The organism is Sessilibacter sp. MAH3 (genome assembly GCF_054658275.1).
This window is the reverse complement of the sequence record NZ_BAAGIE010000002.1, coordinates 115,343-200,333: the sequence shown is the minus strand read 5'-3', so window position 1 is coordinate 200,333 and position 84,991 is coordinate 115,343. Positions and strand designations below refer to the sequence as shown.

Annotated in this window: 66 protein-coding genes (1 of these 66 only partly in view); 29 read left to right on the top strand and 37 right to left on the bottom strand. The window is 41.8% G+C overall.

The features are described from left to right. Positions 1-325, top strand: a 325-nt coding sequence (locus tag ACYQ2C_RS02385; RefSeq protein WP_460099539.1) for a hypothetical protein, incomplete at its 5' end; no start/stop codon positions are given. A 50-nt stretch (positions 326-375) separates the two neighbouring features. Here ACYQ2C_RS02385 and ACYQ2C_RS02380 read toward each other — a convergent pair. The 7 genes from ACYQ2C_RS02380 to ACYQ2C_RS02350 form a co-directional block, all read right to left on the bottom strand. Further along, positions 376-1,131: an MAE_28990/MAE_18760 family HEPN-like nuclease gene (locus tag ACYQ2C_RS02380; RefSeq protein WP_460099542.1), complete on the bottom strand. Its 756-nt coding sequence runs from the start codon at positions 1,129-1,131 to the stop codon at positions 376-378. Between the two features lie 2 nt (positions 1,132-1,133). After that, positions 1,134-2,234, bottom strand: a complete 1,101-nt coding sequence (locus tag ACYQ2C_RS02375; RefSeq protein ID WP_460099544.1) for a GmrSD restriction endonuclease domain-containing protein — start codon at positions 2,232-2,234, stop codon at positions 1,134-1,136. A 13-nt stretch (positions 2,235-2,247) separates the two neighbouring features. Next, entirely contained in the window at positions 2,248-3,231 is a 984-nt protein-coding gene (locus ACYQ2C_RS02370; RefSeq protein ID WP_460099547.1) for a BsuBI/PstI family type II restriction endonuclease, read from the bottom strand. Between the two features lie 11 nt (positions 3,232-3,242). Beyond that, the gene (locus ACYQ2C_RS02365; RefSeq protein ID WP_460099549.1) at positions 3,243-4,769 is read right to left on the bottom strand and encodes an Eco57I restriction-modification methylase domain-containing protein; all 1,527 of its coding nucleotides are present in this window, start codon (positions 4,767-4,769) and stop codon (positions 3,243-3,245) included. Positions 4,770-4,786: 17 nt separating this feature from the next. Further along, entirely contained in the window at positions 4,787-4,996 is a 210-nt protein-coding gene (locus tag ACYQ2C_RS02360; protein WP_460099551.1) for a ribbon-helix-helix domain-containing protein, read from the bottom strand. A 1,103-nt stretch (positions 4,997-6,099) separates the two neighbouring features. Beyond that, positions 6,100-6,840, bottom strand: coding sequence for a fumarate/nitrate reduction transcriptional regulator Fnr (gene fnr / locus ACYQ2C_RS02355; RefSeq protein ID WP_460048791.1), 741 nt, complete (start codon positions 6,838-6,840; stop codon positions 6,100-6,102). Positions 6,841-7,128: 288 nt separating this feature from the next. Then, positions 7,129-8,496, bottom strand: a complete 1,368-nt coding sequence (locus ACYQ2C_RS02350; RefSeq protein WP_460099554.1) for a radical SAM protein — start codon at positions 8,494-8,496, stop codon at positions 7,129-7,131. Positions 8,497-9,118: 622 nt separating this feature from the next. Between ACYQ2C_RS02350 and ACYQ2C_RS02345 the strand changes: the two genes are divergently transcribed. Further along, the gene (locus ACYQ2C_RS02345; protein WP_460048788.1) at positions 9,119-9,268 is read left to right on the top strand and encodes a hypothetical protein; all 150 of its coding nucleotides are present in this window, start codon (positions 9,119-9,121) and stop codon (positions 9,266-9,268) included. 54 nt (positions 9,269-9,322) lie between these two features. Here ACYQ2C_RS02345 and ACYQ2C_RS02340 read toward each other — a convergent pair whose 3' ends face one another. The 3 genes from ACYQ2C_RS02340 to puuE form a co-directional block, all read right to left on the bottom strand. Then, positions 9,323-10,726, bottom strand: coding sequence for an amidohydrolase family protein (locus ACYQ2C_RS02340; protein ID WP_460099557.1), 1,404 nt, complete (start codon positions 10,724-10,726; stop codon positions 9,323-9,325). A gap of 23 nt (positions 10,727-10,749) precedes the next feature. Next, positions 10,750-11,346, bottom strand: coding sequence for a cupin domain-containing protein (locus ACYQ2C_RS02335; RefSeq protein WP_460099559.1), 597 nt, complete (start codon positions 11,344-11,346; stop codon positions 10,750-10,752). A 95-nt stretch (positions 11,347-11,441) separates the two neighbouring features. Next, complete coding sequence (gene puuE, locus ACYQ2C_RS02330) at positions 11,442-12,347, bottom strand: allantoinase PuuE (protein ID WP_460099561.1); 906 nt, start codon at positions 12,345-12,347, stop codon at positions 11,442-11,444. Positions 12,348-12,606: 259 nt separating this feature from the next. Between puuE and ACYQ2C_RS02325 the strand changes: the two genes are divergently transcribed. The 7 genes from ACYQ2C_RS02325 to ACYQ2C_RS02295 all read left to right on the top strand — a co-directional run bounded on the left by ACYQ2C_RS02325 (position 12,607) and on the right by ACYQ2C_RS02295 (position 21,807). Next, positions 12,607-13,728 carry a purine nucleoside permease gene (locus ACYQ2C_RS02325; protein ID WP_460099563.1) on the top strand — a complete coding sequence of 374 codons (1,122 nt, stop codon included), beginning with the start codon at positions 12,607-12,609 and terminating at the stop codon, positions 13,726-13,728. A gap of 176 nt (positions 13,729-13,904) precedes the next feature. Continuing rightward, the gene (locus ACYQ2C_RS02320) at positions 13,905-14,909 is read left to right on the top strand and encodes an adenosine deaminase (RefSeq protein WP_460099566.1); all 1,005 of its coding nucleotides are present in this window, start codon (positions 13,905-13,907) and stop codon (positions 14,907-14,909) included. A 279-nt stretch (positions 14,910-15,188) separates the two neighbouring features. Continuing rightward, positions 15,189-16,391, top strand: a complete 1,203-nt coding sequence (locus tag ACYQ2C_RS02315) for an amidase (RefSeq protein ID WP_460099569.1) — start codon at positions 15,189-15,191, stop codon at positions 16,389-16,391. 106 nt (positions 16,392-16,497) lie between these two features. Next, positions 16,498-18,090: a gamma-glutamyltransferase family protein gene (locus tag ACYQ2C_RS02310; RefSeq protein ID WP_460099571.1), complete on the top strand. Its 1,593-nt coding sequence runs from the start codon at positions 16,498-16,500 to the stop codon at positions 18,088-18,090. Between the two features lie 345 nt (positions 18,091-18,435). After that, the gene (locus ACYQ2C_RS02305; protein ID WP_460099574.1) at positions 18,436-19,266 is read left to right on the top strand and encodes a sulfite exporter TauE/SafE family protein; all 831 of its coding nucleotides are present in this window, start codon (positions 18,436-18,438) and stop codon (positions 19,264-19,266) included. Positions 19,267-19,289: 23 nt separating this feature from the next. Beyond that, positions 19,290-20,519, top strand: coding sequence for a pyridoxal-phosphate-dependent aminotransferase family protein (locus ACYQ2C_RS02300; RefSeq protein ID WP_460099577.1), 1,230 nt, complete (start codon positions 19,290-19,292; stop codon positions 20,517-20,519). Then, positions 20,491-21,807, top strand: a complete 1,317-nt coding sequence (locus tag ACYQ2C_RS02295) for an allantoate amidohydrolase (RefSeq protein ID WP_460099580.1) — start codon at positions 20,491-20,493, stop codon at positions 21,805-21,807. The genes ACYQ2C_RS02300 and ACYQ2C_RS02295 overlap by 29 nt, the downstream gene beginning before the upstream one ends. Before the next feature lie 29 nt (positions 21,808-21,836). Here the strand turns inward: ACYQ2C_RS02295 and ACYQ2C_RS02290 are convergent, their stop codons facing one another. Next, positions 21,837-23,609 (bottom strand): putative bifunctional diguanylate cyclase/phosphodiesterase, encoded by a 1,773-nt coding sequence (locus ACYQ2C_RS02290; protein ID WP_460048772.1) that lies wholly within the window; start codon positions 23,607-23,609, stop codon positions 21,837-21,839. 22 nt (positions 23,610-23,631) lie between these two features. Beyond that, positions 23,632-24,360, bottom strand: coding sequence for an ATP-binding protein (locus ACYQ2C_RS02285; protein WP_460099584.1), 729 nt, complete (start codon positions 24,358-24,360; stop codon positions 23,632-23,634). A 147-nt stretch (positions 24,361-24,507) separates the two neighbouring features. Between ACYQ2C_RS02285 and ACYQ2C_RS02280 the strand changes: the two genes are divergently transcribed. The 5 genes from ACYQ2C_RS02280 to ACYQ2C_RS02260 all read left to right on the top strand — a co-directional run bounded on the left by ACYQ2C_RS02280 (position 24,508) and on the right by ACYQ2C_RS02260 (position 31,429). Next, complete coding sequence (locus ACYQ2C_RS02280; protein ID WP_460099587.1) at positions 24,508-26,022, top strand: sensor histidine kinase; 1,515 nt, start codon at positions 24,508-24,510, stop codon at positions 26,020-26,022. After that, on the top strand, positions 26,019-26,474 hold the full coding sequence (locus tag ACYQ2C_RS02275; protein ID WP_460099590.1) for a response regulator: 456 nt from the start codon (positions 26,019-26,021) through the stop codon (positions 26,472-26,474). Before ACYQ2C_RS02280 ends, ACYQ2C_RS02275 begins: the two co-directional genes overlap by 4 nt. Positions 26,475-26,479: 5 nt before the next feature. Further along, on the top strand, positions 26,480-29,314 hold the full coding sequence (locus tag ACYQ2C_RS02270) for an ATP-binding protein (protein WP_460115626.1): 2,835 nt from the start codon (positions 26,480-26,482) through the stop codon (positions 29,312-29,314). 261 nt (positions 29,315-29,575) lie between these two features. Then, positions 29,576-30,019, top strand: a complete 444-nt coding sequence (locus tag ACYQ2C_RS02265; RefSeq protein WP_460048765.1) for a response regulator — start codon at positions 29,576-29,578, stop codon at positions 30,017-30,019. Between the two features lie 795 nt (positions 30,020-30,814). Continuing rightward, complete coding sequence (locus tag ACYQ2C_RS02260; protein ID WP_460048763.1) at positions 30,815-31,429, top strand: TetR/AcrR family transcriptional regulator; 615 nt, start codon at positions 30,815-30,817, stop codon at positions 31,427-31,429. Positions 31,430-31,622: 193 nt separating this feature from the next. Here ACYQ2C_RS02260 and ACYQ2C_RS02255 read toward each other — a convergent pair whose 3' ends face one another. From ACYQ2C_RS02255 to ACYQ2C_RS02190, 14 genes are all read right to left on the bottom strand, one after another. Then, a complete protein-coding gene (locus ACYQ2C_RS02255) occupies positions 31,623-32,219 on the bottom strand; it encodes a TetR/AcrR family transcriptional regulator (RefSeq protein WP_460048762.1) in 597 nt (198 codons plus the stop codon). A 1,868-nt stretch (positions 32,220-34,087) separates the two neighbouring features. After that, positions 34,088-35,584 (bottom strand): M48 family metalloprotease, encoded by a 1,497-nt coding sequence (locus ACYQ2C_RS02250; RefSeq protein ID WP_460099594.1) that lies wholly within the window; start codon positions 35,582-35,584, stop codon positions 34,088-34,090. Positions 35,585-35,636: 52 nt separating this feature from the next. Further along, on the bottom strand, positions 35,637-36,308 hold the full coding sequence (locus ACYQ2C_RS02245; RefSeq protein ID WP_460048759.1) for a hypothetical protein: 672 nt from the start codon (positions 36,306-36,308) through the stop codon (positions 35,637-35,639). A gap of 64 nt (positions 36,309-36,372) precedes the next feature. Beyond that, positions 36,373-37,065, bottom strand: coding sequence for a hypothetical protein (locus tag ACYQ2C_RS02240; protein WP_460099598.1), 693 nt, complete (start codon positions 37,063-37,065; stop codon positions 36,373-36,375). Between the two features lie 124 nt (positions 37,066-37,189). Continuing rightward, positions 37,190-38,197 carry a VWA domain-containing protein gene (locus ACYQ2C_RS02235; protein WP_460048756.1) on the bottom strand — a complete coding sequence of 336 codons (1,008 nt, stop codon included), beginning with the start codon at positions 38,195-38,197 and terminating at the stop codon, positions 37,190-37,192. A 10-nt stretch (positions 38,198-38,207) separates the two neighbouring features. Continuing rightward, positions 38,208-39,287: a vWA domain-containing protein gene (locus ACYQ2C_RS02230; protein WP_460048755.1), complete on the bottom strand. Its 1,080-nt coding sequence runs from the start codon at positions 39,285-39,287 to the stop codon at positions 38,208-38,210. Next, complete coding sequence (locus tag ACYQ2C_RS02225; protein WP_460099602.1) at positions 39,287-40,615, bottom strand: hypothetical protein; 1,329 nt, start codon at positions 40,613-40,615, stop codon at positions 39,287-39,289. The genes ACYQ2C_RS02230 and ACYQ2C_RS02225 overlap by 1 nt, the downstream gene beginning before the upstream one ends. A 40-nt stretch (positions 40,616-40,655) precedes the next feature. Beyond that, complete coding sequence (locus ACYQ2C_RS02220) at positions 40,656-41,456, bottom strand: MotA/TolQ/ExbB proton channel family protein (RefSeq protein WP_460048751.1); 801 nt, start codon at positions 41,454-41,456, stop codon at positions 40,656-40,658. A gap of 19 nt (positions 41,457-41,475) precedes the next feature. Continuing rightward, the gene (locus ACYQ2C_RS02215; RefSeq protein ID WP_460099606.1) at positions 41,476-41,763 is read right to left on the bottom strand and encodes a hypothetical protein; all 288 of its coding nucleotides are present in this window, start codon (positions 41,761-41,763) and stop codon (positions 41,476-41,478) included. A 6-nt stretch (positions 41,764-41,769) separates the two neighbouring features. After that, complete coding sequence (locus tag ACYQ2C_RS02210; RefSeq protein ID WP_460099609.1) at positions 41,770-43,830, bottom strand: PEGA domain-containing protein; 2,061 nt, start codon at positions 43,828-43,830, stop codon at positions 41,770-41,772. A gap of 261 nt (positions 43,831-44,091) precedes the next feature. Beyond that, complete coding sequence (locus tag ACYQ2C_RS02205) at positions 44,092-45,663, bottom strand: tetratricopeptide repeat protein (protein ID WP_460099612.1); 1,572 nt, start codon at positions 45,661-45,663, stop codon at positions 44,092-44,094. 27 nt (positions 45,664-45,690) lie between these two features. Next, positions 45,691-46,902, bottom strand: coding sequence for a hypothetical protein (locus tag ACYQ2C_RS02200; protein ID WP_460099615.1), 1,212 nt, complete (start codon positions 46,900-46,902; stop codon positions 45,691-45,693). A gap of 107 nt (positions 46,903-47,009) precedes the next feature. Next, positions 47,010-48,038 carry a hypothetical protein gene (locus tag ACYQ2C_RS02195; protein ID WP_460099618.1) on the bottom strand — a complete coding sequence of 343 codons (1,029 nt, stop codon included), beginning with the start codon at positions 48,036-48,038 and terminating at the stop codon, positions 47,010-47,012. Between the two features lie 565 nt (positions 48,039-48,603). After that, the gene (locus tag ACYQ2C_RS02190; RefSeq protein ID WP_460099621.1) at positions 48,604-49,929 is read right to left on the bottom strand and encodes a hypothetical protein; all 1,326 of its coding nucleotides are present in this window, start codon (positions 49,927-49,929) and stop codon (positions 48,604-48,606) included. A gap of 828 nt (positions 49,930-50,757) precedes the next feature. Between ACYQ2C_RS02190 and purU the strand changes: the two genes are divergently transcribed. The 6 genes from purU (at position 50,758) to ACYQ2C_RS02160 (ending at position 56,692) form a co-directional block, all read left to right on the top strand. Further along, positions 50,758-51,648 carry a formyltetrahydrofolate deformylase gene (gene purU, locus ACYQ2C_RS02185; protein WP_460048739.1) on the top strand — a complete coding sequence of 297 codons (891 nt, stop codon included), beginning with the start codon at positions 50,758-50,760 and terminating at the stop codon, positions 51,646-51,648. A 259-nt stretch (positions 51,649-51,907) separates the two neighbouring features. Further along, a complete protein-coding gene (locus ACYQ2C_RS02180; protein ID WP_460099625.1) occupies positions 51,908-52,654 on the top strand; it encodes a competence/damage-inducible protein A in 747 nt (248 codons plus the stop codon). A gap of 381 nt (positions 52,655-53,035) precedes the next feature. Continuing rightward, positions 53,036-53,647 (top strand): MarC family protein, encoded by a 612-nt coding sequence (locus ACYQ2C_RS02175; protein ID WP_460048736.1) that lies wholly within the window; start codon positions 53,036-53,038, stop codon positions 53,645-53,647. A 272-nt stretch (positions 53,648-53,919) separates the two neighbouring features. Beyond that, positions 53,920-55,110, top strand: a complete 1,191-nt coding sequence (locus tag ACYQ2C_RS02170) for a hypothetical protein (protein ID WP_460115624.1) — start codon at positions 53,920-53,922, stop codon at positions 55,108-55,110. 244 nt (positions 55,111-55,354) lie between these two features. Continuing rightward, entirely contained in the window at positions 55,355-55,693 is a 339-nt protein-coding gene (locus ACYQ2C_RS02165) for a hypothetical protein (protein ID WP_460099631.1), read from the top strand. Between the two features lie 147 nt (positions 55,694-55,840). Beyond that, entirely contained in the window at positions 55,841-56,692 is an 852-nt protein-coding gene (locus ACYQ2C_RS02160; protein WP_460099633.1) for an ATP-grasp domain-containing protein, read from the top strand. A 45-nt stretch (positions 56,693-56,737) separates the two neighbouring features. Here ACYQ2C_RS02160 and ACYQ2C_RS02155 read toward each other — a convergent pair whose 3' ends face one another. The 5 genes from ACYQ2C_RS02155 to ACYQ2C_RS02135 all read right to left on the bottom strand — a co-directional run bounded on the left by ACYQ2C_RS02155 (position 56,738) and on the right by ACYQ2C_RS02135 (position 62,789). Continuing rightward, complete coding sequence (locus tag ACYQ2C_RS02155) at positions 56,738-57,934, bottom strand: alginate export family protein (protein WP_460099636.1); 1,197 nt, start codon at positions 57,932-57,934, stop codon at positions 56,738-56,740. A gap of 358 nt (positions 57,935-58,292) precedes the next feature. Then, positions 58,293-59,162: an ABC transporter ATP-binding protein gene (locus ACYQ2C_RS02150; protein ID WP_460099639.1), complete on the bottom strand. Its 870-nt coding sequence runs from the start codon at positions 59,160-59,162 to the stop codon at positions 58,293-58,295. 36 nt (positions 59,163-59,198) lie between these two features. Further along, positions 59,199-60,218, bottom strand: a complete 1,020-nt coding sequence (locus tag ACYQ2C_RS02145; RefSeq protein WP_460048727.1) for an ABC transporter permease — start codon at positions 60,216-60,218, stop codon at positions 59,199-59,201. Between the two features lie 124 nt (positions 60,219-60,342). Continuing rightward, entirely contained in the window at positions 60,343-61,746 is a 1,404-nt protein-coding gene (locus ACYQ2C_RS02140; protein WP_460048726.1) for a CmpA/NrtA family ABC transporter substrate-binding protein, read from the bottom strand. A gap of 371 nt (positions 61,747-62,117) precedes the next feature. Further along, entirely contained in the window at positions 62,118-62,789 is a 672-nt protein-coding gene (locus ACYQ2C_RS02135; protein ID WP_460099644.1) for a molybdenum cofactor guanylyltransferase, read from the bottom strand. 209 nt (positions 62,790-62,998) lie between these two features. On the opposite strand from ACYQ2C_RS02135, the gene pdxH reads away from it, so the two are divergent. Further along, a complete protein-coding gene (gene pdxH / locus ACYQ2C_RS02130; RefSeq protein ID WP_460048724.1) occupies positions 62,999-63,643 on the top strand; it encodes a pyridoxamine 5'-phosphate oxidase in 645 nt (214 codons plus the stop codon). A gap of 32 nt (positions 63,644-63,675) precedes the next feature. Next, the gene (locus ACYQ2C_RS02125; protein WP_460099647.1) at positions 63,676-64,239 is read left to right on the top strand and encodes a DUF1415 domain-containing protein; all 564 of its coding nucleotides are present in this window, start codon (positions 63,676-63,678) and stop codon (positions 64,237-64,239) included. Here ACYQ2C_RS02125 and ACYQ2C_RS02120 read toward each other — a convergent pair. Then, the gene (locus ACYQ2C_RS02120) at positions 64,223-67,381 is read right to left on the bottom strand and encodes a non-ribosomal peptide synthetase (protein WP_460099650.1); all 3,159 of its coding nucleotides are present in this window, start codon (positions 67,379-67,381) and stop codon (positions 64,223-64,225) included. The two genes, ACYQ2C_RS02125 and ACYQ2C_RS02120, sit on opposite strands and share 17 nt — an antisense overlap. Before the next feature lie 1,007 nt (positions 67,382-68,388). On the opposite strand from ACYQ2C_RS02120, the gene ACYQ2C_RS02115 reads away from it, so the two are divergent. Further along, positions 68,389-71,511 carry a TonB-dependent receptor gene (locus ACYQ2C_RS02115; RefSeq protein WP_460099652.1) on the top strand — a complete coding sequence of 1,041 codons (3,123 nt, stop codon included), beginning with the start codon at positions 68,389-68,391 and terminating at the stop codon, positions 71,509-71,511. 73 nt (positions 71,512-71,584) lie between these two features. Next, a complete protein-coding gene (locus ACYQ2C_RS02110; RefSeq protein ID WP_460099655.1) occupies positions 71,585-73,153 on the top strand; it encodes a hypothetical protein in 1,569 nt (522 codons plus the stop codon). A gap of 376 nt (positions 73,154-73,529) precedes the next feature. Here the strand turns inward: ACYQ2C_RS02110 and ACYQ2C_RS02105 are convergent, their stop codons facing one another. The 5 genes from ACYQ2C_RS02105 to gltA all read right to left on the bottom strand — a co-directional run bounded on the left by ACYQ2C_RS02105 (position 73,530) and on the right by gltA (position 77,734). Continuing rightward, entirely contained in the window at positions 73,530-74,027 is a 498-nt protein-coding gene (locus ACYQ2C_RS02105; protein ID WP_460048716.1) for an MOSC domain-containing protein, read from the bottom strand. 286 nt (positions 74,028-74,313) lie between these two features. Continuing rightward, complete coding sequence (locus tag ACYQ2C_RS02100) at positions 74,314-75,186, bottom strand: DUF4097 family beta strand repeat-containing protein (protein ID WP_460099658.1); 873 nt, start codon at positions 75,184-75,186, stop codon at positions 74,314-74,316. A gap of 11 nt (positions 75,187-75,197) precedes the next feature. Then, the gene (locus ACYQ2C_RS02095) at positions 75,198-75,707 is read right to left on the bottom strand and encodes a hypothetical protein (protein WP_460048713.1); all 510 of its coding nucleotides are present in this window, start codon (positions 75,705-75,707) and stop codon (positions 75,198-75,200) included. 48 nt (positions 75,708-75,755) lie between these two features. Then, positions 75,756-76,253 carry an RNA polymerase sigma factor gene (locus tag ACYQ2C_RS02090; protein ID WP_460099661.1) on the bottom strand — a complete coding sequence of 166 codons (498 nt, stop codon included), beginning with the start codon at positions 76,251-76,253 and terminating at the stop codon, positions 75,756-75,758. Between the two features lie 203 nt (positions 76,254-76,456). Continuing rightward, a complete protein-coding gene (gene gltA / locus ACYQ2C_RS02085; RefSeq protein WP_460048710.1) occupies positions 76,457-77,734 on the bottom strand; it encodes a citrate synthase in 1,278 nt (425 codons plus the stop codon). Positions 77,735-78,751: 1,017 nt separating this feature from the next. On the opposite strand from gltA, the gene sdhC reads away from it, so the two are divergent. The 5 genes from sdhC to ACYQ2C_RS02060 all read left to right on the top strand — a co-directional run. Beyond that, entirely contained in the window at positions 78,752-79,126 is a 375-nt protein-coding gene (gene sdhC, locus ACYQ2C_RS02080) for a succinate dehydrogenase, cytochrome b556 subunit (RefSeq protein WP_460048708.1), read from the top strand. Beyond that, on the top strand, positions 79,120-79,488 hold the full coding sequence (sdhD, locus tag ACYQ2C_RS02075) for a succinate dehydrogenase, hydrophobic membrane anchor protein (RefSeq protein ID WP_460048706.1): 369 nt from the start codon (positions 79,120-79,122) through the stop codon (positions 79,486-79,488). Before sdhC ends, sdhD begins: the two co-directional genes overlap by 7 nt. A 3-nt stretch (positions 79,489-79,491) precedes the next feature. Continuing rightward, a complete protein-coding gene (gene sdhA / locus ACYQ2C_RS02070) occupies positions 79,492-81,264 on the top strand; it encodes a succinate dehydrogenase flavoprotein subunit (protein WP_460099666.1) in 1,773 nt (590 codons plus the stop codon). Positions 81,265-81,281: 17 nt separating this feature from the next. Further along, entirely contained in the window at positions 81,282-81,986 is a 705-nt protein-coding gene (locus ACYQ2C_RS02065) for a succinate dehydrogenase iron-sulfur subunit (RefSeq protein ID WP_460099668.1), read from the top strand. A gap of 608 nt (positions 81,987-82,594) precedes the next feature. Then, positions 82,595-84,991, top strand: the 5' portion of a protein-coding gene (locus tag ACYQ2C_RS02060) for a 2-oxoglutarate dehydrogenase E1 component (RefSeq protein ID WP_460099671.1). 447 nt of this gene lie beyond the right edge of the window; only the first 2,397 of its 2,844 coding nucleotides appear in the window; it begins with the start codon at positions 82,595-82,597; its stop codon lies off the right edge, out of view.

Below are 84,991 nucleotides of genomic sequence, written 5' to 3'. Positions count from 1 at the left end.
AGAGGGTGAGAACCCGAGCGGTTCGAGCAAATACAAAGTATTTGCGACAAGACGCCAAAGGCGGCGCAGCCCAAAGGGTCAAAACAATCCGAAGATTGTTTTGATTAATCCCGACCGACAATCAAATCCAAATTTAAAAAGCTTCACGATGTTGGGGCTTTTTTTATTCTCGAGAATATCCGCCAAGACTAGCGCGGTGAGAGAGGGTGAGAACCCGAGCGGTTCGAGCAAATACAAAGTATTTGCGACAAGACGCCAAAGGCGGCGCAGCCCAAAGGGCCGAAGCAATCTGGAGATTATTAGTACAATTCTTGGAGGAAAATAATATTCCAAGAAATTTACTTGGTAGTGATTTTCGTGTAGTAAAAGCTATTTTCATAAATGAGGGTTAGATAGCTTACGCCTAATGTTTTCAGATTTTTCTTGCAAGTATACTTTGGTTCTTTCTTGGTTGGAGTTGAAATAAAGTTCATTTTCTGCAAAAAACATCAAATCCTCAGAAAGTGTATCCATTAAATAAAATATAAGTTCTTTAACTTCTTTTAATTCATTGATACTTAAATATAAGCCTTCATCACTGTTTTCAATTCTGTTGCCGTGAGCGATTTTGTTACGATTACCCAATAATTTTTCATCGATAAAAGCACATTTTGTGTCAATGCTGTCTGAGTAATCTATCCCTATTATCGTTAATATTGACTTAAAGACTTTAAAGCTTAAATTGTTTTTTGTATTGATTATTGTTTTGTCTTTTTCTAATTTTGAGAAGTTATTTTTTACAGAAAATATTTTAGCTTTTGTTCCGTTGATGTTTTGCATGAAAGCAAGTTCATTAGCAAGTGTTAATGTTTCTCCTGATTTGTAAAGTTCTTGAATTTTCCCTTTTAGTGCGATTGCTTGAAAGTTATCCGTAAGGATATTCGTGCTAATTTTCTTGTTTGAGACGTATTCGAGATAAGTTTTACAGGCATTTTTTACAAAGCCCTCCCAGTGTGAATATAGTAATAACAAGGTGGATTTTATTATTAGTAGCTGATTGTCCTCGTTTTCAAGAAGAAGTAGATTTGAAACTTCTTTTTTTCTCCAACCTAAATCAGATTCGATTCTTTCTATTAAATCGTCATTTTTCATGATTATTTGAAGTACTTTCTCGAAAAGCTTGTTAATTCTTTGAACCGCTTGATTGGTTTTATTCCTCGTGCGAGAGATTCTTGTATGTCTGTGATAGAATAAATTTTTTCAATTTTTTCTCGAACCTCTGAATTTCCAATGTTTTCTACAGAGTCTATATTCTTGGCAAATCCTGAGGTAATCATTTCAAATACACTGACGTTAAACGGACCGGAAAATGAACTGCGTTTTGTATCAAATTTTTTAAAAGCAGATTCGCCAAGTACCGATTTTAATTTGTCAAAAGTTCTGTTAAAAATTGATTCGAAAGAATCGATATCAAAGCTATCCATAAGCCTTATTGTTTCTTGATCTATAAAGTCACTTATCGACGATTTATTTATCGGCTCATATTTTCTGAAATCGGTCTTGCCTTCAAAGCCAATAATCATTCGCAGAATTAGCTCCATGTGGAATTCTTTTTTTAGCTGGTGCTCTTTTATCGAATTAATACATTCTAAATAATTTTTATAGTTTTTAAGTGTATTAATTTTTTCGTAAAATTTCGGTTGAATCATCAGCATTAAACAGTTCCTGACTTCTTGCTCAGACAGTTCGGTTCCACCAGTATTCAATCGCTGAAATAGTTCATACTGTGCTTCATCACTATTTTCAGTCAATATAATATTGACTCTAATTTTTGACTTTTTAAATTCTCTTTGTGTCGATGTTGGAAGTTCTCCCCAAACTTTATTTTCTAGCGAGGGGATGTATTTGCAATATGTTAACTTTAATGGATCATGTTCTTTTAGTTCACCAACTAGTTGAAAAATTGTAGAAAGCCGCTGGACTCCGTCTACCACATGCCAAGTGCCATCTGTTTTTTGAGCCACAAAAATTCCTGGTACAGGTATGCCAATTAAAATTGACTCAACAAGCTTTGTTTTTTGTTCACGTTCCCATCTAAAAAGTCGTTGAAATGCTGGGTCAAGAGTAATTTCTCCGTCTTTATATAAGTTTATTAACTCTCCAATTGACATTGAATAGTCGTCTGTTTTTATTGTTCTTCTTGCTTCTACTATTTCAGTCTGTATATTTTGTTGTGTTTCTAGAAGGGTGGTCATACTTTGTCCAAAGCTATTTGTTTGGGTGTGGGCCTAAAAATCGATCCCCATTAAAGTGGATCATGTGGTCTGGATTTTTTGCTATCCAGACCTCAGTTTCCCAAGCTATGTCAGCTGCATTTTTTCGAAACTCTACACGGTCTGGAAAAGCTGTCACATATACCAAGCCGACTTTGCAATTTCTGAAATTTTGTTCAAGCTCAAGCCATCGTTTGGGTGATACCGGTCCATGGCTTGTAACGGCTTCGATTAAAAATAACCATTCCCTTTTTTCGTCGTACACAACAACATCCGGTAGTTTGTCATGTGACATCGGCGGTACACCTAAGCTTTCCAGATAGTTAGATTCCAAATACATCAGTTTCCCGCCCTCCTTGCGACTACTGGCAGTGTCACCGATATACAGAAGGCGTCCTCCTTCACCAATAAACCGGGAGCAGAAATCATGCACAATGTCTGCATGAAGCTGGTTGTGCTTTCCGGGTGATAGCTTGATTATATCGCCATTGGGTAAGGTAATGGGAATTTGGTGTTTTTGTAGACTGCGCTCGTACTGAGCTTGAAGTTCGGGAACTGCTTGTTTGAAAACTTCAATTTGTTGCTTCCAATCAGCGTTAGGATAAGCCTTCAATATGTCGATGATTGGTTGATTCAAAGAATAGTTATTGTCTTTGCTATTGGTTGGGCGTGTTGGGTCGTCACGGTTGCGGTCAATGATTCGAGCCTGTTCAAATTGGTGAAGAGTTTGTCTTCTTATCGTCTCGCGGCTGTTGGGTTTGTAGTCCTTGCCGTAATGATTGCGTATAAAATCCATAATCACATAAGTTGGTAATAATGGCGCAGTTGTACTTTCCCATGCTTCATCAGGCTTAATGTTCGCCAATGCCAAAAATACCCATGCTGAACGGTCATTGTATTGCGCGGGTGGTAGTCCCAGTTCTTGAAGTATCTCTTTAGCTTGACCAAGCTTGGTTTGTTGTTCTTCTGTGAATTCCAAGGTGCTATTCCTTAAACGGTGTCTTTGATCTTTAAAACTCGATTAACAATTGTGTTGTTCTTGTCTGCGTCAAAAGCTTTGAGCTTCAAAACTTCTTCACCAATGGTTCTAACTTGGTCGCGAGTTGGGAAGCGCATTACACGGATTTCAGTTGCATTCACTTGGGTGTTGCCAGATATGCACCTAAAGTAACGATCAAAGAATGATCCATTGAAAATAGCCGATAAACCATAAGCTTCTTTTTTCGTCAGTTCGCCAGACTTTACACCAATGTAATTGACCTTGTTTCCAAATCCAATAAATTCGAGGTTTTCAAAATACTTCGCCAGATAAACGCCAGATACTAAGCGCCGTTTTTCATCTTTGGAGGAAAAACGTTTCAACAATACATAGTTTTTGTTTTTTAACATGTGCTTTTCATGTTGTTCTTGTAGTTCAAAGCGAACATCTTTCTTGTCCTCGCCAGTCCACAAAGCCGTATAAGGGGTAACATTATGTGGCCTATATAGTGGTGCGGTGTTGCTTCGATTATCAGCTGAAACTATGAAGTTTCGTGTTCGGTGTTCGACTACTGGGCCAGTAGAAATGAAGTAGCCTGAATCTGTGAAAGTAGATTCTAGTTGTTCAGCTTGTTTTAGATGTTTAGCTTCCATAAGTGATTCAGGAATTCTTATCAAGCGTTGGTCGTTTGATCGATCAACGATTAATTCCAGAGGATACTTTTGAATGGTCGTATTGGTTAGGCTTGAATCACAGTCACTTGCACGTACTTCAACCGTTTCATAGTTCGCTGATTTCACGAACTTACAAATAATGTTTTCCTGTAAAACCTTATCCGCATCATTTTTGAAAACACGGTTACGGTGTTTGAATATGTGTATTGATTCGATTGCCGTAGCGCCTAATAAGTAGTCCCTGAAGTTTTTGAAGTAAAGTCCATTGGTGAAGCTGCGCGGGGTAATTGCCACCATTTGACCGCCTTCATTGAGGCTGGCGGTAACAATAGCCATAAAAGAGGCGTATATATTAGGATCACCGCTATACAAATCACTTACGGCTTTTGCATATGGAGAAGTTTTAACATTGTATTTGAAGTATGGCGGATTGATTACTGACACATCAAATGATTCTAGTTTAGCTGGTCGATCAAGCACAAAATCACTGTTTCTAACTTCAAAAGTGAATTGACCTTTTTTCGACTGATAAAGGTTTTCAATCAACTTCATGGTTTGATTCAGGTGCGAGATAACTGAAGAATCGAGTTCATACAAAACCGCGTGAACCAACTTACAGTCCAGTTCCAATAGTTGAGCAGCCGTTGACACGGTTAAAATTCCCGTACCGGCACCAGCATCAAGAACTCTTACTTTTTTATCCTTGGGCTTGTGCAGCATTGAAGCCATATAGTTGGCGACAACTGGTGCGGTGAAAAACTGGCCTAATGATTTTCTATCTTCGAGTGGTTTTGAACGTAGGTATGTGCTTTGAAGTTCAAGCACCTCGTTCATTGGGCCTGAATTTGTAAGTCGTTGAAGCATTGGTTATACCGTTTTAACTATCTGTTTTGTGCTGAGTTTGTATTATGTTTTTGATGTTGTGAAATGGCTCGTTTGATAAACTCGGTTTTGCTGATTCCTTCGGCTGCACAAATATTGATCAGCTTGTCGGCTTCTTCTCGATCAAGCACCACCTGAAGGCGTTTCTTTTCGCCTTTGGTTATCTGTTCCCGGTAGCGTTGTTGTCGTTGTGTTGCGGTTTTATCCACGGTGAAGCCCCTAAGCTAAATCGCGTTACACTGTAACGGATCTGTGGGCTTTGGTCGAAAGGATTTTGAAAGAACCATTGTTGCTCTGTGTTTGATGATTATGTGTTTGATGATTAATAGTTGACCTGATCGAGGGTTGCAGGTGCATACAGCCTTGTTAAATTCATTCAACTGTAGCGAGTTGGCGCCTATCTCTGTTGGATACGGACGGAAATGACGAAATCGCTGTAAGTCCCTCCCTCCCTCACCACCATAGAATTTTAAAAAGCTCCACGATGTTGGGTTTTTTTCTGCCTTAAAAAACTCGTCGAAGTTAACGCGGAGAGATAGGTTAAGAACCCGAGCGGGACTAATGCAAAGCTAAGCAACAAACTGAACGGGCCGCAATTACTGAAATGAGGATGAAGCTGTAAGGCATTTACCAAAGACTTTCGGCCCTGTTCGCAATGACCGTTGATTGATAGTTTGTTTCCCGTCAAATATCTAATTTTTAAGATTGATTTAACTCAATGCCCTAATTGCTGTATACGAATAGATTGTTAAGTACAGGTTTAATTGGTGGTGTTGAGTGTTTTAGTCGGTTGATTAAATCGAATGGGTAGTTTTTTGTGAGTTGTTTGGCGGAATTTTGTTAATTTGATCGCTGTTTGTAATGTAGTTGATTTTAATTAAGTTTGTGAATAGTTACTTACGGCAAAGTTATCTAAGATTACAACTGATTCTACATTCTTGTTTTTCTATATTTATAATTGAAAATTTGTAAGGCTGTTCAGATTTTTATATTAAATAAAAAAAGTTTTTTTGATATGTTTTGCGAACATTTTTGGCCAAGGAATTCGGTATTTTTAGAAGGCTCAATGATTCTTTAAAAGCAATACCAAGTTATTTTAACGTGGAATTGTTCTAAGTAATAAATCGTTACGAATAAGAATTTATTGACGGTGCTTTTTGATGAGAAAATGCTTCGGGATTAGAAAGTGTTGCAGAACTAAGAGGAGCTTTTCTACCGACCGAGATCGGTAGAAGGTAATCTAATGTGGGAATACGTGTAGACAAACCGCTTTAAATACTCATCACAATTCAAAGCGAAGTATAAATTTGTGTTATTCAGCACTCGCCACTTTTTGGTCGTAGGAGCAGTGTGTGCCAGCTAGCTCACTTAATCCTACAAGGTCAATAATGGTGATGTCACGCTGGGCAACTTCAATAAGGCTTTCTTTTTGGAACCTGCGAATAAGTCGGCTTACGGTTTCAATAGTAAGGCCAAGGTAGTTGGCGATATCTGTACGCGACATAGAAAGACGGAAGTGCGTTGCAGAATATCCGCGTTGTGAGTAACGACTAGAAATGTTGATTAACAGCGCTGCTAGGCGATCTTCTGCGGAGCGCTTGCCCATCATCAATAGGAATTCGTTATTGCTTTGAATCTCGGCGGAGAATAGGTTGTACAGTTGCTGCTGAAGCGCAGGAACTTTTTGTGACAAATTGTCGAGTTGTGCTTGCGGCAAAAAGCAAACGCTGCTGGTTTCTAGCGCTTCTGCAAAGCTGTTGTGAGTTTTACCGTGATAGGCATCAAAGCCTAAAATTTCACCAGGGAATGAAAACTCGGTGATTTGGCTATCGCCATTGGTTGCAATTACCACCGATTTGAAGCTGCCTGAGCTAATGGCGAACAACCCTTCGAAATGATCACCGGTATGATAAAGGGTCTCACCCGCATGGAGTACACGCTTTTGTTGCACCACACCTTCTAGTTGGCCAATATCATCGTTGGACAGGGTGTGAGGCAGACAAAACTTACTTACAGCGCAGTTACTGCATCGTACATATGAGGTAACAGTCATAGGTAACTTTCCTACCGGGCTTATCTTGTTGAAATTCTACAGGACTTTTGATCTGAGTGCATAGTTTAAGGTTGCTATATCAGCAATATACGTTATTGAGGGAGATAGGTCGATAGCTTCGAGGCGTGAGAATTTACAAATACGCCTTCTTTGCGCAAAACTTAGCTTCCTTGGTAATAATCAATAAATTTTTTATTCGATCAACAGCTCAAAAATTCAATTTGTTTATTTTTACTGCAATAACAATAGACTATATAGCAGGGAACATCGGTATGAAATGCGGGCTTATTAGCCCGCACGTCTGAAGTAGGAAGCCAATTGATTGGCAAACCATTGACCGCTTGGTGTTAATCTTAGTTTTTGCTGATTACTGATTACCATTTGTTGCCCAAACTCTTGTTCTAAATTAGATAATTCTTTTGCAAAATAATGGTCGAAACTGGTTTTCCAGCGGCTTTCAAACTCTTCTTTATTCACTTCTAAATTACACAGTAAGCGTTGAGTGATTTCTTTTCTTATTTGATCATCGACCGACAGTTCCGTACCGCGATAAACCGAGTGTCCGTAGCTTCTCACTTGGCGGGTATAGTCACGTAAACCCAACTGGTTTTGCCAAACGGCTGATGGCGTACTGGATATCGCCGACAATCCAAAACCAATGACGGTATCGGCAACGTCTGGAACATAGCCATGTTGAGTCCATTGTAGACGACCACTTTTGGTTGCATCGCACAAGGGGTCATCGTTGCTAACGAAGCAATCGGGGCCAATTGCGCAATAACCGCTACTTTGAAGATGGTTGATGGCAAAGGTGCGCATTTCCATAACGGTTTTATCTTCGGGAACTGATTCGATATCAATCAGCGATTGTGAGGTAAATATTTTGGGATTGTGGTGATATTTACGCAGAACAACTCGTGAGGGCGACAGTTTTAACAGTTGTTTTAGGCTGCTCATAAATGAGCCCAAGCTCTGTTGTGGTAATCCAAAGGTAACGTCGAAACTGACGGATTGAATGCCTTGCGAGCGAACATCTGAGGTTGATTGTTTCAGTTTTTCGAAGGTGTATTTTCGATTAATGACTTGCTGAACCTGTGTACTAAAATCTTCAACACCAAAATGAATGCGGTTAAATCCCAAGCTTTTAACAAGACTGACGAGCTCTGTATCTACCGTTCTTGGATCGGTTTCAATGCAATAATCTCGATCTACAGCGTGTGATACGCCAAAGGAGTTTTCAATTTCGTAAGTAACTCGTCGTAAATCATCGGCTAACAGAAAGGTCGGAGTGCCGCCGCCAAAATAAATTTGCTTCGGCGGTAGTCGTTTTTGGCTCATTCCCTTGATGATTTGACCGTACCACTGGATTTCTTGTTTTAAATAGTCGGCATATTGCGCCGCCAAACCGTATTGTCGAGTGACCACAATATTGCAATTACAATAATTGCAAAGCTCTTTGCAAAAAGGAATGTGTAGATGGATGGCGAAAGACTGAGAAGCTCTTAAGTGCTTTTCAAGATCTTCCGCCTGAAATTCCAATTCTTTAAACGTTTCAATGGGCGGATAAGGCACCTGTAACGTTGGGCACGTGCTGAGTCTAGCAAGCAGGTCTGCTTTGGGAGGAGTGAACGCAGGCATAAAACCATTTTCTCTCATGTTATGTTTATCTTTTTCTCACCAAATATCAGTAACTACTATCGATACCGCCGATGTTTGGTTTTGCTTACTTAAAAACAAAACGAAAAAAATCATTTGGCCTGTATCAACCGGCCGCCAACTCTAATCATCAAGGAATTGTATAGATTGATTTGAATCAACTGGCGGTTATAAAAATAGCTCTAACAAGACTTTTTTTTGGTGATGGCGTGAGGGAATATTAATGGTGCTAATCGCTAGTGTTCGGTTATTCGTGGAGAAAAATAATGTGATAAGACGGTATTCATTTTGATATCAATATGATGGAACTTCTGATTAGTTTATAGAAGAGTACCTCAGAGGTTCCTTTAATTAATAAAAGAGCTGATAAAGAAACGATTAATTTTTCTGACTTTGTAGTTGTTAACCAAACCTCTACTCTTATATAAAGGTCATAGTTTTTATTAGGTTTTGTTTGAAATTTTATGCGTGAGCAATGGGTTATTTGATTTTAATTAAATGATTTTTGTAGAAAAATAATTCGTCAAACATTTACTTGATTTAAGGCAATTGCTAAAGGTGAATTTGCTTTACTTTGTAGCTATACAATAAAAATGAAATTACATCGCTAAGGAGCTAAATCATGTATTTCGACACAGTTATTTTATCTGGAATTATCGTTGTAGTGGCTACATGTGCTGTAGTTGTTTATGCAAGCAAATACATGATTCAGCACATTCGTACCGAATTGAAAAAAGAGCCTCAACAAGAAGTGATTAAAAATCATCACTGAGGTGGTACAACGCGTTGGTTGTTTGACTTTGAGGCTCTTGATATTTTCTATTAATTAGTGTTTTCGCAAGTATTGTTGTATTTCTTTCGCCTTGTGTTGAGCCTCTTCTTTAATTTTTCGGCCATCTAACGTTTTTACGTCTTTATTTAACATCAGTACCTTGCCGTCTACGATGGTTGTTACCACTTGATCGGAATCAATTACATAGACGAGATGTGAAATAATATCGTAAATTGGGTGAATTCGAGCCTCGCTTAAATCCAACTGAATTAAGTCTGCTGAATAACCCGTTTTTAGTTGACCAATGCTACTCTCGAACCCAATTGCGGCTGCGCCGTACTTTGTCGCCAATTTTAAAGCATCCAGTGCTGGTAGCTTTTTAGGATCGCCGCTTTCAAGCTTGTGAATAAGCGCCGCGGTTCTTATCTCTTCAAACATGTCTAAGTTGTTATTGCTGGCAGCACCGTCGGTACCCAAACCAACGCGAATTCCTGCGTTCAGCATTTCTGGTACGGGTGATAATCCCGATGCTAGTTTTGCGTTAGAGGTGGGATTATGAATGGCTCCAAGATTAGCGGCTGCCATACTTGGGTACTCTGATTCCAGTGGATGAACCATGTGTGCGGCAATAATCCAATTATCTTGCAGCTGTGATAGCACGTGAGTTACAGGCGTTTTGTGATACTGACTTTGAATAATATCGGTTTCGCCGCTGGTTTCGGCAACATGAATTGAAATCGGCGCCGATAATTTTTTAGCAACTTCGCCAACCTGTTTTAAGTGCTCAGGAATCACCGTGTAGGGTGCGTGAGGGCCAAACCCCGGAGTAATTCGCGGGTGTTTATTTTGCCACTGGCGCACGTATTTTTCACCAGCGCTAAATGAATCATTCCAACCCTTAAAGCCTGGGCTTGGGGTATCAATCATGGGTGCGGTAATGATGGCTCTTAATCCGCAATCTACCATAACATCGGCAATCACTTCTGGATAAAAATACATATCCACAAAGGTGGTTGTACCCGACTGAATCATTTCATAACAGGCGAGTTCTGCCCCGGTTTTAATAAACTCAGGCGTCACAAATTTGTTTTCGATGGGAAAAATGTATTGGGTTAACCAATCCATTAAATCAAGATCATCGGCAATGCCGCGAAATAACGTCATTGCACTGTGGCTGTGGCCGTTAATGAGTCCGGGCATGAGAACTTTTTCGTGGCCGGGAATGATGTTACTGGTTTGATATTTTTTGCGAATGTTATCGGCTTTTCCGACTTCTACAATAACACCATCTTTAATTGCGATTGCGCCTTGCTCAATAATTGAGTCGTCATCTTGCATGGTGACAACATAATCGCCCTCAACAATAAGATCAACATCACTGGCAAAAGTCTCTAAAGAGAAAAGTCCAATACAGGCTGCTGAGAGAGTTGTTCTTACCAATCCAGTTTGAAATGTCATAGATTTTTTCGTGAATTTTCTCATTATTTTTCGCGCGTAAATTGTTGAATAAGTTCTTGGTGTTGAGGAAATTGTTCAAGCAATACTTGTCGTGACCCCAGCTGCATATCGGCAAAATCAAAACCCGGAGATACCGCTTCACTGATCAGTCCAAATTCACCTTGTCGTAAATGTGATGCTTTCCATGTGCCGCCTTTCACCAATAATTGAAGTTGTTGTCCTTTGGTGGGGTCACTGCCCATTACTACGGTTTCCAACGAGCCATCAGGATGAATTAAATAATAGGTAATAGGTTCGCCCAAGTGAAAAAAGTGCAGTATGTCTGACTGGTTCTTGTGCCAGTGACCAATAGGAGATTTGTTCGTTAACAGGTAGTAAATGGACGTTAACAAAAATCGTTCACCGCCGCTGGTGTTTACCATGTCGCGCTGATCGGATTGGTAGGTTCGGCGGTAATAACCGCCTTCTACATGCTGCTCTAAATTAAGCGCTTTGATGAGAGCTTCGGTTGAAATGGCTGATTTTGTCATGGTTGAATTAATTTCTTCCGCTTGTGTGGCTGAACCAAACATCATTAAGCCTGCCAGTAGCCACTGTTTGTGCGCGCTGTTTAAAAACACAAATATAATCCTTTTTAGCCCAACCAACTTCTAAACGCTCTGTTAATCAGAGTTTCTGATACTTTTGTGAATCATTCACTGTTGAGTGTTTAGCGTTATTTTGCTGGAAAATGCGTATGCCAATGATTGGCAATATCAATTCTTCTACACACCCAAACGTCGCTAAAAGACATGACGTAATCTAAAAATCGTTTTAAAGCCATGGCTCGACCAGGACGACCCACAAGGCGGCAATGCAAACCAATACTGAGCATTTTCGGCGCACGTTCACCTTCTTCGTATAAAAAATCGAAGCTGTCTTTCAGGTAATTAAAGAATTGATCACCAGCGTTAAAGCCTTGTGGCGTTGCAAATCGCATATCATTACTGTCGAGCGTGTAGGGTACTGTCAACAAAGGCTGTTCGAAGTCGTAGCACCAGTAGGGCAGGTCGTCGGCGTAGGAATCTGCGTGGTATTTAAAGCCACCAAATTCTGAGACTAAACGGCGCGTGTTAGGGCTGTCGCGGCCGGTATACCAACCCAGTGGTCTTGAGCCCGTGACCTTGGTATGAATCTCAACGGCTTGTTCAAGCATTGCGCGTTCTTTGTTGATGTCCATATCTTGATAGTGAATCCACTTCAAGCCGTGGCTGGCAATTTCCCAATCGGCCTCCAGCATAGCTTCTACCGCTTCAGGATGCTTTGCTAATGCTTGCGCCACGCCGAATACGGTTACCGGTAGATTTCGTTCGGTAAACAGGCGGTGTAGGCGCCAAAATCCAGCGCGCGAGCCGTATTCGTAGATCGATTCCATGCTCATGTGGCGCTGATTTACATAAGCTTCTGCGCCGACGATTTCGGATAGAAATTTCTCCGAGGCCGGGTCGCCATCAAGAATACAGTTTTCACCACCTTCTTCGTAATTGATAACAAATTGCAGTGCGATGCGAGCGTTATTGGGCCACTTTGGGTTCGGTGGGTTTTGGCCGTAGCCGATCAGGTCGCGAGTGTTTTCGGTCATGATGATTGGTTCTTGCTGATCAATGTTGAATGTAAAACGGTTAGCTAAGTTGAATCTGCATAACAGCTTACAACTGAGTGAATGTGATTGTTACTCGTGTAAAGTGTTTCTGTTGTGTTATTGCGTTAAATTGTTTCCATAAGGCAAAATGCTGACCAATTGGTTGGTTTTTTGCTTTTGGGTTTATCTCTCTTTCAGAGCCGTTACAATAAAACGCCAACGATTGCGCAACCAACGTTTACATTTGAGGAAACCATCCGTGAAATTTTTACATCGTTTGCCGTTTGCCACGGCGGTACTTGCTACTTCTATCCTCGCCGCTTGTGGATCAGAAACCAAAACGACACAAGCTTCTGAAACTCCGGCTGCGAAAGCGGAAGTTGCTGCACCCAAAGAAGTTAAGGTGGTAGTCGTCACAATGTTTGAAATTGGCGAAGATCAGGGCGATACCGCCGGTGAATTCCAGTTATGGAAAGAGCGCCAAGGCTTGAATACTAAATACGATTTTCCTCAGTCATTTCACGACATCTACATGAATGAAGAAACCGGTGTTTTGGGTATCGTCACCGGTATGGGCACCATGAAATCTACCTCTGCAATCATGGCATTAGGATTAGACCCACGTTTTGATCTATCGAAGGCTTATTGGTTAGTGGCGGGAATTTCCGGTTTTGATCCGGCGGATGCATCCATCGGTTCGGCGGCTTGGGCTGAGTATCTGGTTGATGGCGATTTTGGTCACGAGATCGATGCGCGAGAAATTCCTGAGGATTGGAAAACCGGCTTCTTCCCATTGTTTTCTAAAGGTCCTTTTGACGAAAATCGTCCACCAAACCAAGGCGAGGTGTTCAAAATTAATGGTGATCTCACCGATTGGGCTTTTGAGATGACCAAAGATCTTGAATTACCCGATGATCCTGCGGTTGCCAAAACTCGTGAGCATTTCAGCGAATATCCCAATGCGCAAAAACCACCGTTTGTACTTAAAGGCGATAACCTTGCTGCTATGACCTTCTGGCACGGTGAAATTCTTAACGATTGGGCCAATGAATGGGTGAAATACTGGAGCGATGGCGAGGGTGAGTTTGTGTCTTCTGCCATGGAAGATACCGGCACAGCTCAATCGCTTTATTATTTAGATCGCGCCGGTAAAGCCGACTACGATCGCTTAATGGTATTGCGTAGCGCCAGTAACTTTACTATTCCAGAACCCGGCAAAACCGCCGCCGAAAGCTTAACCAGCGAAGGCGAAAGCTACGAAGGTTTGGCGTTGTCTTTAGAGACCGCTTACATGGTGGGTAGCACCGTGGTTAATGACATCGTTAAAAATTGGGACAGCTACAAAACCCAATTGCCTTACGAAGTTAAGGCCGAACAGTAATAAAAAGCAATGATCCTGTGAGCGGTGACTGAAATTAATACTGCTGCAATTACCGCCACTGAGATCAAAGCACCTAAAAACAGAAAATAAGAAATTGCATTGGCTATTTCTGTCCTTTAATGAATTCGTCGGTGAATTCATTAAAGGGTCTAATTGTTAAATATTGAGAGTCTTACGTGAGCAATCTAGAACTGATAAAAAAATTACCCAAAGCCGAATTGCATTTGCACATTGAAGGTACGCTAGAGCCAGAAATGGTTTTTGCGCTGGCCAAACGCAACAATATCGAACTGCCTTACGCGAATGCTGAAGAGTTAGCGGCGCTTTATGATTTTAGCGATCTGCAATCGTTTTTAGATCTGTATTACCAAGCAACCGACGTACTGCAAACCCGCCAAGATTTCTACGATTTAACGTGGGCTTATCTTGAACACTGCGCTGAAGATCGAGTGGTTCACTGCGAAATCTTTTTTGATCCGCAAAGCCATACCAGTCGTGGTATTGAATTTGGCGAAGTTATTCAAGGTATCGACGATGCCTTAAAAGCAGGCCAAGAAAAACTGGGCATTAGCAGTCAATTGATTATGTGTTTCTTGCGTCATCTTCCTGAAGCTGACGCGCTGCAAACCTGGGAACAAGCACAACCTTGGTTGCATTTAATTCAGGGTGTTGGTTTGGATTCATCGGAAAAAGACTTCCCACCACAGTTGTTCACCAATGTATTTGCCAAAGCCAAAGAAGCGGGCTTGCGCTTGGTTGCTCATGCCGGTGAAGAAGGTCCAGCAGATTACATTGAGCAAGCATTAGATTTACTAAACATTGATCGTATTGATCATGGTGTTCGCATCACCGAAAGTGAGACCCTAATGCAGCGCGTTACCGACGAGAACATGGCGCTCACCGTCTGCCCATTATCGAATGTGCGTTTGTGTGTTTATGACGACATGGCGAAACACCCGCTACTAACGCTGCTTGATCGCGGCATTCGCGTGATGATCAACTCTGATGATCCCGCGTACTTTGGCGGTTACATGAATCAAAACTTTATTGCCGTTGATGAAGCTTTGTCACCGAGCGCAGAGCAGATTGTTGCACTGGCTAAAAACAGCTTCTTGGCGAGCTTTATCTCTGAAGCCGAGCAACAAAAGTGGTTGGCCGAAATCGACGCGGTTGCTCAATAGCGTGTCATGTTCTTGGCTCTTGAAGTGCAACTCTTTAAGAGCCAAAAGTTCTGTGGCTTTAACTGTTCACATTGTTCGTCGTTTAAAGCGGCTCGTTCTTGGGCCTTGATACCGAGCTAAATCCAACTTTATTGTCTTTAACATCTATTCTCTTAGCGAGAAAGTTTTGAACGGATCGTTTCGATTAAAAAATTGATCAAGTGGTCAGGTTATGGCAAGCTTGGCGTCAATTGATACGATGTAACAGCGTTTTGCTTGAAGAAATTTGCGTAACTCACTATGACTCAAAATCTCCCTGAAATCCTATTTGACTGCCAAGGTATCACCGTACCGGATTGCGTACCGGCTGCCGGAGCCTTATCGGGTTTGCGTTTGGGTGTAAAAGATTTGTTTCATATTGCCGGTCTGCCGACTTCGGCGGGCAACCCAGACTGGTTGGCCACGCATCCAATTCCTAAGGCCACTTCTCCGGTTGTAAAAGCATTAATAGAGGCTGGGGCTCAGCTTCGAGCAAAAACGCTCACCGATGAAATCGCCTACAGTCTAAACGGTGTAAATGTTCACTACGGAACACCTGCTAACGCTCTGGATGCACGTCGTGTTCCTGGTGGTTCAAGCTCAGGTTCGGCAATTACTACGGCTAATTCGGCGGTAGATATTGGCTTGGGTACCGATACCGGCGGCTCGGTGCGAGTTCCGGCTAGCTACAATGGTTTGTATGGAATTCGTCCGTCGCACGGCGTCATCAGCGTTGAGCACTTGGTGGGTTTGTCGCCACGGTTTGATACGGTCGGTTGGCTTACGCGCGACTTTGACACCCTTGCAAGGGTGGCAGATGTATTGTTGCCGAAGCAGTCAACAATTAGCACCTTGAGCAATTGTGTTGTTCTGTTACCGGAGAACCTAACGGCTTGGTTGGAGCTTGTACCTGCATTAACCACCGAGCTAAAAGCAGCCAATGTGTTTGAACGCATAGACGTAAAACCTTTGCCAACTGAGATTACGGCAAAGGCCAGCGCCGCATTCCGAGTACTGCAAGGTTTTGAAATTTGGCGCGAGCACGGCGAATGGATTGAAACCTATCAGCCGGAATTTGCCCCTGACATTACCGAGCGTTTGTTGTGGTGCCAAACCATCACGATTGAACAAAAAGAAGCCGCCGAACAACAAGCTTTAGCGTTTTTAGAATACGCTCAACAAGAATTTTTGCTCGATAACACCTGCGTGATTCTACCAACCGCACCGGGCGCTGCACCTTTGCTCGATACTCCAGCGGAAGTTATGAACGAATACCGCAATCAGTTAATGGGTTTAACGGCCATCGCCGGTTTATCTAAATCTGTGCAGGTAAGCTTGCCGTATCTACAAAGCGATAACTGTGCTTGGGGATTGTCGGTAATGACCAAACAGGGTGGTGACAGAGATTTGTTGGCGTTGATAAAACATCTAGAGGCATCGTCTCTTACATCAGCGTTTAAATAATATCAACATTACAGAAGCACAAAAATACACCAAATAAACACGGCGTATTTTTTAAAAATATTGGCAACGTTTAATAAAAAGATTACCAGAATTATTGGATTAGATTATGGCTAAGGTTGCGTTTACCGCTCCACATGCACAAGCAGCGGAAGTTGGATTATCGGTGTTAAAAGAAGGCGGCAGCGCCGTCGATGCAATGGTTGCAGCCGCAGCTGCCATTGCCGTTGTTTATCCACACATGAACAGTCTCGGTGGCGATGGTTTTTGGATTGTGCAAAAGCCCGGTGATAAACCCGTTGCCATTGATGCCTGTGGCAGCTCCGGTAGCCTGGCAACCATTGGCCGTTATCAAGAATTATTAGCGCAAAAATCGTTAGACAGTATTCCAAACCGTGGTGGTTTGGCGGCAATCACCCAAGCAGGCACCATCGCCGGTTGGCATTTGGTACGCGATATTTTTGGCGGCAAAAAATCTTTACCGCTCTCGCGTTTATTAGGCCCGGCCAAAGACTTGGCTGCAAACGGCATTAAAATTACCGAAAGCCTCCAAGCTGCATCGGAAAAAACCTTTGACGAGTTAAACGGTTTTAAAGCGTTTAACGAGCTTTATTTAGACAATGGTAAAACCCTAACCGCGGGTAAAACCTTGGTGAATAAAAATCTCGCCGACATGATCGATCACTTAACGGTTGCTGATCTTGGTTTGATGGATTTTTACCAAGGTGATATTGCCAATACCATTGCTAAAGAATTAGACAAACAAGACAGCCCAATTACTCGTGAAGACTTAGCGGCATTTAAAGCCGAGGCGCTTACCCCTTTAACCACCAAAACCTCGAAAGGCCATTTATTTAATATGGTCGCACCCACGCAAGGTTTGGCGTCGTTAATTATTTTGGCGCTGTACGACCGAGTGTATAAAGAAAGTTGGAGCGAAGCCGAGCGTGTGCATCATATTGTTGAATGTACTAAGCAAGCGTTTTTAATTCGCGATAGTTTTGTGTGTGATCGCGCACGCATGAAAAAATCGGCACAAGAATTTTTAGATTCCAGCTCATTAGATGTGTTGGCTAAATCCATTGACAGTAACCGTGCATTAGAATGGCCACGACCTGCCGAACACGGCGATACCATTTGGATGGGTGCGCTCGACCAAGACGGTACTATGGTGTCGTTTATTCAAAGTATTTATTGGGAATTTGGCAGTGGTTTGGTCATTCCTGATTTAGGTTTGGTGTGGAATAACCGTGGTTTGAGTTTTAATTTAAATAAAGATCATCACAATCACTTAACACCAAACGCAAAACCGTTGCATACGTTAAATCCTGCATTTGCGTTGCTCGACGATGGCCGACGTTTCAGCTACGGCACCATGGGTGGCGAAGGTCAGCCACAAACTCAAGCGGCCTTATTTACTCGTCATATCTATGATGGTTTATCACTTGAAGATGCTATCGCTAAAGATCGTTGGTTGCTTGGCCGTACTTGGGGTGATGTTAGTAACAACCTTAAATTAGAAAAAAACCTGGCCGACGAAATTGCCGGAGATTTAACTAAGTTAGGCCACGAAGTTGCTGAAGTACCAAGTCAAATCGAAATGATGGGTCATGCTGGCGGTATTATTTTATCGGAAAACGGCGATTTACAAGTCGCCACCGATCCGCGCAGTGACGGTGCTGGCCTTTGGGCGAATGTTTAATTATTCATTTTTGCCTGCGCTATCGAGTTGATTTTTAAGTGTTGATTCGATAGCCAAATGTTCAGCGTCAAAAGTTTTTATCAGCATCTTTAGGAACCTCCGATTAACTCATCTCTGATTTAATCGAGAACAGAAATTGAAAATGCCATTTTCAATTTCTTCACAATTTCAATCACGTACAGTTCTTGAAATTAGCGGCACATCACTGTGTCGCTGGAAACGCTGGGTTAATCAGAGTTTCCTTTAGTATCGTTCGGTGTTCTTTTAGAAAAATACACTTTTGTGTTTTTTTGAAACAACACCGGCCCAATTGTTAATTTATCCATTTTTTAAAACGAGTTTTCTGTGGAACAGTTTTCTGAATTACTACCGGTTTTTATCGCGTTAATTTTTACAGGTATTTTTGCGGGAATTCTAGCCGGCCTGTTAGGTGTTGGCGGTGGAATTGTAATTGTGCCCGTGCTTTACTTTGTTTTCCAAGGCTTGGGTATTGATCCGGCAACAGCCATGGTGGTTGCAACCGGCACATCTTTGGCGACCATTATTCCTACTTCTATCTCGTCCATTCGTGCGCACAACACCAAAGGTAATGTCGATTGGGATCTGCTTAAACGCTGGGCGCCGTTCATGATATTAGGCGTGCTTTGTGGCAGTTATCTGGTCACCATTGTTAATGGCCATATTTTCAGTATTTTATTTGGTGTTATGGCGGTTTTAGTTTCGCTTAACATGCTGTTTCGGGCCAAAGCAAAACCCTTGGCCGAAAGTCTTCCGGGAAAACCGGGCCAGAGTGTTATTGCCTCTTTGATTGGCTTTTTCTCGGTGATGGTCGGCATTGGCGGCGGTACTCTTGGTGTACCTACCTTAACAGCGTTCAATGTTGCTGCCCATCGTGCAGTTGGTACGGCGGCTGCCTTCGGATTTTTAATTGCATTGCCCGGTGCCCTAATGATGCTTTTGCAAGGTCAAACACCCGAAAATGCGCCGGAATATACCTTTGGTTTGGTAAACCTGCCGGGCTTAGTTGCCATTGTGCCTTTGACCGTTTTGTTTGCACCGGTTGGCGCGAAATTGGGTTCCAAATTGGATGGTGCTCTGTTGAAAAAAATCTTCGCAATTGTTTTAGCAATCACCGGCGTGCGCATGTTAATTCAAGTGGCTTTAACGCTGTTTTAAGCGTGAGTTAAAAGGTAATTACGATGTTCGATAGTAAAAAACACGACCAAATAAATCCTCCCGCTCGATTATTAATGGGGCCGGGACCAATTAACGCCGACCCGCGCGTATTAAGAGCCATGTCGGCGCAGCTTGTGGGCCAGTATGATCCTGCCATGACCGCGTACATGAACGAAACCATGTCGCTGTATCGCGATATTTTCGTTACACAAAACCGATGGACTTTATTAATTGATGGCACCTCACGCGCTGCCATCGAAGCCTGTTTGGTATCTGCCATTACGCCGGGTGATAAGGTATTAATTCCAGTCTTTGGCCGTTTTGGGCATTTATTAAAAGAAATTGCCGAGCGCTGCGGTGCTGACGTTTATGTCATCGAAAAAGCATGGGGCGAAGTATTTACACCCAACGAAATAGAAATTGCCATAAAAAGCATTAAACCTACGCTTTTAGCGTTGGTGCAGGGCGATACCTCGACCACCATGTTGCAGCCACTCGAAGAGATTGGAAAAATCTGTCACGACCACGGTGTGCTTTTATATTGCGATGCAACCGCGTCGATTGTTGGCAACACATTATTAACCGACGATTGGCAAATTGACGCTGTTTCTTGTGGTTTACAAAAATGTCTGGGTGGCCCGTCTGGCAGCGGCCCAATTACCCTTAGCGAAAAATTCGTCGAACACGTTCGTAAACGCCACCACGTAGAATCGGGAATTAAAGCATCTCATCATATTGAAGGCAGCGGTGATCGCATTCGCTCGAATTATTTTGATTTACCGATGATATTAGATTACTGGGGCGAAGAGCGTTTAAACCACCATACCGAAGCAACCACCATGCTCTACGGTGCTCGTGAATGCGCGCGTATTGTTTTGCAAGAAGGATTGGATAACTGCATTGCCCGTCACGAATTGCACGGCCAAGCCATGTACAAAGGTTTAGCCGCCATGAATCTCGAATTATTCGGTGATTTAAATCATAAAATGTCGAATGTGGTTGGCGTGGTAATTCCACCGGGTGTTGACGGTGAAGCCATTCGCAAACAAATGCTGTTGGATTTTTGCATCGAAATCGGCACCTCATTTGGTCCACTTGCTGGCAAAATCTGGCGCATTGGCACCATGGGGTATAACGCGCGCAAAGACACTGTACTGACTACTCTTGCTGCTCTTGAAAATTGTTTACGAATATCTGGTCATCAATTAACGCCCGGTGCTGGCATTGACGCTGCGCTTGTGGTTTATGGGTAAAGAATTTATGTCGCAACAATTATTGAGCGACTTCGACAGTCAGTCTGCGTGTAAACGATTACTGGAACGTTGTGACCTCTTAGCGGGATTTTCTGCCTTAAAAGATGGAGTTCTTCGCGCGTATTTAACGCCAGAACACCAACTCGCTAATCAACAAGTGGCCGACTGGATGAATGCCGCGGGCATGAGCACATGGCAAGATCAAGTCGGTAATGTTTGGGGGCGATACGAAGGTAACTTGCCAAAAGCACCGGCGTTAATATTAGGTTCCCACCTTGATACGGTTCCTTACGCGGGACGCTACGACGGTATTCTCGGTGTTTTATCGGCGATTGAACTTGTTAGCGAATTAAACGAAAAACATATTCGCTTTGATCATGCGATCGAAATCGTCGGTTTTTGCGACGAAGAAGGCACTCGATTTGGCACCACATTGATCGGCTCAAAAGCGCTGGCGGGTTTATGGCAAGACGATTGGTTATCCGTTACCGATGAAGACGGCATTTCCATGGCACAAGCGCTTAAAAACTTTGGTTTAGATCCAGAGCAATGCGCGAATGCCAAATTAAATTCCGAGAAAGTGTTAGGATTTTGGGAATTACACATTGAGCAAGGCCCGGTATTAGAGGCCGAAGACTTACCCGTTGGTATTGTTACGGGTATTGCCGGTGCAAGACGCGCGAGCATTCAGCTAAAAGGTCAGGCCGGTCACGCCGGTACTACGCCCATGAATTTACGTCGCGACAGCTTATGCGGTGCCGCAGAAATAACCCTCGCCATTGAAAAAATCGCTAACACCGTTGGTGGTGATTTAGTTGCGACCGTTGGGCAGATGTTTACCAAACCCGGTGCAGTTAATGTCATTTCAGGCCAAACACTACTATCGCTGGATGTACGTTCGCAAAATGATCAGTTGCGTGATCAAGTGATTGAAACCATCAACGACACCAGTGAAGTCATCGCCGGACGAAGAAACTTAGAATTAAGCTGGAGTCATACTCACCGTGCCGCGGCCGTGATGTGTGAACAGAGTTTTCAAGAAGTGTTTGCCCAAGCCATTGATACGGTTTTCATGAGTCGCTTGCCCATTCGTTATTTACCGTCTGGTGCAGGGCATGATGCCATGGCAATGGCAGAGATTTGTCCGATGGCGATGTTATTTTTAAGAAGTCCGCGAGGACTCAGTCATCATCCTGACGAATCTGTTATTCCAGAAGATGTGAATGCAGCCTTAAGAGTTTTTTTTCAGTCATTAACAATCTACATGACAGGCATAACCTCTGAATAACTCAGAGGTTATTAAACACAATCGCAACCTTATTTTTTTAACTGAAAAAACAATAGAGCCTCTTCTAGAGGCATTGGGCCTGAATAGAAAAATCCTTGGAGAAAATCGCAACCAAGGTTAATAGCGGCATCTTTTTCGCAGTTACTCTCAATCCCTTCCGCCACAACTTTCATATCTAACCGATGCGCCATTTCTACAATACCGGCAACTAAGGCTTGGTTTCTGGTGTTTTTATCAATATCGGCAATAAGAATTCGATCTATTTTTAACACATCAAATGGTAAATCCAAAAGATAAGTAATAGAGGAATAACCGGTGCCGAAATCATCTAACGCTAAAGTTATTCCTTCCCTGCGTAAAAGCTCAATTTGTGTCTTGCATTGATTAATATTTTGTACAACTTGACGCTCGGTGAGTTCTAAACAAATTTGATTGGGTTCAAGGTGAGAAATCTCAATTTGATTCAGAAGCCTTCTTGAAAAATGAGGGTCACTTAATTGGTATGCATCCACGTTAATCGCAATTTTTTGCAATGGTAAGCCCATGATTCTTAAACCTTGGCTCAATAGACTGCTTTTTTGCGAAATAATCTGAGTTATATTATTAATTGTAGGCGTCGATTCAGCAATGGGAATAAATTCCGAAGGGCTAATATTACCGAGCTCGGAGGAATGCCAGCGGGCCAGAGCTTCAACATAAACCAAATCCGGATCGCTAACCGAGATAATAGGTTGAAAAAATGCTACTAATTCGTTTTTTTCAATGGCCTTAGTAAAACTGGATTCAATTTTCTGGGTTCTTGCATACTGTGCCGCTAATTTACCAGAATAAAAACAAATGGATTTTTCAGGCTCTGATTTTGCCTCATACATCGCACAATCGGCGTGTTTAATGAGTAAATCCAGAGAGTCAGCTTCAGGGTAAAACGCAATACCAATGGATGTGCTCACGCTAATTTCGTGAGGGCCAATTTTAAATGGTGTATCGAACTGCTGTTGAATGCGTTTTAACAGCGGATAAATTTCGGTTTTATCTTTTAATAGGTCAGTAATGATTACAAACTCATCGCCGCCCATGCGTGCCAAGAACTCAGTGTCTCTGACAATGCACATTAAACGATTAGAAACCTGTTTTAATAACTCATCACCTGCTACATGGCCGTAATTATCATTAATTTTTTTAAAACCGTTTAAATCGAAATACATTAGACTTGCTAAACATTTATAGCGTCTGGCTCGGTGAATAACTCGGGAGGCGACATCGGCAAAGTAAGTGCGGTTGGCCAAGCCTGTTAACGAATCGTGTTTTGCTTGCGCTTCTAATTGAATATTTTTAAATGCGGCATCTTGTAAAGCGAACTTAAGTTTTTGCTCGATCTGCTTTCGCTCACTAGCGTATCTAAGACTCCGTTCTAGAGTTTCTGGGGTAACGTGATTCTTTGATAAATAATCTTGAGCACCGTTTTGCAAAGCATCTATGGCTTTTTGTATATCGTCGTCACCGGTTAAAACAATGATGGGTAGATTTGGAAACTTCTCGCCAATTTCAACTACGTTATTAACGCCAGAGCTATCAGGTAAATTCATATCAAGAATTAGAGCGTTAAAAGAATTGGTTTCTAATGCTTGAAGAATTTTTTTAAATCGATCAACACAAAAAATGGAGTACCGGTTACCGAAGGAATTTTTTAACATTTCTGAAAAAATTTCGGCATCTAAGGGATTATCTTCGGCCATAAGAAAAATATTCTGGCTTTCAACGATAGTGCTCTCCACGGTTCGATTCTCAATTGCTGTTGACATAAATTATATTTTTCTAAAGTTGTTACTCGATGCTTGTGGGTTGTTGATAGACAACTTTTAAACCGCCCATATCAGAATTTTCAAATCCGATATGTCCATTATTAAGTTCTGCGATATACCAACAAATTGTTAAACCAACACCTAAACCCGGATATTCGTTATTTGCACATAGACGTTTAAAAGGTCTACACAGGTCTTCGTGGTTATTTTGTCTGACACCAATTCCGTTGTCTTCAATTGTAAAAATGAGAATGGAACCATCTAAGGTTAGTCGAATCTTTATTTTTGTTTCTATTTTAGGCTCTTCAATTTTCCTAAATGTTAGAGCATTTTGGAGTAATGCCGTCACAAGATAATTCCAATGCTCGACATTTACGGTTGCAAATATATCGTGATTTATAAAATCGATATTAGCGTCGTTGGATAAGGCTGAGAAATCATTAATATGACTATTAATTAAATCTTTAAGATTGGTATAAATTCTATTATTTTTAGACTTAGAAATACCTCTCAAGTTAGATAGGGCTAATATCTTTTCTTGAAAATCTTTACTGGAAATTGCTAAATAATCTAGCCATACAGCAATCTGAGGTAATTCACGTAAGGCTTGTTGTTTAGCAATAAGTTGAGAAAATTGATGCATTTGGCGAGCAGATGCGCCTAAATCGTGAGTGATTCCGTAGATTAACTTATCAACAAATAATTTAGAAACAGAACCTTCCGATTCTGGGGGGGAGTCTGTGGATGCCATATTCTATTTCGATTGAATGAATTAAAAAAACGTCTCAACTTTACATTTGAACTTTGGCTAAACCGATGCTGCTAGTCTACTGTTAGGGTAGCAGAAATTTCTAAATTATGTGAAACCACCTTTATATACCATCTTAGAGTGCATTCTATGGAATACATCACGGGGGATGTGTTTTCTGATCTAACCAGCAGTTCGCTAATGGACGCCATTCCTGACGGAATTATTATTGTTAGTAATACGGGAAAAATATTAGCTGTCAATAAAGCATTAAATATTTTATTTGGTTATGAAGGATCTGATTTAATAGAAAAAAATATTAGTGAACTGATTGGTGATATCGAATTCTTTACACAATACATCGATTCAATTGTCGGTGGAGATCAAACTAACGAATCGTTGATAGGGCGTCAATACGAACTATTAGTTGAAACAAAAGAACAAAAAGCTGTTTTCGTGCAACTGGGTATCAATCACTTTCAACGAGGTAAAGAATTAAATATTATAGGGATATTCAAAGATATTAGCTACCAAAAACGTCAACAAGACATCATAGATGCAGAGCGTAAAGAATTAGATACCGTGCTCAATACGGTTCTAGATGGTGTGATTACCATCGATAAATACGGAGTAGTTAAAAGTTTTAACCCAGCAGCCGAAAAAATATTTCTTTATAAAGCCGAAGAGATCATCGGGTTAAATATCAAAACTCTTATGCCTTCGCCATACCATGAAGCTCACGATGGGTATTTGTCGAATTATCACAAAACTGGTAAGCGAAATATTATTGGTGTTGGAAGAGAGGTATCGGCTAAGCGAAAAAATGGAGAATGTTTTCCTATAGAGCTTGGTGTTAACGAGATGGAAGTTAACGGAAAAACCGAGTATGTAGGTACAATTCGTGATATTACAGAGCGAGTAAGTAGTCAGAGAATCATTAATAACTATATTAATCAGTTGAAAAGAAGTAACCAAGAACTAGACGATTTTGCCTATATCGCGTCCCATGATCTTAAAGAGCCCATACGTGGTTTAGCGAACAATGCCAGTTTTCTATTTGAGGATTTTGAAGATAAATTAGGCGATGATGGTAAGCGACGAATTAACCGAATTCAACAATTATGCACGCGTTTAGAAAAATTAATTGATGATTTATTGTATTTCTCACGTTTAGGGCGTCAAAGCTATTCTCTAGCCAAAACAGACATTGCTAAAATAATCACAAATCTTACGGACGATTTAAAAGAGTTTTTGGAACAAGAAGGCGGCAAGGTAATTGTCAATGGTGAATTACCTAAAGTTCGTTGTGACTCGATAAAAATTCGAGAAGTCTTCTCAAATCTAATTATTAATGCCGTCAAATACAACGATAAAGAAGAAAAAATAGTTGAAATAGGCTGTGACCTCACGGCGCCATCTCGCGGAATCGATGGAATTACCATCTATGTGAAAGATAATGGCATTGGCATAGAAGAAAAATTTTATAACGACATATTTAGGATATTTAAACGGTTAAATTCCGAAGATGACACAAAACGTGGTAATGGCGTGGGTTTGACCTTCGTGAAAAAAATTATCGAAAAACACAATGGTAAAATATGGGTAGAGTCCAGTGTTGGTCTGGGCACGATCTTTTATTTTAATATTAAAGACATAGAATTATGACAGAGTTATCGTATATTTTAATCGTAGAAGACAACCAAGACGATTATGAAGCGACTTTACGAAGTTTCAAAAAAAATCGATTTATGAACCCTATAAAGTGGTGCAAGAACGGTAAAGAAGCTTTAGATCTCATTTTGCCTGAAGAAGACGAAGAACACACGAAATTAATAAACCCTAATATCATATTGCTGGATTTAAATATGCCTGGGATTAATGGGCGTGAAGTTTTGAAGGTGCTGAAATCTTACCCAAAAACACGTTCAATACCCGTTATCATTTTAACAACCTCGGCAGATGAGAAAGACATTGAACATTGTTATCAGCTAGGAGCGAGTACATATATTCAAAAACCCGTTTCATTTGAAGGTTTAACCGAAGCCATTAAGAAGATACAAGACTATTGGTTTGGTATTGCTATCTTGCCGAAACAGATTAACTCAACATCGCACTGAAAATCGTGAGCATAAATCAATTTGAAGCCGTCAAAATCGGTACATCGAATGTAGCCGATAACTTACCCGTTAGTAAACAACTAACTATATTGATCGTTGATGATAGCGAAGATGATATTGAATATGTTACTCGCTCATTATCGAGAAAAAGTAAATACAAATATTTTTTTTTAAAAGCAGCGAGTTCAAAAGAGGCGATGCTCTGCTTAAGTGAGCACACGCCTGACTGCATTTTGTTGGACTATTCTCTCCCCGGTGAAACCGGACTGACCTTATTGAGTACCATAGTTTCCGATAAACCTTTTTTACCCGTCATTCTTTTAACCGGTATGGGTAGCGAGGAAGTTGCCGTAAAAGCGATAAAAAGTGGTGCGTCTGATTATGTGTCTAAATCTAAAATAATTTCCACCAATTTAGAAGCCAGTATTTTACAGTGTATTGAGCAAAAAAAATACGAAAATATTATCGAAGACAAAAATATAGAAATCTTAAAGTATCAAAATAGTTATATTGAAAAACAAAAAAGAACTGAGCGTGTAGTTGATGCGACAGGTATTGTGTTGTGGGAATATGATCTTTCGTCGGACAAGTTTTATATAGACGAGCGTATAAAAAATATTATCTACTCGACGTTTGATGCCAGTTTGTCTTTAAAAGATTTTCGATCTTTGGTTCATCCCGATGATTTGGAGTTTTTGAATTATCACTGGAATAATTTTGTTTCCTGTAAAACTGAGAAATTTAATGTCAGTTATAGAATAAGAGGTGCAGCAGGAAAGTGGGTTTGGATAAAAGATATCGGTAATCGATTAGAAAGTGATTCTGATGGACAGCAAAAAATAGTGGGTCTTATTCAAGATATCAATAAGGAAAAAAACGAAGAATTTATTATTAATCAGCTTTATTCCACTTCCTTCGATTTGCAAGGTTCATCTCAAGAGAAAATTGATAAAATCTTGCTGTTAGGTTTAGAGTATTTCGATTTTCAATTTGCAGTTGTCAGCGAAATTAGAGACAAAGATTATATTATTCGTTATTTTTCTTCGCTTGCCTTAGAAGATATTTCTCCCGGGGATGTGTTTTCTCTGGATGAAACCTATTGTTCCACGATTTTTGGTAAACCCGGTGTTTATTACAGTTCTAATTTTATTATTCCCTCGGCAATTTCTAGTGTAAAAGTAAAAGGCTATATTGGTACGACACTTTATATTAACAGTCTTCCTTACGGAACCTTGTCATTTTATTCTACTAAAAAATTGGCGTCAGATCTGTCAAGTCGTGAAAAAAGCTTTATGGGCCTGTTGACACAGTGGATATCCAGTGAGCATTCAAGAAAATTATATACCGATAAATTGGAAGAATCTGAGGAGTTTTTGGATCTAATACAAAACTCCATTCCCGATCCTTTAACAGTGAAGGATGAATCGTTAAAAATTGTTCGAGCAAATAAGGCTTACACTGAGTCTGTTTTATCGGATTCTGCTGTGATGCCAGTTCGCAAAACTTTGTATTCAACCTCAAATATGGATGAAAAAGTTCAAGGTAAAAGGTTAAAAGGCTTGTCTGATATAATTTTTGATCCAGATTCCTTGGTGTTAAATGGTAACCCCTGTGAATTTGAAGAATGTTACAACATTGATCAAAATATAGAAAAGTCGTATTTAACGAAAAAGATTTTATTCAAAGATAAATCCGATACGAGTTACATTTTATCTTTGAGCAAAGATATTACACAATTAAGAGATATTCAGTCGCAATTGGCCTTGAGTGAAGAAAAATTCGAAACCGCCGTTGAAGCGTCAAATATTGGTATCTGGCGATACAACCTTCTATCCGGTGAGTTCTATTTGTCGCCCAAAGCTCGCGATCTTTTATATATAAAAAATAAAGATAAACAGTCGTTAGATACATTAAATAATTGGTTAAATACACTTTATCACGATGATCGAGAGTTAATAAAAGAAAAAATAGAGTCGCATTTACTGAACGAAGAAAACTTTAATGTTGAATTTCGTGTTTGTCACAGGAAGAATTCTGATCCGTTATGGTTTCGAATGAAAGGCGATAGTGTGCGTGACGAGCTCGGAAACCCTGTTAGCATGTCTGGTGCTCTAGAAGATATCACTTCTATCAAGAAATCCATTAACGAACTCATTAAAGCTAATGAAGAGCTAGAACGATTTGCATACATGGCTTCTCATGATTTACAAGAGCCGCTTAGAATGGTATCTGGTTTTATGTCGTTACTTAAAAAACGATTTAAGACTGGAGATGTTCTGACAGAAGCTGCTGAAATGTATATTGATCATGCCTGCCAAGGTGCGACACGTATGCAATGTTTGGTTAAAGATCTTTTGGAATATGCTCGTGTTGGTGATGAATCTGAAACTTACCAAATTGTTGATTTGGATCGATTAAAATCTCAGGTACTAACCAATCTTGAATCGGGCATCTCGGATAAAAATGCGGTCATTCGTTGGTCTAAACTTCCGAAGGTTCGTGGCAGTGCTGCTAGGTTGTGTTCTGTTTTTCAAAATATTATTGGCAACGCCATTAAGTACTCACGTAACGATGTGCCGCCGGAAGTAATTATTTCCTGCGAGTCAAAACGTAATTACTGGTTATTTACCGTTAGTGATAATGGTATTGGTATTAAGCCCGAGTTCTCCGAGAAAATTTTTGAGCCTTTTAAGCGTCTACACGGGAAAAATGAATACTCAGGTGTCGGCATGGGTTTATCTATCTGTCGAAAAATAATTGAGTCTTTAGAAGGAGAAATCTGGGTAGAAGCTAACTCTGGTGATGGATGTAAATTCGTTTTTACTCTCCCTAAAGTTTAGCGAGTTTGTTGGGAATAGATTGGTTGGCCCTGAGTTCTTGAGCGCTAAACGCTTTGATCGGAGTATTGTTACTGCTAGGCTCCGATTTTTCGGCGGTGTTTACGATAACAAGTTATTGAAAAAGCATAGCGATCGAAATTTTATTTTGATTTCTCTCGTCTAATGAAATTAACGATGGCTTAATCGGAAGTTTTTGTAAATTTTTTCTGGCTCTTCGCTAAGTCAACGTTAACTTAATTTAACAAAGATTTGGTCCAAAAAATGAAAAATAATCGATCTGTAGATATTTTGTTGGTTGAAGATAATCCCGGTGACGTAATTTTAACGCAAGAGGCTTTTGCCGAAGCCAAGATTGTAAATAGTATTAGCATTGCTAAAGATGGAGAAGAGGCATTAAATATTTTGTTTTCTAGACCCGGTTATGAGCAACACAGCAAACCAGATTTAATACTCTTGGACCTAAACTTACCTAAGGTAGACGGGCGCGAAGTTTTGGAAAATCTTAAAGGTGATGATGTATTAAGACGTATTCCCGTAATTGTACTCACAAGTTCTGAGTCTGAGAGAGATATTTTAGAATCTTACGATTTACACGCCAACGGCTACATTGTAAAACCTTTAGATTTAAATCAGTTTGTTAACGTAGTGATTGCATTGGATAATTTTTGGTTTGATGTAGTAACGCTGCCACCTAAAATAGATTAGTTGATATAGTGTGAATATAATTGCTTGCTTTTAAAAGAAATTTTATTAAATAGTACTTTATGCAGCGCTGTTATTTTCGAATATTTAAGCCAGTTTTACATCAAGATATTTGTTTATATTACTCCTTTTCGAATTAATATTGTTGACACTCCTGCCGCTATTTTTTGTTTCATTCAGTAACGTCGCTTTATAAATTCCTCATATTAAATACAATTTTTACAATTATTTTATGCCTTAGCTGGAATAAACATTAAAAATAGTTTACAGTTGAAAAAAGTTGAGGTGTGCGGTATAGCGGGACGACATAGGCAGTCGGGTTTCAGTGCCAACAAGGCTTTTGTCCGGTTCATTGACTTTGTTTGGTGAATGAACCTCTGAAGCTTCTCCTTTTTATCTCTCCTCAGCAAAATCGATTGCTTCGTAATGCGGCATTTTTCTTCATGCTGAGCTTAAAACTCGTGGTATATGTGAGTTTGTGTATGCGGTTATCCGATAATTTGCAGTTTCTACCCAATTTACTGCTTTTTTTTAAAATTTTAGAAGATACCTTTATTACACGAAAACTCCTGCCTTTTAGATTTATTGGGCGCCACACTTGATGATAATACTCTTGGCTTAAGTTCTTAGAATAGGACATAGATTTCGCGGTAAAAATCTTGTCTGACTGGGAAGGAGTAATTTAACTCGTTTTTTTTTGGCGCGTATAATTACATTTTGAACAAACGCGCTATAATAGACGAACCAGATCCACAAAATAATAAAAGCTAATTTATTTAGGTAGTTGAGGAAATACTAATGGCTAAAGCAAAATTTGATCGTACTGAAGTAGTTCATGCTGCGACACAGTTATTTTGGCAGCGCGGTTATCAAGCTGCTTCTATGCAAGACGTTTTTCAGGTAACCGGTTTACAACCAGGCAGTTTATACAATGCCTTTGGTAGTAAAGCAGGCTTATTTGAAGAGACAGTAAGACACTATTCTAAGATTTCTTTTGAGAGAGTTTCAGAAGAGTTAACCAGCGCCCCGTCTATTGACGTTGGTATTTGCAGTGTACTTTTGAGAATGATTCGGGAATCTACTGAATCTGAATTCTGTAGCTGTTTTTTGGTGAAAAGTCAGTTAGAGCTTAAATCCAGTGGTGACGAGGCGCTAGCTTCTGTTGTTGCTGAACAGTTGAAAAAGCTAGAAACTATTTTCAGTGAAGCATTGCAAACGGGCCAGTCTGAAGAGGCCGTAAACGCAAAAACAACCAGTTTGTTGTTAAACATGTTTGGTTTGCGTGTATATGGTTACCTTGGTTACGGATATGATCATTTGTTGCAAGGTGTTCGAGAGTCGTTGTCATGGTTGCCATGGGACGAAGCTCTTACACTGCCTGTAAACGCTTATCCAGCACAAAGTATTCAGTAATATTTTGAAGCAGTCACGCTTGTATCGTATGTCTTTATGTTGATATACAGATACAAGCGGATGCTTATTAAATGACGCAATCTATTTTCCCTTCAGTTTTTTCGCCAATCTGTAAAATTCTATTCACCTATTTTCAGAATCAATTTCGGTTAAACTCATAATCCCAGTATTAATTTACATTATTAATTGAGATCTATTGATAGGTTTTTAATGCTTCTGGAAGTGTCTTTAATACGGTAACTACTTTTTCAGGGTTATTTTCTAATTTGGATAATAAAATTCCGCCCTGCATCATAGAAAACATTACTTCAGCAGCACTGGCTGTATCCATAGCAATATTGTTTTCTGTTTTATAGTGCTCAAGCGTTAGTTGTATCGCCTTAATAACCTTATACGCACAGTGGGTAATCGCGGTGTGAATCTGATCATCAATTGTCGACAACTCTAGTGCGATATTACCCAAAAGACAGCCTTCGACTTTTCCAGATTCCGACATGCTGGAGGCTGCAATTTCTCTTGGAATTTCTTTTAATTTCTCAATTTTTTCTATGGCACTAATATCTTGACCAGAAATTTCCGTCATTTGACCGGCTAATATATCTGCGTGTAACTCTAAGCAGGCAATTAATAAAGCAGCTTTAGACGGAAAGAAATGATAGAAGGTACCTTTATTTATAGAGGCTTCATCACAGATTAAACTGGTGCTTGTGCTGTTATAACTTTTACTAAGAAATAAACGATACGCAGTGTTTATGAGATGAGTTTTACTGTTAGTTTTAGTGCTATTCATAGTAATCTTATCAATACTTATACATCTAATTGGTTTACATCAAACATTATTTAATGATCTTTTCATGCCGTTTGATGAAGGTTCTGTTTAATGAAGCTTTCTCATTAGGTTGTTGTTATCCAAACGCCTTTGGTGTTTCTTAAAGTTTATTTTCGGCTAGTAAAAATGGATAGCTAATTAATCTTTTGCAATTAATACATTTAAAAATCAGTTTCAGTATTTCGATAATTACCGGTAACAAATGGCGAGCTTGAAAATATAAAGGTGTTGGCGTTTTCGCATTGATGCATGACCGCGAAGTTTACCAGTGTGGGGAATACTGTTTTTGATTTTGGCAGGTTCTTCAAGTCCTTTTGCATTTGCAATTACACCATTTTTAATTGAGATTAAATAGAGCAACAATTTTTCGTGATTCGCGCGGTTATTAAGAGCTAAATAAAACTTTACTAACAATAAAATGCGAAGAGACGGTTATAACAGTATTTGATTCTTGAAGTGCTATATAACTGACTTGTTGGTACAGAAATAACGCTTTGTATAAACAAAAACCTCTCCGTCTGGAATTGTAGCGACTATTCATATTGATAGAAAGCGGTAATCACAAAATATCATTCGCAAAGTTAGATTAGCGTTAGCAAAAAGCTCTCTTTTTTAGACAATTAGATTATTTTTCGAGTGTAATTAATAAAAATCTATCTGCTGTTTGTTTCAATTAATTATTAGTTTAGTCAGATTTAGGGTTTTTATTTTTATAGTTAACCGGTCGGTTTAATTTTTTTATAACTTGAAATTAAGTCATTGAAAAAAACAGGTATTTCTAAGACTAAAATGTTTATTCAATTATGACGGTGATTTATAAATTTCTCCGTAAAAATTATGAAGAACCGTTGGAATTCTTGAGGCTTAATGAAATAAATAATCATTTAATACGTACGGCTTTAATGGATTTGCGGATGTGCTTAAATGCGCATGAATTTGTTGGAAATTAAATTAACATATCGCTGATTGATACGTTCTTGATTTATTTATCGGTCAGAACTTGAAAAGGCGATTTCCAGTTTCTTTATAGTTGCGGCGCTTATCATTATTGAGCTTGGCGATAAGGCTTTGATGCGGCGGAGACATCCGAATTAATTGCAACTTCTTTAATTCATGGCTTATCGCTGTGTTAATTTCCTACTATTTTTGTCCGGAAATATGAAAGACAAAGTGCCGTGATTTTTGTTGTATTTGAGTTGTCTTTAGACGGAGTCTCTTTTGTATATTAATCGTTTAAGTTGTTTTAAGTCTGTGCAGTATTTTATCAATCTTCGGAGGTTTAATTCGCGGTTCTACACTGATTATGATCGATGTGCATTGCTGTAACTGTGTTGGTTACTGGTCGATTTCTTGTCGGGCTTTAAGTCGGTGATTTTGATAGCGTGAGTCGCAAACTTCGACCGAGTATAGGTGATGGCTTAAGAGTGCGTTGTATTGGTGGCTTGTTGTGTCGATGGTAAGCCAGCTGGGTGAGAACGTTACCTGGAGCGTTATTGCGAGTTTATTGTTGGCTGCTTTGCATCATATTTGATGATTTGAGTAGGTCTATTAAGCAAGCCGAATATCTTTTGTTATTTTATTATAACTTCAATAAGCTGTCGTTATTGAAAGTGACTGCACATCCATGTGCTATTGAAAATTCTATAGGAAACTCTGATTAACCTAGAGTTTCTCGCGACACAAGGATGTGTCGCCAACTTCAAGAACGGTAAGTGATTGAAATTGTGAAGAAATTGGAAATCACATTTTCAATTTCTGCCCTCTGATTAAATCAAGGATGAGTTAATCAGAGGTTCCTATAATTAACCTACATTTTAGATATAACTGTTTTATTGAATAATCTTTATTTTCTCTCCCGGAATGGGTTCGCCTCTAGGATAGTAGCTGTTAATAAGTCTTAAATATTCTTCGCCGTATTTTCCGAGTTTTAATTGATTAGCCAATCTCGCGAAGGTTGTATTTTCGTTAGCAACAACGTATTTAATGGTTTTTGAGTGCTTTAGTTTTGCGGTGTTGGGTGATGTTCTTGCCACTGGTTGAAAGCTGCGAATAGAAGACATAAACAATTGGTCATAGTTAATACCTTCTTTTGCAGAGTTGACCTTGCCTTCAAAAACATAGGCAACGCCGCCTCGGTTTAATACGGCAATGCGTTGTTCGGCCCCGCTCTTATCCGATTTGATGCCGGTATGTCCGAGCATTCCAAACTGATTCAATGGTTCTGATTGTTTTAACAGAGTGACATTAAATTCGCTTCTGAGAAACTCTTCGTAATTGGTATCTGGTTTGAGCCTTGAAAGACCAAGAGTCAGACTTGCCGATTTGTCGGTGGCCTCGCCAATAATTTCGGTTTTTTCATTGTTGATTTCCCAGCTTTCTGGAAACAACATTGTGAAGCCAAGTCGAGAATGTGTGTATCGGTTTTCTTTGTTGGCTTCTTCCTTACTGGCTGCCTGTTCGGCGCGATCGAAATTTTCTCCCCAGATTAGGCCGTCGGTGGCCTCTTCAAACCGTTCTACATAGAGTTCGCCGGATTTTTGATTGTCACCCGTGGCTTTTACTGCCTCTTGTAAACGTTTGTCGTTACGTGGGTGACTTGCAAATACACCGTGGTAAGACGTGGTTTGTTTACCCGCGTCTTTGGCTTGTTGCTTAGTGAATCGTTCGTGATCTTTCAATACGCCAATAACGTCAATCATGGCTTCAGCGGAATAACCGGCATTGCGAATGTATTCGGCGCCAAAACCATCGGCCTCTAGCTCCATATTTCTGCCGTATCCAGCGATGGCGGCATCGCTCCATTGAGCTGCCGCCGAGGCGACGGTTGAGCTGCCTGTCAGTACGCCGGCAAACACGGCTCCGACATTTCGCCCAGCTCTCGCGGCCTCTTGGCGAACGGCGTGTCTTGCGGTCACGTGTGCGATTTCGTGGCCTAATACCGCGGCTAATTGCGCTTCATTTTGTAGATAGGCAATCAAGCCGCGATTAATAAAAATGTAACCGCCGGGCAGGGCAAAGGCGTTGATGTCTGGGCTGTCTACCACGGTGAAATGGTATTCGATTTTGGTGCGATCTCCGGCTGCCGCTACTTTTTGCCCAACTTCGTTGATGTAGGCATTGAGTTTTTCATCTTGGTAGACGGGTAGGGTTTTGAGCATTTCCTCGTAGAGTTCTTTGCCCAAGGAGACTTCCCGTGCCGATGACATGGTAACCGTATCTACTCGGCCGGTTGCAGGATTGATGGCACAGCCTTGTAAAAGGGAAAAGCAGGCGATAGCAGACAGAGACAGTTTTTTAAGCAATTGTTTTTGATTGGGCTTACGCATGTGGGTGCAAAGTCCTATGAGCAGATAGTTTACTAAGAGGTTAATTAATGTATTAAGGCGTTGAGTCTTGGGCGGCAAAAAAGCCTTTTAATTGCTCTCCCATGCCGTTACAGGCACTTTTGCGGACCTGCGCAATAATCGGTATGGGAATGACTACCGCAGGCACGTAGGAGGTTCCTGAGGCGTCGGCAGACAGTTGGCCTTCTCGTCTTCGATTGCGGTAATCCCAAACAATGGCTTCGTAGTCGGATTCTTTGTCCCAGGTGCCAAAACCAAAGCAGCCTGCGGCGCCAACACTGATTGTACAACCAATGGAGCCACTGGAGTCGGTGACCTCGGTTTTACCGTCGATCCAGATAATATAGGTCACGTTAAGACGTTTCATCACTTCTTCTATGGCGGAGTCATCAAGAAAACGCGACAGATCTTTAACCTTTAGTGGCGCGGTTCGAGGCTCAAACCATGGGTACATGGCATCTAAGAATTCATCTTCGGGAACGACGTTTAAGCCATCGGAACCCCTCGACAGAACATTGCCAACGCATTCAATAAGCTTCGGTTCGGTTTCGTACTCACTGGAATGTCTTCTACCCAGAACAACTACAGATTCGTCTTTGTTGATCTTTATTTGCTGTTCATTGGCTCGGTGTTCATCGATGGTAAGTGTTGTGCAACCACTAAAAAACACAATGCTTAAGCTCAGTATTAAATACACAATTTTCATGTGCTTACCTCTTGTGAAGGGTTTTCTATGCAGTGATCGGTAAATAATTACTGCTGTACGATTATTAAATACCGGTTTTTTCTAAGGTGTCTGTTTTGGGTTCGGGCGAATTTGGTGGCAATTCGTTGCTGCGAATGTCTTCTTTGTTTGCCAGCCAAGATTTAACTTCAGGTACACGTGCAAAACCGGTGGTAAGACTGGCGCCTAAATCTCTTAAGGCCACAATAATAGCTTGGTTCATGGCTTCTTCTCGGGATTTTAAGAACGCCGAAGGTGTTTTGCCGTAAGCACTCATGATCCAATCTGCTACCAGTTCCCCGTTGCCGGAATAGACCTGCATGTTGTAGCGAATCCAAACTTCGTAGATTTTGCTGCGCGTCTCTTTGGGAGAAGAGTACTGAAACTCGTTGATCGAAGGCAGTAGAACCAAGTCGTAATCGGGATTATTTTCATCCAACGACGTTAGGCTCTCTGAATGTGTAAACATTTTTTCAAAAACCTGCTCGAATAAATGTTGGTGCGCCTCACCAATGCCAATCTTCCATTTAGAGCGCGATTCTTCAGATTCCGAATAGGTGTATTTAGTAAGTTCATCGGTGTACACCACACCCATAGTGATATCGATGGGTTGTACCACAGGTTTTGGGAAATCACTTTTAACAATCAACGCGCTTTCACACGCTGAGAGTAAAAAAGCTGATGCGAGAAGTAGGGCCTTGGTTAAGGTTCCTCGGAGGTGTCCATTCAGCCATTTCATAAATTGAGCCGTAGTTGAGAATTTATGTTTATTGTCAGAGCTGTTGTCTTTGGGCGACGAAATCCGTTGGTTTAGGTGCTTTGTGTTTTGGCTACCTATAACACATCGCTGGGCAAACTCTTACTCAATTGCGGTGATCGTTTAAGCCTACAAAAGTGCCACCATTTTTACGAGTCAGTTCGCGCATGAGTGCGGCGAATCGAATTCCCGTAGTTTGCTGGTTTTTCGGGCGAGTAAACTGCACAGGGAATCCCACCGCATGAATTCGCACCAGCCGTTCGCCGTCGGCACCTTTGCGGTTGAGTCGATCAACCGTGTCTACTACTTGTTTAATAGAGTTTCCGGTAAATTCGTCACCCAGCACATACAAACTGATTTTCTTGTCGGGATCATAATAAGTACGAATAGCGCGTTCGATACCCTCAACCGGGCTTGAGTTACTGAAAGGATTCCAACTTCTTAGGCGCTGCAAAATGATATCTCGCCTAGCCGGTGTATCAGGAATCCATTTGCCGCGAAAGCTATCAAACATGTAGTCACCCATGTCATTCATCACTTGGATGCCTTTCACATTAGGGTATATGTCTAAGATGTTCACCATTTCGGTCATCATCCGACTCCAGCCGTAGTTGAACATACTGCCAGAGGTGTCAATGATAAAGATAATGTACTCACTATCGACGGGAATTCCACCGACTAAGTTGTTTTTACTCTGATAATTAGAACCCAGCAAACGTTGCATTTCTTCGGTGAGCGACTGCAGAGCTAATTCCAGCTCGCCTTTAATTGTGTTATCGACGTTACTTGATTGGTTTAGAGCCGCGTACTGGCGATTTAAGTTGTCGAGTTGACCACGCAAGATCGCAATGCGTTTGTTTTCGGCGTCGAGCTGTTCGTGCTTGGCATTGAGTTCGCGATTTAATACTTGGGTTTCGCCTCGGATCGAGAAGAGTTTTTCCTGCAAGTCGGCAACAATTCCGTCGAGCTGAATTTCGGTTTCTTCCAGCACCGATGGCTCTACGGTTTTGGTAATCATCAGCAGTAAAACAATGGCGCCAAAGCCACAGCAAACCACATCTAAAAACGACATGCTTGATTCTTCGCTGACTCGGCGTTTACGTTTCATCGACATAAGGTCACCTTTAAGGCCAATCTTTGGATGGAGTTAAAAACGCACCTTGGCTGATTTGCGCCAGTTGCCAAAATACCGCGGGAGCAAATGGATCGCCTTCCATGGGTAATAAGATGGTATTTACGGGAACGCCCGCCGGTAGCAGTGCAATGGCTGAGTCGGCCAGTTTTAAGCGCTCAGGGCCGGTAATGGTGGTTTTACGGCTCGGTTTTGCACCCTGCGTGGGCAGACCATCGGTAATTAAAAAGATGTTATCGGGCCTTGGGTTAAGCAGATTTAACGTGGTAAATACGCGATGCAAGCTGGTGCCGTTTTGAGGAATAGTTTGGCGTAAATTATCGATGGCTCTTTCAAGCTGCGCTTTGTCATCGATATTTAACCACTGAGTTTCTGTGCCCAACAGCGGTGATTGTGCATCGGTATTGAATGTGTAAATTTGGTATTGAGCATTTGGCGGTAATTGCGCCACCAGCCATTCGACGATGGCGAGCCCTCGCAACCATTTGGGCGATTGTTTTTTTATCGAGTCGTCCATGTTACGGCGCCGAATGACGTTAACAATGGATTCATCCAGCATACTGGCCGAGGCATCGAGCATGATTAACACGCGCCTGCCGCCAAGATTTAAACCGGTCAAATATTGTCGATTACCTTCACCGATAAAGCGTCGAGAATTATTGGCGCTTTGATCGGCATCGGCTTCAAGCTGTTGTTTTTCTTTCTCTAAGTCTTGAATTTTTTTCTTCAAAGCATCAACGGCGGAGTCAGTATCTTCGGCGTCTAGGTCTTCAATGGCACCTTGAAGGCGGGTTAGATCCTCGTTAATTCGCGTTGCCAAACCTTGAGCTTGGGCTAAGCGCTGATCAATGTCGGAAATGGTATTGCGAGCTCGAACGAGGTTTTCTTCCCCCTCGCGGATTTCCTCTTCTAAAAGATTAACTTCAGCATTTTGCTGCGGGCTTTGATTTTCGGTTTGGGTATCTACATCGTGTTTGATGATCAAAAAAATCAGCGCAACCGCGCCAAAGCCGCACGACATAATGTCGAGAAACGATAGGCTGAAGGTGGTAAATCTGCGCGAACGAGCCATTAATGATGAACCTTAATGAGTGTGGCGTTGGCTAAGGCGCTGGCGATCTTATCGCCGATTTTTAGGGCGTTAACGGTAGAATTAAAATCAACTTCCCGATCATTCATTGTTAAGCCGTCGTGCAAAATGTTGAGATAGACAACACCGGCCTCGGAGAATAATTCCACAAAGGCATCGAGAGCTTTGTTGTGAGAATCGAGTGGCAATAGCCGAGAATCCAGAAGCAGCCTTTTACCAATGGGATAAGCTTGGGAATTAACGAGCAGATGGCTGGGCGTTAATTCTAATAATGCGGTCGTTTCGGACTGATGGCTCCCAGAATAATTAAGATCGTTAAAAGTCACCGAGCGCGCGGGATTGGCTCTTAATTGGTGAATTAACGCAGTTTCGCCGTGATCGTCTTGCAGTTGTTCGAGATACTCAAAGGCCAAAGGTCTAGTGGTGTTTTCAGATAATAAAATGGCTTCTGGCAAGATTTCATTCATTCCAACTAAAGCCGAGCAACTTGGACTCAACACAATTTGGCTGTGGGTGTCGGCTAGTGGTTTGATTCGATCAATGACGCGACTCAATAAGGGTTTGATGGCGTCACTAAACAAACTGTTGGCGAGTTTAATGGATTGCTCGCCGATTCTGATTTCGTTATTGCCTGCGGCAAGTGATACCTGCCATTCGGCCAATTGGTTATAAACCGATTGCTCCGCTTTGGCATCGTGCAACGGGTTGTAGCGCAGTTGACGAATAAACTCATCGGAAATGGCTCGCGCCCAAGCGTCGTCGATTTGCGCGGTGCCGCAACCGGGTAAAAGCGTTGCTTGTTTTTTTAAGACGGTGCGCTGGTGAATGTCTATGGGTGTTAAAACGGCTTGGTGCAGTAATAACTCTACGTGCACATATTGGCCATTGTAGAGTTGCGTGGTGTGTAACACGGCCGAATCGACAATGCTATCGACTTGAACATTTAAACTCTGGCAAATACCCAAGAGCAGTGCTAATTGGCGCTCGCTGTAAGAACCCGGTGCCGAAATAATCAGGTGGCTTACCGAAAATTCTTCAAACCAGGTTTTTAGTTGGTGATAAACCAGATCGGCGTTGTGTTTAACACGCGCGGTTGCGCTGCGAATTGGGTCGAGGCTGAGTTGATCCCAAAATTGATTGCTGGCACTTAAGGGTTTTAAGCGGTATTGGTTTTTGGCATCTTTACCCGTGGTAATTTCGTGATCATCAAAAATAGCGTAGCCGGGCGCAAAGACTTGCGTGTCTTCGCTCTGTAAGCACAGATTATGATCGTTTAAATCTAATACAAAAATACGTTGTGTATTGGCCACGGGTGTTTCCAGAGCGATAGGGACGATTGATAAATGCTGATTAATTGCGAACCGTTAAAAAGCGTAACAGGTTTGAATCGCAGTAGTTTTCGGTATCAAGCACCAGTCGTTCTTGCATCAACTGAAGTTGGTGGGTAAAAAACATCACGATAATACTGATCACCAAGGCGATAAATGTTGAGTTAAAGGCAACCCCCAAACTTACCGTAACGCCTGCAATGTCACCTTGTACGGCTTTGTGCGCTTGGCCGAGTGCTTCACCAATACCGCGCACGGTACCGATAAATCCAATAGACGGAATTGCCCATGCAATATAGCGAATCATCGCCAATTCGCTGTCGAGACGATCAGACTCTGTTTCGCAGGTTTCTCGCACCGCGTTGGCCGCATCGGTAACGCTTTTGGAGGAGTCAAAGCGTTGCAGCGCTTTTAATAAAGCCCTTGGCAAGAGCATTAATTGCTGAGCCACCGGCAGTGATTGAATAGGGCGAGATAAATCGCGGGCGTCTTCCGGTAAAATGGTTATGCCTTCGCGAAGGTTCAGGATTGATGCCGATAACAGTCGGCGTTCGGCCATAATATCTCGGGCTTTGTAACCCATGATCGCTAAAGCCCAGAGCATTAAAATAAAACAGGCTTCCTGTTCGTAATCTTTTAAAACCACAAAAATAGATCGTTCGCTGGGTGCGTTCTCTCCGGCTTCTTGTAATTCCATTTGATGACGAACTATGGCATCGGCTTGTGGGCGTACCAGTGTTACGTACACGGCGTGAACCAATATCGCCGCGGTAATTAGCGCGAAGAGCTGGTACAAAAATTCTGAAGAGCCATTGCGCTTCATTACATCTCCTTAAATTCGATTAAATATCGGTTGGAAAAGACACGGATAAATCTTCCGATATCTCTTCACTGGGAATAAATTCCGGTGCGGGTTCTGAGTTACTTTGTGCCGTCGAAGATTTGTTGTTTTGTTCTTGAGCTGATTTGTCGTTTTGTTCTTGGTTGGATGATTCAGAATCCGACTCAGTATCGTCGCTTGTTTGTGCAAAACTTAAAGCACTTACCGACAATACGATCGTAAACGCTGCGCAGTTGAGCGCAGTTTTTAACAAGTTCAGACGGAAATTAAAGCCGAAAATAGATTTCATACGTGCTTAATCCAAGAAACGTGCGATACGGAAACCGATGGTATTTTTACGGTCGTTGCCATACTCGCGATACGACAATCTCAAATCGGAAATACCACCACTTGACCAACTGCTACCACGAATTACATGGAAATCACCTTCGGCTGGACCCAATGGATCGACTTCGGTCTCTGAGGAAATTCCGGTTTTAATCAGATAAAAATCGCTGATCCATTCCGAGACGTTACCGTTTATATCAAACAAGCCATTATGGTTTGCCGCAAAACTTTTCACGGGTGAGGTCACTATGTAGCCGTCATCGTAACCCGCTTGAATAACACCTAAAATAGACGCCGCGCTACGATCGGCAATATTCTCGGATTTATCCGGCGGTGGTAGGGCGTCTCCCCAAGAGTAGCGAAGCATGTCGCCATCTTTAAATCGTGCAACCCAAGCCCATTCTGCTTCGGTTGGTAACCGATAACCGTTTGATTGCGAATTGAAGCCTTTAAATTCGTCGTTCTCAAAGTTATAAAACAGCGGCAGATTTTCTTGTTGCGACAGCCAGTTACAGAACTTGGCCGCTTCTACCCAACTCACGTTTACGACCGGTAATTGGTCGTTATCGAGACTGTTTCCAGACACATGGCTGGATGAATGTGTGGCTTGGAATTGTTTAAATTGCGCGTTGGTGGTCTCGGTGGTTGCCATATAAAACGGGCGCGTCAATTGAACCGTGCGCAGGGTTTCGTTAGAGCGGCGACCTTGTTCGCGCCGCGATGCACCCATGGTGAAGGTATCGTTTGGACGGAATAATTTAAGCGTTTGGCCATCGGCTGCGGTAATGGTTTGTTTAACGTTTTCCCACTTGGCCTCTTCTAATGTTTTAAGCTGTACCGAAACATTTTGCGTAAGCTCTGGATGTGGAATAACCGCTGTGGAGTAATCGGCGTAGCCTTCTTTTTTTATCGTGATGCGCGTTTGGCGAGCCGGTAATTTTAACGACTGACTGGCGCGACCACTTAAGCGGCCATCAACGTAAAGCAGTGCATCGGATGGGTTTGCAGAAATACGGACTAAGCCAAGTAGCTCCGGTAGGTTAGCGCTTAAATCGATCTTATCCCCGGATTTAACGCTCACAGACTTGGATACCGATTGATAGCCATCTTTAAAAAACCGTACGCGCATACCGTTTTTAGGTGTGACTGGAGCGGTTATCGGTGTTTGCCCCACATAAAATCCATCGATCGTAACGCTCGCACCTTGCGGCGAGGACGTTAGTTGGATTTGACCATCGATTTTTTCTAAAACTAGGGTTCCTACCTTTTGATCTTCTTGCGCTTTAATGGTAAGCGGGTAGGTTTTGTCTTTGTAACCGCTGAGTTTTAAAACAATATCGCGATCGCCTTGAAGCAGTTCTACACTGGCTGGTGTTTTACCGAGCAGCTCGCCGTCGGCATAGATTTCGGCACCTTCGGGTAAGGAGTTAACGCTGATGTCTGCCCACGCGGGAACCAATGAAACATCAAGACTTTGCTGAATGCGCTTGCCTTCAATGATGACTGTGTCTGAATAGTTTTGAAAACGCGCACTGGTTATGGTGTATCTGTGTTCACCGGCCGAAATGTCCTTGATGATTAGGTTTTCTGTAACCTGGGCTTTTTCGCCATCGATGAACACTTCTATCTCGGTATTTTCGGCCAAATTGATTTTTAGCGAACCCGGCAGCGGTGCTAGGTTAAGCTCAATGGTTTGGTTCTCTTGGCTACTTACGGTGATATCCGACGATAAGGTGAAGTAATCTTGATGAGTGATAACGGCCTGATACTGTCCCGGTAGCAATAAATAGCTGTCGCCCAGTTTTAGGTGAAAACCACCTTCTAGGTTTACTTCAGCATCAATGGGATTGGTATAAATGATTAATGATCGCGCGCTGATCAAATACCAACCAGAGACTAGGACGATTAAAAATAGCGCAGCGATTACGCCGTAGATTGGTTTAAAAACAAATCCTGATTTTGTTTCGACGGCAGCGGTGGGAGTAAACTGTGCTGCTTGAATGCGTTTGATCGACGGTTTGTTATCCATATACAACTTAATGAGGTTTTTAATTTCACGATCTGATTGTTCAGGCCGATTTGGATCGAAATAAGTCTTTAACAGTTTTTCTGCGCGTCACTTTTTCTTAACGTCGCTTTTTCTTAACGTCACTGTTTCGAATGTCTTTTTTTGAATATCGTTATGGACAGTCGTAACACGATACTGATATTTGCTCTTTGAGCTTGTGAGTTCTATCGCGAAGCAAAGGCTCTGGCAAAAGTTACCGCAAAAACCACCTAAAAAGTATCATTAAAGACTCGCTATTTTCTCCTCACATTGAATTCGAATAGAAATTGGGCTTTTATCGGCGGTAACGGTGAATTCTTGGCGCACATCGCGATAACCTGCACGAGAACCCACAACGGTGTAACGGCCCGGTTTAAGCTGTAGAGAGTGCTCTTCAAACACACCGAGTTTACCGACGCGGTACACCGTAACTTCGGTTTGATTGTTGGATTGAATACTCACCGTTACCGGTGTTTGTGCACTGTCGATGGCGTTTTCTAGCTTGGCAATTTGTTGGGAGAGTCTTGGCCCCGGCGCAGAAATGTTTTTTGCGTCGGTCAGCGTTTTTTGGGCCTGAGTTAAAACCTGAGGATCTGCAATTCGTAACGGATCGGCGATGAGCGCATTGAGGTTTTCATCCAACTTAAGCCGGGTAGACGCTTTAATTTTACCGATGCGCGCGTTGACCAAATTAGGGTCGTATTTTAAAGCGTTTTCGTAGGCTGCTAGGGAATCTTCCCAGTTTTCTTGTTCTGCCAGAGTTTCAGCAATGGTTAATTGCTGGCTGAGAGCGGTTTGTAGCAAACGGTTTTCAGCTTGTGTTTTTGCCGCTTGTGCGTCGCTGGCGTTGGGTTTTATGGCCAATGCCGCTTTGAATTCTTCTCTTGCGCCACGAAAATCGCCGTCGTCGAGGGCGTTATAACCCCGAGACATGGTTTCTGCAAACCGTTGATCAACAATGGTTACCGTCAGTGCTTTTATTTTTTCATCGACTAACTTTGATTGCGAATCTAAAGCCTGTGCTTCTTTCAATTTTTTTAGCGCATCTTGCCATTGGCGTTGTTCTTGAAGTTGATCCGAGACTTTTACTAAATCCAACACCTCTTCAAGATTATTGGCCCGCGCTAACGCTTGTTTGGCTTGGGTGCTACTGGGATCGATTTGTGTGGCAAGGGAGAGTTTTTCGACGGATATTTTAGGGTCGTTGTTTTCTAAAGCGGCAATACCTTCGGCTAAGGTTTCTTGAAAGACCGAATCCTTTTTTTCAGACAGTGCGGTAAAGGCCTCTAAGCTTTGTTTATAGAGCGTTTTAGCCTGTTCAAACTCTCGATTGCGATATTGTTCATCGCCGCTAGCTGCGGTTGCCATAGCGTTGGAGAATTCTTCGTTAGCCCAAGAAGTCACCTGTGCTTGTTCGAGCTTACGCTGGTGATCAAGAATCTTTGCCAGAATATCCTGTGCTTCACGGCGCTGCTTGGCGAGCTGTGCTTCACTCCACGGTGATTCGAGATTACCGCCAGCGGCGGCGTTTGCAGCCGCCGATTGCGAGGTGTTGGCCGGTGGCGCGCTGTTGTCACTGGCTACTGGTTTGCTGGGTGTAACCAAACTCGGCAGCCAAAAAATAACCAGAACCAACAAAACAATCAGTAAAATAAATGGCACAATGGCTTTGGGCTCCATCCACCAAGGTGTTGTCGAAACTTGTGCGATGGGTCCCTGAGCCCAAGGTGCAGGCTCAATAGGGGGTGAAGGTTTTTGAGTGACTTCGGTAGGTTGTTCGTTGTCGGTAATGTCGTTTTTGTTCGAATCAGTCATTTTTAATACAGTAATCTCTATCGACGATTATTGAACGCCGCCGGTTTCTAAATCGTAAATATCTCGGAGTATTTCGCGCCATTGCTCATATTGGTTTTCTACCGTTCCCGAGAGCGTTATGGTGCGATCTTCTAAGTCAATGTAATGAGATTCTACTTCGGCGCCCAGTGAGTCGCCCAATTCTCTGAGTGCTTCAAGGTGTAATTTACTGTCCGAGCGGGTGCCAAAACCTTCTTTGATTAGATAACCGCCGCCGACAATGGCGACCGAGCCCGCCGCTCTGGCAGAGGCATCCGAAGATCCAGCAGCGAGTATGCCGCCCACAACCGATGCAACACCGGCCACGGTTTGGCCAATGGCCTGGGCGCGTAAACGTCTAACTTCCGCGGCCTCGGAATAGCTTTGGCTGCGCCATTCTTGATAGGGTTTTTCCATTTCGTTAACGAAGGTGCCGTAATATTCTTGAAGCGTATCGACAAAAAGATAATCGCGTTCACGAATGGTGCGAATGCGCTCAAGCATTGGGTCGGATTCGGCCGGTAAGCGATTGAGTTGATATTCGCCTTTTTTATCGACGTATAAATGATTGTCAAAGGCCTCTGGTGAAAAGTCTTTGGCGAATTTTAGTTCGGTAACAATGCGCAGTTTTCTTAAGTAATCGCTGGCCAGCTGGCGTTTGTATTCTAATAAATCGTTGGCGATTTCGTTATACACGCTGGAGAACGGATCGCGACGAATTCTTGCGGCGGGATCGTAGCTGTATTTGCTGGCTTTTTGTTCGTATTCTTTTTCAAACCATTGATCGCCCACAGAATCGAAGGCGCGAATATTTAAGATCAAACGCTCACCGTCGGAGGAAATAATTTTTCCGGTAACCATCACATCAACCGCGGCATTTTCGTTAGGAACAACACGAACGGCTCCCCAAGCGGCACTGCGTTGCATGGCGTCCATGAGTTTTACAGGGAAAAACTGTGATTCTGCCTTGCGAACTTCTGAGGAGACGGGAATAACTGACTTACTTTCGTCCTCAAGACCCGGATCAAAAATAACGATTCCTACATCCAACAATTCGTTTTCAGGAATATTGCTGGTTTCTACCTCAAGTGGTGTTTGCGCAGTGGATTTGACGACCTTATTGGCACAACCGGTAATTGCAAATGCAGCGGTGACCATCGTCAGAACAATAAAAATGCGCTTTAGGTTAGCAATGGTTTGCGAATATTGAGTTATCGCCATGGTTTAAGCCTGTATTTGTTTTCGCCGATATCTTTTAGGGAGCCTCTGATACGCTTATTCGCGATTCAATCAGGGGGTAGATATCAGAGGGTAGATAAAAGTCACTGTTATTTTTGCTGATTTTTATACTTGCGATATTCGTCCCACAGAGCTTCACGCAACTTGGGGTCGGTTTCTCGCATAGCCGCCTCGCGAATTTGTCTTGCGACAACATCGTCGTCGTTACCGCTTGGAATGTCGGGCGGTGGTGTATTGCTTGCTGAGGTGTGTTCAAAGTCACCTTCGCGGTTGTCGCCGGGGCCGGGTGGTCGATTGCCAACACCTGCCGTGCTGGTGGTAGATTCATAAGCGCTGCCGGGGCCTTCATTTTCACCATTACCACCGGGAGTGCCTGATCCTTCGACCTCATCAAAAAGAGGCCCGTCGAAATCTTCTAAGTCTTCTTCGCTGCCACTGGCGTTGCGTCGATTCGCGATGTATTCGCGTTCTTTTAAGATGTAACCGTCATAGTCGCCAACGGTATCTCTAAAAATGGCTTCTTTTGCGGCGATTTCTTCTTGGGTGCTTCGACCTGTCCCCGTTCCCGAGCCAGCGGTGCCGGGTGCTTGTGCTTCTTCAAAGCTTTCTTGGCCACCACTACCTGCATTGGCATCGTCTGAGAAATCTATGTCGTCGGATTGAGACTGACCGGCACCTGCGGTTTGATTGGCAGGCTGGTTTGCAGCTCCGGGAAGCGATGCTTCTCCACTGGTATTTTCGTTGTCAAAACCACCGTCTGACCCTGTTGTTGCTTGCGCATCTGAGCCGGACTTGGAGCCACCGTAGGTTGTACCCCTGGGTAAGCCTGAACTGGTAGAACCAGACGGCGTGGACGAACTGCTGCCTGATGAGGTGCTCGATGAGCTTCGAGATGAAGTATCGCTAGTACCGGACGGTGATCCGGGTCGAGAGACGGTTGCATTGCCACCGGAGCTGCTACTACTAGATGGTGATGAAGAGGAACTAGAGGATGAGCTGGCGCTGGGTTGCGAAGGGTTTTGACCAGACGACTGGGACGAGGTTTGGCCGCCGCAGCCTGCAAGAATAACTGCAGTCAGCACGGAAAGACTCATAAGCTTGATAGGTTTGTTCGCCATTTTTCGTCCTCATAGTGCTTTATTGCTTCTATAAATGTCTTCTATGGTTTAGGAACTTTTGATTAACTTATCGCTGATTTAATCAGAAGACAGAAATTGACAATGCGATTTCCAATTTCTTTACAACTTCAATCACTTACCGTTCTTGAAATTGACGACCCATCCTTGTGCCGCTGGAAACTCTGGGTTAAGCAGAGTTTCCAATATATCTTCTAGGCTCGCCATGAAGGATTTTTGTTCTAATGTTGTTTTTTTGTGTCAACTCTCGCGGTAAGTCGCCAAGTTGCAGCCGTGCAAAGTCAGCAAAAAATGCTAGCAAGTTTAAATTTACTCAACCTTAACGGCGCGTGAAAGTGCTCCGATATTTAGCTTTTGTGAAATCTTGCCGCGTAAGATTCTTAAAACGTTACCTTAAAAGCCTTATACCATCATTGTTATCAATGATTCTTTGCTACAAAAAGATATCGACAGAATATTGAAAAAAAAGTTTTCATGCTGCGACCTTGGCGCTGTTCACCAAGGTTTTAGCACGAATCTAGATGTGTAAAAGTACCTGACGGCGCTTTTAGCTGTTGGGAACTACGAATCGGTGCACGATACCGGTGGTATCAACGGCTTTACCATTCTCGTATTTAGGTCTGAAAATAGCATTGCGTAAATTACGTTTCACATTAATACGTAGACCGATATTGTTTTCCGGCTGGGCGTCTAACACTTCTATATTTCGTGTGTTGCCGTTATCGGTTACGTCGTACTTCACCATAACAAACTCAGGCTCGCCGTTGAGTTCGTAGGATTCTGTTTCGATTAAAGGCTGATCGGGTAGGGCCGTTGGGTGCGAAAATACGGATTTTGCGTAGTTGCTAAGCTCTTCGTCATTTTTTTCATCCACCATCGCTAAGGCTTCTTCATACTCTTTTGCAGCAGCTTTGGGTGCATTGAACAACATGTACCAGTCGCCCAATTGAACCTGCGCGATAAACATTTCTTTGGGATCGACATTGTCGTTATGTTTATAAATATCGACAATTTTCAGCATCGCCTTTTTGCCTTGGACATACGAACTCTGAATGTACTGGTCAATGCGTAGCTTCAGTTCAATTTCACGATCGCTGCGGCGGTTGTCTCGGGTCGAGAATTCGGCAGTACTGGTTGGTTGATTGAATTGAGATCGATAGGCTGGATCGTTTTGTTCAAAGCGCAAATTGGCAAAGTAATAGTTGGCCAAAGCATAACCTCTAAGTGGGTCGACCAATCGTAGGTCGTTTTGGCCAAAATTACTTTGGATAAGAGCTAGCGAGTTATTGTAGAGGTTGTAGGCGTTCAGAAGGTGACCAATTACCGAACTGCGGTTCACTGAGTAGGCGTTTAGGTGCCAGTCGCTCAGTTTCTCAAAGACCGGCAGCATACGTGGATCGTCGTCGGCAAAATTACGTTGATGCAACCACAATAAATGATCATGGCGATTACTGGCCTCGTTCCAATCACCGAGCGCGACATGACTGCTAATGGTCTGTTCAATTAAAGGCGCTTGGCTAAGGTCGTATAAACCGCCGTTGATTCTTTGCACATGAATGGCGCGATTTAGGGCAATCAAGGCTTCTTCGTGCAGGCCTTGGTCTTGATATCGTGTCGCCAGAGATTGTAGTTGCTCACTGAGCGATGCACCGAATGGCCCTTGTTCGGATTCGATTCGAGCAATCTCATTTTCGATTCGTGGAATAAGCCGTGTTTGTGCCGCAGGGGCAGGCGGCGACGCGTCATTAGCCAGCGCTAAGGATTGGTCCGTTTGGGCAAAAGCCGGACTGCACAGGGCGACGTAAGTAAGCACACCTAAACCGTGTGAACTGAGCTTTTTAACAATGTTGGTTGGCAAAATTAAATGAAGCATAGTTATTACCCGTGAATCATCCCCTGTGAAATCGTTGTCATGTGTCGCTACCGACGGCGTACAAACTTAACGTATGAGCGAGCAGTTCGTTGCAGTTTTCACAAAATAGGAATCTCTGATTAACCTAGAATTTCCAGCAGCACAAGGATGTGTCGCCAATTTCAAGAACGGTAAGTGATTGAAATTACAAAGAAATTGACAGCTGTCTGGGCAATTTCCGTCCTCTGATCACATCATGAAAAGGTTAATCAGAGGTTCCAATCGTTTCATCTTTACTGGCTCGCGCGTTAATCAGAAATTTTTAGCCAATATTGAATCGAGAAAGCTCGACTCGATCACAAGATCGGAGCATGTGTAAAAAGCATCAGCTATCGGTTGCAACCTTAGCATTAAATACGACGAAAAAAGTCGACACACTGTCAACTCAACACGTCATTTATAGTGACGTTTTATTGCAACTTACTTACACCGAGAACCTTGGCAATAGATTATTTGGCACAAATTGTTCCATTTCCTAGGATACAACTATAGGCTTTTTAGTTAATACAAAAGTGCTGAATTGTTCAAATATTCACTGAATAATTGAACAATTTACGGTTATTAACGTGGGTCGTGCGTTGACCGTATAGTTTTGAGACCTCAATGCAAGACATTCGGCCAGTTTCTGCCTCTGTCATCAAAATTCAAGTCTTCTATGGTATATTGCGGCACTTTTTCGATGCATACACCGGCCGCTTTTGTTGTTGGCAACGGTAACAGTCTTTGTGCATTGATAGGATTGCATTCCTTCACAAGGAAAGTTTGATTTACGAGTATCTGGATACACACATGACCAGCCAAATCACCAAACCTAACAACGATATCGTTGAGGAAGTTGTTCTGCGCTTTAGCTGCAAAGATCAACCCGGTATTGTTGCGGCAGTAGCCAATATGTTTGCGCTTCAAGGATTTAACATCAATGAATCCAATCAATTTGAAGACCCAAATAGCCACAAGTTTTTTATGCGTACCGTGCTGAGTTCTTGCCAAGGCGAAAAATCATTATCGCAAGTGCGACAAGCGTTTGAGCCCTTAGCGCGACGCTTCGAAATGGATTGGCAACTGAACGATTACCGCTACAAGCCTCGTGTTGTGATTGCTGTGTCCCAGTGGGGGCACTGTTTAGAGCACCTATTGAATTCTTGGAAGCGAGGCGTGTTACCTATCGATGTGGTCGCGGTGGTGTCTAATCACGAAGTAATGCGACCTCTGTGTGAGTGGTACCAAGTGCCTTACCACTATTTACCGGTCACCAAAGATACCAAATCCGATCAAGAGCAGGCTATCTTGCAATTAATGAACGATACCTATGCCGATTTCTTGGTGTTAGCTCGCTACATGCAAATCTTGTCAGATTCGTTGTGCCAACAGTTGAAAGGCCGAGCCATTAACATTCACCATTCATTTTTACCCGGCTTTAAAGGTGCACGTCCTTACCATCAAGCGTTTAATCGCGGTGTTAAACTCATTGGTGCTACGGCCCATTATGTGACACCCGATCTGGATGAAGGCCCAATTATTGAGCAGGCCGTCGAGCGTGTTAATCACGCTAACTCGGCGGAGGAAATGGTTGAGATCGGTAGAGATGTAGAGCGCGTGGTATTGAATCGGGCGGTAGCTTGGCATGCCCAACACAGGGTTCTGCTCAATGACGACAAAACCGTGGTGTTTCCCCGTTAATGTTAATAAATTTAACGATTGGTACCTCTAATTACGTCGACACGATTTGATCAAGGAGCAGACATTGAATACATAACTTTCAATGTCTTCTCAATTTCAAGCACTTACTGTTCTTGAAATTGGCGATACCTGCTCGTGTCGCTCGTGCAGTTTTGGTTAATCAGAGAATTCTATCTTTTCATCCGGTAAGATGAGATCTGCGTAACTGCTCGTTTGAAACTGTGATGAAGCCGTTTTTGTTGTACCGGATGGAGTAAATATGGGCATTGGATTAATTGTTATTGGTGATGAGGTTTTGTCGGGTCGAAGAGTCGACAAGCATCTCCCCAATATTATCGAGCTGCTAAAACCGCGCGGCTTGGTGTTAAGTTGGGTGAAAATACTCTCGGATGACCGAGATCTTCTTTTGCATACCTTTAAAGAAAGTTTTGCCAGTGGTGATTACGTATTTAGCACCGGCGGAATTGGCAGTACACCCGATGATTTAACCCGTGCTGTTGTCGCCGAAGCCTTAAATATTCCTCTTGAGCAACACCCTGTAGGTTTAGAATTGCTTAACGAATTTGCTCGCGAAAACGACAGAGAACTCTTGCCTCATCATTATCAAATGGTCGAATTTCCTGTTGGCTCAGAAGTCATTCCCAATCCGGTCAATAAAATTCCGGGGTTTTCTGTTAATAACCACTTTTTTACGCCCGGATTTCCTAAAATGGCCGAGCCTATGATGGATTGGGTATTAACGCACAAGCTCCATCATCTTGTTGATCAGCATTACTGCGAAAAATCTGTTTTTGCTATCGGCGCCCATGAAAGTGTGGTAACACCCTTAATGGAAACGTTAGTTGCTAACTATCCAACGTTGAAACTATTCAGCCTGCCAATGATGAAAGGCGGTGAGCGGCAAATAGAACTGGGATTTAAAGGCAACAATGAGTTGGTTGAGCAAGCTATGACTGAATTAATTGCGGGCGTAGAGGCCTTAGGTTTTTATTGCAAAAACGACTGATCCTTGAGCACACACGTTTTACGGAATCTTCAATTAACCTACGATTTTAATTGAAGGTTCTAATAGGAACCTCTGATTAACTCATCTATGATTTAATCAGAGAGCAGAAATTGACCATGCGATTGACAATTTCTTGCCAATTTCAATCACGTACAGCTCTTGAAATTGGCGACACATCCTTGTGTCGTGAGAAACTCTAGGTTAACCAGCGTTTCCACTACTAAAAAATAACCCTAAATTAAAAGTCTGTTGAACAGCAAAACGCCTCTCAGCTGTCGCCATAATATTTCTCGAATTTTCTTGCCTTGGCTCATAACCAAACTCTACATTATTGGTCTTAGAGAACTTAACTCCTAAATACTTAAGGCCAGTACCGCTAAAATGCTAGATAAACTGATTCAAGACTTTCTGATTATTTGGGCAACCATAGATCCTTTAGGCACCATGGCATTGTTCGCCGCACTTACCGCTCATTTAACACCTGAAAAACGTAAAGCCACGGCGATTAAAGCCATCATTTATGCGGGTAGTGTTTTATTGGGAGCCATTATTGTTGGTCAAATTGTGCTCGGCGCCATGGGCATACGTTTAGTTTCTTTCCAATTGGCCGGCGGCATTATTCTCTTCTTATTTGGCCTACAGATGATTTTTGGATCAGGCTCAGAAAACGCTAATCGCGATAGCGAGCACGACATGGCGGTCTTTCCATTAGCCATTCCTGCCACGGCAACTCCGGGGGCCATATTGGCCGTTATTTTATTAACCGATAACAACGTTTATCCAATTACCGCCCAAATAGGAACTGCCTTAATTATGCTTGCGGTATTGGGCATTACCTTACTGCTATTATTGTTCTCATCGCGAATCATCAAAGCCATAGGTTTAGGTGGTGCTAATATTTTAACGCGAATCATGGGCATGGTATTGGCTGCACTGTCTGTAGAGTTAGTAATGAATGCGTTGGGTGTAAAACAATGGATGCCGGGAAGCTAAATTATTTTTAGCGTATGTGTTTGTAATAATTTAAGGTTTTTTAATTGGCAGTTCTTGAACTGCCATATTTCCGATGGTAGAAACATTATTGGAACTTCTGATTAACTCATCCATGGTTTAATCAGACGCAGAAATTGACAATACGATTTCCAACGTCTTCACAATTTCAACTTCTTACCGTTCTTGAAATTGGCGGCACACTCAAGTGTTGCAAGAGACTCTTAGTTAATCAGAGTTTTCTATTATAACTACTGCACAAAAGGGAATAGATGATGATTTATAAGGGAAGTGTTTTGGCGTTAGGGTTTGCGCTGTTAACGGGTTGTGCAACTACGAATCAATTTACCGTAGCCGAGTACGACGATTTACCCGACGAAAAACTTCCCCCAGTTTCTATCTATTTTCAAACACCGTCCGATGAGCTGTCGGAATTCTGTAGTAACTATGACAAGCAATCAGCATGGCACTTTTGCGCAACCAATAACGTGCGCTTGCAATACTTCTACGAAGAATTTAAGAACACCAATCTTTTTGAAAATGTGTACTACGCTGAATCTGACGTTGATTTTAATATCTTAATTAGTGTTGCAAATTATTCACAAACCTCCGGTAAATCAATAGGTCAAAATACGCTTTCTGCGGCGACATTATTAATTGCGCCTCTTACCAGTGAAGAAACTTATCGGGTTGATGCTGCTCTAGTTTGGAACGGCGAACTTATTGAACAATACCAGCAAGATATTCCTTTTGTGGCGAACAGCAATCTTTTTACTGTGGATCAAAACGATTCCGCCGATATTGCTAAAAGTATCACATCGCACATTGTTAAAGACTTTCAAGAGAGAAATGTTTTCGCTCCTGAAAATGTGAATAAAAAATTGAAGGCCAGCAACTATGTGGATGATTTAAAACTGCCAGAGTTTGCCAGCGACTACGCTCTAAATCAGAAAAAAATCTTTCATAATCCTTTGTTTGGTACTGTAAATCGCTACGTACATGAGCAATTTGAGTTTGATTACGTAGATGTATTCGTCTACCCAGTAAGACATTGGGATTTATCCAATTCCGACAAAGTACTGATTAGAGAAATGGATGTTGTAAAACATGAGATTAATATTTTTCTAAAAGAACAAGGTGTTGATCAAGCCAGTTTTAATGAAGTGGAAATTCGTCCTATAAAACGCATTACCGAAAGCGGAGAAACTCTTTTAAATCTGGCGTCGTTGAGTGGTAGTTACACAATTAACGATGGCGGTAACTTTAAAACGGTGATTTATCTGTGTCAGCTAAAAGATAAGTTTGTTAAATACCGTGTGACCTTTGAAGATGATGCGGATTTAAATAAACAAGTTGAATTTTTTGTAGAAAATCATCTACAGCAAATAGAGGTTCCTAATGAGTCTCTATTTATGGCTAAAATTCGACAAAGCTGGAGGGCGAACTCGCAAGAGTCTTTGAATTGAAAGTGTTTTTAGAATATACGATCAACTGATTTTGAGATTTTTAAATCTTTATTTTGAAATTAATTCTTAATGTTAGCAATCTTGTTGGTATCTATTTTTTTACACCATTGCTTAATGCTTTAGTTTACATTTAAGAACTAATTTATATATAGTTTTTCATTGTTTTTTATTTACACTGTATGGCCTATGTGGCCATTGCATAAAAGCTAATGGTTTAAATTCAATTCTGTGTGTTAAAGGTTTTATGAAAAAGTATTTATTTGTATTTTTAATTATTTTGGCTCCAACGGCTTTCGCCGATGTCTGCACAGGTTTACCTGACCGAGTTCATATGGCTGCTAATGGTGCAGTTAGTTTAATTTCTCAAGAGATCTATGAAAGTAGTAAAGGTAAACAGATTTGCAGTGTCCGAGAGACATGGAAAGGTGTTGCTCCCGAAGCTTGTAACGGCTGGTACTCACTTATTTTGGCTACATTAGCACAAAAGCAACCTTTAAAAATTCAATATTTGAATGATGTTCAGTGTGTAAATGTATTAGACTGGGCTGACGCAGAATCACCTCATGCATTAACAACAAATTGATGGTTTATTGCTTGCAGGTTCTAAAGAGCTCTATTATTTACAGCTCAAAATACTTACCCTTCAATAGATGATTCTCTGATTTAAAGGTGTTGCGTGTAATTTTGTTTTTGTACAAAATCCGCCACCTTTATTTTCTATGAGACCTATATGAAAGTTGTTTCTTTTAATCTTTTTCGTACCTTAGGTTTAGAATCAAATAAAGAAGTTGATTTAGCTTACGTTAAGCCAGAGGCTTATGAAGCCAATCCAGATCGTTTTTTTTCGCTTTTAAGTTCAGCGGATTGGGTGTTGTTCCCTGAATATTGGCAGCTCAATTCATTACTCTACGGGTGTGAGTGTCAAATTTTTCCAAGTCCTGCGACCTATCGCATCGGTCACGATAAGATCGAGATGAGCCGTGTTGCTCAGTTACTTTTTCCGATAAATACACCTCAAACTTGGATCTGTAAGAATACACCTGAGCAGGCAGATCGTATATGGAATGAGTTATCAACACCGTTTGTGGCTAAATTGCCTAAGGCTTCTCAGGGTGTTGGTGTTTGGTTAATTGAAGACTATGTACAGTGGAAGCAGTATGTGTCTATAGCCGATAGTTTGTACGTTCAGGAACAGCTGCCGATTGAGAAGGACTTGCGTATTGTTTTAGTTGGAGGGGAGGTGGTTGCTTCTTATTGGCGGCACCAATCTGATAGAAGCTTTCATACCAATGTATCTCGTGGTGGTACTGTAGACTATAAAAATATTCCCGACTCAGCCATTGAGTTTGTATTAACATGGGCGAAAACACTGGGAATTAATCATGCAGGTTTTGATATTGCGATGGTAGGTGACAGGCCTTATTTCTTTGAGTTCAATCGACTTTTTGGAACCCAAGGTATTCCTGGCGGTGGTAAAACCATTACCGACGCAATATTTAAATATCTATTAGATAATGGTGAAGATCATCGTCCGCTTTCGCCAAATAGTTCTGGTCGAAAATGGCTAAAAATTGCCAGTTAAAAAAGCCTCTTTAAAAGAGGCTTTTTTATTCCGTTGGATAATTGATTAGAACGCTTTACTAACCCAAATCCAAACTTTATCGGTATCAACCGCTACATCATCAGCGCTGTAGAACGCAGCTTTAATACCCGCTGAGTATTTTTTACCGAATTTAAACGCGTATTGTAAATCCAATTCGCTGCCTAAATCAGAAATGGCCGCTGTGTCTTCGTCGGTATCGAATTCATGATAGACAACGGTTGCATTACCTGGGCCCACTTTTGCGCTTAGGCTTAGGTAAGTATCTTCTAGCCCGGTTGCTGGAGTATTTAAGAAAATATCTGCCCAACCGTTGAATTTATGTAAAGTTGCTAACGGCGTAGAAAAACCGTATTGGCCGTCGTCAGAACCTAAAAGCTCGTAACCAATTTTGGCGGTAATGTTGGCAACCTTAACACCGGCTTCTAAGAATAAATAATCAGCATCGAAATCGGTATCGGTTTCTTGGGTGGCAAATTCCGCGTGGTACAAAAATTTCGCCTTCTCATTAATTACTGCGCTGCCGTCTAAGCTAATACCGTAGGTATCTAGCTCAGTGTCGTTTTCTTCGTTTTCAAGTAGGTAAGAGTAACCAACAACTTTACCGATTGCGGTTTTGAAACTAACGTTACCAATGAAATCTTTTGAATCGATGTCGGCGTCGTCAGCAAAAATGCGATTACGCTTATCTAAATAAGCACCGGTTACGGTAATTTCTTTGGTTGGATTATACGCAACACTTAAGGCATCAAATGTTTGACGATCTTGTCTCCAACCAACATCACCAATAAAGCGTTGTCCGTCTAATACAAATACTTGACGACCTAATTTTGCGGTAAGAGTTTCGGTGCCGTATTGCACAAAGGCTTGGTCTAGCTCGGTAACTTCTGGATCTGCAACTACAGAAAATTCACCGGTATTAAAGCCCGTTTGAGGGACCGAGAAATCATCTTCACCTAACACAACTCGGCTATCTTCAATTTCTGCGGTAGCAGAAAAATGATTGACTTCCGCGGTTTTAAATCCAATACGTGAACGAAGAGTAAGAGCGCTTGCGTCATCTAAGGCGTTATCTTGATCTACGGATTCGTAACGTAAACGAAAGTCACCGTAGAGTTTTGCACCTTCAAGCATTTCAGTTAATACGTCGGCATTGACGCTGAAAGAACTTGTGGTTGCCGCACAAACGGCCAGAGTAATGAGAGATTGTTTAAGATGTTTCATTCGATTGTCTCCTAACGATTCAAGTCCAGAAATGCTTTATAAGGATTGTTCCCTGGCTGTTAAAATCAATTAATATAATATGTATTTAATGCAAGAATTTTTTACCCACTTTTTTAAGTTTTATTATGTGGGTAGGGTGCAACTCCCTTTGCAAGTGACATCTTGTCCAAAAAGTAAAACAATTCCAAAAGGTAAAATAATAAATCTTTAGAATCTCTTATTAACTCATCTTTGATTTAATAAGAGGGTGGAAATTGAAAATGCTCATCGTTCTTGAAATTGGCGACACATCCTCGTGTCGCAGAAACTCTGAGTTAATCAGAGTTTCCTTTATTTAATTTACGCTTATTGATACGGCTCAAGCGGCGACACTTTTTTTGGCGGGTGTCGATGGTGTGTTGCTGTGAGCAACCGCCTCAATCTTTTTTGGTGTTTGCGGAACGTCTTTTTTAGAATGACGTTCGTGTAAGAATTTTAAGACTTCGGCGCGGTAATGGTTGTATGTTGGATCATCTGCCAGTACTAAACGCTCACGTGGACGAGGTAAATCTACTTCTAATATCTCGCCTACAGTTGCCGCAGGACCATTGGTCATCATAACGATACGATCTGATAACAAAACGGCTTCATCAACATCGTGCGTAATCATAATAACGGTGTTGTTTAATTCGTTTTGAATTTCCATCAATGAGTCTTGCATGTGTGCTCGGGTTAGCGCATCCAGTGCACCGAAAGGCTCGTCCATTAATAAAACTTTTGGTTGCATCGCCAAGGCGCGAGCGATACCAATGCGCTGTTTCATACCACCAGAAATTTCGTCCGGGCGTTTATGCATGGCATGGCCCATGTGCACTAATTTTAAATTATGTTCGGTCCACTCATGACGCTCTGCTCTGCTTTTGCCTTTCATGACTTTATCGACGGCAAGACGAACATTTTCGTAGCAGGTTAACCAAGGAAATAGCGAATGGTTTTGGAATACAACCGCTCGATCTGGACCCGGTTCAACCACTTCTTTGCCTTGCAAAATTACGCCGCCTTGGGTCGCTCTGTACAGGCCTGCAACAATATTTAATACGGTAGATTTTCCGCAGCCGGAGTGACCTATTAACGAAATAAATTCGCCTTGTTGAATTTTTAAATGAACATTGTCTAATGCTTTAAACGGACCATTAGGCGTTGGAAATTCGATAGAAACGCCAGAAATGTCTAAGTATGTACCTGTCATGGTGAACCTCTTAATATTTAATGCGTGACGCAGCGTTTATCGAACTTCTTGTGTTTTATCGTGGGACACCGCTTTTTGTAGAGTCAGCATTACTCGATCTAGTAAGAAGCCGATAATCCCGATAACAAATACTGCCACTAAAATTCTACCTAACGAGTTCGAGCTACCATTTTGGAATTCATCCCAAACGAATTTACCAAGGCCTGGGTTTTGCGCCAGCATTTCTGCGGCAATTAACACCATCCAGCCCACACCAAGTGATAGGCGTAAACCTGTAAATATCATGGGTAATGAAGCAGGAACGACTACTTTAAATATTTTGGTTGGCCAACTTAAACGTAGAACTCTGCTTACGTTAATAAGGTCTTTATCGATAGTTGAAACACCAACCGTCGTATTAATGAGTGTTGGCCAAAGTGAACAAAGCGTTACGGTAAAAGCTGAAATCACAAACGATTTTGCGAGAATCGGGTCGTCCGTTGTGTACAGTGCACTTACCACCATGGTGACAATAGGTAGCCATGCAAGAGGTGATACTGGGCGGAAAATTTGAATTAATGGATTTAATCCTGTGTAAATGGTTGAATTTAGACCGCAAATAATACCAACTGGAACTGCAATAATTGAGGCTACCGCAAATCCAACAAAAACGGTGTATAAGCTGGTAAAAATCTGATCGAAAAATGTTGGTGAACCAGTGTACGGACGAATTTCTTTAGGTTCTTCGCCTTTTGCAATTCGTTTTTCATTACGCTCTTCTTGGCGTTCATAAAACGTTGCTTCTTTTTCGCGAGCTTCAACGTGCTCAGCTATTAATGACTGAAATTGTTCCCAGGTTTGGCTGGGTCCTGGAAGGTTACCTAAGCTGGTTTCAATATTTTTAGCGGCAACAGACCAGAGTAATAAAAAAATTAAAAACGCGGCTAAAGGTGCGCCTAGACTCGAGAGTAATTGATTCAATTGAGCCTTTGGATTTTTTCCCGCCAATATGTTGGCAATAGGAATTAACCAGCTCATGCCTGTAAGCTCGAAAAATCGAATACTGCGATTTAACATGTGCTTTACCTTCGTATTCTGTGCGCAGCATATTAAGATGCCGCGAGTTAATGAATGATGTTATGGCTTGATTTTTACGTGTAATTTGAGAGGGCGGAGAATATCTCCGCCTTATAAATGTTGCTTAGAGAACTGTGTCGCCTTTTAAACCAATGCTGAATTTTTCTAGATATTCATTTGGTTTGCGGCCGTCGTAGGTAATATTGTCAATAAAATGTGTTTGAGGATCGCGGAAACCGTCTGTACCAAACGGGAAATCCTCTTTCTTCATTTTGCCTTCTTCAATTAGCATCTGAGCAGCTTGCATATAGATTTCTGGCTTATACACTTTTTTCGCAACTTCAAAGAACCAGCTGTCGGATTTTGGCTCGTCGATTTGTCCCCAGCGACGCATTTGCGTTAAGTACCAAATGGCATCTGAATAATAAGGGTAGGTTGCGTAGTAACGGAAGAATACGTTGAAGTCTGGAACAGAGCGCTTGTCGCCTTTTTCGTATTCAAAAGTACCGGTCATTGAGTTGGCAATAACGTCGTAATCGGCACCAACGTAATTAGGTTTCGATAGAATTTTTACAGCGGCTGGACGGTTAGCGTTATCATTTTCGTCCAACCATTTGGCGGCGCGAATTAATGCTTTAACAACGGCTAAATGTGTATTTGGGTTTTCTTCGGCCCATTTGTTGGATACACCGAATACTTTTTCTGGGTTGTTTTTCCAAATTTCGTAATCGGTAACAACTGGAACGCCAATACCTTTAAATACGGCTTGTTGGTTCCAAGGTTCACCGACACAGTAGCCATAAATAGTACCGGCTTCTAAGGTAGCAGGCATTTGTGGTGGCGGTGTTACCGATAATAAAGCATCGGCATTAATGGTGCCCGAAGTATCACCTTTGTGTGGAGCGTAATAACCTGGGTGAATACCGCCAGCAGCTAGCCAATAACGAAGTTCGTAGTTATGAGTTGATACCGGAAATACCATGCCCATTTTAAAAGGCTTACCTTCGGCTTTATATTTATCCACAACCGGTTTTAAAGCGTCTGCTTTAATTGGGTGAACAGGTTTGCCGTCGGCTTGTTTTGGAATATTCGGCTTCATTTGTTCCCAAATATCGTTGGAAACCGTAATACCGTTGCCGTTTAAATCCATGCTAAATGCAGTAACAACGTGCGCTTGTGTACCAAAGCCAATGGTTGCACCTAACGGCTGACCGGCAAGCATGTGTGCACCATCAAGTTGGCCATCAATAACGCGATCCAACAATACTTTCCAGTTGGCCTGTGCTTCGAGCGTTACATAAAGTCCTTCATCTTCAAAATATCCATTTTCGTAGGCAACTGCCAAAGGAGCCATGTCGGTCAATTTAATAAAACCGAATTTTAGATCTTCTTTTTCTAACTCTAATTCTTCGGCTGTTACTAAGCCAGTTGCGGTTAATGCAATTGAAGTAACTGCTGCACCTAAAAGATGCTTGAATAAAGTTATGCGCTTAAATACAGATTTTGCGTCCTGATCTCGTTTTTCCATTTATGACTCCTAGATACCCTAATGTGCAATGAAATGGCTAATTGGTTCTATGCTCTTACATCGCAATTCCCTTGCCAAAGTTTTAAAATGGCGCTTTTTTGGCAAAAAATCTATAAAAATCAGGAGATTAAATGGGGCGCTTGGTTATCATTATTGATCATTGATCAAAAAATAATAGGTCAATAATAATGCAAACATTAATTGTGTGATCAATAGTGGTGAATTAATTTATTTTAAATCGCACCAATGAAAAGCAAAATGATGAATACTGTGATCTAAAATAAATTCAAAAAGTTATCGTTTGATGAGATTTATCGAATTGGATATTTTTTGGAATTTGTAATATGTATTTTATTGGTGCAATTTTTTGGTTAGATAGGGTCGAGAAGATCTGACGGAGTATTGATGTTTAAAAAGGTGGAAGGATCTAAAAAGCTAAAATCAACGACGTTTGAATCAATATGCGAAAGCCAAGCATGAAAGCTGTATTTTTGAGAGGTGTTCAGAAATGCTGCCAATGTCTTATAACTGCTCGATTGCCAGACACCGATAATTGGATGGAGTTTATCGCCTTGGGCCGCAATAACGCAGTCGCAGTTATTTTGATAAAAAGAATTGAGAAGACGAGCTGGAATTTCTGTACTAAGTAAGGGGGTGTCTACCGGACAGGTATACACCAAAGAGTGCGGATTTATTTTGTATGCCCAACGCAAGGCTGTGAACAGTCCAGCGAGAGGGCCCTTATTGGTAAATTGAGGCTCGTCTTCAAGTACATCAATCTCGGAGATGTTTGACGAGCGGGTTTTTAAGAACTCTTCAAAGCGAGATTTTAATTTAGAGCTAGACGAAATGGCGCAGGTTGTTATGTCGGCTTTGCAGAGATGATTCAATGCAATGTCTATAAGGAGGCTGTTTTCCCGCGTCATGAACGGCTTGTCGCTCCCGTTCATTCTTTGGCTTTTACCACCGGCGATCACACACCCGAATACGGCTGCGGCCGCAGGTTTATCAGTCGTGTTTTCGTACGGCGGGTGATTGTTCATTGATTTGAATTAGGTCGTTGCACAGCAGTGCGCATTTTGTGGTTAATCTCAAGGGTTATTGAGGTAACTAGGATTGTAAACCTAGATTTCTATTATAATGAGAGCAATCCGTATCAACCATTCGTTGTTTTTCAGAGAGCTTCAATTTTCTCTGAACTCAATTTGAAATGGCAACGTAACACGTTTAATCATTTACCGGTATTACGCTAATGGCTGAAGAAATAAGCGGTTTGCGCAGAGATTATCAACTGGCGCAGCTGAAAGAAGACGAAATGCTCACAGATCCCATTGAGCAGTTTCAAATATGGTTAAAGCAGGTTATCGACTGGGGTATTAAAGATCCTACGGCAATGACCGTAGCGACAGTGTCACCGGATGGTCAACCGTCACAGCGCATTGTTCTGCTCAAGCAGGTCGATGAGCGCGGTTTTGTGTTTTACACCAACTACGAGAGTCGTAAAGCCCAAGAATTATCGATCAATAATAAGATCAGTCTGCACTTTCCGTGGCATTTTGCCGAGCGCCAGGTAAAGGTGTGTGGTGTTGCACAAAAGGTATCCACGGCGGAATCCTTAAAATATTTCTCGTCACGTCCCGAAGAAAGCCAGCTCGCGGCTTGGGCATCGAGCCAAAGTCGTCCAATCGATTCTCGATCAATGTTGATGGCACAATTTGCGCGAATGAAAGAAAAGTTTAAAAACGGCCAAATACCCTTGCCCGATTTTTGGGGTGGTTATCGAGTGGTTCCTCATGAGATTGAGTTTTGGCAAGGTGGAAGTCATCGATTGCACGATCGTTTGGTTTATCAAAAAAATGAACAAAACCAATGGCTAATGTCGCGGCTTATGCCTTAATCATCAATTGATCAATGAGTTGTTCGAATAAAATGCAAGAAATTAATCGAGATGCAGTATTGGATTTGACCTCCAAATGGCTCTCACAAGTTGTTATTGGCTTGGGTTTATGCCCATTTGCGGCCAAACCTTGGTTGGAAGAAAAAGTTCGACTGGTAGTATTTGATGGTGAAGATTTACCGCGGTTAACAGAATTACTGCAAGAAGAGCTGGTGCATCTCAACAATACTCCGTCAGCAGAGCTTGAAACAACGTTGGTGATTACGCCAAATTGTTTGGAGGATTTCTTTGATTACAACCAATATTTAGACGTAACTGATCGTCTGATTGAAATTAATGATTGGGAAGGGATTTTTCAGATTGCGAGTTTTCACCCCAATTATCAATTTGGCGGAACGGAGGCCGAAGATCGTGAAAATCTTACTAATCGATCCCCGTATCCCATTTTTCATTTGTTAAGAGAGTCGAGTATTGCCTGGGCAGTTGAGGCTCATCCAGATCCAGATTCTATTCCTGATACCAATATTCGGCGTATGGATGCATTGTCCGACGAAGAGGTCGCCGGTCTTTTTCCGTATCTTAAGCCCCAGATTTAGGGGCTTTTATAAAGTGATCAAGTTGCGGCGACAGAATTTCGATAACGGTTGCCAGAATATTTTCATTTTCGTCTTTGAATTGATTGATTCGTCCATAGGCCTTGGTGTTTTTTGTAACCTCGTTAAGATTAAACAGAGACTTCAATCGATTCGTATTGTCGATTGCAAACAGGTACAGAGGTTCACAGGAATAAATGATATTTTGTTCCTGTAATATGGTGCCAAACGGCTTATCGCCGTTGATTATTTGTGCTTTAAAATCCTGGCGTTTGTCTGAGAGGTTTACCGTGATCAGTGCCTTAACCGCTATGTTTTTTGTTCCCTCGATGATTAAATCAACTTTTCGCGTGTAATAGGTTCCTTCGTGTTTAGAGTTGTGAACTTTCGGTATGAGCTTTTTTTCGAGAGCTTTTTCCAAATTGGCGGTAAGTTGCGATTCGGTCGCGATAAATGCGTTGTAAGGGTTGGGTATATCAGAACTCTTTAAAATCTGCGTGTCAGACGAAGACAATTGAAAGCCAGATAAGGCATCTGAAAAACTCAAAAGTGCATGGTCACTAGTATTTAATTCATCGATACTAATCGGATCAAATGCGGCCATGTATTGGTTAATGTCATCAGTAATAGCTTTGGCTTTTTCGGGCATAATAATGTCAATATGATTTCCCTGAATAAATCTGTGCGTAATCGGTGTTGTAAATAAATTTTGCCAGGGTCTGATGTCAAAAAATTTTCGAGCTGCATTTTTGGCGATGCCAAGCAAACCTGTTGATTTTAATTCGGCTGTTAAGAATAAAAAATCCCTAATGGTTTGCGGTTTGAATTTATAATTGGCGATAGATCGAGTAAGTGCTAGATTGACTTTCTCCTCTCTGGCTCGCCAACCTGTTGTTTGTCTACCGGTTATTTTGAGTAATAAATTTTTACATTGTTCTTTAATGTGCCGGAGTTTGATACCTCTTGGTGCGAAGCAATCCAAAAATATGATGGTAACCACTTCGCGATGATGAGCTAAGAGCTTTCTATACAGTTCAAAACCAATGCAACCGCCCAGAGAATAACAGGCCAAAGCAATTTTACCGTGTGGATGTTTCTTTGTGATCTCGGTGAATAACAAATCAACCAGTTCTGGCAAGTTTGCAAAGGTAATAGGGCCACCCGAATAACCGGGATATTCAAACGCAAAAACGTTGCGATATTTTAGCATCTCAGATGCCAGCGCCCGGAAAGACAGCGCATTACCAAACATGCCCGGTATGCAAAATAAGGGAATATTGTCTTCGGCGTTGTTGTTTTTTTCTAAACGTTTGAATTGAATTAAGGTTTTTGAGTCTGCTTTGTGTATATTTTCAATGGCATAGGCAATGTCTCTGGGCGTAGAAGCCTCAATCAATGATGAAGCATTAAATGGCACTGCAAATTTATTGGATAACACCATCGCCAAATCTACGGCATTTAATGAGGTTCCGCCGTGGTCAAAAAAATCAGAATCCAAATCGATATCGTCATCTTTTAATATTTCTGTAAAGGCCTCAATGGCTCTTTTTTGATAACTGTTTTCGGGTTCACCTTCGCCGGGCTTGCTGGACGATTTTTTAAAATTGTATTCTTTTAATTTTGTGTGATCTATTTTACTGGCAGAGTTTTGCGGTAAAGAATCCAAGAATGCCCAACGGGTTGGTATCATAAAGGGTTGTAAATGATTACTTAAATATTCTCTTATCGGTTTTAAATCCAATTCTTCAGGAATAATAAAGGCTGCAAGATAGGGTTCTTCGTTGTCAGGTGTAAACAATTCCACTGCGCATTCTTTTACTTCTGGCTGACTTAAAATTGCTTGTTCGATTTGTCTTAATTCTACGCGTTGACCGCGAATTTTCACTTGTCGATCTTGTCGTCCAAGAATATAAAGGGCGCCGTTTTGATCGATATATCCTAGGTCACCCGAGCGATATTCAATAACATTCGAACCTTCGCGGTAGAAGAAATTTGATGTTGAAATCTCGGGTTGTTGCCAATAACCATGTGCTGTGTACGCACTTAAAATAATAATTTCACCGACTTCATTTGACGCCAGCTCTTGGCCTTGATCGTTGATTATTTTAATGGTTACATCGCTGTAGGGTTCTCCCACAGAGATATTTTGGCCTTCGAGTGTGTGTTCGGAAACGAATTGTCTGCTAATGCAGCTGGTTTCCGTTGAGCCAAAACCATTATACAACGCAAAGAGAGTCACATAGTCTTTTTGCCATAATTCAATATCGGATTTTAATAAGGGCTCACCTGCCAGTTGTACACATCTGAGTGATTTAAAAATTGATGTATCGTTTGTTTCGCTCAGAATTTTTCGAAAGCTGCTAGGTGTTGTGTACAGCAAACTTATTTTGTGATTTTGAAGCCATTCGTAAAAGGCCTGAGAACTATTTTTGTGAACGTTAAAAATACACAAGCAAGCGCCTGATTTTAACGCACCAAAAATACTAAAAATGCTTGGCGTGTAGGTACACGCCTGAATTAAACCAATGGTATCACTCGTTAAAACGCCAAAGTCATTAATATAGTGATTAACCGAACGCAGTAAACTTTGATGTGTATGCAAAACGCCTTTGGGAACACCTGTGCTGCCCGAGGTTGATAGTAAATAGGCGGGGTTATTAGGAGAAATGTTCAGAGCAGGTTTAGTGCTGTCTTCAAAATGGATAAGTTCATCTATATTAATAATTGCAATTGTCTGTTGTAACAACTCAGTTTTATACGAATTGTTGCTATCGGTAATTAATAATACAGGTTTATTAATGCGCAATAGATTATCAATTTGCGATTCGGGTGATCGCGTATCTATTGGGAAGTAAGCGCAACCTGCGGCTAGGGTGCCGATAATGGCGAAAATTAATTCCGGTGTGTGATCAATTAATAGTGCAACAATAACGGTGGTGTCGTTTGACTGATCGCCCGTTCTTATTGATTCCTGTGACAGGCACGAAGAAACTCCATTGGCTATTTTATAGGTAATTTTTTGAAACGATTGATAATTCCAAAATTTACCGTTTTCACATTTAAGAGCTTCTTGATTTGGGTGGCGATCGCAGATACTCCAGATTTGTTCGATAATATTGTCTTCTTTGACAATCCTTCCATCCATTTTGGTCTGCTCTCCTCCATCTATTATTCACTTACCTGAGCGTCGATAGCGTTGTATTGCCTCGTCAAGCTGTATATTTAAAAACGTTTATATAAGATAAAAACAATTTAATACAATCTATATTTTTTCTATACATACTGTGATATTTGAAAAAGTGTGATGAAAGTAGTAATAAATTACAGATTAACTGTGATTTTGGTATGTTTTTTTATGATTAATTGTGATAAGAGCCAATTTTTGGTCGAGATATGAATTTTTTTATAACTATTTTTAGTACAAAAAATGTTCTTATTATTCCAATATTAGAAATTTTTCCTTGTAAAGAAATGTTTATCTGATTTATTTTTGATCAAAATAAAGTTTTTACAATCGTTTTATCTGGGTGAGCATGCAAAATTGCTTGGGCGTATTGCGATTTATAACCTTATTAAGGCACACCATTCACTGAGTTGACCGGGTTTGTGAGTTGTTGCTCGGCTCAAAACAATTCAAACGTCGATGAATTTATACCCAGAAATTCTAGATAACTCGACAAATCTTGAGTTAATAACCGGCATGAACCTATCAAATTAAGTATGGGAACTCTGATTAAATCATGGATCAGTTAATTAGAGATTCCTCGGTATTGCTTCCTCTTTTTATAGGAACGTTTTATAGGAGTTTTTGATTAAATCACGGAGTGATAATTATTGGTTCCTAGACTCCTTCAAGTTTCCTTCATTCTGTATTTCTCTATTTAATGTGTTCAAAACTCGCAATTTTTTTGAACTTACGTTTATTCATTGTGGGTAATAAACGGCATTTTAACCGGTTAAATTCTGGTTTTAATTTCAAGTCGTTGTAAAAAAGGAAATTAGTTCCGAAATATTTCACTATGAAACATTAGTGTAATAAACACCGACTAATCTAGCGCCAAATTCGATGCGCCACAAGAAATTACATCAGACGACAAACCTCGTTGATTGTGGTGACAGCTTGATACCTGACGCAAAATATATGAGGTGTAAATGAAAAGGTCGCTAACCAAAAGTTTGGTCGCGGGTGCAATCGCGCTTAGTGCTGGCTCTGTTTTGGCCGAAGACGAGCTGATTATTTACGTTTATAAAAATGGCAATGCTGCCTCAGATATTACTGTTAAATTAGATGGTCAAGCCGAGAAAAATACCGTTACAGGTGGTGCTGCGACATTCGATTTGGATGCTGGCGCGCACAGTATTCAATTAATTGAAAATGGTAAAACAATTCACAGCTTTCGTTTTAATAGTGGGCAAGGTCAATTAACCGATATTAATGTCGCTATAGATGAAGGTGTTGCACCTAAGGTTGCGGTTGAATCTTTTAGTAAGATTGAAACGGCCACCGAGAAGCGTTCTGCTCCGCAAGGCATAATTACTGGCCGTGTTACTTCTCAAGGTCAACCCGTTGCCAATGCGACTGTCTCTATAGACGGTGCGGACGTATCAACATCCACCGACGAAGACGGTGTTTATAGCATTTCTATAGCGCGCGGTGTTTACTCGGTTACAGTTTCTCATCCTGAAATGAAATTGGCTGAGCTGTCTGACATTCGTATTGTTTCCAACACTACTAAAGGCATAAATGTTACTTTATCGCCGCGTTCGGCCGGTGTTGCGGGTATTCAAATTGCGTCTCCAGATATTGAAGAAGTTACCGTTTTAGCAAAATATAACCCAAACGCATATGGTGAAAGCGAACGTTTTTCTTTAAACGTGGTTGATACTTTGGGTATTGAAGAGCTTGCTCGTTTTGGCGGTTCGGATATTGCCTCGTCTGTTATTCGTTTACCATCGGTTACTATTCAAGACGACAGCTTTGTTTTTATTCGTGGTTTAGGTGGTCGTTACGTTACGACAACTTTAAATGGTGCGACCTTACCAAGTACTAACCCAAATCGACGTTCAGTTCCGTTGGATTTATTTCCATCGAATATTGTTAGCCAGTTAGATGTTAAGAAAACCTTTTTACCGCATTTACCCGGTGAAAGTACCGGTGGTAATTTGGTTATTAATACTCGTACCTTCCCAGATGAAGGCGCAGGTAAGCTGTCAATTAAAACCGGTTTTGTTACCGATCTTACCGGTGAGACTGTAGCTTCAGATCCAGCAAACGGTGATTTTGATTTCTTAGGTTTTGATGACGGTTCTCGTAACGAACCTCTTGCGGTTGAAGCCATTGCTTTGGTTTTAAATCCAACCCTTTCCTTAGGCATTGATGGTGGTTCAACAGGTACTATCGAGCAGCCATTTAGTGAAGAAATTGAAAGACAATTGCGTCAAGCCGCTGGTTTTTTTCTCACCGATAATTTCGATTTAGATGAAACTACCGCAACGCCTAATTTGAGTTTGTCAGCAAACTACGGTGATTTCACCTACATTGGTGATAATGAATTAGGCTACTTTGCGGCAGTCAACTACAAAACCAGTTACGAACAAAAACGTGATGGTATTTCGAGAACCTATACCACCGCTGGCGACGGCACAATTAGTGATGATTTCGAATTTGATGAAAATACTTTCAAAGTTAATATAAGTGGTCTTTTATCGTTTGGTTACAATGTTGGTAATAATTCTTTCGAATCCAACACCGTTGCCTCTCGCGTAACCTCAAACCAAGTTCGAGTTTCAAATGGTACGGATGGTGACTCCGGTGAAGACAGTTTTCAGTATTTTATCGATTACGAAGAGCGCCAATTTATTTCTCAACAATTTGCTGGTGAGCATTTCTTAAATGCGAACGGTGACTTTACTACCGATTGGCAAGCAAGCATTAGCCAAACTATACGATACGCACCGGATCGTCGTGAGGTGCAATTTAACCTAGAGCAAGACGACGAGCCATTCCGATTGCAGCTGGCTAACACTTCACGTCGTTACGACGAATTAGAAGATTACAATTACGACGTTTCTAATAATTACGAATGGTTAATTAATTCTGATGGAAGTTTTGATCAGACATTAAGCTTTGGTTGGCAATATATTTTCAGAGAGCGTGATTCTGAATCTACAACCTACGGATTTAGACATACTGCAAATTCAGATCTAACACTAGCACCTAATTTGTTGGTTTCTGAAGTGATTAATGATGATAACAATACCGGCGACCCAGGTACTGGTTTGCAATTTGTCGATAGAACTCTGCCGAGTGATTCTTATGATTCTGAATTAACTCAATACGCGGGTTATATCACCTACGATTTATTCATTAATTCTGAGTTTCAATTTATTGTCGGCGGTCGTTACGAAGACTTTGAATTAATCACTGATACCTTCGAATTAACCGGTGCTCAAAGCGCGACGACTTCAACTATTGATGAAGCTACGTTTTTACCGGCCTTTGGTTTTAACTGGATTTATTCAGACGAGCAACAATTACGCTTTGCAGTTTCTAAAACCGTGAGCCGTCCAGATTTTAAAGAAGCTTCTAGTGCAACCTTCTACGATAACGAATTTAATTTCCGTGTACGTGGTAATCCAAATCTAAAAGTTTCAGAAGTATTTAACGTTGATTTACGTTGGGAATACTATTGGTCAGATAATAGTAATGTGAGCGTTGCAGCATTTTATAAAGATTTTAAAGATCCCATCGAACGCGTAATTTTAGTTGCGTCGGGTACGGCTGGTAACTCCAGAACTTTCGAAAACAGCGATAGTGCAGAATTATTTGGTGTTGAAGTCGATGGCCGAATTGATTTTCCACTCAATGAATCTCTGACACAAACCATTTTCGTGGCGAGTAACGCCAGTATTATTGATGCCGAAACCACCTTGTTGGATGGCTCAAAGAGAGATTTCCAAGGTGCGCCTGATTATACCTTTAACTTAATTTTGGGTTGGGATGATCTTGAGCGAAACCAAGAATTTACGTTGTTATTTAACCAAAACGGTGAGACGGCAAAAGATTCTGGTCGCGGAAATCAAGGTGATGTAATTCAAGAATCATTCGCCGATTTAAATTTCACTTATAAAAAGACTTTTGCTAACGAATTAACCTTTACCGCAAAAGCCAAAAATATTCTTGATTCTGAAGTCGAATTTAGCCAAGACGGTTTGACCTTCCAGAGTTATAAAAAAGGTGTCGAATTCGAAGCCGGCATCGAATGGGATTTCTAACTACAGAGCAGTTGGAAAAATCAACTAAGTCAATACAAATCTAAATCACATACGTGACATTCTAGGAGATGTTATGGATATCAAAAAACTCGTGCTGGCAACAGCAGTATTTGGCTCTCTAGGCGGATTATACGGCTGCTCTGGGGATGAAGATGCGAACATTACTATCGACGACAACAGCGTAACAACCACTACAAACAACAACACCAACAATACAAACACTGGTGGTGATGATACTAACGCTGGGTTCTTTGATAACCAAGCTGCGATCGATGCATCCGTTGCTGCTATTCCTGGTGCAACTACTCGTTCAGTGGTACGTACTAATCCAGCTACCGGTGCTGATGTTGCAGTTACCGCAGTACAGCTACCAGCGGAAATTTTGGTTGATGTTACTTTAGACTCAGACGTGCTTTATTTCTTAAATAGCCGCGTAACCGTGGGTAACGGTAACCAAGAAATGAGTGCAACCGATGGTATTTTAGCAGATGGCGTGACTGAGGTTACTTCTGCAACTATTACCATTGAAGCTGGTACTCAAATTGTTGGTAATAGCGATACTTTCGCGAACTTATTAATTACTCGTGGCTCGCAAATTATGGCTATGGGTACAGCAGCTGAGCCAATCGTATTCAGTTCTGACGATACCGACATCGACGGTTCTGGCGAGTGGGGCGGTCTTATTATTCAAGGTTACGGTCGTACCAATCTTTGTGAATATCCAGAAGATGATGGTGTGAGTGCGGCATTAGTGTGTAACTTTGATGGTGAAGGCGAGTCTGGTTTCGCAGGTGGTCACGATAACGCAGATAACAGCGGCGTGTTGAATTACGTGATTGTTGCAGAAGGTGGATTTGAGTTTGCTGTTGGCGATGAAATCAACGGTATTTCATTCCTTTCTGTAGGTTCTGGAACTGAAGTTGATTTCGTTCAAGTTCATAACAACTCTGACGATGGTATTGAGTTCTTCGGTGGTGCAGTAAATGCCTCTCACTTGGTATTAACCGGTAACCAAGACGAATCTCTAGATTGGGATGAAGGCTACGTTGGTAACGTTCAGTTCGCAATTGCGGTTCAAAACGATAATTCAGACTTCGGTATTGAAGCTGATAGTTTGGGTAACCCTGGTCCACTGTCTGCTCCAACCATTGCTAACGCGACTTTCTTAGGCGCGGGTCGTGGCGCTTCTATTCTGCACAGGTTGCAACGTACCACTGGTGCTTTCGTTCATAACTCTGTGTTGACTTCATTAACTGGCGATCCAGTATCTACATCTTGTGTTGTTGTTGAAGATCAAGCGACTTTGGATAATGCAGCTGGCATGAACCCTTCAATCGTTTATAACAACATCATTGCCGATTGTGCAACTTTCCAATTTAACGATTTTACTCCTGTTGATCCAACCGTTGCGATTGACGAGTCTACCGTTTTCTCTGTGTCTGCTATGATCGACGGTATTCTAGCTTCTGGCGCTGCTGAAGCGGCTCTTGCTGCTCCAATTGATTTCGCAGCGTTCAATGCTTCAAACACTTCAAGTACTGCTGACGTTAACTTCTTAGAAGCAACTGACTACATTGGTGCCGTTGAGCCAGGTGCAGCTACCTTGTGGTATGACGGCTGGACTGTAGACGGTTCTCTATAATTTAAATAAGAGGGAGTTTTACTTACACAGGGACTGTGAAACTCTAAAAATTAACAACTCGATTGATAGTCGTTAATTTATAAGAACTTTTAAACCCGAGCCTAGGCTCGGGTTTTTTATTGCCATAACGATATTTGATGTTTGGTTTTTGATAGTCTTTAAGAAAATTATTATTGATTTATAGTTCTTGAAGTTTGAAAAATACTGGAAATCGCATTTTTCAATTTTTAACTTCTGATTAACTTGAGAATTCCGATTAACTTAAGAATAAGTTGATCAGCGGTTCCTACGGTTATTTGCGCAATTAAATTACCGTTATTCTTCCTTTTTTATTCATAAACCCAGTGTTGATGGCAATATTTTTTGAGTGATTTTGCTATTCGATGATTGGTATTACTAAGTCACCTAATTTAAACTTTCCACTCTTAATTATTTTTGCACAAATTCCGCCGTGTCCAATCATTGCTGCCGTAGCACCGGTTCCTAGAGCTTTTTCCATTCTTGAACAAGGATGACAATGTGCCGTTCCTTCAAATATTGCGTCGCCAATTTGAAATTTCTGATGACGCAGTGCCAACAAATTAATGCCGGAAGTCACTAAATTTCGTCTCAGTAGGCCGGGTTGTATTTCGTCTTTATTCAAAATTTTGCACAGTAAGCTGATGTGCTCGTTACTGATTAATGTAATTTGTCTCGCGCTTTCGGGGGTACCATTGCAACGGCGATCGCCTTTTAATCCTAAGGTTTCTAACGCTTCACCTTCTTGAAGCTCAATCATGGGTTCACGTCGTTCTGGACGCGCACCAATCCAAATTAATTTTCCCGGCTGCATAGACGGAAGGTAGCGGCTGAATAATTTTTGTTGTGTTGTCATGATGGACCTTAAGACGATATTTTTATCAGGTTAGAGGATAAATCGCGAAAGTGAAAATATAACGAGACAAAATTCTTTCGCCAATCTGTCAGTATTCTAATTCGTCATGGTCGGTGAATATTGTGTTGAAGGAAGATTGTGTAGAAGGGTAGATTGTATTTAGATGAATAATAGAATCTTTTTTCGGGCGATTGAAATGTGAGGAGAAGTTTTAGAGCTGGGCGAAAGCTTAAGCTTTCGCCGAAAGGTGAGTTGCCAGCAGAATAAGTGCTTAGGTGCCGTAGATTTATTTGATAGAAATATTACCGCTAACAGTAGAGATGCTAATTTCACCTGTGGGTGAACCGCTGTTAAAAGTAAGAGAGCTTCCTAGCCAGCGCTTTTGATCCGCTTTGTCTTCGGTGAAAAAGTTTTTGATATTGCCGTTCATGGTTTCTATTTCGAAGGAAGCATTAACGGAATCTAAAAATGACACATCGATATCGCCACTAACAGCAGACCATTCTAGGCTTAAACGGTCGTTGCCGGTGTAGGTTTTTGTTTCAATGTCGCCAGACACGGAGCTGAATTCGGCTTCAGAAAGTTTGCCTTGATTGTTAACATCAATATCACCTTGAATCGATTCGATTTCCATGCGGGTTGCCAGGCCATCGTAGGAAATATCGCCACTCACAGATTCAATAAAGACCAGACCTTCGTGATCCATTACGCCAATATCACCGCTGACCGTATCAATGTCTAGGCGGGCGCGATTACCAGAGATTCGAACGTCGCCACTGACGGTTTCTAATTTAATATCGCCTTGGATTTTATTAATAATAAAGTCTGTTGCGGTGCCTTCAGCTGAAATCTGGGCTTGTTCCGGCAGGAATACAGTTAAAATACTACCGGATGAGCGGCCTGAGTGTTGCTGTGATTCAACCAGAATACGAACGTTATTTTCGGAGGCTTCAAAAATAAATTCTTTGGCGTGCTCATCTAAAACACCGCTAACTTTAACTTCCGGTCTGTCCCAGCTTTCGATATTAATTTTGCCCTTAGCATTTTGAATTTCTACGCGTGGGGACGTGCCTGTGGATTTTTTCTCTTCGATGCTTTGTCCGGCGGCAAGTGCTAAACAAGGCATTGCAAAAAGTAGGGTAGAAATAAGTTTCAACATGAATAATATCCTTACAATGCGATTGTATTGGCGCGATTAACTAAATTGATCTGCTGTTTTGATAGATCTAACAATTTTTTATTCAACGATGGATCATCGGGAGCTTCTTTTAACGCGTTACGAATTTGAGCCAAGGCCATTTCGATAATGGCGAGGTTTTCACGAATAACGACCTGTTCTTGAGTATTTTCAGAGCACGATTCTATTTCGGTATAGCTAACAGGGCTTATAAATGAATTATTAACCGTCGCGGGAGCCGATTTAATTTCAGCAAGCTCGGTAGAGAGTGATTCATTGATTTGTGAAACTTGCAGTGAATAAATAAGGCTTATTGCACAAACCAAAAATGAAGCTGCAACAGCAAGCTGTGGTTTTGCCCACCATGCTACTTGCTGTTTTATGGGTAGTTTTGCGTGTATCTCTGGCCATAAATCGGTAGAAGGTTCGAGTCTTCTACTTTTTAATTGCGCAAGTTTTGCGTCTAATAAATCGTCAGAGATGTGGCTGTCTTTGTTGGTCATTTTAAACTCGGTCTAATGATGACTAAATTTCTGTATCTATATTGGTTACTAAACGGCATCGCCGAACCAAGATTTAAGAGCACTTCTTGCTCTGTGCAGTTGGGCTTTGCTGGTGCCAACGGCGATATTTAACATTTCCGAAATTTCTTCATGGGTGTAGCCTTCTATGCTGTAAAGCACTAATACAGCGCGTGCTCCTTCCGGCAATTTTTGAATTGCTTTTTCCAAGTCACCGTCGATATCTAATGGTGCGGTCGCTTGATTGTCATCCGTGTTGGGGTCAATCTCTTCCTCCAACTTAGCTTTACTTCTGCGCAGTGCAGAAATCACGACATTGGCAGTAACACGATATAGCCAGGTTCCAAATTGACTCTCGCCTTTAAAGCTTTCGATTTTGTTCCAGGCGCGTACAAAAGCGTCCTGACTTAGATCTTCCGCCCAGTGGCGGTCACCGCATAATCGATAGGCGAGCGAATACACTCGTGAATTGTGTATCCGATACAGTTGTTCAAATGCCTTGGTGTTGCCCTTCTGTGCAGCCTTCACCAGTTTTGTTTCTGTCGTTTCCAATGGCTGTACTTATATCCGTTTTAGTTTGAAGTTAAGACGTGAGGTAGACGCTAAAAGGTTTACAAAATATTTTTGAAGGTAGATGTTTTGAAACGAGAAGGGAGTTATAGCAGTAAAACAGAAAGGATAAAAAAGAAAAACCAGCACAAGGCTGGTTTTTCTGAAGCTTAATTGAACAATTAAGCCGGGTAGTCGCGTGAGGTGTAACCAGTGTACAACTGACGTGGACGACCGATTTTGTACGCACCGCTGATCATTTCATCCCAGTGTGCAATCCAACCTACAGTTCGGCCTGTTGCGAAAATAACAGTGAACATTTCGGTAGGAATACCAATCGCTTTCATGATGATACCTGAGTAGAAGTCTACGTTCGGGTAGAGTTTCTTCTCAATGAAGTACGGATCTTCTAGAGCGATTTCTTCTAGACGTTTTGCAACTGCTAGCAATGGATCATTATCTAGACCAAGTTCGGCTAGTACTTCGTCACAAGTGGTTTTCATAACTTTCGCACGTGGGTCGAAGTTTTTGTATACACGGTGACCGAAGCCCATCAAGCGGAATGGATCATCTTTGTCTTTTGCTTTTGCAACGAACTTATCGATGTTTTCAACGCTGCCGATTTCGTTAAGCATGTTTAGAACAGCTTCGTTCGCGCCGCCATGAGCAGGACCCCAAAGTGCGGTAATACCAGAGGCGATACACGCAAATGGGTTAGCACCAGAAGAGCCAGCAAGACGAACAGTTGATGTTGAAGCATTTTGTTCGTGGTCTGCGTGCAATAGGAAGATTTTATCCATTGCGCGAGCAAGAGTAGGGCTAACTTCTGCTTCTTCGCACGGAGTACCAAACATCATGTGCAGGAAGTTTTCTGCGTAGCTTAATTTGTTGTTTGGATACATGAATGGCTGACCTTGAGAATGCTTGTAGCACATTGCAGCAAGAGTCGGCATTTTAGCGATTAGGCGGTGAGCAGCGATAGCGCGGTGTTCTGGGTTAGAAATATCGGTTACATCATGGTAGAAAGAAGCCATTGCACCAACAGCGCCACACATCATCGACATTGGATGAGCGTTGTGGTGGAAGCCGCGAAAGAAGCGGGCCATGGATTCATTAACCATTGTGTGGTTAGTGATGATGTCTACGAATTCTTGCTTTTGTTCTGCTGAAGGAAGTTCTCCGTTTAGGAGTAGGTAGCAAGTTTCAAGGTAGTCCGATTTTTCGGCAAGTTGTTCAATGGGGTAACCACGGTGAAGTAGAACACCTGCGTCGCCATCGATGTAAGTGATTTTAGATTCACAGGATGCGGTGGAAACGAAACCAGGGTCATAGGTGAAATAACCCTTGCTGGTTAAGCCACGTACATCGATAACATCAGGGCCGGTTGAGCCAGTAAGGACTGGCAGCTCTATTTGTTCGTCCAAACCCTCGACCGTAAGGTAAGCTTTCTTATCAGTCATAACGGACTCCTATAATAATTGCAAATTGTCTAAGCCATTGGAAATTGGTACAGGCTGTTGAATCGAAATCGTACTGCCTCGTAATTTGAATTTGTTGTTTTTATGAAACAACAAACCTGATTTTTTGGACGGATGGCATCCTTTTTGATTGTAGTGTCGCTCGCGTCTGTTCGACCCGGCGGCAAAACTATACGGCGGTAAGGATGAAAGTCAACGGATAGATCTACTCAAGAGTTCAATTAGATTGGTCTATTCAGATAGATGCTTCTTGCTGACAACAACGACTAATTTTCGAATTTCCTTCCTTTGAGCTAATTTCACTGTAGTTTGAATTTAGCTAAATCTCTACGTCTGGCTCGGTTTCTAGGCGGCTTCTCAATAAATTATGTCTATTAAAACTAAATATTGCAGACATTGAAATTAAGCTTTGGTCTATAAAATTTGAGCTTATTTCGAATTTTATTAATGCGACTAAAGTCGGTATCAGAAATACCATACAACCTTTTCACGACAGAAAACAACAGCTGTCAGTAGCCATAGACGGCTATAACGGTAATGAAATTAATGAATAATCACTACTACCTGTAAGAACTAATCGGATAGTAACAATGCATTTTACACGTCAAGTGTAAGCATGTTGTGAATTTTTTGTTGAATTTTGTTCTTCGATTTGACGAATTGCGGGTGAAAATATGCCGATTTCGGTTAAAAGTGGAAATTTTTTAATTAATTTTTTTTGACTTTTTGGTTTCTGAAAAAGTGAAAAAGGCGTCAACCCTGCGGCTCTAAAGGGTTTTTCCCATTTTTGTTGCCTCGGTTATATACATCATCCGTAAGTTGGACTAATTGTAATTTCGAAGTCATATATCTATAATTTCGCGCGTTCTTACAGGGGGAATTACGTGCGAAATTCGCTAGATTCCACAGCTTGTGAGCGAGGCATTTCCCGCCGACTATACAAAAATAGCCTTTCTTGAACTGGCTCCCTTTTGGTAGCGAAATAAGGTAGCACTAACCGTGAACAAAAAAAGACCTGTAAATCTAGATATCTCAACTATCAACCTTCCTATCACCGCTTACGTTTCTATCCTTCATCGTGTCTCTGGCGTCATTCTTTTTGGCGTTGTTGCATTATTGCTTTGGGCATTAGGCACAAGCTTGAGTTCCGAAGAAGGTTTTGACAGTGTGAAAGAAGTCTTCGCCAGTCCTTTAGTTAAGTTAATTATTTGGGCTAGCTTGGCAGCACTTGCGTATCACCTAGTTGCTGGTGTACGTCACTTAATCATGGATGCCGGTATCGGTGAGTCCCTTGAAGGTGGTCGTGCTGGTGCAAAAATCGTTGCTGTAGTGGCAGTTATATTGATTCTGTTAGCGGGAGTTTGGGTATGGTAACAGCAGTTACGAGTTTTGGACGTAGTGGACTTTACGATTGGTTAATCCAACGTATCAGTGCTGTTGTCCTAGCGTTATACACATTATTCATAGTCGCGTATTTAATCGCGAATCCAGGTTTAACTTACGAACAATGGGCCGGTCTTTACGATCAGCTTTGGATGCGTATATTTAGCCTTGTTACTCTCCTTTCTATTATTGCTCACGCTTGGATTGGATTGTGGTCGGTTCTTACAGACTATTTAACGTATCGTGCGATCGGCTCTAAAGCGGTTGTAGCTCGAATTGTGGCACAGGTGTTTTTGGGTGCTGTGGCTATTGTATACACCGTTTGGGGTGTTGAGATATTGTGGGGTCTATAAGTCATGGCTAACATGAGAACTATTTCTTTTGATGGCATCGTTATTGGCGGTGGTGGTGCGGGCATGCGCGCTGCGTTGCAGATGGCGCAATCTGGTTACAAAACTGCTGTAATCACTAAAGTATTTCCAACTCGTTCGCATACAGTATCGGCACAAGGTGGTATCACCTGTGCGATCGCTTCTTCAGATCCTAACGATGATTGGCGCTGGCACATGTACGATACCGTTAAAGGTTCCGATTATATCGGTGACCAAGACGCTATCGAATACATGTGTTCAGTAGGTCCAGAAGCTGTTTTCGAACTTGAGCACATGGGTCTTCCATTCTCTCGTACCGAAGAGGGTCGTATTTACCAACGTCCTTTTGGTGGTCAGTCTAAAGACTTCGGTAAAGGTGGTCAGGCAGCTCGTACTTGTGCAGCGGCAGACCGTACTGGTCATGCGCTTTTGCATACCCTTTATCAAAACAACGTTAAAAATAACACCGTATTCCTTAACGAATGGTTTGCTGTTGATTTGGTTAAAAACCAAGACAATGTTGTGACTGGTGTTATCGCAATTAATATCGAAACCGGCGAAACCGTTTACGTTAAATCTAAAGCTACTGTATTTGCTACAGGCGGTGCTGGTCGTATCTTCGCCTCTACTACAAACGCACACATTAACACTGGTGACGGTGTTGGTATGGCTCTACGTGCGGGTGTTCCTGTTCAAGATATCGAAATGTGGCAGTTCCACCCAACCGGTATTCACGGTGCGGGTGTACTTGTTACTGAAGGTTGTCGCGGTGAAGGCGGTTACTTGATTAACAAAGATGGTGAGCGCTTCATGGAGCGTTATGCTCCTAACGCAAAAGACCTTGCCGGTCGTGACGTTGTTGCTCGCTCTATGGTTCTAGAAATTCTAGAAGGCCGTGGCTGTGGCCCTGATGGCGATCACGTATTCTTGAAGCTTGATCACCTAGGTGAAGAAGTTCTTGAAAGCCGTCTGCCAGGTATTTGTGAGTTGTCTCGTACCTTCGCGCACGCAGACCCAGTTAAAGTGCCAATTCCAGTTGTTCCAACGTGTCACTACATGATGGGTGGTATTGCTACTAACATTCATGGTCAAGCGCTAACTCAAGATGCTCAAGGTAACGATCAAGTTATCGAAGGCTTGTATGCTTGTGGTGAGATCGCGTGTGTATCTGTTCACGGTGCAAACCGACTTGGTGGTAACTCCTTGCTAGACTTGGTTGTGTTTGGCCGCTCGGCAGGTCTTTACATTGAGAAAGCACTACGTGAAGGCATCGAGATGCGTGAAGCTTCAGATTCTGATATCGAAGCTGCAATGGCTCGCTTGAACAAAGTTAACAACTCCACCTCTGGTGAGAATGCTTCTGTACTTCGTAAAGAGCTTCAAACCATTATGCAAAACCACTTCGGTGTATTCCGTCGCGGTGACTACATGCAAGAAGGTGTTAAGAAGTTGGCTGCTTTACGTGAGCGTATTGAAAACGTTTACCTTGAAGACAAGAGTAATGCATTCAACACCGCTCGTATCGAAGCACTTGAGCTACAAAACCTTCTTGAAACTGCTGAAGCAACTGCTATTGCGGCGGAAGAGCGTAAAGAGTCTCGTGGTGCTCACGCCCGTGAAGACTTCCAAGAGCGTGATGACGAAAACTGGTTGTGTCACTCACTTTACTTCCCAGGTGAAAAGCGCGTTACAAAACGTCAGGTTAACTTCGCTCCAAAAACTGTTGAGCGTTTTGAGCCTAAAGTGCGTACCTACTAATTTCGGGAGTAATGATTATGTTGAAAGTAGAAGTTTATCGTTACAACCCTGATGCAGATAAAGCGCCTTATATGAAAACATATGAGGTTGATACTCAGGGTAAAGATCTGATGGTTCTTGATGTACTTGAGCTTCTTAAAGCCCAAGATCCATCTTTAGCGTTCCGTCGCTCTTGTCGTGAAGGTGTTTGTGGCTCTGACGGCATGAACATCAATGGTAAAAACGGTTTGGCGTGTATCAAGCCTTTGTCTGAGTGTGTTAAAGACAATAAATTGATCTTACGTCCATTACCTGGCTTACCGGTAATTCGCGATCTTGTTATCGACATGTCTCAGTTCTATGAGCAGTACAAAAAGATCGAACCGTTCCTACAAAACAATACTCCAGCGCCAGCTATTGAGCGTCTTCAGTCTCCTGAAGAACGTGCAAAATTAGATGGATTGTACGAGTGTATTTTGTGTGCGTGCTGTTCAACCAGCTGCCCATCTTTCTGGTGGAACCCTGACAAGTTTATTGGTCCTGCCGGTTTATTACAGGCTTACCGATTCTTGGCAGACAGCCGTGATACGGAAACGACAAAACGTCTTGCTAATTTGGATGATCCGTTCAGTGTGTTCCGTTGCCACGGAATTCAAAACTGCGTACAAGTTTGTCCGAAAGGTTTGAACCCAACGCGCGCAATTGGTCATATCAGAAGCTTGTTGTTGAGCAATGCAACCTAATTTGTAGGCTGTTATTGTTAGACCTCTAAACCAAGGTCTTATAGCCTTGGTTTAGAAAAAGTTTTAATGTAATTATGTTTGCCAATTAAAAATCAAATGTATTCATGAGTTTCTAGCGCCGCTTTTTTATAAGCAAAATCGATAGAAAACGGGCCCATGAATAATTTGAGCATAAATTATTAGAATAAATTTGATTTAGGTTGTCATTAGCATCAATTACGTTTCGAAGCTAAATTCGATAGCTTGTTTGGAAAAACATTTTAGACAAGTAAATTTCGAGAGCACCGGCTTTACGGTGATAAATAAAAACGGATGTCGTTGAATAAACGACTTTTTAGCGAACATCGGGGTGCGTCGACTAACCGTCGGCCTATCTGTAAAAGTCAGGCGGATAACGTTCTGACACTCAAGGTTTCTACGCCGTTTCTTAGATTTTGGATCATAAGCCGAAATCTGCAAAGAAAATTAGCTTCGCCTTGTAGTTTTTCAGAACGAAAATAATTGCCAAGGTCAGAGAGCCTTAATCTTATCAAGATTTGAGGTATTCGCGTCCGTGACATTTTAGCGCCTCTTGCAGGTAGGATGCCCCAGTTTAAAGGTGGGCAGAAATGCAAGACAGCATAATGGAAGCTCTGTGGAGTACTTCCCATATATCAGGCGGTAATGCCGCATATGTAGAAGATTTGTATGATGCATATCTTCACGATCCGAACGCTGTTCCAGAACAGTGGCGTGAATATTTTGATCAACTCCCAAGAGTACAGGGTGCCGTCGGCGCTGATACACCTCATTCAATTATTAGACAGCAGTTTGCGCAACTTGCTAAAGATCGTGTACGTGGTAAAGCGACTTTAGGATCATCTTCTGCAGGTGCAGTGAGTCCTGAGCACGAAGCTAAGCAAATTAAAGTTGTTCAGCTGATTAATGCCTATCGATCTCGTGGTCATAAACTCGCGAAAACTGATCCATTAGAAATGGAAGTTAAAGCAGAAGTTGCAGACCTAGATATTCATTATCACGGCTTAACTACCGCTGATTTAGACACAGTATTTCAAACTGGCGATCTAATGATGGGCGTAGACGAAGCCCCTCTTCGTGACATCTTAAGCGCACTACAAGAAACCTATTGTGGGTCTATTGGTTCAGAAATTACCCATATTAATGATGCTGCTGAGCGTCAGTGGTTATTGCAACGCTTAGAAAGTGTTCGTGCGAAGCCGAATTACAGTAAAGAAGTTCAGTTGCGTTTACTCGATCGACTAACCGCAGCCGAAGGTCTTGAGCGTCATCTTGATTCTAAATACCCAGGTACCAAGCGTTTCGGCCTTGAAGGTGGCGAAAGTTTCGTTCCGTTAGTTGACGCATTAATCAAACGCGCTGGCGCTTTTGGTGCTAAAGAAATTGTTATGGGTATGGCTCACCGTGGTCGTTTGAATACCCTAGTGAACATTCTTGGTAAAAACCCAACTGCGCTGTTTGAAGAATTCGAAGGTAAGAAGCTTGTTTCTACCTCGGGTGACGTTAAATACCACCAGGGCTTCTCTTCAAACGTGATGACTCAGGGTGGCGAAGTTCACCTAGCCATGGCGTTTAACCCATCGCACTTGGAAATTGTTTCCCCAGTGGTTGAGGGTTCCGTAAGAGCTCGTCAAGACAGAAGAAATGATTCAACCGGTGATCTAGTTGTACCCATCTCTGTTCACGGTGATGCTGCATTTGCGGGTCAAGGTGTTGTCTTTGAAACCTTCCAAATGTCGCAAACTCGCGCCTACAAAACCGGCGGTACTCTTCATGTTGTAATCAACAACCAAGTTGGTTTTACCACAAGTTTGAAAGAAGATGCCCGCTCTACCGATTACTGTACCGACATCGCTAAGTTCGTAGAAGCTCCTGTATTCCACGTTAATGGCGATGACCCAGAAGCGGTAATTTTTGTGGCTCAATTAGCGATGGATTATCGCTACGAGTTCAAAAAAGACGTTGTTATCGATTTGGTTTGTTACCGTCGTCGTGGTCACAACGAAACTGACGAGCCTTCGTCAACTCAGCCGTTGATGTATCAAAAAATTCGCAACCACAAAACCACTCGTACTCTGTATTCTGATCGTTTGGTGGCTGCAAATATTTTGTCGCAGGACGATTCCGACAACTTAGCGAAAGAATATCGCGCTAAGTTAGATAACGGTGAATCAGTAGCAGATGGTTTAATTACCGAGCCAGATTCTTCGTTGTTTGTGGATTGGTCGCCATACATCGGCCACGATTGGACTGCCGAAGGAGACACGCGCGTAGAGCTTAAGAAATTAAGCGAAATCGCTGTGAAAACCTGTGAAGTTCCAGATGGTATCCAGATTCAGCGCCAAGTTTCTAAGATTTATGAAGATCGACGCAAAATGGCCGCCGGCAGTGCTGCATTGAACTGGGGTATGGCGGAGATTCTTGCCTACGGCACCCTGCTTGATGAAGGTTATTCGATTCGTATGACTGGTCAGGACTGTGGTCGAGGAACTTTCTCTCACCGTCACGCTATCGTTCACAGTCAGAAAGATGCTACTCGCTACACCCCGTTATCTCATCTTAAAGCTGATCAACCAGCTTTTGATTTGTACGACTCTTACTTGTCTGAAGAAGCTGTACTTGCGTTTGAATATGGTTACGCAACGACTGCTCCTAGAAGTTTAGTGATTTGGGAAGCTCAATTTGGTGACTTTGCTAACGGTGCGCAGGTTGTAATCGACCAATTTATCACCAGTGGTGAGCACAAGTGGGGTCGTCTATGTGGTTTAACCATGTTGTTGCCGCACGGTTATGAAGGACAAGGCCCAGAGCATTCTTCTGCACGGTTAGAGCGTTTTATGCAGTTGTGTGCTGAGCATAATATTCAGGTGTGTATCCCAACAACTCCTGCACAAGTGTTCCATATGTTGCGTCGGCAAGCGATTCGACCGATGCGTCGTCCGTTGATCGTTATGAGTCCAAAGTGGATTTTGCGTCATCCGCTTGCA

What these genes read in the sequence shown, in the direction of transcription:
- ACYQ2C_RS02380 (WP_460099542.1), bottom strand. Translation starts at nt 1,131, where the DNA reads ATGAAAAATGACGATTTAATAGAAAGAATCGAATCTGATTTAGGTTGG.
- ACYQ2C_RS02375 (WP_460099544.1), bottom strand. Translation starts at nt 2,234, where the DNA reads ATGACCACCCTTCTAGAAACACAACAAAATATACAGACTGAAATAGTA.
- ACYQ2C_RS02365 (WP_460099549.1), bottom strand. Translation starts at nt 4,769, where the DNA reads ATGCTTCAACGACTTACAAATTCAGGCCCAATGAACGAGGTGCTTGAA.
- fnr (WP_460048791.1), bottom strand. Translation starts at nt 6,840, where the DNA reads ATGACTGTTACCTCATATGTACGATGCAGTAACTGCGCTGTAAGTAAG.
- ACYQ2C_RS02350 (WP_460099554.1), bottom strand. Translation starts at nt 8,496, where the DNA reads ATGAGAGAAAATGGTTTTATGCCTGCGTTCACTCCTCCCAAAGCAGAC.
- ACYQ2C_RS02345 (WP_460048788.1), top strand. Translation starts at nt 9,119, where the DNA reads ATGTATTTCGACACAGTTATTTTATCTGGAATTATCGTTGTAGTGGCT.
- ACYQ2C_RS02340 (WP_460099557.1), bottom strand. Translation starts at nt 10,726, where the DNA reads ATGACATTTCAAACTGGATTGGTAAGAACAACTCTCTCAGCAGCCTGT.
- puuE (WP_460099561.1), bottom strand. Translation starts at nt 12,347, where the DNA reads ATGACCGAAAACACTCGCGACCTGATCGGCTACGGCCAAAACCCACCG.
- ACYQ2C_RS02315 (WP_460099569.1), top strand. Translation starts at nt 15,189, where the DNA reads ATGACTCAAAATCTCCCTGAAATCCTATTTGACTGCCAAGGTATCACC.
- ACYQ2C_RS02310 (WP_460099571.1), top strand. Translation starts at nt 16,498, where the DNA reads ATGGCTAAGGTTGCGTTTACCGCTCCACATGCACAAGCAGCGGAAGTT.
- ACYQ2C_RS02300 (WP_460099577.1), top strand. Translation starts at nt 19,290, where the DNA reads ATGTTCGATAGTAAAAAACACGACCAAATAAATCCTCCCGCTCGATTA.
- ACYQ2C_RS02290 (WP_460048772.1), bottom strand. Translation starts at nt 23,609, where the DNA reads ATGTCAACAGCAATTGAGAATCGAACCGTGGAGAGCACTATCGTTGAA.
- ACYQ2C_RS02285 (WP_460099584.1), bottom strand. Translation starts at nt 24,360, where the DNA reads ATGGCATCCACAGACTCCCCCCCAGAATCGGAAGGTTCTGTTTCTAAA.
- ACYQ2C_RS02280 (WP_460099587.1), top strand. Translation starts at nt 24,508, where the DNA reads ATGGAATACATCACGGGGGATGTGTTTTCTGATCTAACCAGCAGTTCG.
- ACYQ2C_RS02275 (WP_460099590.1), top strand. Translation starts at nt 26,019, where the DNA reads ATGACAGAGTTATCGTATATTTTAATCGTAGAAGACAACCAAGACGAT.
- ACYQ2C_RS02265 (WP_460048765.1), top strand. Translation starts at nt 29,576, where the DNA reads ATGAAAAATAATCGATCTGTAGATATTTTGTTGGTTGAAGATAATCCC.
- ACYQ2C_RS02260 (WP_460048763.1), top strand. Translation starts at nt 30,815, where the DNA reads ATGGCTAAAGCAAAATTTGATCGTACTGAAGTAGTTCATGCTGCGACA.
- ACYQ2C_RS02255 (WP_460048762.1), bottom strand. Translation starts at nt 32,219, where the DNA reads ATGAATAGCACTAAAACTAACAGTAAAACTCATCTCATAAACACTGCG.
- ACYQ2C_RS02250 (WP_460099594.1), bottom strand. Translation starts at nt 35,584, where the DNA reads ATGCGTAAGCCCAATCAAAAACAATTGCTTAAAAAACTGTCTCTGTCT.
- ACYQ2C_RS02245 (WP_460048759.1), bottom strand. Translation starts at nt 36,308, where the DNA reads ATGAAAATTGTGTATTTAATACTGAGCTTAAGCATTGTGTTTTTTAGT.
- ACYQ2C_RS02240 (WP_460099598.1), bottom strand. Translation starts at nt 37,065, where the DNA reads ATGAAATGGCTGAATGGACACCTCCGAGGAACCTTAACCAAGGCCCTA.
- ACYQ2C_RS02235 (WP_460048756.1), bottom strand. Translation starts at nt 38,197, where the DNA reads ATGTCGATGAAACGTAAACGCCGAGTCAGCGAAGAATCAAGCATGTCG.
- ACYQ2C_RS02230 (WP_460048755.1), bottom strand. Translation starts at nt 39,287, where the DNA reads ATGGCTCGTTCGCGCAGATTTACCACCTTCAGCCTATCGTTTCTCGAC.
- ACYQ2C_RS02220 (WP_460048751.1), bottom strand. Translation starts at nt 41,456, where the DNA reads ATGAAGCGCAATGGCTCTTCAGAATTTTTGTACCAGCTCTTCGCGCTA.
- ACYQ2C_RS02215 (WP_460099606.1), bottom strand. Translation starts at nt 41,763, where the DNA reads ATGAAATCTATTTTCGGCTTTAATTTCCGTCTGAACTTGTTAAAAACT.
- ACYQ2C_RS02210 (WP_460099609.1), bottom strand. Translation starts at nt 43,830, where the DNA reads ATGGATAACAAACCGTCGATCAAACGCATTCAAGCAGCACAGTTTACT.
- ACYQ2C_RS02205 (WP_460099612.1), bottom strand. Translation starts at nt 45,663, where the DNA reads ATGACTGATTCGAACAAAAACGACATTACCGACAACGAACAACCTACC.
- ACYQ2C_RS02200 (WP_460099615.1), bottom strand. Translation starts at nt 46,902, where the DNA reads ATGGCGATAACTCAATATTCGCAAACCATTGCTAACCTAAAGCGCATT.
- ACYQ2C_RS02195 (WP_460099618.1), bottom strand. Translation starts at nt 48,038, where the DNA reads ATGGCGAACAAACCTATCAAGCTTATGAGTCTTTCCGTGCTGACTGCA.
- ACYQ2C_RS02190 (WP_460099621.1), bottom strand. Translation starts at nt 49,929, where the DNA reads ATGCTTCATTTAATTTTGCCAACCAACATTGTTAAAAAGCTCAGTTCA.
- purU (WP_460048739.1), top strand. Translation starts at nt 50,758, where the DNA reads ATGACCAGCCAAATCACCAAACCTAACAACGATATCGTTGAGGAAGTT.
- ACYQ2C_RS02180 (WP_460099625.1), top strand. Translation starts at nt 51,908, where the DNA reads ATGGGCATTGGATTAATTGTTATTGGTGATGAGGTTTTGTCGGGTCGA.
- ACYQ2C_RS02175 (WP_460048736.1), top strand. Translation starts at nt 53,036, where the DNA reads ATGCTAGATAAACTGATTCAAGACTTTCTGATTATTTGGGCAACCATA.
- ACYQ2C_RS02170 (WP_460115624.1), top strand. Translation starts at nt 53,920, where the DNA reads ATGATTTATAAGGGAAGTGTTTTGGCGTTAGGGTTTGCGCTGTTAACG.
- ACYQ2C_RS02165 (WP_460099631.1), top strand. Translation starts at nt 55,355, where the DNA reads ATGAAAAAGTATTTATTTGTATTTTTAATTATTTTGGCTCCAACGGCT.
- ACYQ2C_RS02160 (WP_460099633.1), top strand. Translation starts at nt 55,841, where the DNA reads ATGAAAGTTGTTTCTTTTAATCTTTTTCGTACCTTAGGTTTAGAATCA.
- ACYQ2C_RS02155 (WP_460099636.1), bottom strand. Translation starts at nt 57,934, where the DNA reads ATGAAACATCTTAAACAATCTCTCATTACTCTGGCCGTTTGTGCGGCA.
- ACYQ2C_RS02150 (WP_460099639.1), bottom strand. Translation starts at nt 59,162, where the DNA reads ATGACAGGTACATACTTAGACATTTCTGGCGTTTCTATCGAATTTCCA.
- ACYQ2C_RS02145 (WP_460048727.1), bottom strand. Translation starts at nt 60,218, where the DNA reads ATGTTAAATCGCAGTATTCGATTTTTCGAGCTTACAGGCATGAGCTGG.
- ACYQ2C_RS02140 (WP_460048726.1), bottom strand. Translation starts at nt 61,746, where the DNA reads ATGGAAAAACGAGATCAGGACGCAAAATCTGTATTTAAGCGCATAACT.
- ACYQ2C_RS02135 (WP_460099644.1), bottom strand. Translation starts at nt 62,789, where the DNA reads ATGAACAATCACCCGCCGTACGAAAACACGACTGATAAACCTGCGGCC.
- pdxH (WP_460048724.1), top strand. Translation starts at nt 62,999, where the DNA reads ATGGCTGAAGAAATAAGCGGTTTGCGCAGAGATTATCAACTGGCGCAG.
- ACYQ2C_RS02125 (WP_460099647.1), top strand. Translation starts at nt 63,676, where the DNA reads ATGCAAGAAATTAATCGAGATGCAGTATTGGATTTGACCTCCAAATGG.
- ACYQ2C_RS02120 (WP_460099650.1), bottom strand. Translation starts at nt 67,381, where the DNA reads ATGGATGGAAGGATTGTCAAAGAAGACAATATTATCGAACAAATCTGG.
- ACYQ2C_RS02115 (WP_460099652.1), top strand. Translation starts at nt 68,389, where the DNA reads ATGAAAAGGTCGCTAACCAAAAGTTTGGTCGCGGGTGCAATCGCGCTT.
- ACYQ2C_RS02110 (WP_460099655.1), top strand. Translation starts at nt 71,585, where the DNA reads ATGGATATCAAAAAACTCGTGCTGGCAACAGCAGTATTTGGCTCTCTA.
- ACYQ2C_RS02105 (WP_460048716.1), bottom strand. Translation starts at nt 74,027, where the DNA reads ATGACAACACAACAAAAATTATTCAGCCGCTACCTTCCGTCTATGCAG.
- ACYQ2C_RS02100 (WP_460099658.1), bottom strand. Translation starts at nt 75,186, where the DNA reads ATGTTGAAACTTATTTCTACCCTACTTTTTGCAATGCCTTGTTTAGCA.
- ACYQ2C_RS02095 (WP_460048713.1), bottom strand. Translation starts at nt 75,707, where the DNA reads ATGACCAACAAAGACAGCCACATCTCTGACGATTTATTAGACGCAAAA.
- gltA (WP_460048710.1), bottom strand. Translation starts at nt 77,734, where the DNA reads ATGACTGATAAGAAAGCTTACCTTACGGTCGAGGGTTTGGACGAACAA.
- sdhD (WP_460048706.1), top strand. Translation starts at nt 79,120, where the DNA reads ATGGTAACAGCAGTTACGAGTTTTGGACGTAGTGGACTTTACGATTGG.
- sdhA (WP_460099666.1), top strand. Translation starts at nt 79,492, where the DNA reads ATGGCTAACATGAGAACTATTTCTTTTGATGGCATCGTTATTGGCGGT.
- ACYQ2C_RS02065 (WP_460099668.1), top strand. Translation starts at nt 81,282, where the DNA reads ATGTTGAAAGTAGAAGTTTATCGTTACAACCCTGATGCAGATAAAGCG.